103 protein-coding genes (2 of these 103 only partly in view) are annotated in these 114,524 nt (G+C 67.4%); 56 read left to right on the top strand and 47 right to left on the bottom strand.

Annotated elements, in window-relative coordinates:
- The 10 genes from ACT89H_RS08155 to ACT89H_RS08110 all read right to left on the bottom strand — a co-directional run.
- Positions 1-47: the 5' portion of a glycosyltransferase family 9 protein gene (locus ACT89H_RS08155; RefSeq protein WP_445107899.1), read on the bottom strand. It extends 904 nt beyond the left edge of the window; 47 of the gene's 951 nt are visible here — the first part of the coding sequence; it begins with the start codon at positions 45-47; its stop codon lies beyond the left edge, outside the window.
- Positions 38-727 carry an SDR family oxidoreductase gene (locus tag ACT89H_RS08150; protein ID WP_445107898.1) on the bottom strand — a complete coding sequence of 230 codons (690 nt, stop codon included), beginning with the start codon at positions 725-727 and terminating at the stop codon, positions 38-40. The genes ACT89H_RS08155 and ACT89H_RS08150 overlap by 10 nt, the downstream gene beginning before the upstream one ends.
- A gap of 21 nt (positions 728-748) precedes the next feature.
- Positions 749-2,131 carry a PfkB family carbohydrate kinase gene (locus ACT89H_RS08145; RefSeq protein WP_445107897.1) on the bottom strand — a complete coding sequence of 461 codons (1,383 nt, stop codon included), beginning with the start codon at positions 2,129-2,131 and terminating at the stop codon, positions 749-751.
- Positions 2,128-2,691, bottom strand: coding sequence for a D-sedoheptulose-7-phosphate isomerase (locus tag ACT89H_RS08140; RefSeq protein WP_445107896.1), 564 nt, complete (start codon positions 2,689-2,691; stop codon positions 2,128-2,130). The genes ACT89H_RS08145 and ACT89H_RS08140 overlap by 4 nt, the downstream gene beginning before the upstream one ends.
- Positions 2,688-3,731 (bottom strand): glycosyltransferase family 9 protein, encoded by a 1,044-nt coding sequence (locus ACT89H_RS08135; RefSeq protein ID WP_445107895.1) that lies wholly within the window; start codon positions 3,729-3,731, stop codon positions 2,688-2,690. Before ACT89H_RS08135 ends, ACT89H_RS08140 begins: the two co-directional genes overlap by 4 nt.
- On the bottom strand, positions 3,728-5,227 hold the full coding sequence (locus tag ACT89H_RS08130; protein ID WP_445107894.1) for an HAD-IIIA family hydrolase: 1,500 nt from the start codon (positions 5,225-5,227) through the stop codon (positions 3,728-3,730). Before ACT89H_RS08130 ends, ACT89H_RS08135 begins: the two co-directional genes overlap by 4 nt.
- Entirely contained in the window at positions 5,224-6,846 is a 1,623-nt protein-coding gene (locus tag ACT89H_RS08125; protein ID WP_445107893.1) for a carbamoyltransferase family protein, read from the bottom strand. Before ACT89H_RS08125 ends, ACT89H_RS08130 begins: the two co-directional genes overlap by 4 nt.
- Positions 6,847-6,967: 121 nt before the next feature.
- A complete protein-coding gene (locus ACT89H_RS08120; protein WP_445107892.1) occupies positions 6,968-7,939 on the bottom strand; it encodes an NAD-dependent epimerase/dehydratase family protein in 972 nt (323 codons plus the stop codon).
- A gap of 8 nt (positions 7,940-7,947) precedes the next feature.
- On the bottom strand, positions 7,948-9,246 hold the full coding sequence (locus ACT89H_RS08115; protein WP_445107891.1) for a glycosyltransferase: 1,299 nt from the start codon (positions 9,244-9,246) through the stop codon (positions 7,948-7,950).
- 31 nt (positions 9,247-9,277) lie between these two features.
- A complete protein-coding gene (locus ACT89H_RS08110) occupies positions 9,278-10,255 on the bottom strand; it encodes a glycosyltransferase (protein WP_445107890.1) in 978 nt (325 codons plus the stop codon).
- A 136-nt stretch (positions 10,256-10,391) separates the two neighbouring features.
- Between ACT89H_RS08110 and ACT89H_RS08105 the strand changes: the two genes are divergently transcribed.
- The 4 genes from ACT89H_RS08105 to ACT89H_RS08090 are packed head-to-tail and all read left to right on the top strand — an operon-like array spanning position 10,392 to position 14,547.
- Positions 10,392-11,849, top strand: coding sequence for an aldehyde dehydrogenase family protein (locus ACT89H_RS08105; protein ID WP_445107889.1), 1,458 nt, complete (start codon positions 10,392-10,394; stop codon positions 11,847-11,849).
- A 17-nt stretch (positions 11,850-11,866) separates the two neighbouring features.
- The gene (locus ACT89H_RS08100) at positions 11,867-12,766 is read left to right on the top strand and encodes a polysaccharide pyruvyl transferase family protein (RefSeq protein WP_445107888.1); all 900 of its coding nucleotides are present in this window, start codon (positions 11,867-11,869) and stop codon (positions 12,764-12,766) included.
- Complete coding sequence (locus tag ACT89H_RS08095) at positions 12,763-13,647, top strand: glycosyltransferase family 2 protein (protein WP_445107887.1); 885 nt, start codon at positions 12,763-12,765, stop codon at positions 13,645-13,647. Before ACT89H_RS08100 ends, ACT89H_RS08095 begins: the two co-directional genes overlap by 4 nt.
- A 3-nt stretch (positions 13,648-13,650) precedes the next feature.
- Positions 13,651-14,547: a glycosyltransferase family 2 protein gene (locus tag ACT89H_RS08090; RefSeq protein WP_445107886.1), complete on the top strand. Its 897-nt coding sequence runs from the start codon at positions 13,651-13,653 to the stop codon at positions 14,545-14,547.
- Between the two features lie 35 nt (positions 14,548-14,582).
- Here ACT89H_RS08090 and ACT89H_RS08085 read toward each other — a convergent pair whose 3' ends face one another.
- Positions 14,583-15,545 (bottom strand): acyl-ACP desaturase, encoded by a 963-nt coding sequence (locus tag ACT89H_RS08085; protein ID WP_445108256.1) that lies wholly within the window; start codon positions 15,543-15,545, stop codon positions 14,583-14,585.
- Positions 15,546-15,646: 101 nt separating this feature from the next.
- On the bottom strand, positions 15,647-16,429 hold the full coding sequence (locus ACT89H_RS08080) for a sigma 54 modulation/S30EA ribosomal C-terminal domain-containing protein (RefSeq protein WP_445107885.1): 783 nt from the start codon (positions 16,427-16,429) through the stop codon (positions 15,647-15,649).
- Positions 16,430-16,817: 388 nt separating this feature from the next.
- Between ACT89H_RS08080 and ACT89H_RS08075 the strand changes: the two genes are divergently transcribed.
- The 4 genes from ACT89H_RS08075 (at position 16,818) to ACT89H_RS08060 (ending at position 19,592) form a co-directional block, all read left to right on the top strand.
- On the top strand, positions 16,818-17,063 hold the full coding sequence (locus ACT89H_RS08075) for a hypothetical protein (protein ID WP_445107884.1): 246 nt from the start codon (positions 16,818-16,820) through the stop codon (positions 17,061-17,063).
- 383 nt (positions 17,064-17,446) lie between these two features.
- Positions 17,447-18,046 carry an SLATT domain-containing protein gene (locus ACT89H_RS08070; protein WP_445107883.1) on the top strand — a complete coding sequence of 200 codons (600 nt, stop codon included), beginning with the start codon at positions 17,447-17,449 and terminating at the stop codon, positions 18,044-18,046.
- Positions 18,047-18,227: 181 nt separating this feature from the next.
- Positions 18,228-18,671 carry a pyridoxamine 5'-phosphate oxidase family protein gene (locus ACT89H_RS08065; protein ID WP_445107882.1) on the top strand — a complete coding sequence of 148 codons (444 nt, stop codon included), beginning with the start codon at positions 18,228-18,230 and terminating at the stop codon, positions 18,669-18,671.
- Positions 18,672-18,794: 123 nt separating this feature from the next.
- On the top strand, positions 18,795-19,592 hold the full coding sequence (locus ACT89H_RS08060) for an SDR family NAD(P)-dependent oxidoreductase (RefSeq protein ID WP_445107881.1): 798 nt from the start codon (positions 18,795-18,797) through the stop codon (positions 19,590-19,592).
- Between the two features lie 93 nt (positions 19,593-19,685).
- Here the strand turns inward: ACT89H_RS08060 and ACT89H_RS08055 are convergent, their stop codons facing one another.
- A complete protein-coding gene (locus ACT89H_RS08055; protein ID WP_445107880.1) occupies positions 19,686-20,516 on the bottom strand; it encodes an LLM class F420-dependent oxidoreductase in 831 nt (276 codons plus the stop codon).
- A 141-nt stretch (positions 20,517-20,657) separates the two neighbouring features.
- Positions 20,658-21,179 (bottom strand): MarR family winged helix-turn-helix transcriptional regulator, encoded by a 522-nt coding sequence (locus tag ACT89H_RS08050; protein WP_445107879.1) that lies wholly within the window; start codon positions 21,177-21,179, stop codon positions 20,658-20,660.
- Positions 21,180-21,237: 58 nt separating this feature from the next.
- On the opposite strand from ACT89H_RS08050, the gene ACT89H_RS08045 reads away from it, so the two are divergent.
- The 3 genes from ACT89H_RS08045 to ACT89H_RS08035 all read left to right on the top strand — a co-directional run bounded on the left by ACT89H_RS08045 (position 21,238) and on the right by ACT89H_RS08035 (position 24,029).
- A complete protein-coding gene (locus tag ACT89H_RS08045) occupies positions 21,238-21,960 on the top strand; it encodes an SDR family NAD(P)-dependent oxidoreductase (protein ID WP_445107878.1) in 723 nt (240 codons plus the stop codon).
- 181 nt (positions 21,961-22,141) lie between these two features.
- The gene (locus ACT89H_RS08040; RefSeq protein WP_445107877.1) at positions 22,142-22,960 is read left to right on the top strand and encodes a DUF1684 domain-containing protein; all 819 of its coding nucleotides are present in this window, start codon (positions 22,142-22,144) and stop codon (positions 22,958-22,960) included.
- Between the two features lie 4 nt (positions 22,961-22,964).
- Positions 22,965-24,029: an LLM class flavin-dependent oxidoreductase gene (locus ACT89H_RS08035; RefSeq protein ID WP_445107876.1), complete on the top strand. Its 1,065-nt coding sequence runs from the start codon at positions 22,965-22,967 to the stop codon at positions 24,027-24,029.
- A 258-nt stretch (positions 24,030-24,287) separates the two neighbouring features.
- Here ACT89H_RS08035 and ACT89H_RS08030 read toward each other — a convergent pair whose 3' ends face one another.
- Positions 24,288-24,494: a hypothetical protein gene (locus ACT89H_RS08030; RefSeq protein ID WP_445107875.1), complete on the bottom strand. Its 207-nt coding sequence runs from the start codon at positions 24,492-24,494 to the stop codon at positions 24,288-24,290.
- Between the two features lie 108 nt (positions 24,495-24,602).
- Between ACT89H_RS08030 and ACT89H_RS08025 the strand changes: the two genes are divergently transcribed.
- From ACT89H_RS08025 to ACT89H_RS07980, 10 genes are all read left to right on the top strand, one after another.
- Complete coding sequence (locus ACT89H_RS08025) at positions 24,603-25,277, top strand: cyclase family protein (RefSeq protein WP_445107874.1); 675 nt, start codon at positions 24,603-24,605, stop codon at positions 25,275-25,277.
- Between the two features lie 270 nt (positions 25,278-25,547).
- On the top strand, positions 25,548-26,528 hold the full coding sequence (locus tag ACT89H_RS08020; RefSeq protein ID WP_445107873.1) for an acyl-CoA desaturase: 981 nt from the start codon (positions 25,548-25,550) through the stop codon (positions 26,526-26,528).
- Positions 26,529-26,540: 12 nt separating this feature from the next.
- Positions 26,541-26,798 (top strand): acyl carrier protein, encoded by a 258-nt coding sequence (locus ACT89H_RS08015; RefSeq protein WP_445107872.1) that lies wholly within the window; start codon positions 26,541-26,543, stop codon positions 26,796-26,798.
- 2 nt (positions 26,799-26,800) lie between these two features.
- Entirely contained in the window at positions 26,801-27,703 is a 903-nt protein-coding gene (locus ACT89H_RS08010) for a class I SAM-dependent methyltransferase (protein ID WP_445107871.1), read from the top strand.
- Entirely contained in the window at positions 27,700-28,959 is a 1,260-nt protein-coding gene (locus ACT89H_RS08005) for a cytochrome P450 (protein ID WP_445107870.1), read from the top strand. The genes ACT89H_RS08010 and ACT89H_RS08005 overlap by 4 nt, the downstream gene beginning before the upstream one ends.
- Positions 28,956-29,693: a thioesterase II family protein gene (locus ACT89H_RS08000; protein WP_445107869.1), complete on the top strand. Its 738-nt coding sequence runs from the start codon at positions 28,956-28,958 to the stop codon at positions 29,691-29,693. The genes ACT89H_RS08005 and ACT89H_RS08000 overlap by 4 nt, the downstream gene beginning before the upstream one ends.
- Before the next feature lie 9 nt (positions 29,694-29,702).
- Positions 29,703-31,436: a fatty acyl-AMP ligase gene (locus ACT89H_RS07995; protein WP_445107868.1), complete on the top strand. Its 1,734-nt coding sequence runs from the start codon at positions 29,703-29,705 to the stop codon at positions 31,434-31,436.
- Between the two features lie 4 nt (positions 31,437-31,440).
- Positions 31,441-31,887: a PaaI family thioesterase gene (locus ACT89H_RS07990; RefSeq protein WP_445107867.1), complete on the top strand. Its 447-nt coding sequence runs from the start codon at positions 31,441-31,443 to the stop codon at positions 31,885-31,887.
- Positions 31,888-31,903: 16 nt separating this feature from the next.
- Complete coding sequence (locus ACT89H_RS07985) at positions 31,904-33,112, top strand: cytochrome P450 (protein ID WP_445107866.1); 1,209 nt, start codon at positions 31,904-31,906, stop codon at positions 33,110-33,112.
- A 28-nt stretch (positions 33,113-33,140) separates the two neighbouring features.
- On the top strand, positions 33,141-33,965 hold the full coding sequence (locus ACT89H_RS07980; protein WP_445107865.1) for an alpha/beta fold hydrolase: 825 nt from the start codon (positions 33,141-33,143) through the stop codon (positions 33,963-33,965).
- 117 nt (positions 33,966-34,082) lie between these two features.
- On the opposite strand, the gene ACT89H_RS07975 is transcribed toward ACT89H_RS07980, so the two are convergent.
- Positions 34,083-35,483: a metallophosphoesterase gene (locus tag ACT89H_RS07975; protein WP_445107864.1), complete on the bottom strand. Its 1,401-nt coding sequence runs from the start codon at positions 35,481-35,483 to the stop codon at positions 34,083-34,085.
- 841 nt (positions 35,484-36,324) lie between these two features.
- Here ACT89H_RS07975 and ACT89H_RS07970 point away from each other — a divergent pair.
- Both ACT89H_RS07970 and ACT89H_RS07965 read left to right on the top strand, forming a co-directional pair.
- Positions 36,325-37,440: a hypothetical protein gene (locus ACT89H_RS07970; protein WP_445107863.1), complete on the top strand. Its 1,116-nt coding sequence runs from the start codon at positions 36,325-36,327 to the stop codon at positions 37,438-37,440.
- Positions 37,441-37,775: 335 nt separating this feature from the next.
- Positions 37,776-39,068: a cytochrome P450 family protein gene (locus tag ACT89H_RS07965; protein ID WP_445107862.1), complete on the top strand. Its 1,293-nt coding sequence runs from the start codon at positions 37,776-37,778 to the stop codon at positions 39,066-39,068.
- A 308-nt stretch (positions 39,069-39,376) separates the two neighbouring features.
- Here the strand turns inward: ACT89H_RS07965 and ACT89H_RS07960 are convergent, their stop codons facing one another.
- The 3 genes from ACT89H_RS07960 to ACT89H_RS07950 form a co-directional block, all read right to left on the bottom strand.
- Positions 39,377-39,811, bottom strand: coding sequence for a hypothetical protein (locus ACT89H_RS07960; RefSeq protein WP_445107861.1), 435 nt, complete (start codon positions 39,809-39,811; stop codon positions 39,377-39,379).
- A gap of 135 nt (positions 39,812-39,946) precedes the next feature.
- Positions 39,947-41,503 carry a serine hydrolase gene (locus tag ACT89H_RS07955; protein WP_445108255.1) on the bottom strand — a complete coding sequence of 519 codons (1,557 nt, stop codon included), beginning with the start codon at positions 41,501-41,503 and terminating at the stop codon, positions 39,947-39,949.
- Between the two features lie 179 nt (positions 41,504-41,682).
- Positions 41,683-43,404: a GMC oxidoreductase gene (locus ACT89H_RS07950; RefSeq protein WP_445107860.1), complete on the bottom strand. Its 1,722-nt coding sequence runs from the start codon at positions 43,402-43,404 to the stop codon at positions 41,683-41,685.
- A 186-nt stretch (positions 43,405-43,590) separates the two neighbouring features.
- On the opposite strand from ACT89H_RS07950, the gene ACT89H_RS07945 reads away from it, so the two are divergent.
- Positions 43,591-44,289 carry a TetR/AcrR family transcriptional regulator gene (locus ACT89H_RS07945; protein ID WP_445107859.1) on the top strand — a complete coding sequence of 233 codons (699 nt, stop codon included), beginning with the start codon at positions 43,591-43,593 and terminating at the stop codon, positions 44,287-44,289.
- Between the two features lie 49 nt (positions 44,290-44,338).
- Complete coding sequence (locus tag ACT89H_RS07940; RefSeq protein WP_445107858.1) at positions 44,339-45,322, top strand: NAD(P)H-dependent flavin oxidoreductase; 984 nt, start codon at positions 44,339-44,341, stop codon at positions 45,320-45,322.
- 5 nt (positions 45,323-45,327) lie between these two features.
- On the opposite strand, the gene ACT89H_RS07935 is transcribed toward ACT89H_RS07940, so the two are convergent.
- Complete coding sequence (locus ACT89H_RS07935; protein ID WP_445107857.1) at positions 45,328-45,522, bottom strand: hypothetical protein; 195 nt, start codon at positions 45,520-45,522, stop codon at positions 45,328-45,330.
- Positions 45,523-45,612: 90 nt separating this feature from the next.
- Between ACT89H_RS07935 and ACT89H_RS07930 the strand changes: the two genes are divergently transcribed.
- The 4 genes from ACT89H_RS07930 (at position 45,613) to ACT89H_RS07915 (ending at position 52,522) form a co-directional block, all read left to right on the top strand.
- Entirely contained in the window at positions 45,613-46,941 is a 1,329-nt protein-coding gene (locus ACT89H_RS07930; RefSeq protein ID WP_445107856.1) for a recombinase family protein, read from the top strand.
- A gap of 739 nt (positions 46,942-47,680) precedes the next feature.
- Positions 47,681-48,163, top strand: a complete 483-nt coding sequence (locus ACT89H_RS07925; protein ID WP_445107855.1) for a nitroreductase family deazaflavin-dependent oxidoreductase — start codon at positions 47,681-47,683, stop codon at positions 48,161-48,163.
- Between the two features lie 27 nt (positions 48,164-48,190).
- A complete protein-coding gene (gene lexA, locus ACT89H_RS07920) occupies positions 48,191-48,853 on the top strand; it encodes a transcriptional repressor LexA (RefSeq protein WP_445107854.1) in 663 nt (220 codons plus the stop codon).
- 369 nt (positions 48,854-49,222) lie between these two features.
- On the top strand, positions 49,223-52,522 hold the full coding sequence (locus tag ACT89H_RS07915) for a protein kinase domain-containing protein (protein WP_445107853.1): 3,300 nt from the start codon (positions 49,223-49,225) through the stop codon (positions 52,520-52,522).
- A gap of 39 nt (positions 52,523-52,561) precedes the next feature.
- Here the strand turns inward: ACT89H_RS07915 and ACT89H_RS07910 are convergent, their stop codons facing one another.
- Positions 52,562-52,717 (bottom strand): 3-keto-5-aminohexanoate cleavage protein, encoded by a 156-nt coding sequence (locus ACT89H_RS07910; protein WP_445108254.1) that lies wholly within the window; start codon positions 52,715-52,717, stop codon positions 52,562-52,564.
- Between the two features lie 357 nt (positions 52,718-53,074).
- Between ACT89H_RS07910 and ACT89H_RS07905 the strand changes: the two genes are divergently transcribed.
- Entirely contained in the window at positions 53,075-54,400 is a 1,326-nt protein-coding gene (locus tag ACT89H_RS07905) for an MFS transporter (protein WP_445107852.1), read from the top strand.
- Positions 54,401-54,513: 113 nt separating this feature from the next.
- Here ACT89H_RS07905 and larC read toward each other — a convergent pair whose 3' ends face one another.
- Together larC and ACT89H_RS07895 are read right to left on the bottom strand one after the other, a co-directional pair.
- Positions 54,514-54,711, bottom strand: a complete 198-nt coding sequence (gene larC / locus ACT89H_RS07900; protein ID WP_445108253.1) for a nickel insertion protein — start codon at positions 54,709-54,711, stop codon at positions 54,514-54,516.
- A 9-nt stretch (positions 54,712-54,720) separates the two neighbouring features.
- Entirely contained in the window at positions 54,721-55,620 is a 900-nt protein-coding gene (locus tag ACT89H_RS07895) for an aminoglycoside phosphotransferase family protein (RefSeq protein WP_445107851.1), read from the bottom strand.
- A gap of 216 nt (positions 55,621-55,836) precedes the next feature.
- Between ACT89H_RS07895 and ACT89H_RS07890 the strand changes: the two genes are divergently transcribed.
- Entirely contained in the window at positions 55,837-56,751 is a 915-nt protein-coding gene (locus ACT89H_RS07890) for an aminoglycoside phosphotransferase family protein (protein WP_445107850.1), read from the top strand.
- Between the two features lie 164 nt (positions 56,752-56,915).
- Here the strand turns inward: ACT89H_RS07890 and ACT89H_RS07885 are convergent, their stop codons facing one another.
- Positions 56,916-57,806, bottom strand: coding sequence for an alpha/beta fold hydrolase (locus ACT89H_RS07885; RefSeq protein WP_445107849.1), 891 nt, complete (start codon positions 57,804-57,806; stop codon positions 56,916-56,918).
- A gap of 77 nt (positions 57,807-57,883) precedes the next feature.
- Positions 57,884-58,456 (bottom strand): TetR/AcrR family transcriptional regulator, encoded by a 573-nt coding sequence (locus ACT89H_RS07880; protein ID WP_445107848.1) that lies wholly within the window; start codon positions 58,454-58,456, stop codon positions 57,884-57,886.
- Positions 58,457-58,752: 296 nt separating this feature from the next.
- Between ACT89H_RS07880 and ACT89H_RS07875 the strand changes: the two genes are divergently transcribed.
- The gene (locus ACT89H_RS07875; protein ID WP_445107847.1) at positions 58,753-59,802 is read left to right on the top strand and encodes a hypothetical protein; all 1,050 of its coding nucleotides are present in this window, start codon (positions 58,753-58,755) and stop codon (positions 59,800-59,802) included.
- A 74-nt stretch (positions 59,803-59,876) separates the two neighbouring features.
- Here ACT89H_RS07875 and nbaC read toward each other — a convergent pair whose 3' ends face one another.
- Together nbaC and ACT89H_RS07865 are read right to left on the bottom strand one after the other, a co-directional pair.
- Complete coding sequence (gene nbaC, locus ACT89H_RS07870) at positions 59,877-60,503, bottom strand: 3-hydroxyanthranilate 3,4-dioxygenase (RefSeq protein WP_445107846.1); 627 nt, start codon at positions 60,501-60,503, stop codon at positions 59,877-59,879.
- Positions 60,500-60,979 carry a RidA family protein gene (locus ACT89H_RS07865; RefSeq protein WP_445107845.1) on the bottom strand — a complete coding sequence of 160 codons (480 nt, stop codon included), beginning with the start codon at positions 60,977-60,979 and terminating at the stop codon, positions 60,500-60,502. Before ACT89H_RS07865 ends, nbaC begins: the two co-directional genes overlap by 4 nt.
- 272 nt (positions 60,980-61,251) lie before the next feature.
- Between ACT89H_RS07865 and ACT89H_RS07860 the strand changes: the two genes are divergently transcribed.
- Complete coding sequence (locus ACT89H_RS07860) at positions 61,252-62,064, top strand: 2-keto-4-pentenoate hydratase (protein WP_445107844.1); 813 nt, start codon at positions 61,252-61,254, stop codon at positions 62,062-62,064.
- A 420-nt stretch (positions 62,065-62,484) separates the two neighbouring features.
- Positions 62,485-63,891 (top strand): vanillate/3-O-methylgallate O-demethylase, encoded by a 1,407-nt coding sequence (gene ligM / locus ACT89H_RS07855; RefSeq protein ID WP_445107843.1) that lies wholly within the window; start codon positions 62,485-62,487, stop codon positions 63,889-63,891.
- A 146-nt stretch (positions 63,892-64,037) separates the two neighbouring features.
- On the opposite strand, the gene ACT89H_RS07850 is transcribed toward ligM, so the two are convergent.
- Positions 64,038-64,817, bottom strand: coding sequence for an IclR family transcriptional regulator (locus tag ACT89H_RS07850; protein ID WP_445108252.1), 780 nt, complete (start codon positions 64,815-64,817; stop codon positions 64,038-64,040).
- A gap of 192 nt (positions 64,818-65,009) precedes the next feature.
- Complete coding sequence (locus ACT89H_RS07845; protein ID WP_445107842.1) at positions 65,010-66,404, bottom strand: hypothetical protein; 1,395 nt, start codon at positions 66,402-66,404, stop codon at positions 65,010-65,012.
- Between the two features lie 417 nt (positions 66,405-66,821).
- Here ACT89H_RS07845 and ACT89H_RS07840 point away from each other — a divergent pair, with 417 nt between their 5' ends.
- The gene (locus ACT89H_RS07840; protein ID WP_445107841.1) at positions 66,822-67,445 is read left to right on the top strand and encodes a TetR/AcrR family transcriptional regulator; all 624 of its coding nucleotides are present in this window, start codon (positions 66,822-66,824) and stop codon (positions 67,443-67,445) included.
- A gap of 152 nt (positions 67,446-67,597) precedes the next feature.
- On the opposite strand, the gene ACT89H_RS07835 is transcribed toward ACT89H_RS07840, so the two are convergent.
- From ACT89H_RS07835 to ACT89H_RS07815, 5 genes are all read right to left on the bottom strand, one after another.
- Positions 67,598-68,851, bottom strand: coding sequence for a styrene monooxygenase/indole monooxygenase family protein (locus tag ACT89H_RS07835; protein WP_445107840.1), 1,254 nt, complete (start codon positions 68,849-68,851; stop codon positions 67,598-67,600).
- A 72-nt stretch (positions 68,852-68,923) separates the two neighbouring features.
- Positions 68,924-70,147 (bottom strand): styrene monooxygenase/indole monooxygenase family protein, encoded by a 1,224-nt coding sequence (locus ACT89H_RS07830; protein ID WP_445107839.1) that lies wholly within the window; start codon positions 70,145-70,147, stop codon positions 68,924-68,926.
- A gap of 347 nt (positions 70,148-70,494) precedes the next feature.
- Entirely contained in the window at positions 70,495-71,706 is a 1,212-nt protein-coding gene (locus tag ACT89H_RS07825) for a cytochrome P450 (RefSeq protein WP_445107838.1), read from the bottom strand.
- A gap of 34 nt (positions 71,707-71,740) precedes the next feature.
- Entirely contained in the window at positions 71,741-72,739 is a 999-nt protein-coding gene (locus tag ACT89H_RS07820; RefSeq protein ID WP_445108251.1) for a PDR/VanB family oxidoreductase, read from the bottom strand.
- Between the two features lie 422 nt (positions 72,740-73,161).
- On the bottom strand, positions 73,162-74,175 hold the full coding sequence (locus ACT89H_RS07815; protein ID WP_445107837.1) for an AraC family transcriptional regulator: 1,014 nt from the start codon (positions 74,173-74,175) through the stop codon (positions 73,162-73,164).
- Positions 74,176-74,853: 678 nt separating this feature from the next.
- On the opposite strand from ACT89H_RS07815, the gene ACT89H_RS07810 reads away from it, so the two are divergent.
- The 6 genes from ACT89H_RS07810 (at position 74,854) to ACT89H_RS07785 (ending at position 82,933) form a co-directional block, all read left to right on the top strand.
- Positions 74,854-76,440: an FAD-dependent oxidoreductase gene (locus ACT89H_RS07810; RefSeq protein WP_445107836.1), complete on the top strand. Its 1,587-nt coding sequence runs from the start codon at positions 74,854-74,856 to the stop codon at positions 76,438-76,440.
- On the top strand, positions 76,437-76,814 hold the full coding sequence (locus ACT89H_RS07805) for a 4Fe-4S dicluster domain-containing protein (protein ID WP_445107835.1): 378 nt from the start codon (positions 76,437-76,439) through the stop codon (positions 76,812-76,814). The genes ACT89H_RS07810 and ACT89H_RS07805 overlap by 4 nt, the downstream gene beginning before the upstream one ends.
- A gap of 266 nt (positions 76,815-77,080) precedes the next feature.
- Positions 77,081-77,851 (top strand): 2-phosphosulfolactate phosphatase, encoded by a 771-nt coding sequence (locus ACT89H_RS07800; RefSeq protein WP_445107834.1) that lies wholly within the window; start codon positions 77,081-77,083, stop codon positions 77,849-77,851.
- 219 nt (positions 77,852-78,070) lie between these two features.
- Positions 78,071-79,360, top strand: coding sequence for an ABC transporter substrate-binding protein (locus ACT89H_RS07795; RefSeq protein ID WP_445107833.1), 1,290 nt, complete (start codon positions 78,071-78,073; stop codon positions 79,358-79,360).
- Positions 79,357-81,171, top strand: coding sequence for a hypothetical protein (locus ACT89H_RS07790; RefSeq protein WP_445107832.1), 1,815 nt, complete (start codon positions 79,357-79,359; stop codon positions 81,169-81,171). Before ACT89H_RS07795 ends, ACT89H_RS07790 begins: the two co-directional genes overlap by 4 nt.
- Positions 81,172-81,199: 28 nt before the next feature.
- Entirely contained in the window at positions 81,200-82,933 is a 1,734-nt protein-coding gene (locus ACT89H_RS07785; protein ID WP_445107831.1) for a hypothetical protein, read from the top strand.
- 145 nt (positions 82,934-83,078) lie between these two features.
- Here ACT89H_RS07785 and ligD read toward each other — a convergent pair whose 3' ends face one another.
- Both ligD and ACT89H_RS07775 read right to left on the bottom strand, forming a co-directional pair.
- Positions 83,079-84,026 carry a non-homologous end-joining DNA ligase gene (gene ligD, locus ACT89H_RS07780; protein WP_445108250.1) on the bottom strand — a complete coding sequence of 316 codons (948 nt, stop codon included), beginning with the start codon at positions 84,024-84,026 and terminating at the stop codon, positions 83,079-83,081.
- 596 nt (positions 84,027-84,622) lie between these two features.
- Positions 84,623-85,828 (bottom strand): site-specific integrase, encoded by a 1,206-nt coding sequence (locus ACT89H_RS07775; protein WP_445107830.1) that lies wholly within the window; start codon positions 85,826-85,828, stop codon positions 84,623-84,625.
- Positions 85,829-86,679: 851 nt separating this feature from the next.
- On the opposite strand from ACT89H_RS07775, the gene ACT89H_RS07770 reads away from it, so the two are divergent.
- The 3 genes from ACT89H_RS07770 (at position 86,680) to ACT89H_RS07760 (ending at position 88,887) form a co-directional block, all read left to right on the top strand.
- The gene (locus ACT89H_RS07770; RefSeq protein WP_445107829.1) at positions 86,680-87,147 is read left to right on the top strand and encodes a GrpB family protein; all 468 of its coding nucleotides are present in this window, start codon (positions 86,680-86,682) and stop codon (positions 87,145-87,147) included.
- Positions 87,148-87,539: 392 nt separating this feature from the next.
- A complete protein-coding gene (locus ACT89H_RS07765; protein WP_445107828.1) occupies positions 87,540-88,322 on the top strand; it encodes a dioxygenase family protein in 783 nt (260 codons plus the stop codon).
- A gap of 28 nt (positions 88,323-88,350) precedes the next feature.
- Positions 88,351-88,887, top strand: coding sequence for a DoxX family protein (locus tag ACT89H_RS07760; RefSeq protein WP_445107827.1), 537 nt, complete (start codon positions 88,351-88,353; stop codon positions 88,885-88,887).
- Between the two features lie 396 nt (positions 88,888-89,283).
- On the opposite strand, the gene folP is transcribed toward ACT89H_RS07760, so the two are convergent.
- A complete protein-coding gene (folP, locus tag ACT89H_RS07755) occupies positions 89,284-90,135 on the bottom strand; it encodes a dihydropteroate synthase (protein ID WP_445108249.1) in 852 nt (283 codons plus the stop codon).
- Positions 90,136-90,765: 630 nt separating this feature from the next.
- Between folP and ACT89H_RS07750 the strand changes: the two genes are divergently transcribed.
- The 3 genes from ACT89H_RS07750 (at position 90,766) to ACT89H_RS07740 (ending at position 94,851) form a co-directional block, all read left to right on the top strand.
- Positions 90,766-92,145 carry a hypothetical protein gene (locus ACT89H_RS07750; RefSeq protein WP_445107826.1) on the top strand — a complete coding sequence of 460 codons (1,380 nt, stop codon included), beginning with the start codon at positions 90,766-90,768 and terminating at the stop codon, positions 92,143-92,145.
- Between the two features lie 217 nt (positions 92,146-92,362).
- Positions 92,363-93,589, top strand: a complete 1,227-nt coding sequence (locus ACT89H_RS07745; protein WP_445107825.1) for a styrene monooxygenase/indole monooxygenase family protein — start codon at positions 92,363-92,365, stop codon at positions 93,587-93,589.
- 32 nt (positions 93,590-93,621) lie between these two features.
- Complete coding sequence (locus tag ACT89H_RS07740; RefSeq protein ID WP_445107824.1) at positions 93,622-94,851, top strand: styrene monooxygenase/indole monooxygenase family protein; 1,230 nt, start codon at positions 93,622-93,624, stop codon at positions 94,849-94,851.
- A gap of 85 nt (positions 94,852-94,936) precedes the next feature.
- Here ACT89H_RS07740 and ACT89H_RS07735 read toward each other — a convergent pair whose 3' ends face one another.
- Both ACT89H_RS07735 and ACT89H_RS07730 read right to left on the bottom strand, forming a co-directional pair.
- Entirely contained in the window at positions 94,937-95,653 is a 717-nt protein-coding gene (locus ACT89H_RS07735; protein WP_445107823.1) for a dienelactone hydrolase family protein, read from the bottom strand.
- 130 nt (positions 95,654-95,783) lie between these two features.
- Positions 95,784-96,668, bottom strand: coding sequence for a fumarylacetoacetate hydrolase family protein (locus ACT89H_RS07730; RefSeq protein WP_445107822.1), 885 nt, complete (start codon positions 96,666-96,668; stop codon positions 95,784-95,786).
- Between the two features lie 904 nt (positions 96,669-97,572).
- On the opposite strand from ACT89H_RS07730, the gene ACT89H_RS07725 reads away from it, so the two are divergent.
- From ACT89H_RS07725 to ACT89H_RS07710, 4 genes are read left to right on the top strand one after another with little or no spacing between them, the layout of a single operon-like run.
- A complete protein-coding gene (locus tag ACT89H_RS07725) occupies positions 97,573-98,439 on the top strand; it encodes a methylenetetrahydrofolate reductase (protein WP_445107821.1) in 867 nt (288 codons plus the stop codon).
- A gap of 11 nt (positions 98,440-98,450) precedes the next feature.
- Complete coding sequence (gene purU / locus ACT89H_RS07720) at positions 98,451-99,326, top strand: formyltetrahydrofolate deformylase (protein WP_445108248.1); 876 nt, start codon at positions 98,451-98,453, stop codon at positions 99,324-99,326.
- Complete coding sequence (gene folD / locus ACT89H_RS07715; RefSeq protein ID WP_445107820.1) at positions 99,326-100,189, top strand: bifunctional methylenetetrahydrofolate dehydrogenase/methenyltetrahydrofolate cyclohydrolase FolD; 864 nt, start codon at positions 99,326-99,328, stop codon at positions 100,187-100,189. The genes purU and folD overlap by 1 nt, the downstream gene beginning before the upstream one ends.
- On the top strand, positions 100,186-101,529 hold the full coding sequence (locus ACT89H_RS07710) for an anthranilate synthase component I family protein (protein ID WP_445107819.1): 1,344 nt from the start codon (positions 100,186-100,188) through the stop codon (positions 101,527-101,529). The genes folD and ACT89H_RS07710 overlap by 4 nt, the downstream gene beginning before the upstream one ends.
- A 310-nt stretch (positions 101,530-101,839) precedes the next feature.
- Here the strand turns inward: ACT89H_RS07710 and ACT89H_RS07705 are convergent, their stop codons facing one another.
- From ACT89H_RS07705 to ACT89H_RS07680, 6 genes are all read right to left on the bottom strand, one after another.
- Entirely contained in the window at positions 101,840-103,534 is a 1,695-nt protein-coding gene (locus tag ACT89H_RS07705) for a flavin reductase (RefSeq protein ID WP_445107818.1), read from the bottom strand.
- Positions 103,534-103,707, bottom strand: coding sequence for a hypothetical protein (locus ACT89H_RS07700; RefSeq protein WP_445107817.1), 174 nt, complete (start codon positions 103,705-103,707; stop codon positions 103,534-103,536). The genes ACT89H_RS07705 and ACT89H_RS07700 overlap by 1 nt, the downstream gene beginning before the upstream one ends.
- Positions 103,708-103,751: 44 nt before the next feature.
- On the bottom strand, positions 103,752-105,056 hold the full coding sequence (locus ACT89H_RS07695; protein WP_445107816.1) for a carboxylesterase family protein: 1,305 nt from the start codon (positions 105,054-105,056) through the stop codon (positions 103,752-103,754).
- Between the two features lie 131 nt (positions 105,057-105,187).
- On the bottom strand, positions 105,188-105,340 hold the full coding sequence (locus tag ACT89H_RS07690) for a hypothetical protein (protein ID WP_445107815.1): 153 nt from the start codon (positions 105,338-105,340) through the stop codon (positions 105,188-105,190).
- Positions 105,341-106,087: 747 nt separating this feature from the next.
- Positions 106,088-106,747, bottom strand: coding sequence for a FadR/GntR family transcriptional regulator (locus tag ACT89H_RS07685; RefSeq protein ID WP_445107814.1), 660 nt, complete (start codon positions 106,745-106,747; stop codon positions 106,088-106,090).
- Positions 106,748-106,845: 98 nt separating this feature from the next.
- Entirely contained in the window at positions 106,846-107,763 is a 918-nt protein-coding gene (locus tag ACT89H_RS07680; RefSeq protein ID WP_445107813.1) for an AraC family transcriptional regulator, read from the bottom strand.
- Between the two features lie 534 nt (positions 107,764-108,297).
- On the opposite strand from ACT89H_RS07680, the gene ACT89H_RS07675 reads away from it, so the two are divergent.
- The gene (locus ACT89H_RS07675; RefSeq protein ID WP_445107812.1) at positions 108,298-109,317 is read left to right on the top strand and encodes an AraC family transcriptional regulator; all 1,020 of its coding nucleotides are present in this window, start codon (positions 108,298-108,300) and stop codon (positions 109,315-109,317) included.
- A 53-nt stretch (positions 109,318-109,370) separates the two neighbouring features.
- Here the strand turns inward: ACT89H_RS07675 and ACT89H_RS07670 are convergent, their stop codons facing one another.
- Entirely contained in the window at positions 109,371-110,237 is an 867-nt protein-coding gene (locus ACT89H_RS07670) for a PaaX family transcriptional regulator (RefSeq protein ID WP_445107811.1), read from the bottom strand.
- Positions 110,238-110,381: 144 nt separating this feature from the next.
- The gene (locus ACT89H_RS07665; protein WP_445107810.1) at positions 110,382-111,323 is read right to left on the bottom strand and encodes a LysR substrate-binding domain-containing protein; all 942 of its coding nucleotides are present in this window, start codon (positions 111,321-111,323) and stop codon (positions 110,382-110,384) included.
- 84 nt (positions 111,324-111,407) lie between these two features.
- Here ACT89H_RS07665 and ACT89H_RS07660 point away from each other — a divergent pair, with 84 nt between their 5' ends.
- The 4 genes in view from ACT89H_RS07660 to ACT89H_RS07645 are tightly spaced (each overlapping or abutting the next) and all read left to right on the top strand, a layout consistent with a single transcriptional unit that may run on beyond the window.
- Positions 111,408-112,877: a 2-hydroxymuconic semialdehyde dehydrogenase gene (locus tag ACT89H_RS07660; protein WP_445107809.1), complete on the top strand. Its 1,470-nt coding sequence runs from the start codon at positions 111,408-111,410 to the stop codon at positions 112,875-112,877.
- Positions 112,874-113,695, top strand: coding sequence for a 2-keto-4-pentenoate hydratase (locus ACT89H_RS07655; RefSeq protein WP_445107808.1), 822 nt, complete (start codon positions 112,874-112,876; stop codon positions 113,693-113,695). The genes ACT89H_RS07660 and ACT89H_RS07655 overlap by 4 nt, the downstream gene beginning before the upstream one ends.
- Positions 113,692-114,144, top strand: a complete 453-nt coding sequence (locus ACT89H_RS07650; protein ID WP_445107807.1) for a RidA family protein — start codon at positions 113,692-113,694, stop codon at positions 114,142-114,144. The genes ACT89H_RS07655 and ACT89H_RS07650 overlap by 4 nt, the downstream gene beginning before the upstream one ends.
- On the top strand, positions 114,141-114,524 hold the 5' portion of the coding sequence (locus ACT89H_RS07645) for a 3-hydroxyanthranilate 3,4-dioxygenase (RefSeq protein WP_445107806.1). Its footprint extends 144 nt past the window's final position; only the first 384 of its 528 coding nucleotides appear in the window; it begins with the start codon at positions 114,141-114,143; the stop codon falls past the right edge of the window. Before ACT89H_RS07650 ends, ACT89H_RS07645 begins: the two co-directional genes overlap by 4 nt.

Genomic DNA, 114,524 nt, shown 5'->3' with positions numbered 1-114,524 from the left:
CCGAGCCCGAGCGCCCGCAGGACCAGAATCGTGCGCGTCAGGGCCACGATCCCTCTTCCGAGGCGCACACGACCATCTCCCTGACCTCGCAGCCGGGTGGTTGCCGCAGCGCGAAGACCACCGCGTCGGCGACGTCCTGAGGCTGGTTGAGTTTCGCGTCGGGTGGCGGCTTGTACTGCTCGTCGCGGTCGTCGAAGAACGCCGTGTGCATCCCGCCGGGGATCAGCAGGGTCACCCCGACACTGCCCGCCGTTTCGGCGGCGAGCGCCCTGGTGAAGCCCACGACGCCGAACTTCGACGCGCAATAGGCGGTCGCATGACCGACCGCCTTGATGCCCAGGGTGGAAGCACACGTCACGACCGTTCCCCTGCTCTCCCGCAGGGCCGGCAGGGCGGCGCGAACGACGGCGGCGGTGCCGAAAAGATTGACCTGGACGACGTATTCCCACTTCTTCGCAGGCACTTCGTCCAGGGGACCGCACGCGTCGGTCCCCGCCGCGGTGAACACGCCGTCGATCCGGCCGCCGGTGCGTTCGAGGATCTCGTGCACGGCGTGATCGGCGGCGACGGTGTCGGCGAGATCTGCGCGCACGAAATCGACGGGTATCTCGGGCTCCACCCGGTCGATCACGTAGGGGCGGCCACCGTTCGCGCGGACGGCGGCGGTGACCGCTGCGCCGAGCCCGGAAGCGCCGCCGGTGATCAGGACATTGCCGAGGGTTCGCATCGCGCTCCTTACGCTCTCGGGTCAGCCGCCTGCCTGGCTCGCGGCGACCAGTTGTGTTGTCGAGTAACCGGGAACAGTGGGAATCAGGGCGATCTCGCCGCCGTAACCGCGCACGACCGCGGCTTCGGGGAGGTCGACGCCGCAGTAGTCGCCGCCCTTGACCCAGACATCGGGGCGAAGGCGGTCCAGCAGTGCGCTCGGTGCGGATTCGTCGAACACGACGACGGCGTCCACCGAGGACAGTTCGACGAGCAACCGGGCACGGTCACGTGCGGTGACGATCGGTCGGCGCGGCCCTTTCAGGCGCCGCACCGACGCATCGGAATTGAGGCAGACCACCAGAGCGTCACCCATCGCGCGAGCCTGGCGCAGCAGGCTCACATGGCCGGGATGCAGCAGGTCGAAACAGCCACCGGTGGCGACGAGCCTGCCACCGCGCGCCTTGATCCGCGCCGCCACCTCGAATGCCGACTCGTTCGTCTCCGTTGTGCCCGCCGTGGCGACATCCGTGCTGTCGCAGGTGGACAACGAGGCCGCGCCGCCCGCCGCGACGAACCTGGCCGCGGCGTCGACGGCGTGCGCCACCGCGTCGGCGACTGTGGAGCCGCCGAACAGCGCGGCGGCCGCGGCCGAGGCGAATCGGTCGCCCGCGCCGCAGGTGTCGGAACCGAAATGGCCGGCGAGACGGACTTCGGCGGGTACGGGAACCACGGTGAGCCGTTTCCCATTGGCCAGGACCGCCCCGCCAGGACCGGTGGTGACCGCGACGGAATCCGCGGCCCACTCGTCTCGGAGCACCTTCGCCAACTCGTCCGGTTCGACGTATCCCGGCGCGAACTGACGCGCCTCTTTCAGATTCGGCGAGACCAACTGCGCCCCCGGTGTCGGCGCGGGGCCACGCGGGTGCGGATCCCACACCACCGGGACGGAACGGGCCAACTCGGTCAGCAGGTTCCGAATCCGTGGGTGCGCGGCGACACCCCGGCCGTAGTCCGCGACGAGAATCGCGCCGGCCGCCCGCAGTGTCCTGCTGACCGAAGCGCTCACCGAGCCGCCGTCCGCGGTGCCGTCGCCGGTGTCCAGCCGCAGCAGCGACTGGCCCGCGGCGCGGACGCGGGTCTTGCGTATCGTCTTGCCGCGCAGCGCGATCGGAACGACCGGAACGTGCTGGTCGAGGAGCCGGGTGAGGGTGCGGCCGTCGGGGTCGTCGGCGGTCGCCGTGATGAGCGCGACCTCGGCGACCGACTGGGCGGCCAGCGCGGCGGCCAACCCGGCGCCGCCCGGGCGTATCCACTGGCGTTCGACGTCCACGACGGGCACGGGAGCTTCGGGGGACAATCGCTCCGCGACGCCTTCGATGTCGACGTCCAGGATGCTGTCGCCGACCACGACCAGCGGCTTCATGTCGGTACCCCCAGTGCGTCGTCGAGCGCCGAACACAGAGCGTGCACCAAGACCAGGTGCACTTCCTGCACAGTGGCGGTGGTGGGCGCGTCCACGGCAAGGGCGTCGTCGCACAGTGCCGCCAGCGGATTGGGCGCGGGTCCGGTCATGGCCCACGTGGTGACGCCGATGTCGTGCGCCGCTTTCGCCGCGGCCACGACGTTCGGGCTGGTGCCGCTGGTGGACAACACGATGAGGATGTCGTCGGGCCTGCCGTGCGCGCGGACCTGACGCGCGAACAGTTCGGTTTCGCCGTAGTCGTTGACGATCGCGGTGCCCGCCGAGGTGTCGGCGTGCAGGGCGATCGCCGAGAACGGACGGCGCTCGGTGCGGAAGCGGCCGACCAGCTCACCGGTCAGGTGCTGGGCTTCGGCGGCACTGCCACCGTTACCGCAGGCGAGCAATCGCCCGCCGTTGTCGAGCACGACCGCGAGTTGCCGTCCCCATCTGCGGATATCGGGCGCAAAGCACGTGGTGCGGTCCAGCGCCGCATGCAAAGCCGCGAAATGCTCCTCGATCACCGCGCACCTCCAGTCCGCAGACGCGTACGCCTGCCCGCACCCAGTTCTTCCGCCACCGCGACGACCTGCTCGGGGGTGATCGAGTCGAGGCAAGGGTGCCCCGCGACCGGGCAGACCCGGGCTCTGCTGCCGCGGCACGGCGCGCGTTGATCACCCAGCATGGCCACCGGCACGCCGTACGGCGCCCACCGCTCGGCGGGCACGACCGGTGCGAACAGCGAGACCACGGGTGTCCCGACGGCCGCGGCGAGGTGCGCCGGGCCGGTGTTGGGCGCCACCACGACGCTCGCGTCGCGGAGCACGGCGGCCAGTTCGGGCAGGTTGGTGGCGCCGCCGAGATCGAGGCCGTGCCTGCCCGCGACGGCTCCGGTGAGCGACCGGTCGGCGGGAGCGCCGGTCACGACCACCCGATGACCAGCGCCGGTCAGTGCGGCGACGATGGCCGCGGAGCGGGACGAGGACGGCTGCCGCGCCGGTGCCGACGCGGCCGGATGCATGACCACGTAGCCCGGTTCGCCGGTGAGCCCACCGACCTTCGGCAACGGCTGCCGGACGGCGAGTTTGCCGTCGTCACCGAGCGGCAGCCGGAAACCGGCCGCTTCGGCCAGCGACAGCGCGCGTTCGGCTTCGGGCGGATCACCCTCGACGCGATGGCGCAGATCCAGCAGCGAACCGGGGTAGTCCTCCGAGATCGCCCCTATCCACGGAATGCCGGCCATCCGCAGCAGCAGCGCCAGCGGCAGCGGCGACTGATGGAAGGACGTGAGGATCAACGCCAGATCCACCTCGAGCGCGCGTATCCGATCGAGGAAGGCGTCGATGCCCGCCGACGTGACCGCGGGCGGCTCCAGGTCGATCCACGGCGCACGCCAGGTTACGACCTGGTCCACGCCCGGCAGGAGGTCGGCAGCGGCTCGGCCGCGCGGCCCGGCCAGCAGCGTCACCGAATCGACGTGCGCGGCCACCGCGCGCACGCACGGTCCCGCCAGCAGCACGTCGCCGAAATTGTCCATGCGTGCCACCAGCGCCCGGCCGGTCATGGCACACCCGCCATCGCCAGCCGCACGGCTTCGGCCACATCCCGGGCCACGGTCGCTTCGCGACGCGCGCGGTCCACCTCGTCGGGAAGCGTCCGCGCCGTCGGCACCAGAATCGCGCGCGCGCCCGCGGAGTGCGCGGCGGCGACGTCGGCGCCGGTGTCGCCGATGACCACGCACCTGGCGATGGGAACGCCGAGATCCGCCGCGGCCTGCCGGATCAGGCCCGGCTGTGGTTTGCGGCACCCGCAGCCGTCGGTCTCGCCGTGCACGCACACCTGCCACGTCGCGAACGGTCCGAGTAGCTCCTCGACCCGGGAGTTCACCGCGGTCAGTTGTTCGCGGCTGATCAATCCGCGCGCCACGCCGGACTGGTTGCTGACTATGCCGAGCTGGATGCCCGCGGCGCGCACCCTCCGGAGCGCGTCGAGGGCGCCCGGCACCGGCTGGACCCGGTCGGGGTCGGCGAGGTAGGGGACATCGACGATGAGGGTGTCGTCGCGGTCGAACAGCACGGCCAGCGGAGAGGTGTGGGTCGCGTTCCGGTGGCGCAGCTCGCCGCGCAGGCGGTGCCAGCACGCGGCCGGCGGGATGAGCGCACTGCTCACCGTCATCCGGCCGATCTCGCCGAGTGTGCGGGGGCCGGGGGCGATCCGGCGCACGGCGAATTCACCGGTCAGTGCCGTCCAGGCCGCCGCGAACGCGAAAGCGGGGCGTTCGCGGCCCGCGATGCCGAACGCCATGGCGACCGCACCCGCGGCCGTGGTGAGCGCGTGGCGGCGCAGCAGCCCGGTCTCTTCGCCGATCCGCTGACGCCATCCAGCGCCGTATTTCCGCCGGAGCAAGGCGTTGTCGGCGTTCCCGCGCTGTGCTCGGACGCTGGCCAAGGGCCCCGATGCACGCAGTGGGTGGCGAGTGACACGGTGCCCGACCGCGATGGCATAGCCCGCGAGGCAGACCCGGAGTGCCAGATCGGCGTCTTCCCGAAACGCCCGCGGGAATCGCTCGTCGAAGCCGCCCACCGCGATCAGCGCGGACCGGCGGTAGGCCATGTCGGCCGTGATCCAGCGCGCCGTGGCGAGCCGTGCGATCCCGCGTTCGGCGTCGGTCGGCCTGCGGTGCTTCGGCAGCGGAACCTCGATGCGGGCCGTGGAAGCCGCCGTGTCGCCGTCGAGACCGTGCAGGTCCTCGGCCAAGCGGGCGGGCCACTGCGGCCCGGTGAGCACATCGTCGTCGAGGAAGGCGATCCACGCGCCGGACGCGTGCCGCCATCCCGCGTTCCTGGCCGCTGCGGGACCGCGTCCACCGGAGCGAATGACCTGAACGGGCGGCGTCGTCGCGGGTAGCGGTAGGTCCCCGACTCGGGGCCGATCGTCCACCACGATGATCTCCCGCGGCTTCGGACCCGACGCCGTGTCCAGCGACTCGAGCAGCACGCGAAGACTGTCCCGGCCCATGGTCGGGATCACGATGCTGTAGTCCACGGTGTGGCCGTTCATGGGCGGCGGACCACGAATGAGCCGATCGCGAGCAGGTCGATGGGTGCGGAACCGAAGCATTCGAGGGCGTCGCGCGGTGAATCGACCATCGGCCTGCCAGCGGTGTTCAGGCTCGTGTTGATCACCACCGGCACCCCCGTTCGCCGCTCGAACTCCGCCAGCATCCGGGCCAGGACCGGTTTGTCCGCCGGGTCGACGGTCTGCACGCGGGCGGTGCCGTCGACATGTGTCACAGCGGGGATCCGCTCCCGCCACTGTGGCGCGACGTCGTGCACGAACAGCATGTACGGGCTCGGCAACGGTCCGCGTTCGAAGATCTCGGACGCCCGCTCGGCGAGCACCATCGGTGCCAGCGGCCGGAACTGTTCGCGCCCCTTCACATCGTTGAGGCGTTCGAGATTCGCCGACCGGCCGGGGTGCGCGAGCAGCGAGCGATGGCCGAGGGCGCGCGGGCCGAATTCGGCCCGGCCCTGAAACCACGCCACCACCAGGTCTTGCGCGAGCGCCTGCGCCACCTCGGCCGCGATGTCGTCGGATTTCGTGTACCGGACCTTGGCCGTGCGCAGCACGGTTTCCAGCTCGGCGTCGGTCCATTCGCGGCCGAGGTCGGCGCCCCGCATCGGGGTGATCCGCTCACCGAACTCGGCCGCCAATTGCAGGGCCGCGCCCAGCGCGGTGCCCGCGTCGCCCGCTGCCGGCTGGACCCAGATCCGGTCGTAGGGGCCCTCGGCGTGCAGTCGGCTGTTGGCCACGCAGTTCAGCGCGATTCCACCGGCCAGCGTCAGGGTCCGCTGCCCGGTCTGGTGATGCAGCCAGGAGGCCAGTTCCAGCAACACGTCCTCGAGTCGTCGTTGGACGCTCGCGGCCAGGTCGGCGTGGTCTCGGCCGAACCGACCGCCGGTGACCGCGGGCGCGAAGTCCGACCAGTTCACCGGTTCGGTGCGGAAACCACCGTCGCCGGTGCAGTACACGAGTTCGCGGAATCGATCGAGGAATCGGGGCGTGCCGTAGGAGGCGAGGGCCATGACCTTGTATTCGTCACTGGACCGGGTGAATCCGAGATGCGCGGTGAGCTCCTCGTACATCAATCCGAGCGAGTGCGGCAGCTGCTGTGCCGCCAGCTCCACGAACTTGCCGTCGCGGTATTCGCCGGCGAGATAGGACTGGCTCTCGCCGCGTCCGTCGGCCACCAGCACCGCGCAGTCGCCCGCCGGGGCCGCGAGGGCCGCCGACGCGGCATGCGCCAGGTGATGTCGCACGAAACGCACGATCGTGGGATCGAGCCCGGGCAAGGCGGCCGAGAGGAAGGCGGGTGCTCGGAACGCGTAATCCGTTCTGGTCGCCTCGCTTTTCCGATCCAGACCGCCGAGCGAATGATCGACCGCTCTCGGGTCGTAGGAGTAGCCCACCGCGTCGAGCTGTTCGGGCCGTAACCCCGCTCGCTCCAGGCACCACGCGGCCGCCTGTTCGGGCAGTTCCCACGCCGAGAACGGCACCGGGCGCTTGCCGTGCTTGCGGCGGGTGAACCGCTCCTCCTCCGCGGCCGCGACGATCTCGCCGTCGACGATCACAGCCGCAGCGGGATCATGAAATACCGCGTTGATTCCGAGAATGCGCACGGGCCGCCTTTCTGTTCGAGACGCGGTTCGAGACGCGCGGGACCTGTCGGTTTCACCCGCTGGTACAAGGGGGCGCTACCCGCTGAAATCTCGACTAAACCGAATCGCCGTCGGGCGCGGTTCAGCGCACGGGCTCTTCGGCCGACTCGGCCGTGCGCCCGGCGAACCAAGCGATTGTGCGGCGCAGTCCCTCCTCCCGGTCGACCAACGGCCACCAGCCCAATGCGTTCCGGGCCAGTGAGATGTCCGGGCAGCGCCGTTTCGGATCATCGATGGCGCTGTCGACATACGTCAGGATGGAACGGCTGCCGATCGCCGATCGGATCTCCTCGGCGAGGCCGCGTACGGAGATCTCGTGCGGATTACCGAGGTTGACCGGCCCGGGATGATCGGTCGAGGCGAGGGCGAGCAGACCGCGGACGGTGTCTTCGACATAACACAGCGAGCGGGTCTGCTCGCCGGTTCCCGCGATGGTGAGCGGTGCGTCCGACAACGCCTGGGCGATGAAGGTGGGCACCATCCGGCCGTCGTCGGTGCGCATGCGGGGTCCGTAGGTGTTGAAGATCCGGGCGATTCCGGTGTCGGCGCCACGCTCCCGGCGAAACGCCATGGTGAACGCTTCGGCATACCGCTTCGCCTCGTCGTAGACGCTGCGCGGTCCGACCGGATTGACATGACCCCAGTAATGCTCGGGCTGCGGGTGGACCCCCGGATCGCCGTAGACCTCGCTCGTCGACGCGAGCACGAACCGAGCTCGATATCGTTCGGCCAGGTCGAGGGCGTTGGCGGTGCCGAGGGAGCCTGCTCGTAACGTCTCGAGCGGTAGTCGCAGGTAGTCCGGTGGAGATGCGGCCGACGCGAGATGGAAGACGGCGTCGAAGAAGCCCAGCGTCGGCAGCGGCTCGGTGACGTCGTGCTGGACCAGATCGAATCCGGGCCGATCCAGCAGCCGCGCGACATTGTCCGGGGTGGACGTGGCGAAGTTGTCGAGCGCGACGACTGTGGTGCCCGCGTCGAGCAACTGCTCACACAGGTGTGATCCGATGAAGCCGCACCCGCCGGTGACCAATGCGCGTTCGCAGGATTCGAACATGCCGTCGCCTACCCGCGACCGCTCGCAACGCCGTGATCGGTCGACGGTGGCCCGGGAGAGAGCTTGCTTGCCGTGCCGTCGAGCGAACGACGATCGGTGGGCGCCTTTCCGTTGCGTGCGCCGGCGCGCGCGATCACGCGGCGGTACGCGTGGAGGGTCTCCGTGGCGATCCGATCCCACGAATAGCGCGTCTCGACACGCTCGCGCCCGGCACGACCGTACTGCTCAGGGAGCCCCGACGTGGTGAGCAGATCGCCGACCGCGGCGGCCAGTTCCGCGGGCTCGTGTGGGGGGATCAGCCTGCCGGTCACTCCGTCGACGACCGTATCGATGAGGCCGCCGACCGCGGTGGCCACCACAGGAACGCCGCAAGCCATCGCTTCCAGCGGCGTCATCCCGAACGGCTCGTACCACGGCGTGCACACGGCCACGTCCGCCGACCTCAGGAGCGGAGCTATCCGGGTCCTCGGCACCCGGCCCAGCATGTGCAGCCGGTCCCGCACGCCGAGCTCGTCCGCCAGTGCCAACAGGCGCTTGCCCTCCGGGTCGTCGGCGAGCTCGGTATCGTCCGGGCCGCCGACCAGCACCAACTCGGTGTCGTGCAGGCTGGTGAGCGCGGTGATCGCGGTGTCGAAACCTTTGCGGGGCACCAATCTGCCGACACTGATCATCCGGTGCTCGGCGGACTTCGGTTCGGTCGGTCCATCGGGTGTGAACTGCTCGAGGTCGACGCCGCACGGGATCACCGAGGTCCGCGACCGGGGCACGCCCATCCTGGCCAGTTCGAACACTTCGTCGGTGCAGGTGGCGATGATGCGGTCGGTCTGCTGGGCGATCAGCCGTTCGAGGCGCACCCGGTCGGCCGGACTGGTGTCGTTCGCGCCTTGGTGCCTGCGCTTGACCACGCCCAGCGCGTGAAACGTCTGCACGACCGGAAGGTCGGCGATCCGTGCTCCCGACAGGGCGGCGAGCCCGGACATCCAGAAATGCGCGTGCACGACATCCGGCCGCAGCTCGCGCCACTGCTCGCGCAGGAAAACGCCGAATTCGACCATATGCGGCAGCAGCTCGTCCTTCGGCAAGGGACGGGCAGGACCGGCCGGGACGTGGACCACGCGGTAACCCGGTTCGGCGGTGACCGTGTGCGGTGCGTCCGCCTCCTCCCGGCGGGTGAAGACGGTGACCTCGTGGCCCTGCCTGCACAGGGCCGCGGACAGTTCGGCGACATGAACGTTCTGCCCCCCGGCATCGACGCCGCCCAGCACGGCGAGCGGGCTGGCGTGTTCGGACACCATCGCGATCTTCATGATTCCGCCTTCTCTGTCCGGGACCTTGCCTTCATTCGGTGACCTCGGCGAGCAGGGCATCCCACCGGCGCAGGAAAGCCTCGAGGCCGTAGTGCTCCAGCGCGAACTGCCGACCCGACTTGCCCGCGAGCGCGGCGAGATCGGGTTCGTGGAGGAATTCGTGAAACTTCGCGGTGAGCACCGCGATGTCGGTGGAGACGGCGCCGGCTTCGGGCGGTACTGCCATGACGGCCTCGGTGGTGGCGAGGGCCACCACCGGCATGCCCAGGTGCATGGCTTCCAGCAGCGACAACCCGAGCGAGGTCCATCGCGCGGTGTGCAGATACACCCTTCTGCGTGCCATTTCCGGATGCAGTGCCGACTGTCGCAAGTCACCGATACCGCGGATCGGGTGTCCGAGCGACCTGTTCGCCGGGTAGTCGCCGGCTCCGATGCCGTACACATCGATCGGCCCCGCCATCGCGAAGTCGGGCAACAGATCGCTTCCGGTGATCCTTCCGCGCCGCACCGGCTCGTTGATCAGCGCAACGCCACGAGGCAGCTCACCGGTGTAGAGCGCGCCGGGATCGACGATTCCGTGTGGCACCACCCGGGTGGGCGCCCGTCCGCTGTCCCACATCAAATCGTTGAAATGCGTGACGTGCACGAGCGGGATATCGGCGCGATCCGCCAGCGGATGTCTGGTGGTGGCAGCGCTGGGGCGCGGCGCGTTGTGCTCGACGTAGACCGCGGGGATGTCGGCCCCGGGACGACGACCGAGCCATCGCTCGATCAGATCGATTTCCTCCGGGCGCTGGAGGACGACCACATCCGGCTCGATGTCGTGCAGGTGATCCGCGGGCACCTCCGCGGCGGACGGCCAGTCGCGGCCGCACCGGCCCCGGCCCCACGGTCCGCCGCCGTCCACCACCGGCAGCAGATAACGATGCCGCCCGTGCACGAACGATGTCGTCCACGAGCCGTGCACGTGCCACAGCAGCACCGTGAGCCGTCCGGTCTTTTCGGCCATGCCGGTAGCTCTTGCCTATTACCGCCGGATCAAACCTGGGCAGGCGCGTCCCGCCAGCGAACCCTCGGCTATCGCGGCAGGTCCGGGGCTGTCGCGCGGCCGGTTTGAACTGTCGTGGCCGGGCAATGGCCGCGATATGAGCGCACCCGATGCCGCCCCGGCAGCCACTGAACGCCGCGCGACCGAAACCATCGAGATTGTCGATCCCGCCAGCGGTGCCCTCGTCGGCACAGTGCCCATGACCGGTAGCGCGGAGATCGATCGGCGGGTGAGGCTGGCCGATCGCGTGCAATGGACATGGGCGCGAACACCTGCCGCCGAGCGGGCCGCCGCACTGCGCGCCGGCGCCGCCTCGCTGCGCGAGCGCGCCGACGAACTGGCCGGACTCAACGAGCTCGAAACCGGGCGTCCACGGTCGGAGAGCAGACAGGGGGTGCTGGCCGGTGCCGCGACGCTGGAGCAATACGCCGAACTGGGCCCGCTGCATCGGGGCAGAAGCCTGCAAGGAGCTTTCGAAGCGACCGACCTCATGGTGTGGGAACCCCGCGGCGTCGTCGTCGCGCTGACGCCCTGGAACGACCCCGTGGCGGTGTCCTGCGGTGTGCTCGGCGCGGCACTCGTCACCGGAAACACAGTCGTGTACAAGCCGAGTGAACGCGCACCCCATACCGGTGCTCTGCTCGGCGAGCTGCTGGCCCGCGAGCTTCCGGAGGGAGTTCTGCAGACGGTGCAGGGCGACGGCCGGGTCGGCGCGCTGCTGGCCGCACGTCTCGACGTGGACGTCATCGCGCATGTCGGCAGCACGGCCACGGGACGGTCGATCGCGCGCAGCGTCGCGAACACGGGCGCGAAGGCCCTGCTGGAGAACGGCGGCAACGACGGGCTCGTGATCGACGCCGGGGTGGATCCGGTCTGGGCGGCCGGACAGGCGGCGCTCGGCGCGTTCGCCAACTCTGGTCAGATCTGTGTGTCCGTCGAACGGATCTTCGTGCACCGGGACGTCGCGGAGGCGTTCCTGGCGGCACTGGTGGCCGAGGCCGAGTCGTGGACGCCGGCGCCGCTGGTCGACCGGCGTCATCGCCAGCAGGTGCACGCGCACGTTCGCGACGCGGTGGGGCACGGCGCCGAGCTGTTGACCGGCGGAGTGCTGCCGGCAGGCGCCGGTGCGCACTATCCGGCCACCGTGCTGGCACAGTGCGATCCGGCCATGCGCATCATGCGGGAGGAGACATTCGGTGCGGTCGCGCCGGTGCGGGTGGTGGACACCTTCGAGCAGGGCATCGCGGAGGCCGCGACCGACGACTACGGGCTCGCGGCCACCGTGCTCACACCGTCGATGGCCAACGCCCAGCGCGCCTGGCGGGAACTGCCGGTGGGCACGGTGAAGATCAACTCGGTGTTCGGTGGGGCGCCCGGCGGAGCGGCGCACCCACGGCGGGCCAGCGGATCCGGCTTCGGTTACGGGCCGGAATTGCTGGACGAGATGACTCAGACGAAGGTCGTGCACCTGTGTCCGGCCCCGAGCCAGGATGGTGGCAACTCCCTGTTCGATGTTCGCGGTCGGAGTGGAGACACCGCTGTCGCGGCTGATTGACCTGGGGTACAGCGGGTATGGGCACAGACATGCGGGTACTTGTCACCGGGTGGCCCAGCTTCCTGCACGGGGAAGCGACGGCGGGGGACGTGTTGAGCATGAGCCGAGTGTGCGACGCTCTGACATCCGCCGCCATACCGCACGACACGGCGTGGAGCCCGGGGTTTCGTTCCGACGCGATGCATCTGGACGACGCGGACTCCCGGCGTTATTCACACCTCGTGTTCGTGTGCGGGCCCGTGCACGGTGAGCAGGTCCGGTTCCTGCACGAGCGGTATGCGAACTGTCGGCGCATCGCGGTGGGCGTCTCCATCCTGGATCCGGCCGATGCCGCGGTCACCGGATTCCACCGCATCCTGCCGCGCGACGGTCCGTCCATCGCGCGACCGGACATGGCGGTCGGGGCGTCCACGGTGAGCGTCCCGGTAGTGGGTGTCGTCTTCGCCCCGGGCCAGGCCGAATACGGCGTCGCCCGTCGGCACCGATCGGTGCATCGCGCGTTGCTGCGCTGGCTGCGCGAACTCGACTGCGCACGACTACCGCTCGACACCAGATTGACGTCCGACGATTGGCGCCTGTGCCGCACACCCGACCAGCTCGCGTCGGTGTTCGCACGCCTCGACGCGGTGGTCACCACTCGCCTGCACGGCTTGGTGCTGGGCCTGCGAGCCGGGATCCCGGTCCTGGCGGTGGATCCCATCGCGGGCGGCGGGAAGGTCACCGCGCAGGCGAAGGCACTGGAGTGGCCTGCGCTGGTGTCCGCCGAGCGGGCCGCCGACGCGGGCGCGTTCGACCAGTGGTGGCGCTGGTGCCTGGCACCGGCGGGGCGCGAACGTGCGCGGCGGCGGGAGTTCCCCGCGGCCGACGCCTTGACCAGCGACCTGCTCGACGAACTGCTCGCGGGACGGCCGGCGTGAGCGCGCCGGCGGTGGCGAAGACCACCGTCGTCATCGCCACGCGCAACCGCGCCGCCGAATTGGCTCGCACCTTGACCGAGTTGCACGCCCTGCGCCCGCCTCCTCCGATCGTGGTGCTGGACAACGCTTCGGACGACGACACGGTCGGCGCGGCGGGGGCGTTCCCCGATGTGCGTGTCGTCCGGCTGCCCCGCAATCTCGGCGCGGCGGCGCGCAACCTGGGCGTCGCGCTGGCCCGGACACCGTACGTCGCCTTCAGCGACGACGACTCGTGGTGGGCCGAGGACGCGCTCCGCGAAGCCGAGCGGGTGCTGGATGCCCATCCCCGGCTCGGCCTGGTCGCGGGGCGCACGCTCGTCGGCGCCGATCACCGTGACGACCCCGTCAACGAGCTGATGGCGGCCAGCCCGCTGGGGCATCCCGCCGGCCTGCCGGGTCCGATGGTCCTGGGCTTCCTCGCCTGTGCCGCGATCGTGCGGAGGGAGGCGTATCTGCAGGCCGCCGGGTTCAGCCCACTGTTGCATTTCGCTGCCGAAGAACGGTTGCTGTCGCTCGACATGGCGGCGTGCGGCTGGGACCTCTGTTACATACCGCACGTGCGCGCCCACCACCACCCCTCGGCGCGGCGACCGCCGCAGGCCTGGCGCAGACGGGCCGAACAGCGCAACAACGCGTTGATCGTCTGGATGCGGCGGCCGCTGCGGCGGTGCGCGGCCGAGTCCGCGGGCCTGCTGTGTCGAGCGGTGCGGGACCCGGGAACGTTGCTGGCGTTCGCGGGGATCGTTCGGCGCCTGCCGAGGGCGCTGGCGCAGCGGCGCAGGCTGCCGCCGGAGATCGAGCGCAGGGCCAGGACCCTGGAACTCGCCCATGGAGGGAAGTGACGGATGACAACGGAACGGATGACGGTCGTCATCATCACCCACAACCGGCGCGAGCAACTACTGCATACCCTCGCCCACATGACCGCGCTCGCCGACGCGGCTCCGATCGTTCTCGTCGACAACGGGTCGAGCGACGGGACGGCCGACGCGGTCGCCGCGGCGTTCCCGTCCGTGGAACTCATCCGCTCGGCGGACAACCTCGGCGCGGTGGCGAGGAACATCGCGGTCGAGCGGGTGGTGACGCCGTACGTGGCGTTCTGCGACGACGACACCCGGTGGCAGCCGGGCGCCTTGACCCGCGCCGCCGATCTGCTCGACCGGTACCCCGGCCTCGGTTCGGTGACGGGGCGCTGCCTGGTCGCACCCGACCTGCGCGAGGACCCGATCACGCCGGAACTGCGCGACTCACCGATCGCCGGGCCCGACTGGCTGCCCGGCCCCGCTCTGCTCGGCGTGATGGCGGCGCTGTCCGCCTTCCGGGTCAGCGCGTTCCGGCAAGTCGGCGGGTTCTCCCGGCGTTTGTGGTTCGGCGGCGAAGAGGAACTGCTCGCCCTCGACCTCGCGGCGCACGGCTGGTGGATGTGCTGGGTGGAGGACATCCTGATCCACCACGAGCCGTCCACCAACCGTGATCCGACCCACCGCCGCCGGCTCGGCATCCGGAACACGCTGTGGACATTGTGGTTGCGCCGCCCCGCCCGCAGCGCCGCCCGGCGCACGGCCGCTGTGCTCAGATCGGCTCCGGCCGACCTGACGACCGCGGCGGCCGTGCTGGACACGCTGCGTGGGGTGCCGTGGGTGTTGCGCGAAAGAAGAGTCCTGCCACCGCAAGTGGAGGCCGGGCTCGTTCTGCTGGAAGAATCCCAGCGCCGTTCTCCCGCCCGTCGCTATGTGGGCTGACGGTCGTTGCGCCGGCGCGGATCAGCCCGGTCGCACTAGCGCGCCGCGGCGCCGACACCCCGGCGTGCTTCTCGCGCGAGGGCACGGTCGCGTTGCTCCTCGAACCGGGGAATGCGCACGTCCCGGAGGTCGTCCAAGAAGGCGGCCAGCCGTTCGCGGGCCTGCTCGCCGCGGGGCCCGAAATCATCGCGGTCGAAGAGGTTCCACTGCCGGATGACGGGTTGGAGCACTTCTTCCAGATGCCGGCGCAGATCGTAGATGCCGTATTTGGCCATGAGGACGCCGTTGCGCCGGAAGTCGGGCATGCCGGTGCCCGGCATCCGGAAGTTGCGCACGATCAGGTCGATCGCTTCGATGGCCTGATCGGGCACCAGATCCACAGCGGCGCCGCACATGCCGCGGTAGAAGATCATGTGCAGGTTCTCGTCGGCGGCGATGCGTTGCAGCATGTGGTCGGCGATCGGGTCGTCGCAGACGGCCGCCGTGTTGCGATGGCTGATCCGGGTGGCCAGCTCCTGGAACGACACGTACGCCACCGAGTACAGGAAACCGTCCGTTCCTTCCATCGGTGCGGCGAATCCGCTGGACATATGCGCCATACGGGCGTTCTCCAACGCGACCGGGTCGACACCCCGAGTGACGACGAGGTAGTCGCGCAGGACAATGCTGTGGCGGGCCTCCTCGGCGGTCCATCGTCCCACCCACGACCCCCACGCGCCGTCTCGGGAAAAGTTGGCACTGATCTCGCGGTGATAGGACGGAAGGTTGTCCTCGGTGAGCAAGTTGGTGATCAACGCCGCCTTCGCCACCTCCGGCAGCCGGGATTGCTCCGGCTCCCAATCGATCCCACCGAGCGTCGCGAAGTTGTGTCCCTCGTCCCACGGCACGTAGTCGTGGGGATGCCACTCCTTGACCATGGACAGGTGCCGGTTCAACGCGGCACCCGCGAAAGGTTCGAGCTCGGTGAGGATCTCCACCTGTGTCAGATCACGCGCCAACGTCATGTCTGCCTTTCTGTGCGCATTGCTGGGAACGGGAGGGAGGTGATAGATAGCGGCCGGGCCGATGCCGGACGGCTGACGCCGGGAAATGACCTCGTTCAGGCGGTCGCCGTGTCGATGCCGCCGACGAGGGGAGTGATGAGCGTCAGACCGCCGTCGTAGCGGCGATACACCAGCCGGCCGCGTCCCGACGCCGAGTCGGTGTAGAACAGGAACGGCAAGCTGTAGTCGCACACCCGCTCCACCGCTCCGGCTTCGGTCAGCTCCGGTGCCCGACGGGGGTTGATGGTGAACAGTCCCGGGCGGTCTGCAATGGAGCGCGGCGTATGGACACTGCGCTGACGCGCTATCCGCAGCCCGAACGGGCCGGCACGGTGGACGATGGCGTCCTCGCCGGTCTCGGCATCGGTGAACAGATGCGCGTCGTAATCCATCGCGTCCATGATGGCCGTCGCCGCGAGCGGCGAGCCGGTCACCAGCGGAACCGTCTTGCGGCGGACCACTTCTCCCGGGCCGGGCGTGTCGAGCGGCCGGCGGTCCGGATCCGGCCACGGCCGTGGCTCCCACGCCTTCTGCAACGCCGTGATCTGCCGTTGCAGCCGCATCACCGTCGGCAACGCGTCACCACGACGGTGCGCCAGCGTCTGGATCCGCGCGGCGGTGGTGCCGACGGACAGATTCACCTGGACGACCATCGGGCCGTCGTCGCGGTCCGGTCCGGTGATCCGGAGGCGGGCTCTGCCCGCGACAGGGTACCGTCGCAGCAGCCGGCCGACGGTACCGGCGAAGCGTTCCCGCTCGAGGGCCGGCACCCGGCCTGCGGCGAACACGGCGACTTCCGGGAACGACGTCGACGACCACGCCTCCGACACCAGCGACATCCCATCCTCCACTGCGCTCGCCCCACCGACTCATCTGGCAAGACTGTGCCCGCTGTATGGGTGGTGCCCGTAGGGCCGAAGGTCCGCTCGGCCGATTACTTTCAGCATCGTGCAGTCCCTGGCGGCCGTCCGCCGCGAAATCGTCCGAAAGCTGCCGACGCGACGGCCGGCCCGGTGCCGCCGGGCTGCTCGGATGGGCTCGACGCCGCTCTGCCACCCGAGATGGGTGAGGCGTCAGCGGAACGCGAGGTGTGCCTGCCTGAATCCCGCGTCTCGCCACCCACGCGTGTGCCGCGCGGCGCGGATGCGCGGCCGGCCCGGCCGGTCGCCGCGAGGGCCTGCTCGCAGGGGCGGTCCGGACGGAGTGCGTGGCGAGGAGCGTCCGAACGTGATACCTCTCGCTGTCATGTTCTCGAAGAAACGCGAGCCCGAACGGGTGACGCCACCGTCGACGCCGTGTCCCGACTGCGGGGGTGAACGGGTCGAGGTCGCCGGCTCGATGGAGATGTATCTGGTGCACCGCAGCGGTGGCCGCCCCGTATCAGAGCTGATCGCTCTGGTGTGCCTGCGCTGTGGTCGCGTCCACTTCTACGCCGACAGACTCGACAAGATACGCGACCGCGCGAGCTCCTGAGGACAGCGCTCGGCGCAACCGATCGGCCGGTTCGAATGCTGGTATCGAAAGGCTTGGAGCGCAGAGTGATTCGGCACGGTCGCCGGGTACTTCCGGTAGTGCCGACGGATGCGGCCGATGATCGGCAAGGGAAGCCGTCCGTACGGAATCCGTTACTAAGTCGCAACTTTCGTCGATCGGCGGTGTCCAAACTCGTCGGCGCGGCGCGCTCTGGGGGAGTGTCAACCGGGCGTGACGTTGAATGCTGTTGTGACACAAAGGAAATAGTAGGCGGGTGAGCGTCCGGGCAAGCTCGCTGGATGAGGTCTGCGGCGTCGCTCCGTCCAACCGGCGAATCAGCCGAACGGTGATCGTGCGCGCCAGGGGGAGATACAGTACGGGCCGTGACAGAGCACCGATCGCCCATCGGCGGGGATCGCTCGCAGGACCTCGGAGTGCCGCGTTCGCTGGACCTCCGCTCCGCCGACTGGTCGAGTTCCGATGAGACCCTTGCCCGGCTGTTCCAACGTGTCGAGGCGTATGCCATGGACGCACGCGAGTGGTATTCGCGGGACGGTCTGACGAAGCGGCGAGCCAGCGTAGCGCTCACCGCGGCGATGATCGTGCTCGGCCTACTCGGAGTCCTGGTGCCCCTACTGACCACCGCCGGAGTCCGCGCCATCGACCCGAGCTGGGGATACATCCTGCTCGCCTGCGCCGCCGGAAGCGTGGCATGCGACCGATTCTTCGGCGTCTCCACGGCCTGGGCGCGCGACATCCGCAGCGCGCAGTCGATCAACGCGATGCTGTGCGACTTCCAACTCGAGTGGGCGTCCGTCTCGCGCGCGCCCGCGAATTCCACTGGGGAGATAGATCGCAGAATGGGACTGCTGCGGGATTTCTCCTACCGGGTCAACGAGGTGATCGCACACGAAACCGATAGCTGGACCGGACAACTCCAGCTGTCGGCGCAACCGCGGATGAGCAGATCGGATCGACGGTAGCACCGGTCGCCGCCACCCCGGCGGCACGTGCGGGAACCTCGACGGCGATGTGCGCGCCACGCCCGCGACCGGTGTGTGCCGGGGAAGTCGCGGGTGCCGGGCCGAGCGCGGCGGCTGGACGCGACCGGCGCACTCGCCGATGCGCGCTGTCCGCGCCGATTCGGGTACGTAGACTTTCGGCGTGACCGATCTCGCGGACTTCGCCCGGCTGATCGCAGGCGACCACGGACTCTGTGTCGTCTCCACCCTGCGCGCCGACCACACGATCCAGTCGTCTCTGGTCAACGCCGGCGTGTTGCGACATCCCGAGACCGGTGCCGACGTCGTCGGCATGGTGGTGCGCGGCGGTGTGCGCAAACTGGACAACCTGCGGACGCGGGCGCGTGCCACGATCGTGGTCCGGGTCGGTTGGCAATGGTGCGCTGCCGAGGGACCGGTGTGGATCGCGGGCCCCGACGACCCGGCCCCCGGCGTCGACGCCGAGCGGTTGCGTCTGCTGCTGCGTGAGGTGTTCACCGCGGCCGGTGGTGTGCACGAGGATTGGGACGAGTACGACAGGGTGATGGCCGCCGAGCGTCGGGCGGTGGTGCTGCTCTCGCCGGACCGGGTCTACGGCAACAGCTGAGCTTCGCCGCGCCCGAGGCGAGCCGGAATCGGCACCGGGTTCACCGGCCGGGTCGGCGCGATGTTCCGATCACGTCGATCGAGATCGGTTACCGGAATCGGCGGGCTGGTTAGCGTAGGCCTGGTGAATCTGGATCTGGACGGCAAACGTGCGATCGTGACCGGCGGCAGTAAGGGCATCGGCTACGCGGTCGCTCGCGGGTTGGCGAACGAAGGTGTGGACGTGGTGATCGCCGCGCGTACCGCCGAACCGCTCGCGGCGGCGGCGCGCGCACTCTCCGAGGAGACCGGGCGGCGCGTGATCGCGGTCGCGACCGACACCGGTGACGACGAACAGGTACGCGCGCTGGTGGAGCGCACCGTCACCGAACTGGGCGGCGTCGACATCTTGGTGAATTCCGCTGCCACCCCGTGGAGCGCGGGAGCGAGCAGTGATCTGGCCGGAACCGACGACGACACCGTGCGGCGCGAGATCGAGATCAAGGTGCTGGGCTACCTGCGCACGGCCCGCGCCGTCGCACCCCACCTGGTCCGACAGCGGTGGGGCAGGATTATCAACATCAGCGGACTCGGCGCGCGCCAGGCGAATTCCATCGCGCAGACCATCCGGAACATCAGCGTGTCCGCGCTGACGAAGAATCTGGCCGACGAACTCGGCCCGGCGGGCGTCAATGTCACCGTCGTTCATCCCGGCCTCACCAGAACCGAACGCCTCACCGACCGGTTGACCGCCGCCGCCGAACAATCCGGCCGAACGATCGCCGACCTCGAAGCCGACCTCGCGCGCAACACGCTGCGTCGGGTCATCGATGTCACGGAAGTCGCCGACGTGGTCACCTTTCTCGCCTCGCCGCGCAGCATCGCCATCACCGGCGACGCCATCGCCGCGGGTGGTGGTGTTCCCGGTCCGGTGTACTACTGATCCGCTGCGAGCGGGGCTCGGCGCTCGGGACGGTCCGGCAGCTGCTCGCTGGATCCAGCGGGCGCGGTGCTGCCGAATCGCCCCAGGTGTGACTCAGTCGGCTGCTGTCAGCAGCGGAGCGAGTTGGCGCAGCGAGCCGAGATAGTCCTCGCCCAACGCCTGGAGCGCGACGTGATCGGCGCCCGCCTTCAGATGCTCGACCAGTTGCCCGGTGACCTCGACCGGGCTTCCGTGCACTGCGAGCACATCGATGAGACGGTCACTGCCCGGTTTGGTCGTATCGTCTTCGGAGAAGCCGAGCCGCCGCAGGTTCGACACGTAGTTGCGCAGGCCGAGATACACATCCACCGCCTGCCTGCCGACCTCGCGGGCCCGCTGTGGGTCGTCGTCGAGCACAAGTTTCTGTTCCGCGACCAGGAGGGCGGAGCCGAGGATCTTGCGTGCCCGAGCGGTGTGCTCCGGCGGGGCCAGATACGGCAGCGCGCCCGCGGTGCGTGTGCGCGCCAGTTCGAGCACCTTCGGCCCGAGGGCCGCCAGCGCCATCCGATCCTTCGGCACTCCTGCCTCGTCGAGCGCGTCGAGGTAGCGCACCAGCGCGTCGTAGGGTTTCTGATACGGCTTGTCGGCCTCCGGATGACCCGCGCCGATACCGAGCAGGAAACGACCCGCGAAGCGCTGTTCGATCCGATGGAACGATTCGGCGACGGCGTTCGCCGGGGCCGTCCAGATGTTCACAATGCTGGTCGCGACGGTCAGGGTGTCCGTCGCCTCCAGCAAGGACTCGACCACCGGCAGATCAGCGGGCAGAGATCCGCCGAGCCACAGCGCGCTGTACCCGAGCTTCTCGAGTTCGGCGGCGTCTTCGGGGCTGAACCCCCGGTAGCCGCGCCACACTCCGAACCGTCCGAGACCGTCGATCGCCATAAACGTTCGAACCTCCTGTTTCGGTGTCTATTCGGATACCGATCCCCATTCAACCGTGCCGGCGTCCCGGTTGGCCGAAGCGATGCAGGGTTTGGCCGACTTTCTAGGCGCGACGTGTCCTGTCGACTCGGTCACGGTGGGCTATGCCGGTTCGGCGGAGCGAATCGCTGCGGCGAGCGTGCGCAATGCCGCGGCGAGTACGGCGCGTTCGTCGGCGGGGAGTTGGTCGGTCAAGGCGGTTTCGTGCTCGAGCAGAGCGGGGACGACTCGTTCGATGCGGCGATGGCCATCCGGCGTGAGCGTGACGAGGACGCCGCGTCGGGTGGCCGAGGTCGGTTCGCGGGTGATCAGCCCGGCCGCTTCCGCGCGGGCCAGGCGCTGGGAGATCGCACCCGCCGTGACGAGGCTGCGGGCGGCGATCTGGCGGGTGGTCAGCTGGTAGGGCGGCCCGGATCGGCGCAGGGTGCTGAGCAGGTCGAGGGTCGATTCGTCGATGCCGAGCCGCTGGAGGGTGCGCTGCCGCTCGTCGGTGAGGAGTTTGGCGACCCGCCACAGCGGCGTGAGTATCTCGATCGACTCGACCCGGGCGCCCGGCAGCTCCCGGCGCCATGCCGCGGCTATCCGGGCGGGTGACGGTATCTCGTCGTGTGCTTCGTACGTCATTGCCGGAAGTCTCTCCCCTGGATATATTTAGCGCTAAATATATAGCGAGGAGGCGAGAATGCGGGAAACGGTCGTCGTCACCGGTGCGAGCGGCGGAATCGGGCGCCGAGTGGCGCAGCGGTTCGCCGAGGGCGGCGCGAATGTCGTGATCACCGGCCGTTCGGAGGAACGGGTCGAACGGGCCGTGCGGGAGCTCGGAGTGCGTGGGATCGTCTGCGATGCGGGAGTCCCGTCGGACGTGGAGCGGTTCGCCGAGGCGGTCGGGTCCGAGGTGGATGTTCTGGTCAACATGGCCGGGGGGAACACCGATCTCACCAGAAGCGGCGAGATGACCTCGCTGGCGGAGTTGGCCGCGCAATGGCAGGCGAACCTGTCGACGAATTTGTTGAGCGCGGTCCTGACCACCTCGGCGCTGCGGGATCGGCTGCGCCCCGGCGGGGCAGTGATCAACGTCGGCTCGATCGGCGCGGAGTACGCGGCGGGGTCCTACGGTGCCGCGAAGGCGGCGCTGGCGGCGTGGTCGGCCGGTTTGTCGGCACAGCTGGCGCCGAAGGGCGTCACGGTGAACACGGTCGCGCCCGGTTACATCGAGAACACCGATTTCTTTCAGGGGCAGCTGAGCGAGCAACGACGCACCTGGTTGATCGACTCCACGCACGACAAACGCGCGGGTGATCCCGATGACGTCGCCGGGCTGATCGAGTTCTTGGCCTCGCCGTACGCCCGGCACATCACCGGCCAGACGATCCACGTCAATGGCGGCGCGCACACGACGAGGTGAATGCCGGTGAGCCGGTTGCGTTCGCGCTGATCGCAATTCTGTTCGCGGGCCGCTGTCTGCGGTTGAATCCGGTATCACCTCCGTTCGTGGTCGTCCGCGGTGGCGCCCCAACGCCTCGGATCGAAGCGTGTGGGGCGGTGCCGAACCCGGGACGGACACAATTGCAGACGAGGAGCACCACATGACAGCGCAGGCCGCGGCAACTTCGACCGACGCCTTCGTCGCCGACTGGCAGGACTGGCACCGCGGGCAGGAGCAGCGACTGGCCGACCCGCACGGTTTCCTGGCCATCACCAATCTGCACTGGTTGGCCGAGACGCCGCAGCGATTCCCCGACGCGCCCGGCGCCTGGTCCACCGGTGCCGACGGCGTCACGGTGGTTCTCGACGACGGCGAGGAGTTGGTGGTCGACGGGAAGCCCGTGCGCGGGCGGTATGGGTTCGGGGTCATCCCCGAGCGTGGTGGCGTGCACGCCGTGTGGGGTGACGCGGTGATCGAGGTCGCCAAGCGTGGCGGGCACGACATCGTTCGGCCGCGGCACCCGGACAATCCGCTGCGCACGGCGTTTCGCGGCACGCCCGCCTACCCACCGCACCCGAAGTGGGTGGTCACCGGGCGGTATGTCGCCTTCCCGGAGCCGCGGCCGACCACGGTCGGCGCCGCTGTCGAAGGACTGGAACATGTCTACGACGCGCCCGGGCAGGTCGAGTTCGAGCTGGATGGACGGCCGCTGCGCCTGACCGCTTTCCCTGGCAAAGACCCCGGCGGTCTGATCGTGCTTTTCACCGATGCGACCTCCAAGGTGACCACCTACGCCGCCAACCGCGTCCTGCAGCTGTCACCGCCGGACGCCGACGGATCGGTGCGGCTGGACTTCAACCGCGCCGCGAATCTGCCCTGCGCTTACACCGACCTGGCGACCTGCCCGTTGCCGCCCGCGGAGAACCGGCTCCCGGTCGCGATCGAAGCCGGTGAGAAACTGCCGTACGAGCGTGGCTGAACCGATGAGTGACACGACATTTCGGATCAGGACGTTGTCGTTCCTGACGCCGGGCAACTACGCCGACGACGACCCCTACTCCGGGCTTGAGGACACGCTGCGGCTGTTCGAGTACGGCGAGAACCTCGGCTTCGACGGTGCGTGGATCCGGCAGCGGCATCTCGAGCACGGCGTCGGGTCGGCTGCGGTGTTCCTGGCCGCCGCGGGGCAGCGCACCAGTCGAATCGAGTTGGGCACGGCCGTGATTCCCATCGGCTACGAAAGCCCGTTCCGGCTGGCCGAGGATCTGTCGCTGGCGGATGTGCTGTCGCGGGGCCGGTTGCAAGCCGGGTTCAGTGCGGGCACGCCGCCGCATGCCGACTTGATCGGCGACCTGGTCTTCGACGGGGACTGGCGTACCTACGATCTGTCCTACGGACGGATCGCCCGGCTGATCGAGAACCTGCGGGGCGACTACCTCGGTGACGCCGACACGGTGATCCACTCGCCGGGCAATATCCAGCGGCCCCGGTTGCAGCCGCACAATCCCGGCTTGATCGATCGACTGTGGTACGGCGGCGGCAGCACGCGTTCGGTCCGCTGGGCCGGGGAGAACGGGCTGAACCTGCTGACGGGCAACATCGTGGTCGGCGAGCACAGCGACGATTTCCGCACCACCCAGTCGAGCCTGATCGGCGAGTTCCGCCGACTGGCGGATCCGGCCCGGCCCGCCCGGGTCGCGGTGGGGCGGGTGATCGTCCCGTTCGACAGCGCCGACCGATCGACTCGCGAGCGGTACCGGCAGTACGCGGCGAGCAGACACGAGCGCACCCTCGGGCCGCAGGGTGAGCGGCGCGTCCTGTTCGCGCCCGACCTGGTCGGGCCCGCGGAGGAGATCATCGAGCGGCTGCGTGCCGATCCGGTGCTCGCGCAGACCTCGGAGCTGCGGCTGGAGCTGCCCTACGAATTCCACCGAGGCGACTACGAGCAGATCCTGCACGACACCGTGGAGCTGATCGCGCCCGCGCTGGGGCACCAGCCCGCGTCCGGCGCGGAGCACGCCGCCGATGAGGTGACCGCGCCCGCTTGATCCGAAAGGCCCGATCGACTCCCCGGGGCCGGTCACCGATCGGCGTGTCGGTGGCCGCTCGTCGGGCAGCGCCGCGCGAAGCGTCTCGGCCGAAGGGGAGTAGGTGGCCGTGTACGCCAGGGGTGTCGCCATATCGGCCCACGCTGGCTGCCGCGCCGTTTCCCGGAGCAGGTGAATCGCCGAGCTTCGGCGCGGGGTCCGCCGAATCCTGCTGGGAAACAGCGGTTTCGTCCTGAGCCGCTGACCTGTGGCGCGCCGTCAGGGCAGATGCATCAGCTGCCGGGAGAGCGTGAACAGGCGGCGGGCGAGTTTGACGACCGGGAGTCCGAGGGGAAGCAGGATGACCGTCACGCACAGCACCGCGCCGACGAGCCACAGTACGGCCGCGACCAGCCCCAGTACCGTGCCGAGCACGGCCGTGAGAATTCCCAGCACGACGCCGAGCAGACCTTGCAGTAGTCGCATGATGACCTTCCGGGTCCATTCTGCGCTTCTCCGGGGCGACGCGCACGTGCCGACCGCGCCTCGGCGACTCCATATACGACCACGGGATCGGCCGGTAGCGTCCCTGGTATGAGCCGAGCGATCGTGGAGCTGTCGCATCCGGTCTCGGACGGCATGCTCACCTATCCGGGCCTGCCCGCGCCACGCGTCACCACGGCGATGGGGCGGGACCGATCGCCGCTGACCGACATGACCTATGACATCGCACGGGTGGACATGGTCGGCCACACCGGGACCTACATCGACGCGCCTTTCCTTGTCCACGCCGAGGGTGCCGACATCGCCGAGCTGCCGTTGGAACGGTTGTTCAACGTGCCGATCGTGCTGATCCGCGCGTCGGGACTGCGTGCGGTGGGGCCGGATGTGCTCGGCGATCCCGCGCGCTTGTGGGGCAAGGCGGTGCTGGTGCACACCGGTTGGTCGGCCAAGTGGGGTTCGGCCGGGTATCGGGACCCCGGGCATCCGTTCCTGGTCGGTGAGGTCGCCGACGCGCTGGTCGCCGCGAATGTGGCGGTGGTGGGAATCGACTCGCTCGACATCGACGACACGTCGTTGCCGACGCGTCCGTGCCATCACACGCTGCTGGGCGCGGGAATCCCGATCATCGAGCAGATGACCAACCTGGACGCCCTGCCCGGCGTCGGCGCCAGGCTGGTCGCGCTGCCCGCGCCGGTGCGCGGCATGGGTTCGTTTCCGCTGCGCGTCGTGGCGTGGACCGAGCGCAGCGGTGGCGGCCGCTGGTGATGGGACGGTTCGGCTCACGTCGCCGCGGTCGCCCGGCCGGGCAGTGAGCAGCAGGCGGCCCGGCCGGTCGAACGCCGCGGCGTCGAACGTGCGTGGTCGACCCGACGCCGGGGAAAGCCGGAGAAATCGACATCGCAGCCGAACAGCGATCAACGATTTCGATCCCTCGATCGGGGGCTCTTGATCCGCCGAAGGTCCTCCCGTCGGCGACGTTACGGTCGAGAAGTCCCGCTGGTGGAATCGGGCACCGGACCCACGAGGTGTAGTCGAGTGAATATCGAAGACAGTGATCCGAACGGCGAGAAGCCGCAACCCCGCAGGAAGACGATCAGCAGTCCGTACATTCATCGGCTGCAACGTCGGCATTTCCTGCTGTTCGATATCCTGCCGATTCTCGGCACGGCCGCGGCGTTCGGCTTTCTCTGGGTGCATCCGTTCGGCCTGACCGAATTCTTGCTGCTGTTCTCGATGTGGTTGGCCACCGGGCTCGGCGTGACCGTCGGCTATCACCGCCTGTTCACCCATCGCACCTTCACGGCGGCGCCGTGGGTCGCCGGTGTGCTGGCGGTGCTCGGCTCGATGGCCGGACAGGGCGGCGTGGTGTCCTGGGTTGCCCTGCACCGGCGGCATCACGAATACAGCGATCGCGAAGGAGATCCGCACTCGCCGAACCTTTCCGGCGGTGGGCTCCGCGGAACACTACGGGGCCTGGCGCACTCGCATTTCCTGTGGATGCGCCGCCACGAGTACCCGAACGTCGTGCACTACGCGCCCGACCTGATCAAGGATCGCGGCCTGGTACGGATAGCCCGCCTGTACTACTACTGGGTGGCGCTCGGGTTGCTGATCCCCGCGGTGGTCGGCGGAGTGGTTTCGCTCAGCTGGACCGGGGCGGTGAGCGGCCTGTTGTGGGGTGGGCTGGTGCGGATCTTCGTTCTCGAACACATCGTCTGGGCGATCAATTCGTTCCTGCACATGTTCGGCACCCGCCGCTACGCGTCACGGGAGAACAGCCATAACGGTGGTGTCTTCGCGCTGGTGACGCTGGGGGAGTCGTGGCACAACAACCACCACGCGTTTCCCGAGTCGCCGTCCTTCGGTTTGGACTGGTACCGGCTCGATCCCGGATTCTGGGTCATCAAAATGCTCGAGATCTGCGGGCTGGCACGGGATCTGAAAGTACCGTCCGCGACGCGGATGGCCGCCAAACGTCTTTCCGGAAATGCCGAACCCGTCGGCAATGCAGTGTGAGGAATACGCAACGTGGATACGAGTAGGGAAGCCATCGTCCGCTGGTGCCAGGAGTACCTCGGACATTTGCTCGAGATTCCGGCGGAGGCGGTGGACCCCGCCGCCGATTTCGACCGGCTGGGGGTGGACTCCGCCCTCGCGGTCGCGCTGCTGATGGAGGTGGAGGAGCGGTACGGCGTCGATCTCGCTCCCGAGGATCTCTTCGACAACCCCAATATCAACGCGGTGGCCGTTTATCTGCACGAGCAGAGCCACAAGAGCGTGGCCTAGCCGTGTCGGCATCGATCGGCGCCGATCGGGCCGACGCCGCGGCGGCCGCGATCCGGCACCACTACGACGCGGGCAACGACTTCTATCGGCTCTGGCTCGATCCGTCGCTGACCTACTCCTGCGCGCTTCGGGAAACCAGCGCGGACACCCTGGAGACGGCCCAGGAACGGAAGCTGCGGTTCCACCTCGACGCGATCGGCGCCGACAACGCCGCGGCGGTGTTGGACATCGGGTGCGGGTGGGGCGCGATCCTGCAACGTCTTTCCCGGCGGCATGCGGTCGCGCGGTCGATCGGGCTGACCCTGAGCGCCGAGCAGGCCGAGTTCGTGCGGTCGCGCGACCTGCCCGGGGTCGAAGTGCGGCTGGAGAACTGGGCACACTACGAGCCGGACATCCGATTCGACGGCATCATCTCGATCGGCGCCTTCGAGCACTTCGCCCGCCCGGACGACGCTCCGGCCGAGAAGATCCGGGTCTACCGGGAGTTCTTCACGCGCTGCCGCGACTGGCTGAACGACGACGGTGTGCTGTCGTTGCAGACCATCGTCTACGCCAATATGAACCGTGCGCAGGCGAGCGCGTTCATGCAGCGGGAGATCTTCCCGGACGCCGACCTGCCGACGTTCGCGGAGATCGCGGCAGCGGCCGAAGGCGTCTTCGAGATCCGCTCCGTCACCAACGGACGCCTGGATTACGCGTGGACCTGCGAGGAATGGGCACGCCGACTGCGGGCGAACCGTGCGGAGGCCGTCGAGGTCGTCGGCCCCGAAGTGGTCGCCCGCTACGAGCGGTACCTCAAGTTGTCCGCGCTCGGCTTCCGGATGGGCAAGATCGGGTTGCTGCGGCTGGTGCTCGCGCCCTACCGCGACGGCTTCTTCACCGGACGGGAAGTGCGGACCGGATGACGGTGCGAGCACACGACCAGGCCGAGGCGGGGCGGGCGCGCATCCGGTTCAACCCCTTCAGCGCCGAGTTCCGGCGTGACCCCTATCCGCTCTACCGGCAGCTGCGCCAGACCCAGCCGGTGCACAAGACGCTGGGCATGTGGGTGCTCACGCGGCATGCCGATGTCCGCGCCGTCCTGCGCGACCGTTCCTTCAGCGCGGGCCTGATTCCCCGGCTGGTCGGCGAGCAGGCCGAGCGATTCGGACAGCGCGATGTCGCGCGTATCCAGCGGCTGGGCCGCAAATCGCTGGTGTTCACCGACAATCCGGACCACGCGCGACTGCGCGGACTGGTGAACCGGGTGTTCACCGCTCCGGCGATCGCCGAACTGCGTCCTGTGGTCGTACGGGCGACCGAACAGCTCCTGCGGCGAGCACGGGACGCGGGCGGCTTGGACGTGATCACCGAGTTGGCCGCTCCGCTGCCGGTGACGGTGCTGTGCGAGTGGATGGACCTGCCGGGCGAGCTGCGTGCGCGGGTCGGCCCATGGACCCACGACATCCGGTTCCTGCTGGAGCCCGGGCTGATGAAGTCGGAGGACTTCGCGCGTGTATCCGTGGTGGTCGAGGAGTTCGCCACGGCCTTGGGCGCGGTGCTCGCCGAGCGGCGCGCCCGGCCCGGCGACGACCTGATCAGCCGGCTGCTCGCCGCGCGCACCGCGGGTGGCGACCTGCTCGGCGACGAGGAACTCGTCTTCGTCTGCATCATGTGCTTCGTCGCGGGCAACGAGACCACGAAATCCTTGATCGGCAACGGTGTGCTGGCTCTGCTGCGCCATCCGGACCAGGCCGCGCTGCTGCGGGACCGGCCGGAGTTCGTGCGGGCCGCGGTCACCGAGGCGCTGCGCTACGACTGTCCGCTCCAGCTGACCAAGCGCCTGGCCACCCGCGATGCCGACCTCGACGGACATCGCATTTCGGCTGGTGACCAGGTGCTGGTGTGCCTGGGCGCCGCCAACCGCGATCCCGCTGTGTTCGACCGCCCCGACGAGTTCGACCTGACCCGCGGCGTCGTGGACCATCTCGCGTTCGGGCACGGAATGCACGGGTGCCTGGGCGGGCCGCTGGCCGAACTGCAAGCGGAGGTCGCCTTCGACCACCTGTACCGGCATTCGGACGGTGTGGAACCGCGGGACGGCGAACTCGAATGGCAGGACCACAGTTTCATCGTCCGCGGGCTGAAACACCTTCCGGTCACCCTGCGGAACGCCCGATGACCGCCCCCGGGTCGGTGCGGACGTGGCTGCGGTGGACGCCCACCGACGCGCCCGTGCGGCTGATCTGCATTCCGCATGCCGGTGCGGGGGCGTCCTCGTTCAACCGCTGGCCCGACCTGTTCCCGGCGGACATCGCCACGGTGCGGGTGCAGTTGCCCGGGCGGGAAGACCTCGCCGGCGCGCACCCGCTGCGCCGCGTCGAGGACGCGGTGGACGGGCTGCTGGCGCAACTCGGGCAGTGGCGCGCCGTGCGCGTCGCCATCTACGGACACAGTATGGGTGCGCTGGTCGCGTTCGAACTGGCCCGCGCGCTCGCCGCCGCGGGTACCCCGGTGACCCACTTGTTCGTCTCCGGCCGTCGTGCGCCGCAGTTGTCGGCGCGCCGCGCCCCGATTCACCGGTTGCCCGACGACGAATTCGCGGCGACGCTCGCCGCGCTGAACGCCTGGGGCGCGGCAGGACGCAGCGTCGCCTTCTTGCGCTACGCACTGCCCCTGACCCGCGCCGATCTGGAACTGTCCGAGGAGTACCACCACCGCCCGCTGCCCCGGCTCGGCTGCTCGATCACCGCGTTCTGCGGCACCGAGGACCCGGTGGTGGATCCCGGCGAGACCGCGGCCTGGCGCGAGGTCACCGATGCCGGCTTCGCGCTGCACCGATTCCCCGGCGACCACCTCTTCCACCATCGGCATCGAGCGGCCGTCGCGGCGGCGATGACCGCGGCTCTGCAGTGAGGACCCGACATGCCGGACACCATTCTGCTTCCCGATATCCTCGAACGCCGCGCCGTCGGCGAGCCGGACCGAACCGCGTATGTGTTCTTGGACGAGAACGGTTCGGAGGCAGCGGCTCTGACCTACGGCGAACTGCACCACCGGGCGCTGGCGGTAGCGCGGGAACTCGGTTCCCGGTGCGTGCCGGGGGACCGGGCGCTGCTGGCCTTCCCGCAGAGCCTGGATTTCATCGTCGCCTACTTCGGTTGCCTCTACGCGGGAGTCATCGCGGTGCCGGTGAATCCACCGCGCCGCGACCGAGTGCAGGACGCGACCCGGGCCATAGTCCTCGACTGCGCGCCGGCCGCGGTGCTGACCCTCGCTGCGCTGATCGCGCCGCTGCGGCCGGTGCTGGAGCCGATCCGCCAGGTCCGGCACTGGCTCGCGGTGGACGGCCTGTCCGCGGCCCGAGCCGAGCGGCCGGCCATCGCCGCCGAACTCGACTCGGTCGCCTTCCTGCAGTACACCTCCGGTTCCACCGCGACGCCCAAAGGCGTCATGGTCACGCATCGCAATCTGATGGCGAACGAGGAGATGATCCGGCGGGCATTCGGCCACGATCGGGACTCGACAGTGGTCGGGTGGGCGCCGTTCTTTCACGACCAGGGTCTGATCGGCAATGTGCTGCAGCCGCTGTATGTCGGGGCGACCGGCATTCTCATGTCACCGGCCACGTTCATTCGCAGACCACTGCTGTGGCTGGAGGCCATCTCCCGGTATCGCGCGCACACCAGCGGTGGCCCGAATTTCGCCTTCGACGCCTGTGTCGCGCGCGCGAGCGCGGGCGAGGTGCCACGGATGGATCTGAGCAGCTGGAAGGTAGCGTTCAACGGCGCGGAGCCGATCCGTGCGGAGACGCTGACGCGATTCGCGAAGACCTTCGCCCCATACGGGTTCGACGCGCGGGCGGCGTATCCCTGCTATGGCCTCGCCGAGGCCACGCTTCTGGTCACCGGCAGCCGGAAAGGATGTGGCCCGACGACGCTGGAGCTGGACGTCGAAGCGCTGGGGCGCGGGCGGTACGCCGAGGTGGCGGCGGACCGGATCCGCACCGTGGCCGGTTCGGGTCGCGTACTGCCGCGAGAAGAACTGCGCATCGTGGAACCCGGCACCGGGCGAGTGTGCCCGCCGGATCGGATCGGCGAGATCTGGGTCTCCGGCGATCATGTCGCACAAGGTTATTGGCAGAAACCGGAGGCGACCGCGGAGACCTTTCAGGCGCGTTGCGCCGATGATCCCGCACGAACCTACCTACGTACCGGCGACCTCGGTGTGCTGGTGAACGGTGAGCTGTACGTGGTCGGCCGGCTCAAGGACGTCATCATCGTCCGCGGCCGGAACTACTACCCGCACGACATCGAGCACACCGTGCAGGCGGCGCATCCCGCGCTGCGGATCGGCGGCGGGGCGGCCTTCTCGGTGCCCGGGCGCGACGGCGAGAAGATCGTCGTGGTGCAAGAGGTCAAGCGTGGGTACGCGCCCGAGGACGACAGCGCCGACATCGTGGGCGCGATCCGGGCGGCGGTCGTGCGGGAGCACGAAGTGGCCATCGGCGAGGTGGTGCTGACCTCGGCCGGTCAGGTGCAGAAGACGAGCAGCGGGAAGATCATGCGGGCAGCAGCCAGAAAACGGTATCTGGCAGAGGGTTTCGAGGTCTGGTCGCCGCAGGTGGAACAACCGGCGCAACTGCGGACGAGGAGCTGAACACATGCGGGCATGGCAAGCCGCGAACCCCGACTTCGAAACGACTGTGACGGGCGCGGTGCTCAGCATGCCCGCCGCCCGGCACCTGGGTTTCACCTTCGGCCGGGTGGCACCCGGCGAGGCCGAGATCATTCAGCCGCACCGCGCGGAACTCACCCAGCACGACGGCTTCTTCCAGGGTGGGGTGCTCGGTTCCCTGGCGGATTTCGCCGCGGGCTCCGCGGCGGGAACCCTGCTGCAGCCGGGATGGGCGAACATGACGATCGATTACACGGTGAAGATCCTCGCCCCGGCCACCGGGCCGAAGGTCGTCGCCCGCGGCCGGGTGATCAAGCCCGCCGCACTCATCACGATCGCGGCGGCGGACGTCTTCTCGGTCGACGATGAGGACGAAATACTCTGCGCCACAGCGCTTGTCACCATGCGCAACGTGAAACTGGTCAACTCGTGAACCGAAAGGAGCGGCCATGACCACCGACACCTTCGTGTTCGATCCCTTCGCCGCGGGCTTCGCCGAGGATCCCTATCCGCACTACGACCGGCTGCGTGCCAGCGCACCCGTGCACGAGCACCCGCTCGGATTCTGGATCGTGTCGAAATACGAGGATGCCGCCGCGCTGCAACGCTCGGCGCAGTCGGTCGACGAGCAGGATCTCACCCGCCTGCCGACCTGGAAGAGCGACAGCGGCAGGCTGGGCAAGGAAAACCGTATGATGCGCGGACTGTCCATGCTGGACCGGAATCCGCCCGACCACACCCGCCTGCGCCGCCTCGTCGCCAAGGCGTTCACGCCCCGCGCGATCGAGGCGTTGCGACCGAGAGCCGAAGAGCTCGTCGACGCCGCCCTGGACCGCATCGCCGAGGCGGGCACCGCGGATGTCGTCGCGGAACTGGCGTTCCCGGTGCCGTTCGCGATCATCTCCGAGATGCTGGGCATCCCCGTGGTCGAGCACACCAGGCTGCGCGAACTCACCGCGATACTGGTACTGGCGCTGGAACCCCTTCCCGATCCCGCCTTGCAGGCCAAGGTCCGGTCGGCCAACGAGGAACTGTTCGCTATGGTCGGGAACCTGGTCCGCTGGAAGCGCACCACGCCCGGCGACGACCTGCTGAGCCGGCTCATCACCGCCGAACACGACGGCGATGTGCTGAGCGAGGACGAGTTGGTCGCCCAGGTGATGCTGCTCTACATCGCGGGTCACGAGACGACCGTGAACCACCTCGCGAACGGCGTCCTCGCCCTGCTGCGCTACCCAAGCCAGGCGCGACGGCTCCGGGATGATCCCGAACTCGCCGAGAACGCCGTCGCCGAGCTGCTCCGATACGACACTCCGGTACAACTCATGCGCCGGATCACCGTGGAGCCCATACCGATCGGCGGAGCGACGATTCCCTCCGGCAGCCTGGTGCTCGCCTGCATCGGCGCCGCCAATCGCGACCCGGAGTTCTGGGGCGTGGACGGCGACGAGCTGCGCCTCGACCGGCCGAACGCGCAGCAGCACCTGTCGTTCGGCGCGGGCATTCACCATTGCCTGGGCGCGGCGCTGGTCCGGCTCGAGGCCCGCGCCGCCTTCACTCGCTTCGTGCGGCGCTTCCCGGAGGCCACCATCGAAGAATTGCGCTGGAACGGCCGGATCAATGTGCGCGGCCCCGCCGAACTGTCGATCTCGGTGTAGTGCGGAATATCTCGGAGCAGGAGAACTCATGCCCACCATAACCGTCGACGGCGCGCCGATCGCCTATACCGACACCGGAGCACCGCGCGACCGCCCGCAGGCCGCCACCGTGATGTTCGGTCACGGCCTACTGTTCGGCGGCTGGATGTTCCAGCCGCAGATCGAGGTACTGCGCGAACACTACCGCTGCGTCGCGATCGATTGGCGCGGTCAGGGCGCGACTGCGGCGACCGCCCGCGGCTACGACATGGATACCCTCGCCGCCGACGCCGTGGCGGTGATCCGGAGTCTCGGGACAGCTCCGGTGCACTGGGTCGGTTTGTCCATGGGCGGCTTCGTCGGGCAGCGGATCGCGGCGCGGCACGGCACGCTGCTGCGCTCACTGACGTTGCTGGACACCAGCGCCGAACCGGAGGATCCCGGCAAGATCGGGGAGTACAAGCGACTCGCGCTCGCACTGCGCCTGTTCGGCGCGAGACCGATTCTCGGCAGGATCGAACCGCACCTCTTCGGTCCGAGCTTCCGCGCCGACCCGGCGAATCGACCTGTCATCGACGAGTGGGCCGCCCGCCTGCGGCGCTGTGATCGTGCCGCGGTGCGCAAGGCGGTCCTCGGCGTGGCCGACCGCGCTTCGGTGGAACACGAGATCGCCGCCATCACGATGCCGACGCTCGTCGCCGTCGGCGCCGACGACATCGCGACGCCGCCCGCGCGATCCGAGCGCATCGCCGAGTCGATCCCGGGGGCGCGCCTGCACACCATCGCGGATTGCGGTCACACCAGCAGCTTGGAACAACCCGCAGCGATCACTGCGTTGCTGCGGGAGTTCCTCGCCACCGTCGACGGGTCCTGACCGGATTTCTCGCTGTCGCCCACGACGAAGGTCTTCGTGGTCGCGCCGGACTCCGGTGTCGAGGGTCATGGCCGGATCGCCACCCGGACCTCTCGGCGGCAGCGCCCGGTGCGGCGTTCAGAACGGCCGTGCTCGTTCGAGGCCGGAGAAATCGCGGGTGACCGTGTGGTTGCGGTCACGGACACTGCCGAGCGCGTGGTCGGGGTGGAGTCCGAGGTATTGGCGGCGGGTGCGGGTGCTCCAGCAGCGGGCGGCTTCGGACCTGGTTTTGTAGAAGTTGACGGTGTATCCGCCGTCGTAGAGGCGCAGCAGGGTGTATCCGCCCGGATATTCCTTGGTGGCGGCGACCTCGAGAAACTCCACCTCGACGCCGGAATCGGGACGGTTGCGGCGATTGCGGTGGGTGTGGCCGCAGTGATGGAGGAAGACGCCGGGGGCGTCGCGGTAGAGCGTGTGCAAGGCCGAGGCGTTGGATCGGTCCAGGACGAAGCCAGGGCCGCCGGGGTTGCTCACCGCCGCGTGGAAGGTGACCGGGTGGTGGCCGAACACGAGGGTGGGTCGGTCGGGGTCGGCGGTGAGAAGCTCGCGCAGACGCGCCAGTTGCGGTGCGACGATGGTGCCACCGGAGCCACGCAGGCGGGTCGTGTCCAGGCCGATCAGGCGCAGGCCACCGACGTGGTGGGCGACCAACCGTTGACGTGCGTGGAACACGCTGCCCCAGGGATCGTTGCGGTGATCGTCGGGTTTGTCGTGGTTGCCGCGGCAGACGAAGTAGTCGCGGCCGAGTGTGCCCCAGGCGTCGAGCCTGGCGCGCACCGCCAGGGACTGGGCCAGGGTGCCCGAGTCGGTGAGGTCGCCCGCGAGGATCAGGTGATCCGCGGCACGGTCGTGGCTGCGTAGGTCGGTCAGGAGCGCGTCGAGCATGAATGCCGGATACTGCTCGGTTTCGTGCCGGAGGCCGATGGGCAGGCCGGGCAGGAACAGCCCGCTGCCGTTCTCGCCGAAGTGCACGTCGTTCGCGAGGGCGATGGTGCGCAGGAGCCGGCCGGGCGGCGGTGGGGCCGTGGTGAACACGCCGGTGGACTCCGGGGCGCCGGGGCGCCTGGTCACGAGCGTGCGGGCGGGGACGGCACGGGTTCCGTCGGAGTATGCCTCGAAGCGGTAGGCGCGGCCCGGCTCGAGACCGGTGATCTCCGCGTAGTGATAGGCGGTCGGCCGGGTGTCCACGTGGCGCGGTGCCGCCGCGCGCCTGCCATCGGCCGAGGCGATGCGCACCTCGGTATCGGTGGCCGTCGGACGTAAGCGCCCATGACGGTCGCGGGAACGGGTCGTCCAGGTGAGGATCACCGAGTGGTCGGTCACCGTCACCACTTCGAGATCGGTCGCGACGACGTCGGTGCGCGCCCGGCTCGAGTTGCCGAGCGCCGGAAGCTGGTACCGCGGTGCGCGCACCGTCACCGCCGCGGCGCCCGCCGCCACGTTCGCCAGCCACAACGTCCGAAGTCGTGGGTCGGGCACGGGATCTCCATCCGCCGCTCTGTGCTACCGGGGGAACCGTACGGTGTCCGGTTGAACGCCGCGGTGCCCGGACATGACCGGCCGACCTCGAACAACGGTCGTTCGTGCGGCGCGGGAGGCCGGTGTTCACGCGCCCGGCACCGATCGGAGACCTAGCGGGTTCGTCCGGCGCCGGGTGCCGGGCGGATACCGACGACGGTGATGACGGTGGCCACGAGCACCGGTCCCGGCGCTGCCGGTGCGGACGAGGCCGGCGCTGCCGGAAGGCAGCCGAATCGGACCCAGGCTCAGGAACCCGACGGAAGTCTCGTCCTCGGCAGCGGTACCGGTGCTGCCGAATGCTGTGGCGGGACCGATGCTCGAACCACCGAGCGGGTTTCGGGCATGCGCCGTATCCGAGATCGATCGGCGCGCCTGCCCTCAGCGGTACCGCGGCGCGAAAGTAGACCGCGAATCCGCCTGCGTGTGGCGGAATTTCGGAAAGCCGCGCCGCATGCGATCCGGCACGTGGCGCGGAACGGTGCGGGCCGGTCACGGACGATGCCGGCACACCCTGGATCGGCTGCGGACCCGGATGGAACAGCGGATTTCGTGACCGCCGCGGTGGGGTATTCGGTTGGCCTGGCTCGTCTGCCGCAGTTTGTCCGGATTCCGGCTTCACCCGCGCATGAAGCGAAGACTGTGGCCCACAACGTATCCGGTCCACCGGTTGTTCCGGAGCGCGGGAGCATCAGGGTGCGAGATGCGTGCGCACCCGTGTAGGCTTGCACAGCTACCGATCGGCGTAATGGGAATGCCCTTGGGGCGCGAATCTCGCGTCCAGACAACAGAAGAGCCACAGATGACCAGATACGCGCATTATGTCGGCAGCCTGCCTGCCGAGCTGATGACGGGTGATCGTGCCGTCATGCAATGGTTTGCCGACCACAGCGAGGGACGGCCGGTGACCGCCGTGCCTTGCGATCTCGATCCGGACTGGATTCTCGACTATCTGCGCACGCGCAAACGGCATGCCGACGTCTTCGAGGTCGTTCGCCCGGGCGACTACACCGACTACAGTGATTTCCCCAGCTACGGGCTGAGATCCGGGGCCACGTTGCAGCCGCGGCACGTCGCGATGGACCGGGTCGAGCGGATCGGCCAGGTCGTGGACACATTCGAGTCGCTGCGCAGCGACCGCCCGGAGCTGGCCGGAACGAAAGTCCAGATCAGCCAACCGAGCCCGCTGGATCTGGCGATGTTCGTCTTCGCGGGCGCCGCGGTCTCCGCTGGGCTTCCCGTATGGCCGGCCGTGCGGCGCTCCGGGCTCGTGGTCGGCGCGCTGCGGCAGCTGCCGGTGTTCACCGAAGCGGTGGTGCAGGAGATGACCGAGATCGTCGACCGGCACGGGGACCGTGTCGTCTGGCAACTGGAGTCGCCGATCGCGCTGCTGAGTATGGTGAAGGCCGAGCGACTACGTTCGCAGTGGGCACTCGCACCGCTCGTCGCAGGGCAACTCGCGGGTTTTCTCGGCAGGATGCACGAAATCGGCGCGGAAGCGACCGTGCACCTGTGCTATGGCGACTACCAGCACAAGAGCCTGCTCACTCCGCGCAGCCTGGCACCGGCGGTGAAGCTGCTCGGCCGCGTCGCACGGCTGTTGCGCGGACAGGGTGTACCGCTGCCCCCGGTGCACCTCCCGTGCGCCTACGGCGCGGAGCCCGCGCCGCTGGACCCCCGGTTCTACGCACCGTTGCGCGAGCTCGATCCGGACTGGAGAGTGATCGCCGGTGTCGTGTCGCCGGATTCCGACGAGGACAGCGCCCGCGCGCTCGCTCTTTTCGAACAAGCCGCCGGACGCGAGGCCTACGGTGTCGCCACCGCCTGCGGGCTCGGCCGATGCACCGTGGACGCCGCGCGGCATGCGGTCGCGACCACGGTTGCCCTGGCCGGTAGCGGTGCCGATCCCGAACAGTGATCTGCCCTGCGGTAGCCGGCAGTGGGTGACCGTCGGCGGCGAGGGGCGATCGCCACGTGCCGAGCGCGATCGCGAGCCGGTGCGCAGACCGTCCTGTTCGCCGCCGACCGGCGCATCCGGCGCGATTTCGTGCTGCGATTCGGCGAATTGTGTTGTCCGAAACCAGCTCTCACGAGTGCTCCGGTACTGCCTTTCGTCAGCGGCGGGATCGGAGCGTTGCTATGTTGCTAGCGTGAGTGGGTCTCCGAGCTCTGGACGACAGGTCTTGGAAGGCACGTGTACCCGCTCACAGATCACTTTCGTCGACCAGCTGTCCATTACCTGGAGTCACGTTCTTGACCACACCACAGTCCCCGATGGCCGCGCCGTACACCACTGGAACCGGAGCGTGCCCCGTCCAGCACGGACCCTTGACGGACGCGGACGCCCCACGCGTCCAGATGTATACGAAAGAGTTCGTCGCGGATCCGCACCACGCGTACCGCGAGATGCGTCGCAAGCACGGCTCGCTGGTCCCGATCGAACTGGCGCCCGGCGTGCCTGCCACCCTGGTGATCGGCTACCAGACCGCGGTGCGAATCCTCAGCGATCCCGACCATTTCCCGTCCGATCCGCGCACCTGGCAGAAGACCATTCCCGAGGACTCGCCCGTGCGGCCGATGATGGAGTGGTATCCGGCCGCGCGGTACAGCACCGGACTCGCTCATGATCGCTATCGGCATGCTTCGGTCGACGCGATCGACGGAATCGATCTGTTCGATGTGCCTTCCATGGTCGAGCACGTCGCGGTCCCGTTGATCAATTCCTTCTGTGCGGCCGGTTCCGCCGATCTGGTCACTCAGTACGCGTTCCCGCTCGTCCTGGAAGTGCTCAACCAGATGGTCGGCTGCCCGGCCGATATCGGTGAGCGGGTGGCGACCGGTATGGCCGCGCGCTTCGACACGGTTCGGGGTCCGGAGGGCATGAAGATGCTCAAGGACGCGCTGATGCAGCTGATCCGGCTCAAGCGCCGGCAGCCCGGCGACGACGTCACCTCGCGGATGGCGCATCACTCGACCGAACTCGACGACATCGAGATCTTCGCGCAGCTCATGAGCTTCTACGGGGCCGGATTCGAGGCGCAGCGCAATCTGCTCACCAACGCCGTGTTGCTGATGATCACCGACGACCGGTTCCGCTTCGGCGACGTACTCGGACGAAACCTGTCCACCACCGACGCGCTCGACGAGGTCTTGTTCAACGACCCGCCGATGGCGAACTTCTGCACGACCTATCCGCGCCAGCCGATCATGGTCGACGGCGTCTGGTTGCCTGCGGACCAGCCGGTGCTCATCAGTCTCGCCGGGTGCAACAACGATCCCCAGATCCGCGGGACCGACGAACCCGGTGGCAGCCGGATCGGCAACCGTTCCCATCTGGCGTGGAGCGCGGGCCCGCACGCCTGCCCGGCCAAATCGGTCGCCTACATGACGGTGCAGAACGCGATCGATCAGCTGTTCGACGCTCTGCCGGAACTCCAATTGGGTAAGGCCAAGGCCGAACTGGAATGGCGGCCGGGTCCGTTCCACCGGGCGCTGACGGCTTTGCCGGTCGTCTTCCCCAAGTCGGCGCCGGTCCACATCGGATAGGCGCGGGTAGACCGCCGCTGCCCGGTGCGGCTCGGGCGATCGGACATCGGATGATCCGGCGTGGCTGCCTGATCTGCCGGGCAGGGGCACTTACCATGATCGAGCTGTGTGACGTGGCGGCGTCGCATGGCTAACGGGGAAGCGGCCCGTCCGGCGTGTTTCGTAGCGTCGGGCGGGCCGTTGCGTTCGGCTCGGCTCACGAGTAAGAACCGGCGTGCGCGCGGCCCGGCCGGCCGGGCCGGAAGTGATCGCGCCATACGCGGCGGATGTCGTTTCTCGGTGGCGCGCCGGGCCACGGCGATCACCCGTCATTCGGGCGGGGCCGGGTGCCGGATGTCGTCGCCCACCGAACCGCCTGCGACATCGGCCGCCACGCCGATTTCCTCCTCGTAGCGGCGTGCGGTCGGCACTTGGTCGCTGTCGTCGGTGATGTCCTGGAGTTGTCGGTCGTCCTCACTTCCGGTGGCCTCGGTGTCGGAGACCCGGCCGGGATCGGTGTCGGGCTCCTCCTCGGCGAGCCGATCTCCGATCGATCGAGGATGAGCCTGCTCCCATTGCGTCACCCCGTACTTCGTGACGCCGCTCCAATGCTCCGGCGGGTCCATTCCGGCCTCGAGCGGGTCGGAACGCAGCCGGTCCTCGTCCAGGTCCTCGGCGCTGTTGAGGGCCGCCGGATCGGTTTCGACCGAATCGGGCGTGCCGGTGTCCTGCGGCGGGTCGTATGTCTCGTGCGGTTCGGTCATCGCTGCCTCCTCTGCTGCATTCAGCGACTTCCCGCAACGGCGGTCGGCAAACACCTGGGGAATGGTAGGCCCCGTCCGTGTCGCCTGCGGGTCCCGCGCCGGAGCCCGCGATCGAGGGTCGGTGTCGCGGTGCTCTCACCGCCGGGTGAACACACCGAGATGTTCGGTGTCGTAGTACTCGAGGGTGAGTTTGTCACCGTCGAAGATCGCCTGGGAGAGCGATCCGTGCGTGGCGTTCTCGCCGGCAGGCGTGAAGACGAAAGTGTCACCGTTCCAGTGCTTCAGGGGAAAGGTCAGGTTGTTCGGGCCCAGGGTGAGCGTCAGGAATTGATCGGTGGCGCTGATCGTCGCGGGTCCGTAGTAGGCGTTGTCGTAGGTACCCGCGTACGCCGCCGGCGGTCGCGCGGGAGCGGGCTCGGCAGGCGGCTGTTTGCCGGCCAGCGCCCCCGTCGGCGCGCCGAGTGGCCGGAACGCCGTTCGGTAGAGAGTGCGCCAGTCCTGCTGGACCTCCCCGAACTGGACCAGGTCCGCGAACTCCGCGTTCACTGTCTCCGGCAGGCCGATCGGCGCCGCGTTGGTGAGCGTCACGATGCCCACGTCGGCGGAGGGAATCAGGGTGAAGGCGGTGGCGGCGCCGAGACCGAACGCTCCCGAGTGACCGAGCACGACGCGGCCCGCGGCGGAATCGCTCACGGTGAAGCCGAATCCGTAGAATCCGGCCCGGGCGTCCGGTGTTTTCGGTGGCGCGGAGACCGCCTGCGGGGAGATGGCGGGCAGCAAATCCTCCGGTGGAATCAGCACCGATCTCCCCGCGGACCCGTCCGCGAGCACCATCGTCATCCATGTGGCCAGGTCGGCCACCGAGGAGCTGACGCCTCCGGCCGGGGACTGCGCGTCCGGTTGACGCTGTGGGTTCGCCGGCTCGTACTTCCCGTCGATCAGCACGTGCCCCTCCGCCCGGTTCGCGCGGGACACGAAGTCGGCGTAGCGGGAACTGGTCGATTTCATGCCGAGCGGACCGTAGATCGTCCGCTGGGACAGCGTCTCCCAATCGGTCCCCGCCGCGGCGGCCACCGCGTCGGCGGCTGCGGTCAGCCCGAAATTGGTGTACTCGTAGGAACTGCGGAAGGGGCCCAGCGGCAGCAGCCGCAGCCGGTCGAGAATCTGGGCGCGGTCGTAGCCGAGGTCCTCCAGCAGGTCGCCCGCGTGATCGGGCAGCCCGGAGCGGTGCGCGTAGAGGTCGCCGATCGTGACATGCTCGGTGACGTAGGGATCGGCGAGGGCGAACGACGGCAGCAGCCGGTGGACCGGAGTGTCCCATTCGACACCGCCTGCCGCGATCCGGCGGGCGACGACCGTCGCCCCGACCGGCTTGGACAGCGATGCCAGCTGGAAGACCGTATCCGGGTCGACCTTCTCCTCGGTGACGACGTTGCGCACACCGAATCCCTTGCTGTATACGACCTTCCCGCCGTGCACGACGGCAATCGCCATGCCGGGAACGCCGGAGGAGGCGAACAGGTCTTCCGCGCGCCGGTCCAGTTCGCCCACGGCATCATCGATCCGACCGTCCGGTATCGGCACACCGGCGATCCGGTTGGGCACCACCGCGGAACTGGACGCTCCCGCTTGCGTGGAGTCCGTTTCGTCGCCGCCGCATCCCGCTGTCGCGAGGATGACGGCTGTCGCCATCGCTGTGGGTCCGAGCAACGCGCGCCACCGTCTGCTCACCGGTCGCCTCCTGGCTGTCGCAGCGACAAAAGACCAGATAAAGGCTAATTGAGGCGAGGTTGCCGTGCGGTCGGTTCAGGTTTTCGCGTCGGCAGGTCCTGCGCTCACCCGCTGCCACCTGAACAGATCCGGCGCCGGGCCTATCCGGCGGCGGGGGTCTCCTGGATCTCCACGATCGGAAGCACCAGCGCCGCGGGCGAACTCGCCGGCACCGCTGGATGCACCGGTGCGATGGGGGCGATACGCCGGTATCCTGTTCCCACCGGTGGGCGGGTGTCCACCGTGCCCTTGTTCGGCCAGTACGCCGCCGCCCGCTCGGCCTGCGCGGTAATGGTCAGCGACGGGTTGACGCCCAGGTTCGCCGAGACCGCCGCGCCGTCGACGACACTGAGCGTGGGGTAGCCGTACACGCGGTGGTAGGCGTCGATCACGCCGTGCTCGGCGTCGGCCCCGATCACCGCGCCGCCCAGGAAATGGGCGGTCAGCGGGATGTTGAAGATCTCGCCCCAGCTGCCGCCCGCGATGCCGCCGATCTTCTCCGCGACCCGCCTGGTGACGTCGTTACCCACCGGGATCCAGCTCGGATTGGGTTCGCCGTGGCCCTGTTTGCTGGTCAGCTTGCGGCCGAAGAGGCCGCGTGTGGTGTAGGTGGTGATCGAATTGTCCAGATGCTGCATGACCAGCGAGATGATGGTCCGCTCACTCCAATTCTTCGTGCTCAGGAAGCTGAGCAGGTTCATCGGATGCCGCAGCACCGTGGCGAGGAAGCGCAGCCAGCGCGGGATCCGTCCACCGCCGTCCACCATGAGCGTCTGCAGCAGGCCCATGGAGTTCGAGCCCTTGCCATAGCGGACCGGCTCGATGTGCGTGTCGGGGGTGGGGTGGATGGACGAGGTGATCGCGACGCCCTTGGTGAAGTCGGTGCCGGGGCGCACCTTTTTGGTCGCGGCGCCGACGATCGACTCCGAGTTGGTGCGTGTGAGCACGCCGAGCCGATCGGACAGGTCCGGCAGCACGCCCTTGTCCCGCATGGCGAACAGCAGCTTCTGGGTGCCGCGCGTGCCTGCCGCGAGCACGACGTGCGCGGCGGTGAGCGTCCGGGGTTGCTTGCGGATCCAGGCGCCCGTACGGGTGGTGGACACGTCCCAGGTGCCGTCCGGGTGCGGCCGCAGCTCGGTCACCGTTGTCATCGGGATGACTTCGGCGCCCGCCTGCTCGGCCAGGTAGAGGTAGTTCTTCACGAGAGTGTTCTTCGCGCCGTACTTGCAGCCCACCATGCAGTCGCCGCATTCGACGCATCCGGTGCGCTCCGGACCGACCCCGCCGAAATACGGGTCCGGCACCGTCTTGCCCGGCTCGCCGAAGAACACGCCGACCGGCGTCTGCACGAAGGTGTCGCCGACGCCCATATCGTCGGCGACGGCCTTGAAGACCTCGTCGGCGGGCGTCATATGCGGATTGCGTACCACGCCGAGCATTCGCTGCGCCCGTTCGTAGTACGGGGTGAGCTCGTCGCGCCAGTCGGTGATGTCACGCCACTGCGGATCGCGGAAGAACGGCTCCGGCGGCACGTACAAGGTGTTCGCGTAGTTCAGCGACCCGCCCCCGACGCCCGCGCCGCCGAGGATGAGGACGTTGCGCAGCGGATGGATGCGCTGGATGCCGTAGCAGCCGAGCCCGGGCGCCCAGAGGAACTTCTTCAGCTCCCAGCTGGTCTTGGGCAGTTCCTCGTCGGCGAAGCGCCGGCCCGCTTCCAGTACGCCGACCGTGTAACCCTTCTCCACCAGCCGAAGTGCGGTGACGCTGCCGCCGAACCCGGAACCGACGATCAGCACGTCGAAATCCGTCGCCCGCTGGTCCATGTGGAACTCCTCGATCGTGTCGCGGTGACTCGGCTAACACTACTCCCGGGTAAGTAACGGTTCGCAAGTCGGCCGGAACCGGCCGATCACTCCGGTGATAGGGTTCGCCGTTGGTTGCCCGGGCCCGGTTGGGAGCGGCGCTCTCTATAGTTGACAACGCTCTCTGAAACGCGCATCGTTTCTGCTATGCCGACGACACCTCGCGCCCGCGCCAGGGCCCAGACCATGAGCGAGATCGTCCGAATCGGGCGCGAACACCTGGCGACCGAGGGCGCTGCCGCCCTCTCGCTGCGCGCGGTCGCACGTGATCTCGGCGTGGTCTCCTCGGCTGTCTATCGGTATGTCCGCAGTCGCGACGAACTGCTCACCCTGCTCGTCGTGGACGGTTACAACGCCCTCGGTGACGCGGTCGACGATGCGCTGGCCGAGACCGGGGACGATCCGATCGCGGGGCTGCGAGTTCTCGGGCGTTCGGTGCGGCGTTGGGCGCTGGCCGAACCCGCCCGCTACGGATTGCTGTTCGGCACGCCTGTTCCCGGCTACGACGCACCTGCCACCGAGACCACCGCGCCGGGCACCCGGGTGATCGCCAGGCTGCTGACCCTGTTCGCTCGCGCGCAGAGTGCCGGGCAACTCGCCGCGCCGGGCACGCAGCCACGGATATCCGCGCCCCTGGCGGGCAACTTCGCGGTGATCCGGAACGAGTTTCAGCTGGAGGTGCCCGACTGGCTGGTGGTTCGCGGCGTGACGTTCTGGGTCGGTCTGTTCGGGGCGGTGAGCGCGGACGTCTTCGACATGTACGGCACCGACACCTTCGCCGACCGCGACGAGTTGTTCGAGCTCCAACTCGACGGGCTGCTGGACATGCTCGGTCACCGCGGGTGATCCGCCGCCGGGGGGCGGCCTGTCACCGCTCGTGGCGCGGTGTGCTGCGATGGAACTCGTGACGACGCCCGACGAACGGTTTCCCGCCCCGGAGGCGATGGCGTGGGCACGCTGGATGGGTGCGCGCCTGCCACTGGTGAACGCGCCGATGGGCGGCGTGGCGGGTGGACGGCTCGCCGCGGCGGTGACCGCGGCCGGTGGACTCGGCATGATCGGGATGGGCAGCGCGGGATCGGTCCGGGCGCTGGAAGGGGAGTTGCCGCACGTCCGGGATATCGACGGCCCGTTCGGCATCGGTCTGGTCGATTGGGTGGTCGCCGCGCAGCCGCGACTGCTGGAGGTCGCGATCGAGGCCCGTCCCGCACTGATCTCGGTGAGTTTCGGGGAAGACCTGAACTGGGCCGCCCGCGTCGCGGATGCGGGGATCGTCCCCGCCACCCAGGTCTACAGCGGGGAGGAGGCACGACGTGCGCAAGCAGCCGGTGTCGGCATCCTCGTGGCCCGCGGCGTGGAGGGCGGTGGACACGGCGCGGCGAACGCGTCGCTGCTGCCGCTCCTGGCGGAAGTGCTGGACGCGGTGTCGGTCCCGGTGCTCGCGGCAGGCGGCATCGGCGCACCGCGAGATCTTGCCGCCGTGCTGCGGGCCGGGGCCGGCGGCGCATGGCTCGGCACCTGCCTGGCGGCCTGCTCGGAATCGCTCCTGTCGGATGCGGGCCGTCGCGCCCTGATCGGTGCGCGCGGCGACGACACGGTGCTCACCCGCGCGTACGACGTCGGAATGGAATTGCCTTGGCCCGCCCGGTTTCCCGCGCGGGTGCTGCGCACCGGGTTCACCGACCGGTGGACCGGACGAGAGCAAGAACTCGCCCTGGACGCGGCGGCCAAGCGCGCGCTCACCGCGGCGCTCGCCGCTGACGATCCGGCCGTCACGCCGATCGACGCGGGGCGGGGCGTGGGCATGATCACCTCGGTGGAATCGGCCGCGCGGGTGCTGGAGCGGCTGTGGGCCGGGGCTACCGGATCGGTTAGCTGAGCGGTTCAGTCCTCGCTACTGGTTCGCTCACCGAGATAGCGGATCAGCTCGGGATCGGAAGAGACCAGCCGGTCGACCTCCTCGCCGCCCGTGCACTGGTAGAGGGCGACGGTGACCGAATCGGTCCGGCGTCCGGCGACCCGCCAGATTCCGCCCGAATCGGTCCAGCGCCGCAGGACCGCGATGGGGTCGTCGGTCATCGTCCACCTCCAGTCGATGGTGTACCTCATGGTGTCGGGGGTAGTGGTGCAGCGGGCCGGGATTCGGCGCTAAGGATCGGACAGGTGTGATTGCCCGATGATTATGACGGCAGGCGTGACAGCGTTGCGGCTCTGCGTCATGGTCATCGTGCTTCGTCTGAGGGCGCCGGTGGCGTTTGTTCCACCCACCAAGACCTCGAACGCCAGCTGGTCGTGTTGCGCGAGTACGGAATTCCCGACGAGCGGATCTACACCGACCGCAAGACCGGCGCCATCGTGGCCCGCCCCGGCTGGACCCGACTGCAGAAGATGCTGCGCGAGGGCGACCGGATCGTGTCGACCAACCTCCACCGCTACGGCCGCAACCTGCGCGAATGCCTCGACATCGTCCTCGAACTACGTGACCAGGGGGTGGGCATCAAGACGTTGAAGGACCCGATCCCGATCGACACCAGCGACGCCTCACCGACGACCAACTCGCCGCTGCTCGAGCCGCGCCGGCTGCGGGACGGAAACCCGAATCGGCGCAGCCGCGTTCGGCGTCTCACGGGCCACTGTCTACCGATACCTGGCCAAGGCCGTCGAGGGGCCGGCGGAAGCGAAGGTCTCCTGATCTACCAGTCGAATAGCCGAATCCCTTGCTGCCGCATGGCTACACGGTGTCATCTTGTTGGACGAACACAGGAGGTCGATTCGGGAGCGCGCGACTTATGTTGCGGCGTAGTGCCGTTGACACAGCCTATCCTCCAGATGAAGCATGCTGCTATGACCAATAGCCCGTTGCCGCCGGCCGATCAGCCGATCCCTCTGGATCTGTTTCCTCCCGACAAGCTCAGGGCGATGCGGCGGCAGCAGACGCTGGTTGTCCTCGGTTTCGCCGTTGTCGTCGGCGGGGCCGTCGGCCTGCTGTTCGGAGCGATCGCAGGGGTGGTCGTCGGGCTAGTAGTAGCAGTGTTGGTTGGGGCACCGTGGCTCACAGGGCAGCTGCTGCGCCGCCCGTGGATTGTCGGGACCACAATCCGGACCCGTCCCCTGCTACGGCTCCGGGTGCTGGATGTTGCGGCTGTATCCAACGTGGAACTGCTGGTGCACCGGGGACGCCTCGTCGACCAGATAGCGCTGGTGCTGACCACAGAATCGGACCGCCCGCAGGTACTGCTGGCGGGGTACACCGAACCTGACGCAGGGATCTCCCGGGAACTGCAACCGCTGGGTTTGCTGAGACTAGCCGATGCACTCATGCACAACGAACTCCCATCGGCCCGCGCGATAGCGGAATTGCTTCTACGCCAGATGTCGGCTCAACAGGACGGCGCCAGGCTCGCAGACCGGCCGCTGTACCGCGCAATCGACCTCCGGCCGAAAGGATCCGTGGGTACGGTACTCACCGATCAGGAGGTACGGGAGCTCCAGATGTGATGGCTCCTGATTGATTGCGGTCAGGTTCTCCAGCTCGACCAGTTTGTCCAGCTTCGGTACCGAGATCCACGGCTCGCCACGGCGCTTGGTGATCCGCGCCCCGCCGGTACTCCCCTCGATCAGGGCCCTGTCCACCCCTTCCAGCCCGGCCGTCATCCGTGCGCGCAGATCGGCGATGAACGCGGTCGCATCCAGCGGCTGACCCAGCGCGGCGTCTCCAGGCTGACCTTGCCGGGGTCGGACTTCAACTCCACCAGCAGAATCCGGCCACTCTGACAGCGAAGTCCCGGAACCCGAAAGCAGCACGAACCTGGGCACGGTGATACTCGATCGTCCGGCCCGACCACCGATACGAGGCGATTCCTGGGCCGTGTCACCGTGGCACGGTGACCGGGTCGAACAGCTGGCGGGTCCGTCGACGGGGGAGGGCGGCTCGGGGGACAGGGTATTGGTCGCTTGTCCGTTTTGGCGAAGGGGGAGGGAGTGCGGCCAGGGCGGATCTCCGAGTGCTCGCGCTGGACGCAGCTGCGTGGAGCGAGATGCGATCAAGGGGTATCGAGCCAGCTCTACACGTCGTTTCACATTTCGATACGTAGATATGCGCATCTAACTATTAAATTCTCGCCAACCGCAAAACGGCACAGCAGCAAGGAACCCAGGCCAGCGACGCGCTGGGAAATGTCCCTCGACCCAGGCCCGGGTAACCCGCTCGGAAGCGGGGGCGTGTCAGGATTTCTCTATGGGGTCGAATCCGTTGCCTCGAGTAGCCCGATGGCTCGCCCAGCAGCGCTGGGTGATGCGGTCGGCCCCGGTCGTGCTTCGGCTCGAACGCTTGATCCGGCGGATGAGCGGCGGGCGAAAGGGCGTCCTGGATCTGGCGGGGCTGCCGTCCATCGAGGTCACCGTGCCGGGCCGGACGACCGGGATCCCGCGGACCACGTCGTTGCTGTACGTCCCGCATGGTGCGGACTTCATCGTCCTCGGTTCCAATTGGGGCAGTTCGGAACATCCGGCGTGGTCGGCGAATCTACGTGCCGCGCAGACCGCCTCGGTCCGGCACAAGGGCGAGCGGTTCCTGGTCGCGGTGCGTGAGATCGATGGCGTGGAACGCAAGCCCGTCTGGGATCTGGCGGTCGAGTTCTGGCCCGGCTACGCCATGGAGTACGAACTCTCCGGCGGGCGCGAGTTCCGTATCTTCCAGCTGCGCCGCAAATTCGGCTGAGGCAGCCTGCCCTCTACCATTCCCCGGGTGACCGGATACGACCCGCTCGACGCGTTCGAGCATCTCGACACCTCGACGTTGCCGCCGCGCCAGCAGCGGATTCTCGCCACGATTCGGGACTGGGTGCTGCGGTACGGCTATCCGCCGACTACGCGTGAGATCGGTGACGCGGTGGGTCTGCGGTCGGCGTCGTCGGTGTCCAGGCATCTGAAGAGCTTGGAGGAGCGTGGTTTTCTGCGCCGCAGCCGGACGATGTCGCGTCCGATCGACGTGCGGATGTTCCTGCAGGCCCCGATGCGGCGGGGGACGGCGGAGGATTCGGTGGCGGTGCTGGTGGTCGGCGAGATCGCGGCGGGCGCTCCGATTCTGGCCGAGGAGCACGCGGACGACACGATGACCTTGCCGCGCGAGCTCGTCGGGCGCGGCACGGTGTTCGGGCTGCGGGTGCGCGGTGATTCGATGATCGATGCGGCCATCTGTGACGGCGACATCGTGGTGGTGCGCAAGCAGGACGAGGCGCATTCCGGGGAGATCGTGGCGGCGATGATCGATGGAGAAGCGACGGTGAAGGTGTACCGGCGGCGTAACGGTCACGTGTACCTGGAGCCGCGCAATGCCGCCTACGAGGTGATCGACGGTGACGAAGCCGTGGTGCTCGGCAAGGTCGTGTCGGTGATGCGGCGGGTCTGACCTCGGCGAACCCGGGTGTCGTCACCGCGGCGGCCCGCGCGACCCGCAACGGCCTGTCGGAGTTCATGCGGACGGCTGCCCGCACCGTGTTCGAGCGGCTGGTGCGTTTGCTCGCTGGGCGCCGGGTCGTCGCGTCGACCGGCGCGGCGATCTCGACCGACAGCGGTATCCCGGTCCGGGCTTCGCGGCGGCCGCGATCGCCGATGGGCTCGAGGTGGTGCCCGCCGCCGACGCGGTTGTGGCCGGCACCGGCAGCTGCCCGAGGGCGGACGCGCACTGTGGTGTCACATTGGCGTTACCCTGGGCAGTGGCGAAAGGTGAGCGCATGTTGACCGGTGTCTGCCGATTTGCTGCATCCGCACGCAACCGATGACCGATAACGATCCGCTGAGCACCCGCCGTGAGGTGATCACGCCTGTCACGGCGGAGCTGGGTGCGGTCGGCTTCGAGGACGCGGTCGAGATCGGGCGAGGCGGGTTCGGCGTGGTGTATCGCTGCTGGCAGCCGGCGCTGGATCGGATGGTGGCGGTGAAGGTGTCGACCGCGGGCCTGGACGAAGACAATCGAGCGCGTTTCCTCCGTGAGCAGCGGGCGATGGGCCGGTTGACCGGACAGCCGAACATCGTCACCGTGCTGGAGGTCGGTGCCACCGAAAGCGGGCGGCCCTACCTGGTGATGCCGTACCACCCGCTGGATTCGCTGGACGCTTGGATTCGCAAGAACGGTCCGCTGCCGATGGAGCAGGTGCTGGCGGTCGGCGAGAAAATCGCCGGCGCGCTCGCCGTCGCGCACCGTCTGGGCATCGTGCATCGCGATGTGAAGCCGGCGAACATTCTGCTCACCGAGCAGGGGGAGCCGGCGTTGACCGATTTCGGCATCGCGCACATCACGGGTGGGTTTCGGACCGCTGCGGGCACGTTGACCGGTTCGCCCGCGTTCACCGCGCCGGAGGTGCTGGAGGGCGAGGCTCCGACTGCGGCGGCGGACGTCTACGGGCTCGGTGCGACCCTGTTCTGCGCGCTCACCGGACATGCCGCTTTCGAGCGGCGTAGCGGGGAGAATGTGGTGACGCAGTTCTTGCGGATCACCACCCAGGCGGTGCCGGACCTGCGGGACAGAGGTATTCCCGACGACGTGGCGGCGTTGGTGGCCACCGCGATGAGCCGCAACGGTCGCGACCGGCCGTCCGCTGCGGCATTCGGCGAGGCCATCCGGGAGGTGCGGCAGCGGCATGGTTACTCGGTCGACGCCGTAGCGCGGGCCGATTCGACTTCCGCAGGTGGGAACCGGCAACCGTCGGTGCGGCAGACACGTCCGCCGTCGATGGTGACCGACCGGAACGGCAGCGGCAATTTGCCGCTCGAGCTGACCAGTTTCATCGGCCGGCGCCATGAAGTGTCCGAGGTGAAGAGTCTGCTGTCGGCGTCCCGGCTGGTGACGTTGACCGGGGTCGGGGGTGTCGGTAAGACTCGGCTGGCAGTGCGGGCCGCGATGCAGTCGCGCCGCGATTTCGACGATGGGGCGTGGTTGGTCGATCTGTCCGAGGTGTCCGATCCGGCGCTGGTGGTCGACGTTGTGGCGGCCACGCTCGGGGTGCGCAACGAGCTGGGCGCGCGCTTGCTCGATGTGTTGATCGGCTTTCTCGAGTCGCGGGAAGTCCTGCTCGTGCTGGACAACTGCGAACATGTGGTGGCGGCCGTGGCCGAGTTGGCCGATGCGCTGCTGCGGACCTGTTCCGGTGTGCGGATGCTGGCCACCAGCCGTGAACCGCTGAACATCGCCGGCGAGGCGGTGCTGCGGGTGTCGCCGCTGACGGTGCCGGACCCGGAGCGGGAATCCGCGCTGCAGGGCATGCCGCGCTTCGATGCCGTGACCCTGTTCGCCGACCGGGCGGCGGCGGTGGTGCCCGGCTTCCACCTGGAAGAGGACAACAAATCCGCTGTGGCGCAGATCTGCGCCCGGTTGGACGGGTTGCCGTTGGCGATCGAACTGGCGGCGGCTCGGATGCGCACGATATCCCCACAGCAGATCCTGGCTCGGCTCACCGACCGCTACACACTGCTCACGCGGGGCAGTCGCACCGCTCCGTCGCGGCAGCAGACGCTGCGCTGGTGCATCGACTGGAGCTACGAGCTGTGCGCACCGGCCGAACAGCGGTTGTGGGCACGGCTGTCGGTGTTCGCGAGCAGCTTCGAACTGGATGCCGCCGAAGAAATTTGTGGCACCGGCCTCACCGGTGGCTCGGAGTCCGAACCCGCCGTGCTGGATGCGCTGTCCTCCTTGGTCGACAAGTCGATCCTGATCCGGGAGGAATCGAGCCGCCGGGTTCGTTTCCGTTTGCTCGAGACGATGCGCGAATACGGCCGCGAGAAGCTGCGCGAGTCCGGCGAGTACGATGATCTGCGTCGACGGCACCGCGCCTGGTACCGGAAATTGGTGTCGGACGCGGATGCCGGCTGGATCAGCGAGCGGCAGCTGGACTGGATCGCACGGCTCGAGCGCGAGCAGCCGAATATGCGTGAAGCGCTCGAGTGCTGCTTGTCCGAGCACACCGAGGAAGCGGCGGAAACCGGGCTGCGTATGGTTTCGGAGCTGTTCGAGTTCTGGAGTCTTCGTGGTCTGTTCGGTGAGGGCCGGTTCTGGCTCGATCGCGTTCTCGCCCATCCGAGCACCCAGTCGGTGGCCGACCGCGTGAACGCATTACGGGTGGGCTGCCAGATCGCTGCGGCTCAGGCTGATTTCCCTTCCGCCGCAGCGTTTTTGGCGGAGGCGCGGGTACTCGCCGAGCGGGCTCCCAGTCGCAGGCTGGAGGCCGAGATATCCTACGCCGACGGTCTGCGCGCGCTTGCGGCCGGCGCGGCCGCCGACGCGGCCGCCGCTCTCGAACGTGCCGTCGATCTGCTCGACTCGGATGGAGCCGGGTCGCTGTATACGAGTGCCGTGACTGTCCTGGGTTGGGCGTATGAAGTGGTGGGCGATATACCGCGAGCCGTCGAGGTATATCGCCGGACGATCGGTATCACCGAAGCGTGTGGCGAGACCTTTTATCGTTCGGTTGCGTTGCGTGGCTTGGGTGACGCCGCGTGGCAGCAAGGGGACCCGGATCTGGCCGAGCGGTCGCTCGAGGAAGCGCTGCGCCTCGACCGGCGTACGAGCAGTCCGACCATTACCGCGTTCGGTTTGGAGACGCTGTCTCGCATTGCCGCCGACCGCGGCGACGCCGAACGTGCGGCCGTTCTGATGGGAGCCGCGCAGGGCATGTGGCGCATGGGAACCGAGGTCGGGACCGTCGTGCTGAACATGTGGCGCTTCCACGACGAGTATGAGCGGGCAACGCGTCGCAAGCTCGGCGCTCGCGGTTTCGAGACGGCGCTCGAGCGAGGCGGGGCGATGGGCCTGGACGCGGCTATCTCGTATGCACTGGGGGAACAGCGCACTGCCGGGAAGTCGGCGCGGTCGGGATCCGCCGCGAAGTTGACCAAACGTGAGCGCGAGGTCGCCGGCCTGGTGGCTCGAGGGCTGAGCAACAAGCAGATCGCCACCAGATTGGTCATCTCACTGCGCACGGCCCAAGGTCATGTCGAACACATCCTGTCCAAACTCGGGTTCACTTCCCGTGCGCAGATCGCCGCCTGGGTTATCGAGGAAGACGAACAAGCGAAATCTTGACCTCGCACCGGCGCCGAGCGGGCACACCCGCACCATAGTTCAAGACATGTGATAGAGGGCTCGTGCGTCATTCTGCGTAGCGATCGGCCGGCCCACCTCGCGGGCGATCTGCTGGACTTGTTGCAGTAGTTCCACATTCGTCGGATTCCGCGCCGGGTCGTAGAAGAGCTCCAGCCCTGTCTTCTGATGTGCGATTCGATGACGACCGGGTAGTCCTAGGTCGGCTTCATGTCCGCGTACTTGTCTAGGCCAGTCGGCATTTCATCCTCCAGCGCTGCAGGGGCCATAGTCGAGCGTTCGAAATTCTGCGATCGATGCGGCAGGACTATGTGTCCGCGATTCGGACACCGGTGGGGCGACCATTCGGGTCGGACCGAGGTGCGGCCCGTTGGTCTTGGACGCCGGCACCCCGGCTGGGCGGCAGTTGCTTCTTGACCGCCACGATCCGGGCCGCCTAATGTTCTGCATCCAGGACTAGATGTCCTCAATGTCGGATATTGGTCCAGCTGGCTTCCAGCGTCCCGGGCATCGCGGCCCGGAAAGGAGTCACTCATGGTAGAGGTTGCCGCCACTCGAACATCGTGGGTCGGCGCGCTCACCAGCACGCAGCGACGCTCCCTGTTCGCCGCCAATCTCGGCTGGCTGTTCGACGGGTTCGAGACCTACGCGCTCATCCTCACGGCCGCTGTCGTGCTGCGACAGCTGAACCCCTCGGCGTCGGCGAGTCAGGTCTCCTTCCTCGTCGGCCTGACTATCTCCGTCACCCTCCTGGGCTGGGGATTCGGAGGGATCCTGGGTGGTATCTTCGCCGATTATTTCGGCCGCCGCCGAGCGCTGCTGACCTCGATGGTCCTGTATGCGACTTTTACCGGGCTCACGGCGCTGTCGTGGTCCTGGGCGTCGTTTCTGGTGCTGCGGTTCATCACCGGATTCGCCCTCGGATCCGAATGGGGCACCGGTACCGCGCTGGTAGCCGAGACGTGGCCGAAGAACGCGCGGGCCAAGGCCGCGGGGCTGATGCAGTGCGGTCTGGGACTCGGCTTCTTCGTGGCTTCGGCGTGTTGGTATTTCATTGCGCCGCTCGGCGACAACTCCTGGCGCTACCTGTTCCTGATCGGCGTGCTGCCCGCGCTGTTCGCGTTGTGGCTGCGGCGTAGAGTGCCCGAGTCGGAGCAGTGGACTGCCGCGCACAAGCGCCGACGCGAGTTGCGTGAGCGCGACGACCACGAACTCGACACGGGGGAGCGGTCTTTCACTCGGTTGACCCTGCGTCAGATTCTTGCCGATCCGAAGCTGCGCAGGCTGACGATCCTCGGCTCGCTGATGTCCCTGACCACCACACTCGGCTGGTGGGGCATCTCGACCTGGGTACCGGCCTATGTCGCCTCCCAGGCGTCCGGCGCCGAGCACTCCGCCACCGACTGGGCGAGTTGGGCGGGCATGATCTACAACGCAGGCGCGATCGCGGGCTACATCGCGTTCGGTTTCCTCGCCGATCGATTCGGTCGTAAGCCCTCGGTTCTGCTGTATTTCGGCGCCTCGCTCGTGCTCACGCCGGTGCTGTTCCTGTGGACGCATGATCTTCGGTTGATCGTGATCGTCCTTGTCGTGAACGGGTTTTTCACTCTCGGTCAGTACACCTGGATGCCGGTGTGGCTACCTGAGTTCTATCCGACGCATCTGCGGGCGACCGGGGCGGCGTTCGTGTTCAACGCCGCGCGGTTCATCGCCTTCCTCGGCCCGCTGACCGCGGGCGCCATCATCTCCCGGCTCGGCGGTTACGGGATCGCGGCCACCACGGTCGGTCTCATCTACGTACTCGGGCTCGTTGTAGCGCCGTTCTGCCCCGAGACGAAGGGGCAAGCGCTGCCGGAGTAAGGGCCGGGCGCCCGCAACCGGATCGGCGGCAGGCGGCCTCCCGCGCGCACAGGCCGGTAGTGCTGCGCGCCGTCGCCGTCCATCGCGGCAGGACCTCGACGGGCATTGCCGACTCAGAATGGGAGCCGGAGGGCGTCGAGCGCGGCCACCACGCCCACGATGCTGTCGAGGGCGCCGACCTCGTGAAAGTGCACGTCCTGCACCAGTATCCGGTGCACCGTCGCCTTCGCTTCCGCGAGGATCCGGAACACCATGGCGGCCGGTGTCCCAACCTGTTCGGATTTCGCAAACCCAAGACGTCGACGCAGCATCACAGCCGACTACAGATCGTCGGCCAAGACCTCGTCGATCACCCGCAAACTGGAGACTTCGCGGTCGGGGTCGCTGCCTGCGGCCTCGATCAGAGTGAGCAAGCCTTTCCACAGTGCCCAACCCCGTGCCCGTGCCCACGTGTCATCGTCGGTGGCGAGTACTCGGTGAAACCTCGCGCGGCTGTCCGCGGACAGCATTGTCCAGGCGAGGACCAGATCGCAGGCCGGATCGCCGATACCGCAGGTCCCGAAGTCGATGACAGCCGCCAATTTTCCATCGGCTACCAAGAGATTGCCGGCAGCGACATCCCCGTGGAACCACACCGGGGTCCCGTTCCATTCTGCCGCTACAGCGGCCTCCCAGACCTCGGTAGCCCGTCGAACGTCGACACGCCCGGCCGACACCTGTAGGCAGCGCCGGGTCTGCTCGTCGTAATGCGCTGGGTGGCTTCCGCGGTAGAAGCTGTGCGCGCCGGCGGGAGGGGCGCCGCTGATATCGCATCGCTGCAGCGCGTTGACGAACTCCCCGACGTCGGTAGCGAACTCGGTCATGTCGCCGATGACGGCCCGGTCGGCCGCGTCGCCGGGCAGCCAATCACGCACCGACCACGAGAACGCGTACCCGCAGCCCGGAGTTCCGACGGCGAGCACCGTCGGGATCGCGACCGGCAGCGTCGGCGCCAGCCGAGGCAACCAGATGCTCTCCTTCGCTATCGCCGACGCATAGGCAGCCGCGGTCGGCAGCCGCACCGACATGTGCGCGCCCAATCGGTACGTGCGGTTGTCCCAGCCGTCCACCGGCACCGGCGACACCTGCAGATCACTCCACTGCGGAAACTGCGTCCGGATCAGGCGCTGCACCAATACCGCGTCGATCCCGGCACGACCATCCACGGGAACATCATCCACCGAGTCATCGTCGACCCGGACCATCCGCCCCGACAACCGAATTTCCATCGCGGACCAGGCGCTCGCCACCACCCAGCCGCGGCACCGCGATCAGCACCCTGGCAAGGTTCCAGCGCGGTACCGTCGACTGATCGCGCAGCGATCGAATAGATCCGCGGCAGCCCCGACGTCGATCCGTTGGAACGGGTCGGCTGTCATCCGGCTACCGTTGAGCCGATGACGCACACCGGTATCGAGATCACCGCGGAGTTGGTGCGGGATCTGCTGCGTGACCAACACCCCGACCTGGCCGATCGCCCTGTGCGGCTCGGTGCGCGTGGCTGGGACAACCAGCTGTGGCGGCTCGGCGACGACCTCGCCGTCCGATTGCCCTGGGCGACGGAGTCCGCGGACGCGTTGCTGCGCAAGGAATACACCTGGTTGCCCGCCCTCGCCTCGCATCTTCCGCTGCCGGTTCCCGTTCCGCAGCGCTTCGGTCAGCCCTCCGAACGGTTTCGGCGGCCGTGGATCGTCGCCACCTGGGTGCCGGGCGAGCCTGCCGACCGAGCTCCCGTCACCCGCGCGGCAGAGTCCGCCACCACCCTGGCCACCTTCCTGACGGCACTCCACCAACCCGCCCCGAAGCAGGCGCCCCTCGGCCGCGACCGTGGAGGACCACTGGCCCGCTGTTGCGGCAGGTTCGCCGAACAGCTTGCGGCGGCCACCGAGCTGAGGTTGATCCCCGATCCCGAGGCCGTGCGCGCGGTTTGGGAAGATGCTGTCGCCGCACCTGATTGGGACGGCCCGGCGCTGTGGCTACACGGCGATCTGCATCCGGCCAACGTCCTCACCGCGAATGGCGCGATCTGCGGCGTGATCGACTTCGGCGACCTCTTCGCCGGCGATCCGGCGTTCGATCTCGCTGCCGGGTGGATTCTGCTGCCCGACGGCGCCACCGACCGCTTCCATGACGCCTACCAGCCGACCCTGGACGAAGCCACTCTGCGGCGCGCCCGCGGCTGGGCAGTGCTGCGCTCCTTCGCCTGCATCTTCATCGCGGACGCCGGGCTCCACGGCCGCCCTGGCGGCAAGCCGACATGGGGCCCACCCGCCCAAGCCGCACTGCGACGCCTCATCGCCACCCACCGCTGATCGACCAGCTTCATCGACCCCCGGCGTGCGATGTCGGATGCGTTCCCCCGGGAAGCGGCAGCCCTCCGCGGTGGTCCGGTACGCCGCGGCGACGGCCACCCCCGGCGGCAATGAACGATGTCGTCGGAAATGCGTTCGTAGGGGAGTGACGACGGTGGTGTTCGTTACTCGGCGAAGAATTTCGTCAGGCGCTCGATGACAAACTCTGGGCGTTCCTCGGCGAGGTAGTGGCCAGCGCCGTCGATCTTCACGATGTCGGCGTCCACGGCTCTGGAGGGCAGCACGCTTCGAACCCATTCGTAGGTCAGCTCGCCGGCGAGCGCGAGGATCGGCGGGGTGAGCGGCTGGTAGTTCTTCTCGTCCTCGATGTCCTGACTCAGGGCTCGATACCAGCCGTTCGACGCCTGGATCGCCTCCGGCGTGTTGTAGGCGTGCGCGTAGACATCGCGGTCGAAGTCGGTGATGGAGCCGGGATCGAGCACGGCGGAGTCGATCATCTCGTCGATGAGGTAGCGGGAACGGCCGACGAGCAGCTTCTCGGGCAGCCCGCGCAGTTGGTTGAACGCGAACCACCACATCGCGGCCGGCTGCTCCGGCCGGGGCAGCACGGTGAACTGATACCAGCCCTCCTCGGGATGTACCACGTCGAGCAGTGCGATCCGGCGTGCCGCTTCGGGGTGGTTGGCGGCGAAGCTGTGGGCGACGAGGGAACCGATGTCATGGCCGGCGATGTTCACCTGCTCGTGTCCGAGCGAGCGCGCCAAGGCCAGGATATCGGTAGCCATGGTCTTCTTGTCGTAGCCGGATTCGGGTTTGCCGGAGGAGCCCATGCCGCGCAGGTCGACTGCGATCACCTGAAACTGCTGCGCGAGGGGCGCCATGACCTTGTGGAAAGCCCACCAGGTCTGCGGCCAGCCGGGCAGCAGCAGCAGCGGAGCGCCCTGGCCGCCGATGACGTAGTGCAGGTCGACGCCGTTCACCTCGGCGTGACGGCTTTCGAAGTCGCCGGCCAGCGACCGCGCGAGTTCGGCATCGGACGGTACTGAAGTTGTCATTTCCACTCCGTTTTTTAGAATGATCGTTCTGGAATAAGGGGGCAAGCTGGAATAATGGGGCAGGGGGCAAGGAGATGTCAATCCAAGACCGACAGCGCGACGTGCGCGGCGGCCCGGAGTCGTTGCGGTTCGGGCGCCTTGGCCAGCACATAGAGGCCCTCGATGACGGTCAGCAGGAACCTGCCCAGTTCCCTCGGGTCCTTGTCGGCCGCCAGCTCGCCCTGCGCCTGGGCACGGTAGAGGGCACTGGTGAGCAGGGCCTCCATCGTGGTCCACGCGGCCTCGACCTGCCGGGTCAACTGCTCGTCACCGGGCAGGCATTCCGCGGCGGTGTTGACCCCGAAGCAGCCCTTGCGGTCCTGGTCGGCCAAGCTGTCCTCGACCAGGTGATGCAGGAGCGCGCGGACCGCCGCGAGGGCCGAACCGGGCTGGGACAGTCGCCGCGCCACCCAGTCGCCCTCCCGGTAGAGCTGCAACGCCTTGACGTACAGCTCGTGCTTGGTGCCGAAAGTCGCGTAGATGCTCGCTCGTCCGATTCCCAGATGGTCCACCAGATCTTGCATCGAGGTGGCCTCGTACCCCTTGCGCCAGAACAAGTCCATGGCGGCCCGCAACGCGATATCCGGATCGAACTCCTTGGCCCTGCCCATGATGCGACTCTATTCCGAACTAGAATGATCAGTCAAGAAACGGTCTGCGGAACTGACCACGCCACACCGCGCGGGTCGCGATCGCCGTGGATGGCCGGGCCGGGAACTCGTCGAGGCGATTACCGAGCATGCCGGGATTCGGCCCGCCGCCGCAGCAGCGCGTCTTCCGCATGTCCGCGCAGAGCCGTCCAGCCAACTGCCTACGGCGCCGTCGCGGGCTGTCCACGGTGCGCGGATTTCATCCGAATTGCGCAGGACGGGTCAGCATGGCCGGGGCGAGGCAGCACACTGACGGGATGACACAACCACAGGGCGCCCATCTCGTCGGCAGCATCAATTGGCCGGACGCGGAGACAACGTTCCGGAACGCGGCGAAGACTCTGGGAAGCAGGCTGCGCCGCATCCCCGACGGCGAGGTCGGCGAGCGCATGCAGTGGATTTCCTTCCAGGCCGGTATTCTCGCCGCCACGCCCGGCCTGGAGCGGGCTGGAGGGCCCCCGATCTTCGTGGGCGAGCATGACATCAGTCCGGTCCGCATCGTCGAGGGAACGGACCCGGCGTCCATCCAGCTGCCCGCGCTCGGATACTCGGCAGCGGCGCAGCGATCATGGGCGACCTTTCGCCGTCTACGCGACGAGGGGGTCATTCCCGCCGGCACCCGATTCCAGGTGTCGCTACCGACCCCGGCGGCAGTCGTCGCGGCGTACATAATTCCCGCGGATCGTCCGCGCTTCGAGCCGGTCTACCGAGCGGCGCTCTACCGGGAACTCGACGACATCCTGCGCGCGATTCCGCACACCGATCTCGCCATTCAGTGGGATACCGCGGTGGAGTTCGGATTCATCGAGACGAGTGCGTACGAGGCGATCAGCGCGGAGAACTTCCCGTGGTTCGCCGATGTGTGGGGCGGAGTCATCGAGCGGGCGGTGGAGCAGGCGGCGCTCGTGCCCGCTGCCGTCGACGTCGGGTTCCACCTCTGCTACGGGGATGTCGACGAGAAGCACTTCGTCGAGCCGGTCGACGCAGGCAACCTCGCCCGCTTCGTCGAGCAGTTGCTGGCCGCCGCGACCCGCCCGATCTCCTGGGTGCACCTGCCGGTGCCCATCGAGCGTGACGACGACGAATACTTCGCCCCGCTGAGCCGCCTGGAGATACCGGCGGAGACCGAGATCTACCTGGGGCTGGTCCACCGGCAGGACGGCCCCGAAGGGATCGCGCGCCGGTCGGCGGCCGCCGCGCGCCACCTCCGCCGATTCGGTATCGCCACGGAGTGCGGGTGCGGCAGGGCACCCGCGGACGAGACCCTGCGCCTGCTCGAACTACACACCGCGGCCGCCGCGTGGTGACTCGACGCGACGGGCGCGACGGCCGAGATCGGCCGTCGCGCCCTGAGCCCCGGACACCGCGGTGACTCAGCCGTTCACCAGGAGCGGCCGTGCAACTTCTTCAGTGGATCGTCGGCGTACTCGTTGTCCTTCGCGAGCACGGCGACCTCCTCTGCCCACCCCTCGGGCTGCTCGGTGACGTGGCCGCACTGATCGCAGGTGCGGTTCTCCACGGAATCGTAGAAGGCCCGCTGCACCAGCGGCAGCTGCTTGATGATGTCTTCGAGCAAGAAGTACTGCTCGAAGAGCTTGTGATCGCAGTTCTCGCAGAAGTACAGGAAGCCGTCGCGCTCGGTGGGGAGCCGGTGCTTCTCGATCACGATGCCCATGGTGTCCGCCGAACGGCGCGGCTGATGAGGCAGCCGGGGCGGCATCAGGAAGATCTCGCCTTCCTTGATCACCTGTGAGGTGATTTTGCCGTCGATGTAGAGCCCGACTTCGATATCGCCCTTCAACTGGATGAAGAGCTCTTCACTCTCGTTGTAGTGGAAATCCTTGCGATTGTTCGGACCGCCGACGGCCATCACAATGAAGGTGTCGTTGCCTTTGTAGATGGTCTGATTGGTGATCGGCGGCAACATATTCGGCCGATTCAATTCCAGCCAGGCGTCCAAGGAGAACGACTCCAGTGGCGCCATGACCTCACGAGGTTCTACTGTCATTTTCCTTCACCTTCTGCATTCGACGGCGCCACGGCGGTCGCACGTACTTCGATGAAATTTCTGCCGGGAAGGTCCGCGACACCGATGGTCGTCCGGACCGGTTGTACGTCGGGGAACGTTTCGGCGAAGACTTCGTTCATCGCCTCGAAATCATTCATGTCCTTGAGGTATACGTTGACCTCGACGACATCCGTGAGCGAGGCATCCACGGCCGCGAGTACCGACGCGAGATTGCGGAAACAACCGCGAGCCTGCGCGTAGATGTCATAGCTCAGCACGTTTCCGGCGTCGTCGAGTTCCAGGCCGGCCTCGATGTTCGTCACAGGATCCTTGCTGCCCTGCCCGGCGCAGAAAATCAGGCCGTTGGCCTCCAGGACGTGGGCGTATCGCCCCGACGCACGAGGCGCGTTCGGCACCACGGCGAAACGCCGACCGCCCGTTTCCGGCTGCACTCCGTCGAGCCGGGTTGCTGTCATTTCGGCACCTCCGCAATTTGATCACCAACTCGGCATGAATTATCGAGACAGCCCGTCGACGCGGAACAGATGGTTCTCACCACGCGAGACAACCGGCTCGGTGAATCGCACCCGCGGTTAGGGTGAGTTATGCACGTTACGTGCCCAGCCGGCACCGTCGAAGCCCGTCCGCTTCGACCTCGGCATCACCCGGCATCTCCGCGCAGCACGGCGCCATGCGCGCCGAGGGGACGCGGGAATCCATCAGGTCGAACATCTCGGAAAGTAGTGAAATGAACACAACCCGCGCTGGATCGAACTCGACGACGGATGCGGACGCGCTCGCGCAGACGCTGGACGACGCGATCGCCGCGGTCGCGGCAACGAGCCAGCTCAGCCTGACCCACGACCTCACGCTCGACGACGCATACCTGGTGCAGGCCAGGGGTTCTGCGCTGCGAGCCCGTCGAGGCGACCCGGCGGTCGGCGTGAAGCTGGGCTTCACGAGCAAGGCGAAAGCAGAGCAGATGGGCGTGTCGGATCTCATCATCGGTGTGCTGCACGAGAGTATGCGGCTGACCCGCGACGACCGGCCGGACGTCGTCGCCCGGTGGCTGCATCCACGGATCGAACCGGAGATCGCCTTCCGCCTCGGCGCCGATATCGACACCGCGGACCCGAACGCCCGGATCTTGGACGCGGTCAGCGAGGTGGCCCCCGCCCTGGAAATCATCGACAGCCGCTACGAGAACTTCAAGTTCTCGCTGACCGACGTGGTCGCCGACAACACCTCCGCTGCCGGGTTCGTCGTCGGGGAGTGGCTGCCGCTCGCGGATGCCGTTGCCGCGCACGATCTCGCCGATCTCGACGTGGAACTGCGCGTCGGGGATGAACTCGCCGCGTCGGGCAGCTCCGCGGACATTCTCGGCAACCCACTCGCCGCCCTCGACGAGGCATTGCGACTGGCTCGGGCCTACGGTCTGCCACTCGGCAGCGGATCGATCATCCTGGCCGGTGCCGCCACCGCCGCGGTGCCGCTCCCCGCGGGCGCGCGGGTGGTCGCGACTGTGGCCGGCCTGGGTTCGGTGCAGCTGACGACGGCCTGAGATCTCGCGGGCCGATCGAGCGCACCCACCGTCGTGCTGATCACCGGCAGCCTCGTCGTCGCGGCGCGGCCCGGCGGCTGCTCCCGCGACCCCGGGTCGGTCCGGAGCGCACGGGCGAACGCGGCCAAGCACAGCGATCTTCAGCTCTCGCGCCGTGAGAACACCCTGGGCGCAGCACCCTTCGGCGGCGCATCATCGACACGCCGGGCTCGACGCGACGCGAGCATCCCGGATGTCGCAGCTGCCACGACATCCGAAGAGCCCGGCGTGAGCCACCACCGGATCGGGACTGCCGCTCGAACCGAGTGACGATGACGGCGAGCGATCCGACGGGCTCGCATTCCCGGGGGCGCCGGTGTCGCTCCCCACCGACCCCCTCCACCCGAGGCACCGGGACAGCAATAAGGAAAAGAGGAAATCATGAACGCACGAAACGTGCAGGAGCTGCTGGATCAGGCAGCCAATCCGGTCGAGTTGCTGCGCAATTCGCAGCTGGGTGCCTACATCTACCCCGTGGTGCCGCCGGAGTTCTCGAACTGGCGGCGGGAGCAGCGGGCCTGGCGCGAAGCGGCCGTTCTCTTCGATCAGACCCACCACATGGCCGATGTCTTCATCTCCGGCAAGGACGCGCTGAAGCTGATCTCGGACATCGGGATCAACAGTGTCGCGAATTTCCGGGTCGGAACGGCGAAGCAGCTCGTCGCGGTCACTCCGGCAGGCCACGTGGTGGGCGACAGTATTCTGTTCCGGGAGGGCGAGAACGAGTACGTCTCGGTCGGGCGCGAGCCGCTGGCGAACTGGATCGCCTACCATGCCCAAGCCGGTGGATACGACGCGGACGTGCGGGTGGAGAGCCGGTCGCCGTCGCGGCCCTACGGCAAGGCCGTCACCCGGACGCTGTACCGCTTCCAGATCCAGGGCCCCAATGCGTGGCAGGTGATCGAGAAGCTCAACGGCGGTCCCGTCGAGCAGCTCGGGTTCTTCCACATGGGCACCATGACGATCGCCGGCGAGCAGGTGTCGACCTTGCGCCACGGCATGGCGGGCGCCCCCGGGCTCGAGCTGTGGGGTCCCTACGCATCGCACGGCAAGATCCGCGAGGCGATCATCGAGGGCGGCAAGGAATTCGGCCTGGAGCCGTGCGGTTCCCGGACCTACGCCTCCAACACCTTGGAATCCGGCTGGATTCCGTCCCCCCTGCCCGGGATCTACACCGGCGAGGAGCTGCGCGGCTACCGTGAGTGGCTCGGCACCGGCACCTACGAGGCGGTGAACGCGCTCGCCGGCAGTTTCGTGTCGGACAACATCGAGGACTACTACCTGACGCCGTGGGAGCTGGGTTACGGATCGTTCATCAAGTTCGATCACGACTTCATCGGTCGCGCTGCGCTCGAGGCGATCGACCCGGCCACACAGCGCCGGAAGGTCACTCTTGCATGGCATCCGGAGGACTTCGCGAAGGTGCTGGCCGCGCCTGCCGATCCCGAGGGCCCGGGTGGGCAGTTCTTCGAGCTCCCCGTCGCCAACTACGGATCGTCGAATTACGACGCCGTCTACGACGCCGAGGGGCGCGCTATCGGGTACGCGCTGTTCAGCGGCTACACCTCCAATGAGCGTCGCGCGCTGTCCCTCGCCACGCTCGACGCCGATGTTCCGATCGGCACCGAGGTGACGCTCGTGTGGGGCGAACCCGACGGCGGCAGCCGCAAACTCACGGTGAGCCCGCATGCGCAGATCACGGTCCGGGCCACGGTGAGCCCGGTGCCGTACGCGGATACCGCTCGCGAGCAGTACCAGGCCGGCTGGCGCACGGCTGCGGTGGTGTAGCGGGCGCCGGGTCTCCGACGAGAGCAGAAATCGTGACCCACTCGGCAGGAATCCCGGCCGAGTGGGTCACCTTCGCCGCGGCGCTCGGCGATCAGGTCGGTTCGAGCGGGCCGCAACAGCGGCGACGATGCAACGGCGGAGGGGAGTCAGCCGACCGGCTCGATCTCGCGTTCGGCGGGCGTCAGCGAACGTGAGATCGCTCGGGCCGCCGAATGCAGTGCGGGTAGCAGCGCGCCGCTCGCGTCCGGGATGTCTGCCGGGAGAACGACCGACAGCGACGCGACGACACCGGTGCGCGGAACGTTGATGGGCACAGCGATGCTCTGCGCGCCCTCGTCCAGGTGTCCCAGGCAGCGGGAGTACCCGCGCCGACGGATGTCACTGAGTGTGACCCTGAGCCGCCGGGCATCGGTGATGGTGTGCGCGGTGTAGCCGCGCAGCGGCGTGGTCAGGAACTTGGACTGCAAGTCCCGGGGACCGTAGGCCAGCAGAACCTGCCCCGACGACGAGGCGTGCAGCGGAAGCCGGCCCGCAATCCGGCTGAACGGGGACACGGCACCGGGCGCCGACAGCCGGTCGAGGAACAGCACTTCCTCGCCCTCACGCACGCTGAGCTGCACGTGCTGGCGGACCACCGTGTGCAGATCCTCCATCACCGGTAGTGCCGCGGACCGCAACTCGAGCGCGGGCGAGGCCCGCACCCCGAGCTCCCAGAGGCGGAGCCCGACGCGCAGCCGCCGATCCGGATCGCGCTCGAGCAGGCCGGAGTCGACGAGGCTCGCGGCGATGCGGGACGCAGTGGCGATGTGCAGCCCGCTCCGGCGCGCGATATCCGATACGCCGAGTGACCGATCGCCCGGCCCGAATGCCTCCAGGATTCGCACCACCCGGTCGAGATAACAGTCGCCTTTCCGCTCACCCATCATTTTCTCCACCACTTCGTCCGATTGGAATACCGGTTCAGGATATTCTCCCGGCATTGCCGTGTAGGGCATTTCTGTGAAGAACCCGTTAACCATTTCCTGCCGCGGATGTCTAATTCCGGTTCCGAACACAATGCCCCGCCGAGCGGCGGAAAACCTGGCTCGGCGGGGCATGCATCGGTGAATCTGCGGCTGTCAGTCCCGTGTCTTGATCTTCTTCTCGAAGTACGGCGCCGGAGCGACCGTTACCCGGATCTCGCGGACCTCGTGCTCCTCGACGATCGGGCGCACGGAGTTCGGTTCGCCCCACAGCAGCGTGAGTTCGGTGCCGGGCTCGGCGTCGCGAATATCGACCAGGGCATTGGAGATGTAGGCTCTCGCGTTGGCGGAGTACGAACCCTGCATCGAGATGCCGACGTTTCGACCGTCGCGAACCACGCTGTCGTTCAGGTGTGTGGCGTAGGTGGTGTGCGGGGTGTTGATGTAGCGCGCCGGGCGGTCACCGAACAGCGCCGCGCGCTGCACATCCAGCACATCGTCCGGGTTCCATACCAGCGTGACCTTCGTGCGCCGCTGATTCTTCATCCGATGCAGCAGCGCGTCACGACCGACGAAGTCGTGGTCGAAGTCGATGTGGCCGGCGTATCCGAGCTCGATCGGATCCACGTAGTGATCTTCGATATCGTCGGAAACGAAGCTTCCGCCCAGGGAGGCGATCGAGGGAAGGTGGTACTCGGTGAGATATTGCCGATAGGCCTTCAGATCGTCGCCGGTGTAGATCGCCGACACCGGGAGGGGCATCCACCCGGACTCCTGGGCCGTCGGCCCGTATGCGTTCTCACCGACCCTGCGGATACCGTATTTCTCTCCGGCGAGCATCAGGGTCTCACGCACCGCGTGCTGATCGTCCCACGGGCCGTAGATCTCGAAGCCCGGAGTGCCTGCCATGCCGTGCCGCAACGCGCGCACGTGCTTGCCCCCGATCTGGAATTCGCCGATCGCGAAGAACTTGATCTCCGGCAGTGGCCCGCCGGTCACCTCTTCGAGCAGCGGTAGCGCGGAGGGTCCCTGCAGCTGGATCCGGTACACGTCGCGCGGACGCTCGGCGATATTCCAGCTCGGTTCGAAGGTCGCCTCGACATCGTAGGAGGTCTGCTCCAGGTGGAACTGGAGCCAGGGGACGCTGTTGACCATCCGGAAGAACTCCTGTTCCTCGCGGAACAGGATGCCGTCCCAGATGTGCTGTCCCCGCGGGTTCGGCATTACGATCTGCTTGGCGCGATTGACCGGAAACGGGTCGAGTTTGTTCACGACCAATTCGGACAGGAAGGGAATCACCTCGGTACCCCGTAGGTGCAGCTCGTCCATGTGGTAGGAGAGCTCGAGCAGCGCGACGCCCTCCATCCAGGCTCGCTGCTCGCTGCGCCAGTTGGTGAACTCGGGCGGCACCCCGGGGAACACGTACGGGCCGAGCTTGTTCGTACGGAGCAGGGTCACGGGATCACCCGCGGCCACAATCAAATCCTCGAGCGACCGGGGCGCCGCCGTGGGGGGCGCTTGCTCGAGCGTATTCGATTCGGAGTTCTGCATCGTCGACCTTCCTTTGTGGTTGCACCGCATTGGCGCGGTATATCGTTCGCCGACACCCTGCGGGACCGAGTCGGCAGCAGCGTCGAACCACGTATGAAACCGAAATGGCGCGTGTGGCCGGGTAAGAAATTGCATTTCGTGATGGCAGGTCCCGCACCTCGAAGTGTATTCGCGGCCATTGTTCGGATCGTGCCGGAAAAGCTACCGTGATTGTCGGGTTGCCACTAGCCCTCCAGCGCGTTTTTTTATCCCGTTATCCCGACAAACCCGCCGGCGAGCGAATTTCCGGCCCCCGGCGGGCCGGGGCCCGGCTCGGTCCGCCGGGGGGAGTAAGGTCTCACCGATGGTGGCCAAGGCTCGACTCGACGACACGCGGGGGGTGGTTCTGCAGGCATGGGCCAGAGCAAGGGAGACCCTGTGCCCGGGGACATCGGCTCGGCACAGGTTGCCGAGGACAACGCGCCGCGGACTCGCGACCGTCTGCTCGATGCCGCCATCGAGCTGTTCGCCACGCACGGCTATGCTCGCACCTCCGTCGGAAGCATCCAGGCCGCGGCGGGCTTGACCGCGGGCTCCGGCGCGCTCTACAAGCACTATTCCTCGAAGAACGCCCTGTTGGCCGCGGTCATCGATCATCACATCGAGTACATCTCCCGCGTGATGGACGCGGCGCGAACCGGCTCCGCTGATCCCTTCGACGATCTCGAGACGGCCGCCCGGGTCGTTCTCGACGGGCTGAGCGAGAACCGGAACCTGCTTCGGATCATGTTCCGAGAGCTCGAGGAAGGCCCCGGACTGGATCGGTTGTGGGCAGTGATCGAGCAGAACGTCTTCTGTCGCTTCGTGCGGATCATCCGGGACGGCATCGCCGCCGGTGCCTTTCGAGACACCGACGCCGATGCCACCGCGACCTTGCTCGTCTCCGCGCTGTCGTACATGCCGACGGTGCACGATCTGATCGGCAAGAGCTCTCCCGGATACGACCGGGAACGGCACTTCGAGCTGTGGCGGCGCATGGTCCACGCACTGCTGACTCCGTGAGCAGCCGGGACGATTCCGGATCGGATCGCCGGGAAGGACGCCACGCCATCGCCGAAGGCGCCGGCGACAGCTCCGCTGCTGGATCTGCATCTCCGCTTCCTGATTCGATGGGCCGGGCGGTGGGCACCGCGACGAGGCAGGCCTGGGCTGGGTCAGGCGGGGGCGTGTTCCAGGGCCGGTGCGCCGGCTGCCTCCTGCAGATACGCGCCTGCGGCGGCCGGATCGGTGAACCACAGGAAGAAGTCGCGCGGTTCGTCGAAGCCGTTCACGAATCGCCGGGCGATCCGGGGGCTGCCCGCGGCGGCGCCGAGGATCTGCATGACGTGCGGCGGCGGCGGCGCCAGGAAGGCGTTGGTCCACTCGGTGACGTACTTCGCGTAGTCCCAGAACCGCTCGAAGACTCGGCTCTTGAAGTCGTCGTCGAACGGCTGATCGCCGCGCTCGAGAATGCTTGCCAGGTAGGACGCGGCGCACTTGCTCGCCGTGTTCGAGCCCTGCCCGGTGATCGGATCGTTCAACACGAGCACATCGCCCATACCGAGCACGGTCGCGCCGGAGGGGAGCACACCGACCGGATTGCGCACGGTCGGCGCGAACGCTCCGGCGAGGACGGCGAGGTCGTCGGTCAGCTCGGCGTCGCGTACCCGCTCCGCTTCCCACGGAAGGAAGGTGTCGAGTATCGTCCGGAGCCGGCTCAGATGCTCCTGCGGGTCGGTCAGCCCCCGGAAGACGTCGAACGGGCCGCCCGGCACGGCGGACACCACGGCGATCCGGCAGGGCCCCGTCGTCGTGAGCGCGGGCGGCAACATGAACTCCCCGACTCCGGGAATCACGTTGTAGCTGAAGGTGGACGGTGTCTCCCCCGCACGGGTGGTGACACCGTTGAGATACGCCACGGCCACCGCGCGCTGCGGCGAATCGTAAGGCGACCGCTCGGGGTTGCGCTCGAACAACCCGGAAATCTCTCCCTTACCGGCGGCGACCAGCACGAGGTCCGACGACCGCGCGTATTCCTCGAGATCGTCGATCGTCGCCGTGTGCACCTCGAAAGTGCCGCCGCGGGAGATGAATTCGCGGATCCAGCGGGCGTATTTCACCCGCTGGTCGATCGAGTGGGCAGGCAGGTCCATCCGGGCCGACCAGTAGAGCGCCTTGCCGCCCTGGCCGTCGGGAACGGTCACCGAGATCGTGTCCATCTCCGGAGCATCGTTCCAGAAATCCAGACCCAGCGCGGCCTCGCGGGCGCGACCGTTGCCGAAGATGACCTGACTGGACATCACGCGTCCGTTCTCGATTTCCTCGGCGGTGCGATTCGAGATGATCGTGACGTCGTAGCCCTCATCGACCAGCCCGATCCCGAGCTGTAGACCGGCTTGCCCGGCCCCGACGATGGTGATGGTGCGCATGGTGATTACCTTCCGTGGTACTGGCTGGGTTGTGCGTGCGTACGCATGGGGATTCGTCCGTCGCGGGAATGCTCAGCGAGACAGTTCCTGGAGGTATTCGGTCGAGCGTTCGGGGTCCAGCAGCCACAGGCCGAAATCACGAGGCTCGTCGAGGCTGTTCACGAATCGGGCGGCCACCCGCGGGCTCTCGGCGGCGGCGCCGAGCACATTCAGCATTTCCTGCGACGGCGGCAGCAGGAATGTGTCGGTCGCCCGCGCGGAGTACTGCACGTGATCCCATGCGCGCTCGAAAGTATCGATCTTGAACTTGTCGTCGTAGGGACGGTCGCCGTGCTCGAGAATGCTCGCCAGGTAGGAGGCCGCGGCTTTGGCGGCGTTGTTCGACCCCTGGCCGGTGATCGGATCGTTCAGCACGACCACATCGGCGATGCCGAGTACCGTCGCGCCGGAGGGGAGAAATCCCACCGGCTTGCGGACCGTCGAGGCGAACGCGCCGGTGAGAACACCGCCGGCGTCGGTCAGCTCGACATCGCGAATGCGCTCGCCTTCCCAGGGCATGTACGTGTTCACGATGGACCGGATCTGCTCGAGAATCTGCTGCGGGTCGGTCATCCCCGCGAAAACGTCGGTGGGTCCGCCCGGGAGCGCCTCGAGAATGATGATGTCGCAAGGTCCTGACGTGGTGAGCGCGGGCACGGCGAGGTACTCTCCGACGCCGGGGTGGATCCCGAAGACCACCTGCGGGCTGGACGAGCGAGGCTGCATGCCCTTCAGGTAGGCGACCGCCAGGGTCCGCTGCGGGACATCGAACGTGGAACGCAGCGTGTCCCTCTCGAAGATCCGCGCGATCTCACCCTTGCCCGCGGCGACGACCACGAGATCCGAGGACTTCGCGTACTCTTCCAAGTCGTCGACGTTCGCGTCCCGGACCTCGAGCTGTCCGCCGCGCCGAGTGAACTCGTCCATCCAGCGCGGCATCTTGACCCGCTGGTCGATCGACTGGGCGGGAAGATCGAATCGCGCGCCGTATGACATGACGCGCCCGCCGTTCCCGTCGGAGATATCGGTGATGGTGCCGGTGATCGTCGGGGCCTCGGACTTCCAGAAATCGAGACCGAGGGCCTGCTCCCGAGCCCGGCCGACGCCCATGATCACCTGACTGGACGTGACCCGCCCGCGTGCGATCTCCTCGGCCGAGCGATTCGAGACGATTCGCACTTCATAGCCCGCGTCGACCAGCCCGATGCCGAGATGCAAGCCGGCTTGGCCGGCTCCGATAATTGTGATGGTGCGCATTGCGCGACTCCTCAGATTTATGCCCTGTCACCGAATCGGTGCGGCCCCGAGCCCGAATTCTTCTCGCTCTTGGATTCTTTCAGCTCGCTGTTCGGGGTGACTATCCGTGCAGCGCAAACCTTGTCCTAGTTCCCCGCATGCCGCGATTCACCCGCAGCGCAGGCGCCCGTCGTCATCGCATCCAGAGCAATGCCCGGGCCTTCGTTTTCATTTCGGCGAGTTCCGCACCCGGATCCGCGAGAAACGCACCGACCTGCTCGCGTGCGGTGGGCGCCGGTTTTCGCGTTGGCGCCGCCGCGGACGATGTGGCACTTCGGGCTCGGCGAATCGTGGGAGCGGAGCCTCGATCAGGCGATCTGTAGCCGGACCGGCAGCGAAGCGATCCCGCGCAGGGTGTTGTTGACGTGGATGACCGGTTCGCCGGTGAGTTCGATCGTGCGCACGCGCTTCAGCAGGGCGGTGAACAGGGCTTCCGCCTCCAGCCGGGCGATGTGCTGACCAACGCACTGATGAATTCCCATACCGAACCCGACATGCCCGGACGGGTCGCGCTCGAGGTCGAACCGGTCGGGATCGGACCAGCGCCGCGGGTCGCGATTGGCCGATCCGAGGAACATCAGTATCTTGCGCCCGTCCGGGATCGTGACGTCGCCACGGTGGATGTCGCGGGTAGCCGTGCGGAAGAAGATCTGGACGGGGGAATGCCAGCGAACCGCCTCGTCGAAGGCCGGTCGCACGAGGCCCGGATCGTCCCGCAGCTTCCGCCACTGGTCCGGATGGGAGGCGAGGGCGTACATCATCGCCGAGATACCGGCGATGGTGGTGTCGACCCCGGCGGACAGCAGCGATCGCACCAGCAGCGGCGCCTGCGAAGGCAGGATGTCACCGCGATCCGCCGCCGCCCAGATCTGCGCGCCGAAACCGTTCGGCGACAGTACTTCCCGGCGGCAACGCTCCTCGGCCCACGCCGCGTATCCGGGAAAGTCGTTCGCTCCGGACTGGACGAGGGAGTTGTTCGGCCCCACCACGTTGAAGATGTGGTCGCCGTACGGCAGCAGGTTCTCCCGCCGTCCTTCGGCGGGCAGTCCGACGGCATCGGGGAAGACCCGCAGCGGGAACGCCTCCGACAGGTGGGTGACCGCGTCGAACTCGTGGCCTTCGCTCAGCACCTCGTCGACGAGCATCTCGGCGTCGGCGAACCATGCCGCCCGCAGCCGGCGCAGCGAACGCGGCCCGAGGATGCCCTCGACCACCCGCCGCGGTGAATCGTGTTTCGGCGGGTCGGCTTCCAGCAGCAAGCTCGGCGGACGGAACGGCTTCTCATAGCGCCAGTTGCTCAGCCCCACCCCGGCAGCGGATTGGAAGCTCTGCCAGTCGGTGAGCGCCTGATGGACTTCCTCGTACCGGCCCATCGCGTAGACGTCGTACGCCGGAAGGTGAACGATGGGCGCGGCGTCCCGGAGCTCACGGTGGAACTCGTGCGGATTCCGCAGGATGTTCAGGTCGAACGGATCGCGGCTGCTCACCGGGATCTTCGGTTCGTCGGTGATCGTTGGCATGACTATCTCCTGTAGTCGAACTGGTGGGCTGCGCTCAGAGGTCGAGAACGAGCCGGTCGCCGATCGACCGTGAGACGCAGACGTACATGCAGTCACCGGCGCGCCGCTCGACGTCGTCGAGGATCGAGTCCCGGTGGTCCGGCTCGCCGGACAGCACGGTCGTCTCGCAGGTGCCGCACACCCCCATCCGGCAGGAGGTCAGCACGGAGACTCCGGCGGCCGCGATGGCCTCCAGCACCGAGGTCCGAGGATCGACCGTGACGGCGATACCGCTGCGGGCCAGCTCGACGTCGAAGGGTTCGTCACGTACCGGAGGCGCGACCTCCCCCGCCGCGAAGCGTTCGACGCGCAGCGCGTTCGGCGGGATGACCTCGGTGAGGCCCGCCACGGCGTCGAGCAGCGGAGCCGGCCCGCAGCAGTACACCTTGTCGCCGTCCGCCAGCCCCGACAGGTATCCGGTGAGGTCCAGCAGCCCGCACTCGTCTTGGGGCGCGATAGTCACCCGATCCCCATACGGGGACAGTTCGTCCACGAACGCCATGGACGACCTCGTCCGGCCGCCGTAGAGCAGGCTCCATTCGGCCCCGGCCCGTTCGGCTTCGCGAATCATCGCCAACAGCGGGGTGATGCCGATGCCGCCTGCGATGAAGTAGTACTTCGTCGCCGGAACGACATGGAAGTTGTTCCGCGGGCCGCCCACTCCGACGCGGTCACCCACCCGGAGCCGATCGTGCACGTAGGCGGAGCCGCCCCTGCCGTCCGGCTCGCGCAGGACCGCGATTCGGTAGCTGTGGGCGTCCCAGCGGTCGCCGCACAGGGAATATTGACGCACCACCCCGTTCGGCAGGACCAGATCTATGTGCGATCCGGCCGTCCAATCGGGCAGTCTTTTCCCATCCGGCCTCGCCAGATCGAGGCAGACCACTCCCTCGGCGATAAACCGGCGCTCGCGAACCACCAGCTCGCTCGCTCCCGGCAGGGCAACGGCGCTCGTGCTCGGCTCGTTCGCTCGCGCTTCCTCGTTTTCGTGCAGATCCACTGGCGCATTCCTCTCGGACCGATCCGTGGGGCACAGCATGGCGCGCGCCGTTACGCGGAAACCATCGTCTTCTCACTGCGCGAGAAATTCCGGTCGCGCCGCCAAGCTGCGGCGAGGACGTGGATAGATCGTGCGGCAGCTGGATAGCCGATGCCGAATCGCTTTCCTACAGTCGATATCCGAAGGGTGACGGGCTCGAAGCGGAGATTTCCCGACCCGCGCACTGTCGGCCGGCGCGGAATGCGCGGAAACCTGGACCGGTGATGGGTGGTGCCCGTGGCTGATTCGGTTTCGGTTCACATTCCGAACCGTGCGGCTTTCTTTTCGGAACACAGTCACGGCGGCCGAATCGGCGCTGACGCGTACGTTCGCCGGCGTGACCGCGTCACCGTTCGCAGGGGGACCGCGTGTCAACCTCAGTCGAGGTGCGCCGGAGCATCATCCTTCAGCCGCAGGGTATCGGAGGGACTTTCGCCGAACGTGGTGCGGTACAGCGCGGAGAAACGTCCGAGATGCGAGAAACCCCAGCGCAGAGCCACCGAGGTGACGGTGACCCTGGCGGGGTCGGCGTAGAGCAGGTCGTCGCGTGCGCGCTGGAGCCGGACGTTGCGGATGTAGGTGGTCGGCGGCACGCCGAAATAGCGGCGGAACCCGTCCTGCAATGAGCGCGTGCTGATTCCGACCGCCGCGGCGACGTCGTCGCCGGTCATGTGCTGATCGGCGTGGGCCTCGATGAAATCGGCGGCCCGGGAGATCGTCCGTGCGACCGCGGGTCGCGCCGGCCGGTGCAGCTCATCGCTGTATCTGTTCGGTTGACCGAGCAGCAGCTGTCCCGCCAGGAGTGTCTCGAACTCCGAGGTCGCCAGGGAAGAATGGCTGATGTCGTTGTCCAGCATGCTTGTCAGCAAGGTCAGCAATTCCCGGAAGGCGTGGTTCGCGTAGATCGTCAGGTCCATCTGCGGCGCGAACGCGAGAGGCCCGTCCACATCCCGGCACAGCTTCTTCCGCAGCACGGACCGGACCAGATCCTCATCGAGGCGGATGAGTAGGTGCTCGCAGTCGGCGCCGAGACTGATGCCCGCACTGGTGCGGGGCTGCAGGACCGCGGGGCGAAGAGGATGGGAGACGAAGGGTTCGGCTCCGCTCGTCGAGATCGCCGCCGAACCGGCGAGCGGCATCTGAACCACGAATCCGCCGGGGTCGAGAATGTCCAGCCGCACAGTGGCACCGTAAGCCAGGTAGTAGAGACCGGCATTGCGCAGCGACACCCCGTGGAAGCGCGCGCGTAGCTGTTCGTCTCGCCCGATCAGCGACAACCGGTAGTCGTTGATCTCGCGGCCCACCGTCGACCGGATCTCCTCCGGGGACCCGGTGACCGCCAGTCGGTGACGCGCCAGGGGAACTACGGGCTCACTGGAAATGTCATGCATGGAAAAACCTGGTCACTTCTCCACGCGAAGCCGAACTCGCCGTGCCGGCCGCGGGTTATGTCGTCTATCGGATATGTCTGCCGGTCGGCGTCACCGGATTCGTCGCGCCCGCGACACCGCCATTTGTCATTTCGCCCGTCGGGAGTCGACGCTCGAGTCCGTTCCCGTGCGTCGGGCCCGGTGCCGTTTACCGTACAACGCTTGGTGAGTGAGCACTCCCTCTTTGCGTTATTTCCGTGTAAACGAATCGACACGAGCTGGACGACAGCAGTTCGCCCGCGTTGACAGCGCGGGCGTTGGCCCGCGCTGTCGACGCGGGCGCTATTCCGGACCAGTGTGGGCCGCAGCAGATGTAGCGGCGATCTCCTGTTGACCTCGCTGTTCGGGTATCCGCGCCCGGGGTCAGGATCGCGCTGATCGCAATCATTCTGTGAACCGCCTGCGCCCCCTACTGTTCCGGACAGTACTTCTCGGGTGAGGACCGTGTCAGATGACAGTGCAGTGGGATCCGACCACATCCGTGCCACCTTCCGCCCCGGCCGCGGGGGCTGTCGACAGCCCGACACCGTTGACCCGCGGGCTGCTCGGGCCGGCTCGGGCCTCCGAATTCTCCACACTCCGCCGCCGATGGCTGCCGGCACTCGGCGTCAATCCCGAGGCACCGACAGGAGCAGATGAATGAGTGAACCGTTGCAGATCAGCACGGACGTCTTGGTGATCGGCGGCGGGCCCGCGGCCTGCTGGGCCGCGATTCATGCCCGCGAAGCAGGCGCCGAGGTGACGCTGGTGGACAAGGGCTACTGCGGGACCAGCGGTGCCACAGCCCCGTCCGGCACCGGCGTGTGGTATGTGGCGCCGGAGGCGACCGCGCGGGCGAACGCGAAGGCCAGCCGGGAAGCGTTGGGCGGGCACCTGGCCGACCACTACTGGATGGATCGGGTGCTGGATCAGACCTACGCGAACATGAACCGGCTCGCGGTGGAGGGACGGTATCCGTTCCCGGTGGATTCCGCCACCGGTGAGCAGATTCGCACCGGTGTGCAGGGTCCAGAGTATATGCGCCGGATGCGGGCATGGGTGAAACGTGCCGGGGTGCGCGTCCTCGACCACTCGCCCGCGCTCGAGTTGCTGGTCGATGACGACGGTGTGGTGCGCGGCGCGGCGGGCTACCAGCGCCAGGACGACCGGGACTATCGCGTCGTGGCCGGCGCGGTGGTGCTGGCCACGGGCGGTTGTGCGTTCCTGTCCCGGGCGCTGGGCACCAACGTCGACACCGGTGACGGCGCGCTGATGGCGGCCGAGGTGGGCGCTCGGTTCTCGGGGATGGAATTTTCCAACGCTTACGCGATCGTGCCGAAGGGATCGACGATCACCAAGACCGCCTACTACGGTTACGCGACCTTCTTCCACGAGGACGGGCGGGTGCTCGAGGGTGCGGGCTCGACCAACGGCCGTTCGGTGATCGCGCGGACGCTGTTGCGGGAAAAAGTGTTCGCGCAGTTGGATCGTGCCGATGCGGCGGTACAGGCGCAGATGCGGCTGGGGCAGCCCAATTTCTTCCTGCAGTTCGACCGGCGCGGCATCAACCCGTTCACCGACCGGTTCGAGGTGGATCTGCTCGCCGAGGGCACCGTCCGTGGGACCGGCGGCATCGATGTCGTCGACGACGACTGCGCCACCACGGTTGCGGGCTTGTACGCGGCGGGTGACGCGGCGACCAGGGAACGGATCTGCGGCGGTTTCACCGGGGGCGGCAGCCACAATTCGGCGTGGGCGATGTCATCGGGCAGCTGGGCAGGCCGGGGCGCGGCGTTGTTCGCGTTGCGATCGAGCCGGGCCGGGAGTGCCGATGTGCGTGGCGCCGGTCGCACCGGACTGCGGCCGGAGCACGCCGGGGCGGTCTCCGCTGGGGAGGTGGTCGACGCCGCGCAGCACGAGTTGATCCCGTTCGAGAAGAATTACTTGCGCCATGGCGACCGGATCCGCCCCGCGCTGCAGCGACTGGACACGGTGTGGGAAGACGCCACCCGGGGCTTGGGCGGCGGTACGGGAGATGAGCGGGTGCGGGCCCGGCAGGCCGCCGCCATCACCGCCGTGGGACGGCTGATGTATCGGTCGACGCTGGCGCGCACCGAGACCCGCGGGATGAGCAAACGTGCCGACCATCCGGATCTGGACCCGAGCCAGCACCACCACATCGTCTCCGGCGGGCTGGACGAGGTGTGGACAGCGGCAGCGGCCACCACCTCGGCGGTGGCGTCATGATCGAGATCCTGCGCGCGGGTGACTGCATCGCCTGCGACAAATGCGTCGACGTGTGCCCCACGAATGTCTTCGACCGCACCGACAGCGGAATCCCGGTCATCGCCCGGCAATCCGATTGTCAGACCTGCTTCATGTGCGAGGCCTACTGCCCCACGGACGCGCTGTACGTCGACCCGGAGGCGACGCCGCTGGCCGATCACGACACCGTGCGCGGGGAGCACATCGGCCGCTACCGCAGAGAGATCGGGTGGGGCCGCGGCCGCAAACCCGGCAGTCTCGTCGCGGTGGGGCCGCATCTGCCGCACGGCACTCCTCCGCCGCGGTTGCCGGAGCTGATGAGCAACGACGGCGACTCGATCGCACACTCCGGCTGATCGGGCCTGCTCTGCTGCCCGCTCCCGGTGCCGGTGGCCTCGACATCGCCACCTACGGTGACACGCCCGCTCTGGTGGCGCGCGGCAGCGGGGATCGAAGACCCGGCTGCCGGCCATCGCGGCGGTCGGTTACACCGCGGGTGCTCGGGCCCAACGGCTTCGTGCGTTGTCGTGGTCGGGAGGAGGGCGGTGACGTATCGGTACCCTGGTCGTCCGATGCCCCAGTGGGTTCGGTTGCCGGGCGTCGATCATCGGGAGGAGAGTTCGTGGCGGGGATCGCCGAGTGGGCGCGGCAGCGGCCGTGGGGTGTGCGTGTGGAGTGGGGGTCTGCCGGTGCGATGGCACTGGGGTCCGAGTGCGCGTGTGTGGTGGTGGTCGACGTCCTGTCGTTCACGACGTCGGTGTCGGTCGCTGTGGAAGCGGGGACGCGGGTGCTGCCCTACCCGTCGCGAGACGGCACTGCCGCGGCGTTCGCCGCACGGCACGGCGCGGAGTTGGCAGTGGGGCGTCGAGCGGTGTCCGAGCGGCAGCCGTGGTCGCTGTCTCCGGCGGCGTTGCGACGCGCGCCGGTCGCCGAGCGGCTCGTGCTGCCCTCGCCCAACGGTTCGACCATCTCTGCGGCCGTCAGTGGGGTGCCGGTGGTCGCTGCGTGCCTGCGTAACGCGGGTGCGGTCGCCGACTGGATCGCCGGGCGAGGATGGGGAAACGCGCGGCAGCCGGTCGCCGTGATCGCGGCCGGTGAGCATTGGCCCGGCCACGACGGATTGCGGCCCGCTGTGGAGGACTGGCTCGGTGCCGGGGCGGTCGCCGCGGCACTGGCGCGCAACGGAGCCGGGCCGCTGTCCCCGGAAGCGCACGCGGCCGCGGCGGCGCACGAGGCGATCACCGACGTGGCGGCGCTGATCCGGGACTGCGCCTCCGGCCGGGAACTCACCGAGGGCGGGTTCGCGCAGGATGTCGCGGTGGCCACCGAACTCGATCGCAGCCCGGTGGTGCCAGTACTGACCGACGGATCGTTCGTCGACGCCGCGCGGTAACGCCGAGGCGTGTCGATCATGTCCGTGTGGTGCCCGCTGAGCAGGGCGATGAAACAATCCTCTTTGCTGGTGACATGAGGTGCGGGCGGGGCGGACCACGTCGGCGATGGTCGATTCCCGATAGCCGCGCTCGCGCACAAGAGTTTTCAAAGCGCCCACCGGCGCGACGACTCGCACGCATAATTGATTTCGACTGGCACGCAATGACATCGGGGGTCTGTGGGGACGCGCAGGGCGGTGCTCCAAGCGGGAATGATCCTCCCGCTGGCCGCCGCGTGCGCGCCGGAGGTGCTGCTGGGCAGCTCGGACGCGGTGCGTGTCGGCGTGTCCTGGAGCGGGCAGGAACTCGCCGCCTTCCACGCCGTTCTGGACGGGTTGGAGTTCGGCTTCGAGGTCGAGGTCATCCCGCTCGGTGACAACACCGACACCGCGTTCACCGCCGGTGGCCGGTCCGCGCCGGACGTCGTGTTGCTTCCGCAGGCCGGGCGGGTGCGCGAACTCGCCGAACGAGGCAAGCTGCGGCCCGTCGCCGATACGGTGTGGACCGACGAACTCGGCACCCGCTACCCCCAGCCCTGGCAAGTGTTGCTGCGCTACGACAGTCGGCTCTACGGTGTGCCGTTCAAAGCCGCCGACAAATCTCTGGTGTGGTTCGACCGGCAACAGTTCGACACCTACGGCTTGGGTGAACCGGCCGCATGGACTCTCGGCGGCTGGGTCGACCGGATGGAGGTGCTCGCGCAGACACCGATCCGCCTGCTGGCACTGGCCGCCGCCGACGGGTGGGTACTCACCGACTTCTTCGAAAATGTCCTGCTCGCCGAATCGCCACGCAGCTACGACGAATTGGCCGTCAAGGACAATCGGGAATGGGACAACCCGGCGGTGCGGGCCGCCTTCGGACATCTGGGGGTGCTGTGGGGGCAGCGGCACGCGTTTCCCGGCGGCGTCGGCGTCGCGTTGACCAGGCAGTTCTCCGACGCTGTCCGGGAGGTGTTCCAGCACCGCCGAGCCGCGGCGGTCGTCGCCCCCGACTTCGCCGAACCGATCGTGCGCAGCGCGCTGCGGGTGTCCGGGCGTGCGATCGACGCGGTCGGGGTGGTGCCCTTCCCGCCGGTCACCACCGCGTCGGGGCGGCCGAAGATCGTCGGAGGCGACGTGATCGTGGTGACCCGCCAGGCGAACCCACGCGCGGACGAGCTGGTGGAGAAACTGGCCGCCGCCCGCGCCCCTGTGCCGTGGATCGAGCGCTACGGCGGCTTCCTCGCCCCGAACCTGCGGACCGAGGCCGCCTACTCGCCACTGCTGGCGTCCTCGGCACGTGATCTCGCCGCACGAAGCACCTTCGATCTGTCCGACCGGATCGGACCGGTGGGCGGCCGGGAAGGACTGTGGCGGGTGCTGACGGAGTTCCTCATCGCAATCGGCGACGGCGGGCAGGCACGGGTGACCGCGGCCACCGACCGCGCGATCACCGCGCTGGACGACGTCGAACGGCGGCGCCGGTGACGGTGCCCCCGGATTTCGACGCCCATGGTCTGCGCATCGAGTTGGCCACCCGCCGCATGCGCGGGCCGCTGGTCGCGGGCGGCAGGCCGCGGCGCTGGCTGGGCTGGGTGGCGGGACTGCCCGCGACGGTGCTGACGGTGGCGCTGCTGGTGCTACCGGCCGGGTGGACCGTGCTGATCGCCGCTCGGACCAGCCCGGAATCAGTGCTCGCGTGCGCGCTCACCGCGGCCGGCGCACTACTGCCCGCCGCGCTGCGCAGGCGGATGGGTGTGCCGTGGATACGAATCTCGGTCTGGCCGTTGTCGATCGGCGCGGTGACCGGCGGGCTGACGCTGCTGGCAGGCGCGATGACTGCCGACGGCCGCGGCGCGTACCTGCGGACCCTGCTGTGGGTGGCGTTCGGGATCGGGCTGCTTGTCGTGGCGCTGGCGATCGCCTGGTGGGGGCGGGCGGCGCGCTGGCTGTGGCTGCCGCTGATCGTGCCGTTCGGAGTGTCGGCGTTCGTGTCCGGGGTGGCGTTCCGGGTGATCTTCGGCAACGGCGCCCGATGGCTGGACATCGAGGACGTCGGGCTCTATCGATGGTGGCTGGCGGCGATGCTCGGCTCGGCGTTCCTGTGGACCTGGCTGGGTTTCCTGACCGCGCTGTTCCGCGCGGGAATTCATGCGATCGAAGCCGATCCGGCGCGCGCCGGGTACCTGTATCGCGACGACGGCAGGCCGCTGGCGATCCGGCTGTACGAGTTGCTGCGGCCGGTACTGCTGATCGCGGGACTGGCCGTCGGCGTCGCGGCCGCGCGGGTGTTCGACGTGGTGCTGATCGGGGTGCCCGGGGCACTCGAGTACCAGGTCGACAGCGCGACCGTGCACTGGTGGCGGCTGGCCGCCGACGCCGAACCGGGCGTCGCGGCGGCCTACACGCTGCCACTGGCGGTACTCGTGGGAGCGGTCGCCTGGCTGCTGCAAGTAGACGTAGGCCGCCACCGCGCGAGTTGGTCTGCGGTGCGGGCGGTCTCGGTGACGGGCCGGCGGCGCATCGGTCCGGTACGGGCGGCGGGCATCGCGCTGGTGTCGGTTCTGGTGCTGTATCCGATCGGCGTGCTCGCCTATACCGGGTTGCGTGCGCACGACGGCTTCGGCTTCTCGGCCATCGCTCTGGTGTGGGGCGACGACGGACTGTGGCGTTCACTGCAGACCACCGCCTGGGTCGCGGGGCTGGTCACGGTGGTCGTGGTGACCGCCGCCGCGCCGGTGGCCTACCGGCTGGCCGCGCTGCGACCCAACGGCACCGCCACCCGGCTGGCCGTGGTCGCGCTGGTGGTGCTCGCGGTGATCCCGGCACAGACCTACCTGGGACCGATCGACGGTGTCGTCGACACCTACGAACTGTCGGGAACGCGGATTCCGCTGATCCTCGTGCATGCCGCCGCCGGACTGCCGATCGCCATCCTCGTGCTGCGCGGCGCGATGCTCGCCCCGCCGGGCAGCGCCGCCGCGGACGCACTGCACGGTCTGGCCAGTCCGGGCACCATTGCCCAGCGGGTGCTGGCCTCCTCCGGTCCCGCGCTGGGGGCGGTGGCGGTGCTCGAATTCGTCCAGGTGTGGAACGACTTCCTCATCGGCCTTGTGGTCAGTGGAGCGGGAGCGACCCCGTGGTCGCTGCTGCTGTGGGGCGAGGCACGGCAGTTCGGCGAGAACAGCGCGCAATTGGCCGCGGGATCGCTGGTGTCGGCGGTGCTGCCGGTGGCGCTGCTGCTGGTGACCTGGCGGCGCTGGGTGGTGCCGGGCCTGACCGGAGGAGTGCTGCGATGAATCGAGCCGGCGGCGAGGGAGGTATCGGGTGAGCGCGGCTACCGAACACACCGAACCGGTCGGGCAGACAGCCACCCCCAGATCCTCGATCTGGATCGGGTTCCTGGGCACCGCGTCACTGGTCGCCTACACGGTGCTGTTCGAGCTGGTGCGGACGCTGGTGGTGAATTCGTTCGGCGAGAACGCCGTCGTGCAGTTCTTCAACGGGCCGCTGCGCTGGTTGTCGGTGCTGTTGATCGCCGCGGCGGCGACCTACGCGCTGTACCGGTTCGCGCGCGGCTATCGCACCAGGATGCGCACCGCCCGCGAAATGGACCTCATCGCCGGTCTTATCGAACCGGGCCCCGCGCTCGCGGACCGCAGGCCTCGGGAAGCCGCGCGGTCGCCTCGGTCGGTTGCCGCGCTCGACGGGCATCTCATCGCGGCGGTGCTGCGGGATCTTCCGGTGCACGACTACGAAACCGTCGCGCTCTTGGCGGTGCTCAACGCCATTCGCGATACGCCCGAGCGGTTGCCGCTGGCCCGGGAACCCTCGGCGCGCACCGCGGCGAAGCTGCTGGAAGGTCTGCGCCGCCGCGAAATTCTCGCCGAAGACGGCGCCCAGCGTTGGTGCGTGCGACAAGTGCCCACTCTGCCGGATCGAGCGACGGTGACCGCCGGACCGCAGTGGGGCGCGGCGCTCACCGCGCTGCTGCACCACTACGCAGACCGTGCGGGGCGCTGGGCCATCGCGTTGGAGTCACGGCGCTTCGCCGGGGGCGCTCGCCGGTGGTTCGAGACCGAGGAACCGTACCTGCGCGCTCTGGTGGCCGCGTGCGCGGGTCAGGTCGACCCAGCGGATCCAGCGGCTCGAGGCGTGGATTACCCCCCGGCGGCTGTCGCGCAACTGATCCACCTCGGCAACGCGTTGGACGTGTGGTATGCGCGTATCGGGGTGGGGGAGAACGGGCGCGGAGTGGCCGACGATCTGTGCTCGCTTCCCGGAACCGACGAGCTGAACCGCGATCTGCTGCTGCTGCGGGCGGGACGGCTCACCGAGCGGCCGCGCGGATACCGGCCGCGGCGATTGTCGACGAGCTTGGCCGCGCGCTGGGAGCACCAGGCGGCGCTGCGGCGGCTTGGCGCCGAGTCGCCGGCGTTGGACGAGGCGGCCGACCAAGTGGAGGCCGCGTGGTGGCTGCTGCCGCGTGACGACATCGCCGGTGAGGTGTGCGCCCTGATCAATCTCGCCGTCGTGCACATCCGGCAAGGCCGTCTCGACGCCGCGCAGGATCGTCTCGAACTCGCCGAGTCCCTCACCCGCCCCGGCCTCGATCCCGACGGACGCGCGCAGACCCATGAGACCATGGGCACGCTGTGGTGGGCCCGCGGCGAACCTCGCCGCGCCCTGCGCTGCTGGCAGCTCGCCTTGACCGCCTACCGCGCCCTCGACGACGACCTCGGCATCGGCCGCTGCCTGCAACACCTCGGCTCCGTGATCGTCACCGACCCCGACCACGCCACGCTGCTGCTGCCCAACGATCCACCCCTCACCCGCGCCGAGGCCCTACGCCAAGCCGCCGGATGGCTCGCCGAAGCCCGCCGCAGGCACCCGGCAGCCCTGCACGCCGAATACTATGCCGCACAGATACCTTCGAGCCTTCACGCCGACCGCGGCTTCCGCAACACCCTTCCCTCCCGCCGCCGCACCCCGTCGGCTCGAATCGATCAGTGGCCCGCGGCCGTCGAAGACCACGCCCACCGGCCGCAGCCCGCACCCTGACCTGCCGGTGGCCCAGTTGTTCTGCCGGGCGCTGGTCGCGGTGGTCGCGACGAGGTCGACCGGGCATTCGGCCGCGCGATGTCGATGCCCGCGATCCATCCCCTGGAATTCGAGGACAGACACATCCCAATTTGGATGCAGGGAGTCACTGTGTGGGAGGCAGTTTCGCGTCATGGGGAGACTTGTCGGGGCGCAAGCCGCGCCAGCTGGGGTGGCGCAGACCGTCGGAGGTGACTTCGCGATATTCGATGTCGCCGACCAGGACCGGCTCGACCCAGTGGGCTGATGCCGCGACCGCGCGCGGCGCAGGGACATCGAAGGGCGGGTCCGGACGGGACAGCTCGTTCAGGCGACGTTGCAGCGACCGACGGTCGTGCATGGTCCAGCCGGTGCCGACATTGCCCACGTGCACCAGTTGGTCGTCGTCGTTGTACGCGCCGAGCGCCAGCGAGCCGAACGTCGCGGAGAATCGGCCGGTGCCGGGCAACCAACCCGCGACAACGACCTCGGCCGTCTTGCGCAGCGGCGTCTTGATCCACAACGGAGAGCGCCGCCCGGGATAGTAGGCCGAATCGAGCCGCTTGGCGACGATTCCCTCCAAACCATGTGCGCGAGCGATGTCGAGCAGCGTGTCGGCGTCGACGTCGCGGTAGAACGGCGGGGTACGGACCAGAGGCCGATCCAGCGCCAGTTCCGCCAAACGCTCCCGACGCTCGGTGTAGGGCAGATTCATGATGGACGCACCGCTCACGGCCAGCAAATCGAACGCCAGATACTGTGCCGGGAATTCGCGCAGCAATTCCGTGCTGGGGGAGACGACATGCATCCGCCGCTGCAGGCGAGGGAACGACGGCGCGCCCGTCGTCGGATCCGGTGCCACGATCTCCCCGTCGAGGATCATCTCACCGCCCTCGCCCAGCTCGTTGAGAGCCGCGGTGAGCTCGGGAAACGAGCCGCTGATATCCCGATTCCCACGACTGTGGAGTCGGCATTCCCCCGCCCGGCACAGCGCGACGGCACGAATGCCGTCCCACTTCATCTCCAACGCCCACCGGCCACGCTCCCGCGGTGGCCGTCCGGAGACGGCCAGCATCGGCGCCGGCACTAAAGGCACCCGAACAGCATATCGACAGCAAACTTTAGGTGTGCACTCGGCCGGACCGACTGGTGACATAGCGGCACTGGCACAAGAGGGCTCGCCGGTGTCGTTACCAGAGTGGCCTCATGAACTCGGAGTACCCGGGCCTGGCGGGCCGGCCCGGGGCACCGACGCCGATGCACTGGTCTGATTCGACACATGGGTCGCGTCGTTGGTCAGTTCCACCGAGGTTACGTCACGAGCACGCAATGCGGCCGTGAGCTCGAGAAGAGGGCGAGCCGGAGCGGGATCGTGGCGTCCTCGAGGAACCGCGTCCGCTGCCAGCGCTGCCAACCGAACTGCATCGCATCGAATACCGCGCGTTCGGAGTCCAGGTGCACGACCCATCGGCCGGCACCATGTGCGCCGCAGCTGGTAGCTCAACCATCTCCACGGTGTTGCATCAAGGGCAACATTGTTGCGTCTTGTTCGCGGAACGCTGGATTCATTCAGGTAGGGTGCGATTTTCGCAGCGACATGCGAATTGCTCTCGACCTGCGTCGCGAGAGTGTGCAGTGCTGCATTCAACGCGATTCATCCTAGCTCTGAACTCACAATCCGAGCTTGGTGACCGCGTTGTCTTCCAGGGGGTTGGCGGTGCGGATGTAGCCGTGGACGGTGCGCGGGTTGGTCCAGCGGCCCTGACGCATGATCTCGCGGTCGCTGGCGCCGCCGAGCGCGGCCTGGGTGGCGAATCCGGCACGCAGCGAATGGCCGGAGAACATGTCGGGGTCGAGCCCGGCGCGGGCGGCATAGCGCTTGACCAGTTCCGCGACCGCCCGCCCGGACATGGCCCGATCGCCGATTCCGCCGTGCCGATTGACGGTGGGGAACAGAGGCAGGTCCGCATCGGTGAGTGTGGTGCCGGTGAAGCCGTGGCAACGGTGGATATCGGCCGATCTCGCCGGAAGCTCGGCGAGCCAGGTCCGGACACCGGAAGTTCCTGCGGTGGCGTGGGTTTCGCGTAGACGCAGCCAGTCGGCGAAGGCGCATACCGGGCAGGTTGCGGGGCGGCGGCCGCGGGGGAGAGCCACGCGCTGTTCGGCCGCGCCGGTGGGGTCGGTCTTCGTCGCGGGCAGCCGGATCAACAGGATCGGTTCGCCGGTCGTGTGGTCGAGGCCCACCTCGACGTCCCCGATGCGCAGACCGGCCAGTTCGCTGCGGCGCAGGGCACCCGCGAAACCGATGAGCAGTGCGAGCGCATCCCGGCGCCGGGCGGGTTCGGTGGGCCACCCCGGTTCGGGGAGCCCACCCAGCAGTTGATCGAGGGTGTGCAGCAGGACGGGGCGTTTGCGTTTGGGTTGTGTCCGCCGGGTGCGGCGGATTCCGCGCAACGTCAGACGCACTACATCCGATCGAGTCGGTGACGCCAGGCCGTTGGCCGCGTGCACCGCGGCGATGGCGGCCGACTTGCGTTCCACAGTCGCCGGAGTGAACGCCCATGTGCCGTCGTCGTGGCGCGCGTCGGCGGCCGCGGCGAGATAGACGGCCACGTCCAGCGCGTCGGCAGGCAATGCTTGACGGCCCTCGGTGGCGCACCACGCCGACCACGCCACCCAATCGGCCCGGTAGGCGCGCAGAGTGTTCGCCGACTGCGACGCTTCGAGATACCGGCGCAGCGATCCGGCTTGGTCGTCGTCGAAACGGTCCCGCACCAGCCGCAGTGCCGCCGCATCGACCAGCACGCTGCGCACCCCCCGGCGCAACTCGGTGCGCACCGTTTCCGGAACCGCGACCACACTGGATCGATCGTCCATGAGTCGGGCTCCCGCGTTCCTAATCGGTGACGGACTGTTCGCGCCAGGCATTCGGCGCAGGAAGCCAGCCTACGGCACCGAGACGGCACGCTCGGTCGAGAGGTAAACGGCCGCGCCAGTGCCGCTCGAACCGCACTCGTGCACGGAATCGGCAGCGTCACAGTGACGTTTCGGGGCGCAGTCCTGGCTCGGGTCAACTCGCCGCTACTGCTGAGGCTCATTGCGATCAAGTCCCGAGCTCCGCGCCGCCCGCTCCACGCGCTGCCGACTCGGCGACGCAGCGCGGGTGTCTCTCACGGCCGCGCCACCCCGATACGACGGCCTCTCCGCGCCCATCACTCGGCTCGTCGTTTCTGCGGCACCTTCCGGCCGGTCGCTTCCGCGGGTGTGTCCTCAGTGCCGCCCTTCTACGTCGATTCGGATTGCGAGGGTGGTCTGTGACGGCGTGGAGGGGTACCTAGTTTTTCGTAAAATACGTAGCTATTTCGTTTCGTCACAACAAATGCTACGAAACGAAACCTTGTGGAGGTTTGTATGCCTGAATCCCAGGACCTGACCGCCGATAAGGTTCACTTATCGGCGGTCAGGGACGAGAGTCGGTTTAGGGCTCACAGGGGCTGTTCTGTCTCAAAAGTTTGCGAACTCGGTTGAGCCGGCTGACATTGCCACCGCCGAGGTACGTTCATAGACCTGCCGTCCGGTACCAGGAGGTGTATCCGCAGTGCCGTTTCCGCCCGAGATCACTCAACGGCTGCGCAGTACCCCACGACAGATGGCCGCCGCCTGGGTCGAGGGGGTCCCCCACGATTGAACCCATCGTTGTCGTCCCTTACGACCCATGCTGGCCACGAATGTTCGATGAGCAGGCGGAAGCGATCCGGCGAGCGCTGGCCGGTCAAAAGATCACAATCGAGCATGTCGGCAGTACCGCAGTCCCAGGCCTGGCCGCCAAACCGATCATCGACATCGACCTCATCGTGGCCGACTCCGCCGACGAGGCCGCCTACGTCCCTGACCTGGAACGAGCCGGATTCCGCTTGGTTTTGCGGGAGCCCTCCTGGCACCAGCACCGTATGCTCACCCACACCGACCCGGCGGTGAACCTGCACGTGTTCAGCCCGAACGCGGCCGAGCACATTCGACATCTGGTTTTTCGGGACTGGCTACGCAGCCACCCCAGCGACCGGGACCTCTACGCGACCGCCAAAGGCGACCTCGCCGCGCAGACCGCCGACACCCCGGCCGACTACAACCTGGCCAAGAACCCGATCATCGACGAAATCTACGGCCGAGCGTTCGACCATGCTGCTCAAGGATGACGCCAGATCTGACGGGCATGTACGTGCCGCCCGCGCCCGCCGGGCATCGACCAGCTTGTCACCGGGCGTCGGCGTCCAGTCTCTGGGCAGCTCCAGCGCCCGTATCGCGGCCAGCCCAATCGGCTCTTGGAGTTGATCGGCGAGTCGGCGAGCTCAGTCATCCGGACTACGTCGTGGGGGCGTCGGCCAGCCGGATCTGCACCTCGTATTGCGTGTGAGACCGTCCGGCGTCACATCTGAGCTGTCCTACGATCTCGCGTTCGCGCGGCGCCCAGCCGGACGGCAGCGCATTCCAGGCGCGCTTTCCTCATCGTTCATCCCACGTCTTGTTCGAATTTGAATAAAAAGGTATGCTCACCGTACTGGTTCAAATTTGAACAGAAGGAGGTGTGATGACTACGGAGCAAGTGTCTCGGATGCCCGTGCTGTATCTGTCGCACGGCGCACCCCCGCTGGCCGATGACCCGATCTGGCCGGGGCAGCTGGCGAACTGGTCGGCGAAACTGGCGAAACCTGAAGCGGTGCTGATGATTTCAGCGCACTGGGAGGACGCGCCGTTGGCGCTCGGGGCGACCGCGACGGTTCCGCTGGTGTACGACTTCTGGGGCTTTCCACAGCACTATTACGACGTGCGCTATCCCGCGCCGGGTGCGCCCGAACTGGCCGAGAAGGTCCGCAAGCTGCTGCGCAGACCGGGACTTCCCGTCCAGGACGTGCCCGACCGCGGGCTGGACCACGGTGTGTATGTGCCGCTCGTGGAGATGTACCCGGATGCGGACGTCCCGGTGCTCCAGATGTCGTTGCCCACCCTGGATCCCCGTGAGCTGATGTCTCTGGGCCGCAGACTTGCGCCGCTGCGCGAGGAGGGTGTGCTGATCGTCGGCAGCGGATTCTTCACCCACAACCTTCGGGTATTCAACGACGCCGGCGCGGTCCACCCGGTCATGACCGAATTCGACGACTGGGGCCGCGCCGCGCTGGCAGCTGCGGATATCGACGCCCTGCTCGACTTCGAGAGCAAAGCGCCCGCGGCGCATCTTGCCCATCCCCGCACCGAACACTTCGCCCCACTGTTCGTCACTCTCGGTGCGGGCGAAGCCGACCTCGCCACCCAGCGAGCCGTCATCGACGGTTTCTGGCACGGCTTGGCCAAACGCTCCATCCAAATCGGTTGAAGCGACCATCCCCCCACAAGGAGATTCCATGAGCACGACCACCGCGGCCGCGACGGCCCCGTCGATCAAAGATTCCAGCGAACTCGGCTACGACACCGGCCTTCTGGTGCTGCGCCTTGTCATCGGCCTGACCCTCGCCGCGCACGGCACCCAGAAGCTGTTCGGCTGGTTCGGTGGCTACGGAATCTCCGGTACCGGCAAATTCTTCACCGCCAGCGGCTATCCGGCGGGTGACGCCATGGCGGTGATCGCCGGTCTCAGCGAGACCCTGGGAGGCCTCGGCCTGGCCGTCGGCCTGCTCACCCCGCTGGCGGCAGCCGCCGTCCTGGGCACCATGATCAACGCCCTCGTGGTCCACGGCACCGGTTCCTTCTTCGCTCCCAAGGGTTTCGAATACGAAGCGATCCTCGCCCTGGGTGCCGCCTCTCTCGCGCTCGCCGGACCGGGCCGTATCGCTGTCGACCACTACCTGCCCGTTGTGCGCAATCATCGGCTCGTCTACGGCGTCGCCGCGATCGTGTTGGCCGTGGTCGCAGGCGGCATCGTCCTGCTGGTACGCAACTGACTCTCCGTCACCGTCGCTGGCGCGCCGGATGCGTCGCTGACCGAGCTCGCCACACCTGGGCGTGACGCCGCGCCCCGGTAAGCCCGGCTCCTACCCTCGGGTAGGGGCCGGCACGGGGCGGTAACGTTCCCGGGTAGCGTCGATGCGGATCGTCGTTGTCGGCTCCGCATCGTTGGTACGCCCACAACACGGGGTGCCTCATCATCCGGGAGTATCGCTGCTGCGGGATGCATCTCGACTGGGCCGGGGTCTGCTGCGCTCTCGGTGCGGACATCAGGCACCATCCGACGGTACCGTGCCCGAGGACGCGTCAGGATGAGCCCAGCGGCATAGACGCCGATGAGCGTGAGATAAAGAGGGAACAGTACATCCATGTTCATTTTCCCTGGGCGAGAACTATCGAACCATGGCGCTCGGCTCCGTGTCGCACAGGAGGGCGGCTCGATCGGGTACGCCACCCCGGCGCCAGGCGTCGGCAACGAGCACCGCATCCAGGCTGCTGCGCGCATCATGGACACGCACACAACTGGCTCCGTTGGCGGCTGCGAGGGCCGCTACCGCCGTTGAGGCCGCGTCGCGAGATGCCGGCGGCACAGCCGGACCTGGGTCGGTGGTCAACAAGCTGCCGAGAAAGGACTTCCTGGACGCCCCGACGAGCACCGGGAAGCCGAGAGAAGTGAGTTCACCCAACCGGGAAAGTAGCGCCCAATCGTGTTCGGGGCGTTTGGCGAAGCCCAACCCTGGGTCGAGCACGATCTGACTCGGCCGGACCCCCTGGGCGATCAGCGAATCGACCCTGTGCTGGAGCTCTGTGATCACCTCGGTCACGACGTCGTGATAGTTGGCGTGGCGTTGCATGTCGCGGCTCGGAGCGCGCCAATGCATTACGACGTAGGGCAGGCCGCTGTGAGCGACCAACCGCGCCATGGCGGGATCGGCCAGGCCGCCGCTGACATCGTTGACCAGCCGGGCGCCCGCTGTCAGTGCCGCCTCGGCGACGACCGAGCGCGTGGTATCCACGCTGACTGTCAATCCCGCGCGGACGAGTTCACGAACCACAGGCAGGACACGACGCAATTCGTCATCCGCGGAGACTCGCGATGCCCCGGGCCTGGTCGACTCACCGCCGACGTCGATGATGTCGGCGCCCGATTCGGCGAGCGCCAGCGCGTGGCTGACCGCGCGCGACCTGTCGAGGTAGCGACCGCCGTCGGAGAACGAATCCGGGGTCACATTCACGATTCCCATGATCAGGCAGCGACTGTGCCGCTGCTGGGAAGTCAGACCCTCCGGAACGCGCGGCGTACCGCCCTCGGTCAGTCGGAAATCGTGGTGGCTGTGCCGGTCGAAGCGCTGAATCATCGCTGGGTTCACAGCTCCTTCGGTCAGGCCTGGCCTCGGCGCGGCTGAAGCCGTGCGGAGCCGAGGCGGGCGTCACCAGGAGCGACCGTGAACGCCCGCCAGCGGCTCACTCTGGTACTCGTTGTCGGTAGCCACCACCGCTCGGCCCTCGGGTCGGCTCGTGTGGTGTCGTGTCGACCATGGAAGGCGTCCTCGTCCTTACCCGGGTGGCAGTCGCGACGTTACTGAACCGATAGGCCGGCCGGCTATCCCTCGAGCGCGGCGCTTGTCCCGATCGCGCGCCCCAACTGCCGGCGCTGCTCCCGTTTCCGGCATACCGCTACCGTCCGGGCGGTATGCGACGCGCAAATGGGACAACGGGCGCGTTCGGAGGATAGTCGCGAATCACATTTGTTCCGTAGCGTCGCAGCCGCCACCCAGTCTATGACGTCTCTTGGTTACACGGTGAAGAGCTGATACAAGGGGCGACACTCCAAAAATGAAGGACGCACTGTGACGATTCTGGGCACAACAGCCATGGACGCGCCCGAGGCGAGTACCGGGACGAATCTCGAGGATCTCATTCAGAAGGCAGGCAGTCCCGTAAAGCTGCTCCGCGGCAACCGAATGGGTCCATATGTCTTTCCTGGAATCCCTCCGGAATTTACGAACTGGCGCGACGAGCAGCGCGCATGGAAGGAGAGTGTGGCGCTCCTCGAGCTGTCGTACCATATGACCGAGTTGCATTTGCACGGTAGTGAGGTCATCCCCTTCCTCTCGCAGTTCGCCGCCAACAAACTCGATCCGTTCCAGGTGAAGCGTGCGAAGCAGATCGTTTTGCCCGACCACGACGGCTATCACATTGCCGACGGCATCGTCTTCCACGAGGAGGAAGAATTCTTCCGCGTCGTAGGCGCCCCCATCGTGTGCGACTGGCTGCAGTTCAACTCCGAAGGAACGTCTCTCGACGTGGATGCGGCAGTCCACCACAACTGGATGGTCCATCAGGGCCCCCGGGAAGTTTTCCGGATCCAGATTCAGGGGCCCAACGCGCTCCCGCTGCTGCGTGAAGTGACGAACGACAAACTGCCCGAGATCAAGTTCTTCTACATCGGCGAGTTCCAGATCGCGGGGAAGACGGTCCGTGCGCTGCGGCACGGAATGGCCGGTACACCCGGATTCGAGATCTACGGTGCGTGGAACGATCAGGATGCCGTCCGTGAGGCCCTGATCCAGACCGGCGAGAAGTACGGTCTGCGCCTGGTCGGCGAGAACGCCTACGGGCCCACGGCTCAGGAGTCCGGTTGGATTCCGGTCCCGGTGCCTGCGATCTATCACAGTGAGAACATGAAGCCGTACCGCGAGTGGCTGACCGGCTATCATCTGGAATCCACCGGCTCGCTGGGTGGCAGCTACCAGTCCGAGGACATTCGCGACTACTACGTCGATCCGATCGAACTGGGCTACGCCGCTCACATCGATTTCAACGGCGACTTCGTCGGGCGTGACGCATTGCTCGAAAAGTCGAAGGACCAGCGGCGCAAGAAGGTGACCCTGGTGTGGAACGAGGACGACGTCCTCGCTGTCCAGCGTGCCGCGCTCTTCGGCGACAAGCCCGCTCGCTACATCAACACGCCCCACACGACCTACGCCACCTTTGTCGCCGACCAAGTACTGAAGGGAGACGTTCACACCGGTCTGTCGATGCAGGGCTCCTACTCGGCGAACGCACGTTCCTACATTTCCAACGCAGTGGTCGGCATCGAGCACAGTGAGCCGGGCACCGAGGTGACCCTGCTGTGGGGTGAGCCGAACTCCACGCGCCCCATCGTCGAGCAGCACGAGGTGCGGGAGATCCGCGCGACGGTTGCGCCGGCGCCGTTCTTCGAGAAGGTCATCAAGACCGGTAAACAGTAACGGACCAAGGCCGTCGTACGCGGGAATCTCGCCTCCGGCGACGGTCGCATGTGGGACGGCCGCGCTGTCGGGATCAGGCGCTCCAGATGGGCCCGAAGTCTCGTCAGCGCCGCACGGCCCGCGATCATTCCCGTGGCGGCGGCCACATAAATCTCGGATCGCGGAGATGCCTGGATCGGCTTTTTCAGCGACCACGATACCTCGAAAAGGATCGAATATGCGCACAATAACCATTGTCGGCGCAGGCCAGGCCGGCCTGCAGCTCGGAATCGGGCTGGTGGACGCCGGTTACGACGTTCGGATCGTCTCGAATCGCACGGCCGAGGAAATCGGAAACGGGCGCATCACTTCGAGCCAGTGCATTTTCGGGGGCGCGCGCGCTCGCGAGGCCTCGCTCGGTCTGGACTTCTGGAACGACGCGCCGGATATCGATGGCATCGCCGTGAACGTCTCGGACCTGCAGGGTGGTCTGGCGACTCGCTACCAGTCGCGTCTGGATCTGCCCGCGCAGTCGATCGATCAGCGGGTGAAGATGCCGCGCTGGATCGAGGAGTTCACCACGCGGGGCGGGCATCTCGAGGTTCGCGAGGCGACGATCGATGACCTCGAGGAATACGCCAGGTCCTCCGATCTCGTCATGGTCGCCGCGGGCAAGGGCGATATCGCCAAGATGTTCGAACGGGACGCGGTGCGGTCGACATTCGATACCCCGCAGCGTTCGGTATCGGCGACCTATCTGAACGGCATGCTCCCCACCGACGGGTACACGGTGATCTCGTACGGCATCGTTCCCGGTATCGGGGAGTACTTCGCGTTCCCCGGCATCACGACCTCGGGGCCCTGTCACATCATGGCCATGGAAGCCGTCCCGGGTGGGCCGATGGATGTGTTCATGGGCGTCACCGACCCGCAGGATCATCTGGACCGCGTGCAGAAGATCTTGAACGAATTCCTGCCGTGGGAGGCGGAGCGCACCCGCGACGCGGAACTCACCGATGATCTCGGCGTGCTGGCCGGAGCGTTCGCGTCCACCGTTCGTAAGCCGATCGGCCTCCTGCCGTCCGGTGCCACGGTGCTGGGCCTGGCGGATGTCGTGGTCCTGAACGACCCGATCACCGGACAGGGCGCGAACAACGCGAGCAAGTGCGCGATGTCCTACCTGGCAAGCATTCTGGAGCACGGCGACCGGCCGTTCGACGACGAGTTCAAGACAACCACGTTCGAGCGGTACTGGGACTACGCCAGGTACCCGACCGCGATGACCGATTTCTTCCTGCTTCCCCCTCCGCCGCATCTCCTCGATGCCCTGGGAGCCGCATCGACCAACCCCCGGGTGGCGCGGCGGTTCGTCAACGGATTCGATGAGCCTCGTGACTTCTGCCTGACGTTCACGGACGCAGATGCGACGGCGGCATACCTGCAAGAGGCCGCGGCGACCGCGTGAGCGGCGAGCGCGACTGAGCGAAGGATATTTCTATGCGCACTATTACAATCGTCGGTGCCGGCCAAGCCGGCTTGCAGCTCGGGATCGGGTTGCTGGATGCCGGTTACGATGTCCGGCTCGTGTCGAATCGTAGCGCCGAGCAGATCGCGAACGGCCGGGTCACCTCCAGCCAGGTGATCTTCGGGGCGGGACGGGCGCGGGAAAAAGCGCTCGGGCTCGATTTCTGGAAAGACGCACCGTCCATGGAGGGCATCGCCGTGACGGTGCCCGATGGGCAGGGCGGCAAGGCGATCTCCTGGACGTCGCGGCTCGATCTGCCGGCACAGTCGATCGATCAGCGGGTCAAGATGCCGCGCTGGATGGAGGAGTTCACCGCTCGGGGTGGACAGCTCGAGATCCGCGACGCGGCGATCGATGACCTGGAGGAATACGCCAGGTCCTCCGATCTCGTCGTGATCGCCGCGGGCAAGGGTGCTATCGCCGAGCTGTTCGAACGGGATGAGGCGCGGTCGGCCTTCGATACCCCGCAGCGAATTCTGTCGTTGGCCTACCTCAAAGATGTGGCGCCGCCGGATCCCTACTCGAACTCGACCTTCACCTACAACATCGTTCCGGGCGTCGGCGAGTACTTCGTGCCGCCGGCACTGACGACGACAGGGCCGTGCCACATCGCGGTCCTGTCCGCCCTGCCGGGTGGTCCGATGGATGTGTTCAAGGGCGTAACGGATCCGCGGGAGCATCTGGAGGGCATCCGGAAAATCTTGAACGAGTTCTTGCCGTGGGAAGCGGAGCGTATCCGCGACGCGGAACTCACCGACGATCTCGGTGTGCTCGCCGGCGGATTCACCCCGGTTATTCGTAAGCCGATCGGTGTGCTGCCGTCCGGTGCCACCGTGCTGGGCCTGGCGGACGTCATCGTCCTGAACGACCCGATCACCGGGCAGGGTGCGAACAACGCGAGCAAGAGTGCGGCGTCGTATCTGGCCAGCATTCTCGAGCACGGCGACCGGCCGTTCGACGACGAGTTCAAGACCAGCACGTTCAACCGGTTCTGGGACTACGGCAAGTACGTCACCGAGTGGACCAATGCCTTCCTCGTCCCTCCGCCGCCGCACGTGTTGCAGATTCTGGGAGCCGCGGGAGCCAGTCCTCGTGTCGCGCGGCGGTTCGTCAATGCGTTCGACGAACCTCGTGACTTCTATCTGTGGTTCACGGACCCCGAGTCGTCCGCGTCGTACCTGCGGGAGGCGGTAGCTCCGTAAGCGCGCTACCGCGCAGCGATGATCGTCATGGCCTGTCGGAGTGCTGAAAAGTGCTCCGACAGGCCATGACTGTAACCACGGAGCCCTACGCGCGAGTCGTGTTCTGGCAGAAGGCCAGGACCTGCGGCCAGGAGAGGGCGAAGGCGGCCGCGTTCACGGGTTTCCCCTCCAAACCATGCACCGCGAATCCGTGCCCGGCCCCTGGATACACGTGCGCGATGGTCGCGCCGGTCTCGCGCGACTCGAGCGCATCGCGCAGCCGGGCGTAGCTCTCCCAGGCGACGTGTTCATCAGCCTTGGGATACAGCATCATGACCGGCGAAGTCGCGGATGCGACGACCTCGGCCGCGTCGAGCGTGTGATTGGCGGGCGGGGGAATCAGCACGGTCGGGTGGTAGGCGACCACGTTCGCGAGGCGGTCGTCCCGGCCACCGGCCAGCAGGGCGAATCGACCGCCCACACACCAGCCGATCACGCCGACCTGTTCGAGGCCGAGCGCATCGAGCATGTGGTCGACAAGCCGCCGGATCTCGTCGAGGCAGGAGTCGTCGTCGAGCTCTCCCATCTTGGCGATCAGGGACTCGATCGGCGTATCGTCGGTGCTGGGTCCGTGCCACATATCCCACACGACGGCTGTCATGCCTGCCTCGGCGATGTCGTGGGCCAGCGCGCGTATCTGCTGGGCGATCCCGAAAGCGTTCGGGAGCAGGAGCATGCCCGATTTCCCACCTGAACTCGGGCGTGCGACATGGGCCCGAAGCTCACCGACCACAAGCTCCGAGACTTCGACGCCGGTACTCATGCGAACCGCCATGCGCCCAAGGAGATTTCGCGCGACGGGCGCCGGAGGCCACCAGGTACGCCGTCGTCCGGCCCGGTTGCCCGGTCGGCAGAAACTGCCCGTGCGTTGACAGACATCTGTGTCACTCCATTCAGACGATTCGATTGCGGATAGTGCCGAGCTGCGTGATCGTGATCTCGACGACATCACCGCTGTGGAGGAACCGAGGCGGATCGAAGCCGATCCCCACCCCGGCCGGCGTGCCGGTGGCGATGATGTCGCCCGGGAGCAGTCGAATGCCCGCTGACACAGTCGCGATGAGTTCGGGAATGTCGAAGATCAGGTCCTTGACGACGGCACTCTGGCGCACTTCGCCGTTGACCTTCGTCTCCAACTCGAGCTCGCGCACGTCGGAAATCTCATCGGCGGTCACCACGGCGGGCCCCATGGGGCAATGGGTGTCGAGTGACTTGCCGAGCAACCACTGCTTGTGGTCGCGCTGCAGGTCGCGTGCGGTGACATCGTTGATGATCGTATATCCCCACACGTGTTCGTACGCTCGCTCGCGGCTGATCCCGCGGCCGCCCGGGCCGATGATGACGGCCAGCTCACCTTCGTAGTCGATCTCGTGCGCCACGCCGGGGTGCGACTCGACGTCGTCGTAAGGCCCGGTCACCGCCGTGGTCGCCTTCGAGAACATGATCGGCTTATCCGGCACGTCCACCGAACGGGAAGGGGTGTCGTAGCCACTCTTGCCGAATTCCACGACATGTTCGCGATAGTTCTTCCCGACACAGAAGATGTTCCGGCGAGGCACGGGGATCGGCGCGAGCAGGCGCACCGATTCGAGCGGAACCCCCGGCAGATCCGCGACTCCGGCCGCCACGGTCGGGCCGAGGTCGGCCCAGTTTTCGATCAGGTCGACAACCGCGGTACCGGGCGGCAGGATGCCCGTCACGTCGTGCACGAACCCGGTGCCGGCGTCGAGGACACCGACCCGGGCTCCGTCTGCGTGAGCGAAGGTGACTAATCGCATGTTCAAACCAATCTAACCATTGTGAACCAATAGGGCTGTAGGGGACTTTAGTCCAAGAATGGGTCCGGCGCCAGGATTGGCAGGCGCGCTGCCACTGCGATTGGTTGGTATTGGTCAATTCGACCTCTACTGCTGTGTCGCGTGCTGAACGGCTGTGGTCCCGCCTCCGCGGCCGAGGCGGCGCGGGACGCTCGACCGCAACCTGTACCGCGACAAGCGAACCGACGCGTCGTCGACTACCACGCGCCACGACAGCGCCCGGTGCGAGTCTCAGCGCGACCGGCCCACAGCGGTTTCGGACCGAATCGAGATGCGCCGATCGGGCCCGAGGCCGGTGTGCCGGATGACCCGCCGATGCGCCGCACCCGCCGAGCGTACGCGGTCGAGACGTTCGCGCGACAACGATCACACCGTGGCGACGGCACGTGCTGTCGGATATCGGATAAGACCCGCGCTGGTCGGATAGTCGCGGTGTCGTCCCACTTTATAACTTCATAATGGCAAACCAAGCCGGCGTGACGTCCGGCCGATTTCGGACGTCGGCCAGAACGCGAGGGGTAACGGAAGAACCTCGTCGTATCGCTCATCCGGATCGAGTTGTCGGCGTCCATGGCCGTCAACGCACGGATATCAAGGTTCGAGAGGACACCCCATGATCAAGAATGGAGCCGCTCAAAGCTTCCCGGTGGCCCATTCCGGGAGGCGGATTCGTCGCAGCAGAACCCGGTAATCGCAAATCTGGCGGGCTTCGCAGCGCCGCCCTGCCTCGCCCATCACTGCTCTGATTCGTGCGGGTTCCCGCACAGTGCTCGCCCACTTCGGCTGCATCCCGCTACGCGGCCGGCGCACAGTACGCCGACTGCTGCTGTGGGCCGGGCCCATTAGTGAAATGAAAGTGACGTCAATGGATAACTATGTATTGCCGGATGTGCACCGATTGGTGGACGGCTTCTCGGTCGAGATGACAGGCAAGGATGTGCCAGGGCTTCGCGAGGCGACGGGAACGATCCCGGCCGGCACACGTGTCAACGTCACGTTCCTCGGCAACGAGGATCTCGAGATGCGCGTGGCCGCAGCGAAGGCGGTGAAGGAGGCCGGGTATATCCCTGTTCCGCATATCTCGGCGCGCCGCTTGAAGTCGCAATCACAGCTCGAGGAGTTCCTCGATCGGCTGCAGCAGGTCGGCGCCAGCGAAAACGTGTTCGTGGTCGGCGGCGATCCGGTGACGCCGGAGGGGCCGTACGACAGTGCGTACGCGGTGATCCGGTCCGGTGTGCTGCAACGGTACGGGGTGGATGAGGTGAGTATCTCCGGCTATCCCGAGGGCCATCCCGACATCTCGAGCGAGTCGCTGTGGGAGCACCTCGGAAAGAAGTACGTATCGCTGCAGGAACAGAATCTCGGCACTGTGATCCTGACCCAGTTCGCGTTCGACACGGCCCCGGTCGTCCGCTGGATCGGTGCGGTACGAGATCTCGGTATCGAGGCGCCGATCCGAGTCGGCACGCCGGGCCCGGCAGGCGTCAAGCGGTTGCTCGGCTTCGCCCGTAGATTCGGTATCGGCGCGAATGCGATGATCGTGAAGAAGTATGGATTCTCGTTGACCAATCTGATGGGCACCGCAGGCCCGGATCGCTTCATCACCGATCTCGCCGACCTCATCGCCGAAAATGACAAAGCGGGAGCGGTCCAGTTGCACTTCTACACCTTCGGTGGGCTGCGGGCCACGGCCGAATGGGTGCAGGACTACCTCGCCCGAGCCCGAGTGTGAAGGGCCCGATCATGACAGTCCAGAATTCCGCTTTGATCGACCACGCCTGCCTGATAATCCATGCTCCCGACCAGCCAGGCATCATCGCCAGCGTGTGTTCCCTGGTTACCCGCGTCGGCGGCAACATCATCACGCTGGACCAATACGCGGACAATACGGTGGGCGGCACGTTCTTTCAGCGGGTGGTGTTCCACCGCCCGGATTTGGCCGCTGCGCGACCGGACATCGAGTCCGAGTTGGACCAGACATTGTCGCCGTTCGGCGCGACATGGACACTCACCGACCAGTCCATGCCGAAACGTATGGCGATTCTCGCGTCCACCTCCGATCACTGTCTGCTCGATCTGCTGTGGCGTCAGCGCCGCGGTGAGCTGCCGGTGACCATTCCGATGGTGATCTCGAACCACACCAATTGCGTCGACGACGTCCGCTCCTTCGGGGTGCCTTTCTTCCACGTTCCGTGCTCGGGACCCGATAAGGAGGAGGCGGAGGCGAAGATCCTCGCGCTGCTCAGTGGAAACGTCGATTTCGTGGTATTGGCACGCTACATGCAGATCCTCTCCGACGACTTCATCAGTTCGCTCGGGGTGCCGATCATCAATATCCATCACTCGTTCTTGCCTGCCTTTATCGGAGCGGGTCCCTACCGCAAGGCGAAGGAGCGTGGCGTAAAGCTCGTCGGTGCCACGGCGCACTATGTCACGAAAGATCTCGACGAAGGCCCGATCATCGAGCAGGACGTCGTCCGCGTGACTCACGGCGACACCGTAGCCGACCTCCAGCGCCGGGGCGCGGACGTCGAACGCGCGGTCCTCTCCCGTGCTGTCGCGTGGCACAGCGAGGACCGGGTGATCCGGTACGGCAATTCCACGATTGTGTTCACCTGATGACGGCGAAGATCATCGACGGGAAAGCGGTCGCGGAAGAAAGCCGGGCACGGACGGCGAAACGTGTCGTGGAGTTCGTCGCAGCCTATGGGTTCGCGCCCGGGCTGGCGACGATTCTCATCGGCGACGATCCCGCGAGCGATGTGTATGTGCGCAACAAGCGTAGAGCGGCTTCGGCAGCTGGGCTGGCGGACTTCCATGAGCACCTCCCCGCAGCAGTGAGCCAGCAGGAGGTCGAGGGTCTGATCGATCGTCTCAACGAGGATCCGAGAGTCAGCGGAATCCTGTTGCAGCTCCCCGTTCCCGGCGGCCTCGACCGGACGAGGCTCATCGAGCGGATCGCGCCTGCGAAGGATGTCGATGGGCTCACCACGCTCAATCAGGGTCGGCTCGCCCGTGGGGTGGCAGGGCTGCAGCCCTGCACCCCAACGGGGATCATCGAGCTACTCGACTCCAGCGGGGTAGCGATCGAGGGCAGTTTCGCCGTTGTCGTCGGACGCTCCGAGCTGGTCGGTCATCCGGTGGCCGAGTTGCTGCTGCGTCGGGGCGCCACGATCGCGATCGCCCATTCGCGGACCCGCGACCTCGCGGGGTTGAGTTCGCAGGCCGATATCCTCGTGGCGGCGGCCGGGGTGCCCGGACTGATCGGTGCCGAGCACGTCAAGCGCGGCGCCGCGGTCATCGACGTCGGTATCCACCGCACCGAGACGGGACTCACGGGCGATGTCCGATTCGGCGACGTCGCGGAGCGGGCGGGATGGATCACGCCCGTGCCCGGCGGAGTCGGTCCGATGACGATCGCAGCGCTTCTGTCGAACACGATTACCGCTGCGGAACTCGCCGCGTCCGGCTCGGCGACGTGATTGTCTCGAATGTAGAAGAAGCCGTCATCGCGACGGGTGTCGACCCGGCGTCGGCGTACCGGGCCCTGTACGCCGACGCTGCGAACAGCTTCTGGCTCGACGGGAACGGCACCCGGACCAGCTACCTCGGTACGGGAGTCCCGATGCTGCTCGGGCCTCCGGTGGCATCGGCTTTGCGTGTCGCGCTGCGGCGCATGCGCACGCCGACCGCGCCGCGCGAGCTCGGCCTGGGTCTTGTGGGTTGGCTGGGCTACGAGGTGGGTCGTGAGACGACCGGCGTTCCCGTGGCGCAGCATCCGGGCGGGCCCGCCCGGATGCTGCGCGTATATGAGGCTCTAGCGGTGGACCCCGACGGCACGGCACGATTGCTCGTGCCGGCGGGGCGACACACGGCCGCGGGCCTGCGTGCCCGCGGCGAGCAGTTGACAGCGGCGCTGGCGACCGAACTCTCTCCGCTCGCTTCGCGCCCACGCGGCCCGGTAATCGCGCGTTGGCGCGACACGCCCGAGGCGTACCTCGGCATGATCGAGCAGTGCCAGGCGGCGATCGCGGCGGGTGAGGCCTACCAACTGTGCCTCACCACGCAGGTATCGGCGCGGGTCGACCTCGACCCGGTCGCCGCGTATCTCGCCGTGCGCGAGACCAGCGGCACCGCGCGCGGTGGTCTCATCCGGATCGGCGGAACCAGCCTGCTGAGTACATCGCCCGAGCAGTTCCTCCATGTCGGCGCCGATCGGGTGGTCAGCACCAGTCCGATCAAGGGAACTCGGCCCCGAGGTGCGGATCACGCCGCCGACACCGCGCTACGCACCGAGCTGCGCGCCAACGAGAAGGAGCGCGCCGAGAACGTCATGATCGTCGATCTGATGCGAAACGACCTGGCTCGGGTGTGCGAGCTCGGCTCGGTGCGGGTGACGCGCCTGCTCGAGGTCGAGAGCTACCCGCATGTGCATCAACTGGTCAGCACCGTGCAAGGTCGACTGCGCGACGAAGTGGGCCTGCCCGAGCTGCTGGCGGCGACCTTTCCGGCTGGGTCGATGACCGGCGCGCCGAAAATTCGCGCGATGCAGCTGCTCGACGGCCTCGAGTCCGGTGCGCGGGGAGCGTATGCCGGAGCATTCGGCTTTCTCGGCGCAGATGGCACCGCGGACCTCGCAATGACGATCCGCACCATTGTGTATTCCCAGGGCATAGCGCAGATCGGGACGGGCGGGGGCATCACAGCACTGTCCAACCCGGCCGAGGAACTCGACGAGATCCGGCTGAAGGCGCACGCCTTGCTGACCGCGATCGGTGCCGCGGAACCGGCGCCCGTCCCCGTTGGACTGAACCCGCTGTAGCAGCGGCGATCATGAAGCTGCGATTATGAAGCCGCGATGCCGACCGGCCGATCGAACTGTGCCGGTGCCCTCGCCGGGCTGAGACCCGTTCAGGTGCACTGTGGCGACCCGTTCAGGTGCACTGCGGCCGGGACGAGGCCCGAGTCCGTGGAAAAAGTGGTCGTCGTCCACCGAACCGTCACGCGTGACGTTGTGCCGAGGCGGTTCGGTTGCGGTGGACCGACCAGGGGTATACGTAAGTCTTACGGCGGCTGGGCTTTTCAGGGCGCTTGCCGGGCGTGCGAACAGTAGCTGTCAGTCGCGTCCGGTATTACAGCGTGCGAAGTTGGCCACTGTGGAAGATCAGCGGTTCGCGGCCGTCGGACCGGAAGCTTTCGACCTCTCCGATGAAGATCACGTGGTCGCCGGCATCGATGCACTGCACGGTCCGGCACTCGAACTGCGCGACAGCTTCCGGCAGGATCGGCGTTCCGCCGGTTCCTTCGATCAGATCTATTTCGGCGAACTTGTCCGGCGCCGGAGTGGAGAACTGACGGGCAAGATGCTCCTGATCGGCCGCCAACACGCTGATCGCGAAATGGGTCGCCTCGCTGAAAGCAGGCAGGCTCGGCGCATTCTTGCCGGGGCACCACAGCACCAGTGGCGGATCGATCGACACCGACGTGAACGAGTTCGCGGTCATGCCGACCTTGCGACCGTTGGCACCCCGCGCGGTCACCACCGTGACGCCGGTGGCGTACTGACCCAGCGCGCGGCGCAACTCGCGGGCGTCGAACCGTCCGTTCTGCGCGGCCCGCGTCTCCGCACGGAATCGTGCTGCGGCATCGGCGTCGAACCACCACCGGAAGAACTGCCGCGGATCGTCGAACCCGTTGGCGATCGCCGCGGCGATACCAGGGTTGTCGGCCGCCTCGGCCGCCAACTCGGCCCGGTGCGGAGGCGAATCGACCAGCATCGAGTTGGTCCACTCGACTGCCCACTGAGCCCATCCACGCCAGAACTTCTCGAACGTCTGACTCATCCAGGCGGCGTCGAATTCGCCTGAACGATTACGTACGATGCTGTCGAGGTAGTAGGTGGCGGCATGCGCCGCGAGATTTGCGCCCTGCTCGGTGATCGGATCGTTGAGCACGACAGCATCGCCCATGCCCAGAACCGGTCGGCCGGACGGCAGCGTGGCCACGGGTACCCGGACCTGCGGCGTCAGGCGACCACGCAGCACGCCACCGGCGTCGGTGAGCGCGATCTCGCCACAACGTTCGAACTCCGCCGGCACGAACCGCGCCAACATCTCGAGCGAGCGTTCCAGGTGCTGTTCCGGCTCGGTGATGTCGTCCCAGCAATCCAGCGGGCCTCCCGGTATTCCCTCGAACACCATGATGTCGCAAGGACCGGAGGTGGTCAGCGCAGGCAGCGTGAAATACTCTCCCACGCCTGGAATGAACGTGATACCGACCGCCGACCCGTCGGAGCGCGGCTGCATCCCGGTGACGTAGGCCATCGCGAGCACCCGCTGCGGTCGGTCGAACGGCGACCGCGCGGGATCCGGCGGGAACAACCGTCCGAGGTCACCTTTTCCGGTGGCGACCACCACCAGGTCATGCGTGCGCGCGTACTCTTCGAGAGCCGCGATGTCGGGGGCTTCTGTCAGCAACTTGCCGCCCTCGGCCGCGACCTGTTCGGCCCAGGCCGCGCATTTGAGTCGCTGATCGACCGATTGCGCAGGCGCGGCGAGCGGAGCCGACCACGTGTACGGCGCGTCGCCGGTCATGGTCACCGCGATCGCGTTGATATCCGGGCATTCCGAAGACCACAGATCGATGTCGAGTTCCCGCTCGGTGGTCAGTGCGGAATCGAACATGCACTGACTCGAACTCACGTTGCCGGTCCGGATCTCCTCCGGTGTCCGATCGCTGACCAACGTTACTTCGTGGCCTTGTCGGAGCAGTCCGAGCGCCAACTGGCCGCCGGACTGCCCCGCACCGATAATGGCTACTCGAACCATCACATACTCCAAGTCTTTTCGGTGACATGGTTACTTTTCTCGACCGCGGCGCCGCCGGAAGAATCGATTTCATCGAACCATTCGAAGAAATCCCTGCGGTTGTCGAAGGGGGTAGCGGAGCGGCGCGCGCGGCTGGGCGACCCATCGTGCCGAGGGGGCTGGGTGCCTGTCATAGGATTCTCCATATCCATTCGATCTCCGAACATCGCGAGGACGTCTATATGGAGGCCATCATTCGTCCATGCACGAGATCGGCGACGGCAGTGCGAAATCGTTCGCTCTCTTCGACGAACTGGTCGTGATCGAAGCCGTGCATCATGGGTGCGTCCCACCAGTCGTCCCAATTTCCGAAAAAGAATGGGATGTCGACGCCGTGGCCGCTGCCCAAGCCGTCGAGCGGGCTGGCCACCGTGAACTCGCGCAGCTGGGTGTTGATTCCGCGCGCCGCGGCGGCTTCGGCGAGGTCTCGCGCCGGGTTTGCGAAGCGCGCCGCCGAGGTGATCGCCACCAGCTCTCGGTATGGCTCGCCGGTTGCGCTACCCGCTCCCTCGTGAATTTGCCGAAGTTGGTCACGGGTGATGTGCCGTTCGGGACCGGCGAAGAAGAACGCCCCTGCCTCGTCCCGAGTGAAGCTCACCAGCAGGTCCGTAACGCGCAGCGCCGCTGCCACTTCACCGGGGTCGTCGAGCCGATCCGGGACCACCGCACCAGCGGTCGGCATCAATCCCATCCCGACGGCTCCGAACGTGCTGTTGTCGATCATCGCGAGCCGGTGGCCATGCAGTAGGCCGGAGACCGGAGCGGTTCGAGGATCGGCGCCGTCGAGATGTCCGATGATCGCCGCGCTCAGCCGTTCGGTCTCCGCGTGGGTGGCGGCGGGAATGCCCGGGCAGCTCAGTAGGCACAGACGCTTCAGCATGTCCCGCGACGACGGCAGCACGGCCAGGAGTTTGCTGAAAAAAGCGCCGGAGGATTGGCCCGCGAGGGTGATGTTGTCGGGATCGCCACCGAACAGTGCGATATTCGCCCGCACCCAGCGCAGTGCCTCCGTCAGATCACCCAGGGCGCGATTGGGATCGTCGTCCGCGCCCAGCATGAGATGCGCCAGCGGCCCCAGTCGGTAGCTTACGGTGACCACTACCATGGCGCCCTCACGGGCCAGCACGTGACCGTTGTACCAACGGACTCCGCCACCGCCGGAGATGAACGCGCCACCGTGCACATACACCAGAACCGGAAGCCCCGACATGCCCGTCGGCGACCAGACGTTGAGCAGGAACGCGTCTTCCTCCTGCGGGTGGTCCTCGACGGCCCGACCCATCGCCGCGCCGAGCCGACTCGGGAGCTGGGGGAAGACTGCGGGCAGTTCACGGAGATCTTGCTTCGTATCGGGCATCGTCGCCGGCGCGACCGGGTCGAAGCGACGACCGTTGGCCAGCCGGCCGTATCGGATTCCGCGCCACGCCGTAACGTCATCGGTGGTGGTGCCCACCACGAATCCGCTCGTCGTCTTGACCAACATCATCTCCTCCGTCTGGAATTGGAAGCGGCTGTTCGTCGAACGAGTCGCCGGCCAATGGGAAAGCCCGACGTCGAGCCGGGCGTCGACGTTCCGACCGCCGAATAATGAAAGTGCGGCGGGCGCGTGGGCACTCAGACCATCGACGCACGGTCCTCGGAAGGCCGGCGCCCAGGGGCGGGGCCGCTGAACCGAGTGAAGAACTCGCGCGGGTCGCCGAAGCGGCGGGTATGCCCGATGCGCACGGCGGCGCACATCAGTTCGGTGGGATGCGGTGTCGTCGGCATGAGCTGGTGTCCATTCCTTCGGTCACGTAGATCGACCGGGACCGGATGACACCGCCGGTGCTGATGGTGCGCATTGGTGATCCTCTCGTTCGCGCCCGGAGGTCACTCCGTTGCGTGATGGACTCACCGTACGGAAATACCGATGGGGTGGGCTATCCCCTCAACGCGGGAAGTATCCGATGTACGAGTGGGCTCCGGTGCGCTTACGTTCGAGCGTCGGTATCGAAGCAGATCGACAATGTTCGGTTACCCGGAGGGCGCGGCAGGGTGGGAATCTGCGGAAATAGTCATTGCCGGAATTCCGGCAAGGTGGATATGCCCACTCAGAAGGAATGGTTGGTTTTTCTCCGATGCCGTCTATGCCGTTGTCTGCGTTGCTGTCAGCGATCGACGAACGTAACGGATCGAGATACGCGGGCGCGGTGATGCCGAAGCGCGGCGGGACCGTACAATTCACCGCCCCGCCGCACGATCGGGTAACCTTCGAACTTCCGAATCAACGACCCCACAGAATATCGGAGGCGAGCGCCGCGCCCTCCGCGAGATTGCCACCGATGGCGAGCCACGGTACGGCTGACCCGTCTGCCCGGACTATCCGGCAACCGACGGATTTATCCGATGTGCGTAGTCGGGTGGAGCGGGAATTGGACGTCGTGGTGGCTGGACGTGGACCGTGGACCATTCGGCGCTGTCGACAGTGTCGACCCTACCGGTATCCGGGGCGGACCGATCCTTCGGCCGGTGCGATCAATCTCGGCCGAGGAGGCTGTCGGTGACGTGCAGGAGGTGATCGCGCATCTTCTCGCCGGCTCCGCGGGGATCACGATCGCGGAGCGCTTCGACGATCTCGGTATGTTCCCGGTGATAATCGCGGCGCAACTGGGGAGTCGACGTTCGCCGCTTGAGGCTTCCCCAGACCGGCAGGGCGCGAGCGGCATTCAGGACTTCGACCATGTTCAACAGCAAGCCGTTGTGAGCCGCTTCGGCGATGTAGCGATGCAACACGCTATCCCAGTGCTCGAAGCTGTCGAAGTCGCCGGCAGCCCCGCCCGCGTCCAGTGCCTGGCCGATGCGTTCGAGGTCGGCTCGGGTGGCGGCGCGAGCGGCCAGCGCGGCAACCTGAGGCTCCAGGAGCTGTCGGACCTGCATGATCTCGACCGGGCTGGTGTCGCCGGGGGCGCCGTCTACCCGATCGGCGGCAGCGTCGGTCACGAACGTGCCGCGGCCGACGTGGCGGACTACGAGGCCATCGCGTTCGATAGCTTCCAGTGCCCGGCGGATGGCGCTGCGCGACGCGGACAGCCGCTGGACGAGCTCCCGTTCGGTGGGCAATTTGGCCCCAGGTCCGAGCATGCTGTCTCGGGCCGTCTCCGACACCAAAGCGCGCAGCGATTGCTCTACCGACATCACGTACGCATCCTAACCGTTCCGTGACCAATGCAGACCAATTGGCCTCCGCCGATCCGTCCGGTGCAGGGTGGGTATCTCAGGGACTGTGTACGCCCTCAGCCGGAGCTGTCGGTGGTCAGCCGTAACGTCTGTGACGGTGTTTCACCGAAGCGTCTCCGGTACACCGCCGAGAACCTTCCCAAGTGCACGAATCCCCAGCGGATCGCGATTGTGGTAACGGTCGTACTGGTGGGATCGGCCTGCATCAACTCGGTCCGGACCCGTTGGAGTCTGACATCGCGGAGGAAAGCCGTCGGTGTTGTGTCGTAGTAGCGCCGGAAGCCGTCCTGGAGCGCTCGCGCGCCGATACCGACCGCGTACGCGATGTCGTCGATGGTGAGCGGCTCGTGAGCATGTGCTTCGATCAGTTCGACCGCCTTGGCGATCGGCCGTGCGACGGCGGGTACGGGACTGTGGTCCAGTTCGTCGCTGTAGTTGTTCGGCTGTCCCAGCAGCAGCTGGCTGATGAGTAATCGCTCGAACTCGCGACGCGCGATCGTCGAGGGTTCCACGGCCGCGTCGATGGCATCCACGAACAGCTTCAACAGGCCGCGAAAAGCGTGGTTGCCGGGTGTCGTCAGATCCATCTGGGGCTGGAACACGATGGGAGCCACCGGGTCACGGCCCAACTTCTTGCGCAGCACATGCTGAATCGACGCCTCGTCCAACCGCAGAAGCAGATGCCGATTCGCCGGCTCCGCCGTCATCGACATGCCGCGATCGGGCTGCAGCACCGACGCCTGGTCCGTGGTCGACACGAAGTTGTGTGACCCCATCGAGACCATTGCTCGCGCCGACAGCGGGATCTGCACCATGTAGCACTCGCCGACGTCCGCGGTATCTATTCGAACGTCGGCGCCGTACTCGAGGTAGTAGAGGCCACCGCAGCCCAACTGGAATCCATGGAAGTGGGTGTCCAGCGCGAGATCTTTGCTCAGCCGTGACAGACGGTAGTCACCCAGTGCACCGGCCACCGTCGCACGAACGAGATCCGGATCCGAGGAGCGGAGGAGCAAATGGCCAGCTAGTGGCCGATTTTCCGAATTCAACGGAGAACTCCAAATCATGCATGCAGAATCGTGACAAGCATCACAGGCCAAGGTTGCCAACATGTTCCAGTTCGGCGTCGAGCATGTCAAGAAGCGAACTCGAACCTCCGCACCGCGGTACTTCGCCCGATCGCCATCGGTCCCGTCACCGAGTAGCAGGCGGGCGCCCTCCCCATCGAGCCGTTCGGGGGAGTCCCGCGCTGGATGACACCGAACATAGAGTCGGTCGCCCGTACCGCAAGGCCGGAGCCGCCGGATCCTTCGCGCCGGGGTCTGCCGACTCGACCGTCGGCGGTTGCGACGGTTCCCCCGCTTGTCGCAACTGGAGGATTATCCCGAAAACGCGTGACCTATCCGATGTGCGTGAACGCGACGCGTCTCCGGTGGAAATAGCAGACCCCCGGCGCTAAAGTGTGACGACTGCCACAATGCGGGTGTGTGGCTTGCTCGATCTGGAGGATGCCGTTGAAGTCGCAAAAGCGGCCACTAGCTGGTTATACGTTGCTGGCGTCTTCGGATCCGGGCCTGGTCCGGTCGACCGTTGGCAACGCGATCTGTGATTTTCGGATGTCGGCACTGGGCACCGGCGTCGCGCTCGATGCCCACTTCCATGGCCTCCGGTTGAGCTGCGGCGGGCTCTACTATCTGGATTACGGCACCGATGTGCGCATCGACCCTCGTCAATGTGACGACTTCTACATGATCCAAGTCCCGCTCGCCGGCCGCACCTTGGTCTCGTCGGGGTCGGAGACGTTCGTCTCGACGCCGGAACGTGCCTTCGTGCTCCAGCCGGGACGGCAAATGTCTCTGGAAGTGGAAGGCGTCAATCGTAATCTGTTGCTGCGGTTGGATCGGGTGTCGATTCACCACGTGCTGCGCAAGAAGCTGGGCCGGGAGCCCGCGGCGCCGATCCTCTTCGATCCGCAGATGGATCTCACGACACCCGGGAACAAGTCTTTTCGCGGCCTGCTGAGCCTTTTCGTCGAAGCTGTGGACGCGGCGGCGGAACCCTCGACGATCGCCGTGCGAGAGTTCGAGGGACTCCTGATCAGTCAGCTCATTCTCGGCCAGCCGAACAACTATCGCGACGAGCTCGACCGCAAACCGCGTGCGACTGTGGCGCGACCGATCGCGCGGGCCGTCGAGCTGATCGAGGCGCATGCCCATGAGCCGCTGACCGTCGACGACATCGCGTACGCGGTGGGCATCGGTCCACGTGCTCTGCAGGATGGTTTCCGCCGCTACTACAACACCACGCCGACGGCGTACCTGCGTGAAATCCGGTTGCACCGAGTGCGGACCGAGTTGCTGCAAGCCGATCCCACCGTCACGACGGTCACCGATGTCGCGGTCCGCTGGGGCTTCCTGCATCTCGGAAGATTTTCCGCCGCCTACAGTCGCCGCTTCGGCGAGACGCCCTCACAGACATTGCGACTCGCCACCGACAGATCGCTGATGGCCGCGACGGTCTCGGCGTGAGGGCAGGTCTGGCGGCAACTCGGTACGACGCTGCGACGGAGTCCGGACGTGGTTCAGTTCGGCTGGGGCCGCTTGCCGTGGATCACGGCGAGGGCATGCTTCTGCGCCAGGGGGCTCAGTAAGTCGTTGAGCTGGTCGAACAGTGCGCCCGCGGTCTCGCCGTTCCAGGCCGGGGGAAGCAGGGACAAGGGAATCCCAGGGTCGAGATAGGGAAGCCGCCGCCACTGGGTGAGCATCGGAACGTAGGTTTGGAACGCTTCCAGCGGGGTCGTTTCGCCGGCTGTCGTCTGGTAGAGGACAGGCCGGTAACTCTTCACGAAGTCCATGTACAGCGCGGTGAGCTCGTCCAGATCCCACCACGACCGGATCTTCGCACGCAGATCACCGAAAGCGACATATCGTCCGTCGAACATGTCCACGTATTCCGACAGACCACGGCGCTCGAGCGTCTGACGGGTTTCTCGGGCGAGGTTGCCGGGAGCGACCCACACGCCGGGCGCGGCGGTGCCGAAGCCCAGGCGGGTCAGGCTCGAGCGCAGAGCGTGGCGTTTCTCGCGCTCGGATTCGGGAACCGAGAACACGACTACCACCCAGCCGTCGTCTTCGGTTGCCCGGGCGCGATGGAAGATGCGGGTATCGCCCTCCGCCAGTACCTCCAACGTGGAGGGGGTGAGGGAGTAACCAGCGCTGCCGCCTTGACGTTCGCTGCTGAGCACACCACGCCGCTTCAGTCGCGAGATCGAGGAACGCACTGCCTGTCCGTCCATCCCCAGATCCGCCATCAACGCCACCACGGAAGCCACCGAGAGCCAGTTGCCTTCAGCGCGTGCGCACACACCGAAGATCGTGATGATCAACTGCCCGAGGCGAGTGTCTCGGCCACCTGCTGCACCTGGGGGCATTTCGATGTCGGTCGTCATGTGCGCACCATACGTCACGGTGTCCGCACCATGAAAAAGGTCTTCGGGACCGAACTGGTGCCGAGAGCTGGATCGGACATCGTCGGCCGGGTGACCACCGGCATCGGCACCAACACCTGTGCTGTGGCGGCACCTCGGGGCCGATCACGACTCCGCCGTCTTTCCGAGCGTCTCGGCGGCGGCACGCAGATGACGCAGCAACATCCGAGGCGCAGGGGCCAGCGGCGCTTGCGAATGCATGGTTACGCCCACCGCTCGACTCAGTGCGTGGAGCTTCGTCGGCAGCGCTGTCAGCTGTCGGTCGCTTCGGACGATCGACTGCGGCAGCACCGCGATCATGTCTGTGGACAGCAGCAATTCGCGGATGGTGAGGATGGACGTGCATTCCACCCGGTTGTCCGGCAAGGACAGCCCCTCCGCGACGAACAGCGATTCCAGCTCCGAACGCAGGGACGTCTGCTCGACGGGAATGATCCACGGATAATCGAGCAACTCCGGCAACTCCGGCAACGCCGGTCGAGCGGCTCGAGCCGGGTGTCCGGTCCGGGTGACCAGGTGCATCGGCTCCACGTACAACCGTTCGTGCCGCAGCTGTGCCGGTGCCGTAGCTCGGAGACGGCCGACGACGAGGTCTGTCTCGCCCGCGACCAGCGAGTCGTAGAGCAGGTCGGGGGTGGCTTCTTGAACGACTACGGTCAGTCTGGGGTGCTCGGTCTTCAGCGAAGCGATGGCGCGAGGCAAGAGGACATTCGAGCCGGCCAGGTGGGCGCCGACGCGTACTCGGCCGATCTCCGCACGCGTGAGCAGGTCGATCTGTCCGCCGGCCTGGCGCAATTGGGCGAGCACGCTGCGGGCGTGATCGATGAAGCTCTCGCCGTAGATGGTGGGGGTGACACCGCGGGGGCCGCGAGCGAACAACGGCACCCCGAGAATGTCCTCGACCTCGTGCAGCGCGCGGGTCACCACCGGTTGCGTGACGTGCAACGTCTTCGACGCTGCGATCAAGCTTCCGTTGTCGGCGATCGCGGCCACCATCAGCAGGTGCCGCAGCTTCAAACGTCCGTCTAGCAGGCGGTCTCGTACCACCGGGGAAGTATATGCCTATATGGGAATAGCTTCATCCGGAATAGGCAATTGATAGACATAGGTTCGGTGATTAGTGTCCGAGCAATGAACAAACCGCCGGTGCCGGATATCGGCAATTTCGTGAACGGGACGTTTGTCGCCGGCCGAGGCAGGTTCGACAACGTGAGTCCTGTCGACGGCTCGCTGGTCGCGACGATCCAGGAGGCCGGACCGGATGTGGTCGATTCCGCGGTGGTCTCGGCGAGAAAGGCGCTCGAAGGCGTGTGGGGGGACTCGTCGGTGACCGATCGCGTGCGTGTGCTGCGGCGCATTGCCGACCTCATCGAGGCGCGTTCGGAGGACTTTGTCGCCGCGGAGGTACGAGACACGGGTAAACCCGAGAGCCTCGTCCGCGACCTGGACGTAGCGCGGGCCGCGATGAACTTTCGCGCCTTCGCCGATGTCATCGCGTCCGAGTCGCTGACTTCCTATCTGACCGACTTGGGTGAGGGTCGTCAGGCGCTGAATTACGCGGTTCGCAAGCCGCTGGGGGTCGTGGCGGTGATCGTGCCGTGGAACCTACCGCTGCTGCTGCTCACCTGGAAGGTGGCACCCGCGCTGGCCTGTGGCAATGCCGTGGTCGTGAAGCCCTCGGAGGAAACCCCGTCCTCCGCCACACTGCTCGCCGAGATCATGGTGGAAGCCGGGGTGCCCGCCGGCGTCTACAACGTCGTGCACGGGTTCGGCCCGGGGTCGGCAGGGGAGGCATTGACCACGCATCCCGGCATCGACGGCGTGACATTCACCGGTGAGACGTCGACAGGTTCGGCGATCATGCGCGCCGTGTCGCCCGGAGTCCGGCCGGTGTCCTTCGAACTCGGCGGCAAGAACGCCGCCGTCGTCTTCGAGGACGCCGACATCGAAGCCACCATCGAAGGGCTCACCCGATCGATCTTCCTCAACACCGGACAGGTGTGTCTGTGCACGGAACGGGTGTATGTGCACTCGAGTATTTTCGACGACATCGCCTCCGGGCTCGTTCGACGAGGTCAGGAGCTCCGTCTGGGGCGGCCCGATGAGCCCGCCACGACAACCGGCCCCCTCATTTCGCGTCAGCACCGGGACAAGGTCACGTCGTATTTCGACCTGGCCGTTCGCGAAGGCGCGGAGGTCCTGCTCGGCGGCGGTGTGCCAGACCTCGGCGGTGACCTGGACGGTGGGGCATGGGTCGAGCCGACCCTCTGGGCAGGGCTGGACAACACCGCACGGGTGGTGCGTGAGGAGATCTTCGGTCCGGCTGCCGCGTTGATCCCGTTCGACACCGAGGAGGAGGCAGTCTGGTTGGCCAACGACACGGATTACGGTCTTGCCGCGGCGGTCTGGACGAGCGCGCTGGAACGCGGGCACCGGGTCGCGCAGCGTATGCGGGTCGGCATGGCATGGGTGAACACCTGGTACCTGCGCGATCTGCGGTCCCCGTTCGGCGGCATGGGCCTGTCGGGCATCGGCAGGGAGGGCGGTCAGCACTCTCTGCACTTCTACTCCGTTCCGACGAATGTGTGCGTGAAACTATGACCCCTGCGAACCCACCGGCAGCCGGTAGCTCCCTCGACATCGACGCGCTCGCCGCGATCCTGGACGATGCCGTCGCAACAGCCACCGCGACTGCACAGCTCAGTCTCTCGCATCCGATGAGCCTCACCGACGCCTACGCCGTGCAAGCCCGCGGCGCGCGAATCCGGGCCCGGCGAGGCGACCGGGTCGTGGGTGTAAAGCTCGGCTTCACCAGCAAGGCCAAGGCCGAACAGATGGGGGTTTCGGATGTCATCATCGGGGTGCTGCACGAGAGCATGAGATTCGGGCCCGCGGACTGTCCTGAGCTGTCCCGGTGGCTGCACCCGCGGATCGAGCCGGAGGTCGCGTTCCGGCTCGGCCGAGATGTCGACCTCGCAGATCCGGAAGCCGATATCCTGGCCGCCGTCAGTGCGGTAGCGCCCGCACTCGAGATAATCGACAGCAGGTACGAGAATTTCGCATTCTCGCTCACCGACGTCGTGGCCGACAACACCTCGGCCGCCGGCTTTGTGCTCGGCGACTGGCTGGCGTATGACGAGGTGGCGGCGACACTCGATCTGGCCGATCTCGACGTTCAGTTGGCTGTGGGCGATACCACTGTCGAATCCGGCAGCACCGCGGACATTCTCGGCGACCCCGTCGATGCGCTGCGGGCAGCGCAGCGCATGGCCCGGACCTATGGCCTCGAGCTGGCAGCGGGGTCGATCGTCTTCGCCGGGGCGGCCACGGCGGCCGTCGCCTTGCCCGCGGGCAGCGTGGTAACCGCAACCGTGGCGGGCCTCGGCTCGGCCCGCTTCACGAGTGGGGCGGCGCGATGAGGACCGAGGCTGGCGTGGTCGCAGGCAAAGCCGTGCCGCGAGGGCGTTTCCCGCACGTCAAGGTCGCGGGCGATCTCGTGTTCGTGTCAGGAACGAGCAGTCGGCGCCCGGACAATTCGATCGCCGGTGCGGAAGTCGACGAACTCGGTACGACCACTCTCGACATCGCAATTCAGACGCAGGCGGTCATCGAGAACATTCGAGACATCTTGGCGGCGGTCGGGGCCGACCTGTCGGACCTCGTTCAGGTCACGACCTTTCTGACGAACATGAATGATTTCGCCGGTTACAACGCGACCTACGCCCGATACTTCGACACCTCCGGGCCGACCAGGACCACCGTCGCCGTCCACCAACTACCGCACCCACATCTGCTGATCGAAATGCAGGCTATCGCCGTCCGCGGACGTGCGGTGTCCAGCACCGATCTCGACCAGGAGCCCAGATGACGTCATTCATTCCTCCGGTGTTCGACTTCGACGCCTGGATCTCCGAGCACGAGCAGTCGTTACGACCACCGGTGAACAATCAGCAGATGTGGAAGCCGATGGGTGACTTCATCGTTCAGGTTGTCGGCGGACCCAATCAACGGACCGACTTCCATCTGGACCCCTACGAGGAGTGGTTCTACCAGTACCGCGGCGACATGCACGTCAATCTGATGACCGACGACGGCCTCCGACGGATCGATATTCGCGAGGGCGAGATGTGGATGCTCCCACGTAACGTGTACCACTCTCCGCAGCGTCCGCAGGAGGGTTCCATCGGCATCGTCATCGAGCGGATCCGAGAAGAGGGGACCCTGGAGAAGTTCGTCTGGTTCTGCCCC

The organism is Nocardia aegles, assembly GCF_052545135.1.
This window is presented reverse-complemented; position numbering and strand designations above follow the sequence as displayed.

Bases quoted from the DNA above. Each gene is read 5' to 3' on its own strand.
- ACT89H_RS08150 (WP_445107898.1), bottom strand. From the start codon at position 727: ATGCGAACCCTCGGCAATGTCCTGATCACCGGCGGCGCTTCCGGGCTC.
- ACT89H_RS08145 (WP_445107897.1), bottom strand. From the start codon at position 2,131: ATGAAGCCGCTGGTCGTGGTCGGCGACAGCATCCTGGACGTCGACATC.
- ACT89H_RS08135 (WP_445107895.1), bottom strand. From the start codon at position 3,731: ATGACCGGCCGGGCGCTGGTGGCACGCATGGACAATTTCGGCGACGTG.
- ACT89H_RS08130 (WP_445107894.1), bottom strand. From the start codon at position 5,227: ATGAACGGCCACACCGTGGACTACAGCATCGTGATCCCGACCATGGGC.
- ACT89H_RS08120 (WP_445107892.1), bottom strand. From the start codon at position 7,939: ATGTTCGAATCCTGCGAACGCGCATTGGTCACCGGCGGGTGCGGCTTC.
- ACT89H_RS08115 (WP_445107891.1), bottom strand. From the start codon at position 9,246: ATGAAGATCGCGATGGTGTCCGAACACGCCAGCCCGCTCGCCGTGCTG.
- ACT89H_RS08110 (WP_445107890.1), bottom strand. From the start codon at position 10,255: ATGGCCGAAAAGACCGGACGGCTCACGGTGCTGCTGTGGCACGTGCAC.
- ACT89H_RS08105 (WP_445107889.1), top strand. From the start codon at position 10,392: ATGAGCGCACCCGATGCCGCCCCGGCAGCCACTGAACGCCGCGCGACC.
- ACT89H_RS08100 (WP_445107888.1), top strand. From the start codon at position 11,867: ATGGGCACAGACATGCGGGTACTTGTCACCGGGTGGCCCAGCTTCCTG.
- ACT89H_RS08090 (WP_445107886.1), top strand. From the start codon at position 13,651: ATGACAACGGAACGGATGACGGTCGTCATCATCACCCACAACCGGCGC.
- ACT89H_RS08080 (WP_445107885.1), bottom strand. From the start codon at position 16,429: ATGTCGCTGGTGTCGGAGGCGTGGTCGTCGACGTCGTTCCCGGAAGTC.
- ACT89H_RS08055 (WP_445107880.1), bottom strand. From the start codon at position 20,516: ATGGCGATCGACGGTCTCGGACGGTTCGGAGTGTGGCGCGGCTACCGG.
- ACT89H_RS08050 (WP_445107879.1), bottom strand. From the start codon at position 21,179: ATGACGTACGAAGCACACGACGAGATACCGTCACCCGCCCGGATAGCC.
- ACT89H_RS08045 (WP_445107878.1), top strand. From the start codon at position 21,238: ATGCGGGAAACGGTCGTCGTCACCGGTGCGAGCGGCGGAATCGGGCGC.
- ACT89H_RS08040 (WP_445107877.1), top strand. From the start codon at position 22,142: ATGACAGCGCAGGCCGCGGCAACTTCGACCGACGCCTTCGTCGCCGAC.
- ACT89H_RS08035 (WP_445107876.1), top strand. From the start codon at position 22,965: ATGAGTGACACGACATTTCGGATCAGGACGTTGTCGTTCCTGACGCCG.
- ACT89H_RS08030 (WP_445107875.1), bottom strand. From the start codon at position 24,494: ATGCGACTACTGCAAGGTCTGCTCGGCGTCGTGCTGGGAATTCTCACG.
- ACT89H_RS08025 (WP_445107874.1), top strand. From the start codon at position 24,603: ATGAGCCGAGCGATCGTGGAGCTGTCGCATCCGGTCTCGGACGGCATG.
- ACT89H_RS08005 (WP_445107870.1), top strand. From the start codon at position 27,700: ATGACGGTGCGAGCACACGACCAGGCCGAGGCGGGGCGGGCGCGCATC.
- ACT89H_RS08000 (WP_445107869.1), top strand. From the start codon at position 28,956: ATGACCGCCCCCGGGTCGGTGCGGACGTGGCTGCGGTGGACGCCCACC.
- ACT89H_RS07995 (WP_445107868.1), top strand. From the start codon at position 29,703: ATGCCGGACACCATTCTGCTTCCCGATATCCTCGAACGCCGCGCCGTC.
- ACT89H_RS07990 (WP_445107867.1), top strand. From the start codon at position 31,441: ATGCGGGCATGGCAAGCCGCGAACCCCGACTTCGAAACGACTGTGACG.
- ACT89H_RS07985 (WP_445107866.1), top strand. From the start codon at position 31,904: ATGACCACCGACACCTTCGTGTTCGATCCCTTCGCCGCGGGCTTCGCC.
- ACT89H_RS07980 (WP_445107865.1), top strand. From the start codon at position 33,141: ATGCCCACCATAACCGTCGACGGCGCGCCGATCGCCTATACCGACACC.
- ACT89H_RS07970 (WP_445107863.1), top strand. From the start codon at position 36,325: ATGACCAGATACGCGCATTATGTCGGCAGCCTGCCTGCCGAGCTGATG.
- ACT89H_RS07960 (WP_445107861.1), bottom strand. From the start codon at position 39,811: ATGACCGAACCGCACGAGACATACGACCCGCCGCAGGACACCGGCACG.
- ACT89H_RS07955 (WP_445108255.1), bottom strand. From the start codon at position 41,503: ATGGCGACAGCCGTCATCCTCGCGACAGCGGGATGCGGCGGCGACGAA.
- ACT89H_RS07950 (WP_445107860.1), bottom strand. From the start codon at position 43,404: ATGGACCAGCGGGCGACGGATTTCGACGTGCTGATCGTCGGTTCCGGG.
- ACT89H_RS07945 (WP_445107859.1), top strand. From the start codon at position 43,591: ATGCCGACGACACCTCGCGCCCGCGCCAGGGCCCAGACCATGAGCGAG.
- ACT89H_RS07940 (WP_445107858.1), top strand. From the start codon at position 44,339: ATGGAACTCGTGACGACGCCCGACGAACGGTTTCCCGCCCCGGAGGCG.
- ACT89H_RS07935 (WP_445107857.1), bottom strand. From the start codon at position 45,522: ATGACCGACGACCCCATCGCGGTCCTGCGGCGCTGGACCGATTCGGGC.
- ACT89H_RS07925 (WP_445107855.1), top strand. From the start codon at position 47,681: ATGGGGTCGAATCCGTTGCCTCGAGTAGCCCGATGGCTCGCCCAGCAG.
- ACT89H_RS07915 (WP_445107853.1), top strand. From the start codon at position 49,223: ATGACCGATAACGATCCGCTGAGCACCCGCCGTGAGGTGATCACGCCT.
- ACT89H_RS07905 (WP_445107852.1), top strand. From the start codon at position 53,075: ATGGTAGAGGTTGCCGCCACTCGAACATCGTGGGTCGGCGCGCTCACC.
- larC (WP_445108253.1), bottom strand. From the start codon at position 54,711: ATGCTGCGTCGACGTCTTGGGTTTGCGAAATCCGAACAGGTTGGGACA.
- ACT89H_RS07890 (WP_445107850.1), top strand. From the start codon at position 55,837: ATGACGCACACCGGTATCGAGATCACCGCGGAGTTGGTGCGGGATCTG.
- ACT89H_RS07885 (WP_445107849.1), bottom strand. From the start codon at position 57,806: ATGACAACTTCAGTACCGTCCGATGCCGAACTCGCGCGGTCGCTGGCC.
- ACT89H_RS07880 (WP_445107848.1), bottom strand. From the start codon at position 58,456: ATGGGCAGGGCCAAGGAGTTCGATCCGGATATCGCGTTGCGGGCCGCC.
- ACT89H_RS07875 (WP_445107847.1), top strand. From the start codon at position 58,753: ATGACACAACCACAGGGCGCCCATCTCGTCGGCAGCATCAATTGGCCG.
- nbaC (WP_445107846.1), bottom strand. From the start codon at position 60,503: ATGACAGTAGAACCTCGTGAGGTCATGGCGCCACTGGAGTCGTTCTCC.
- ACT89H_RS07865 (WP_445107845.1), bottom strand. From the start codon at position 60,979: ATGACAGCAACCCGGCTCGACGGAGTGCAGCCGGAAACGGGCGGTCGG.
- ACT89H_RS07860 (WP_445107844.1), top strand. From the start codon at position 61,252: ATGAACACAACCCGCGCTGGATCGAACTCGACGACGGATGCGGACGCG.
- ligM (WP_445107843.1), top strand. From the start codon at position 62,485: ATGAACGCACGAAACGTGCAGGAGCTGCTGGATCAGGCAGCCAATCCG.
- ACT89H_RS07850 (WP_445108252.1), bottom strand. From the start codon at position 64,817: ATGATGGGTGAGCGGAAAGGCGACTGTTATCTCGACCGGGTGGTGCGA.
- ACT89H_RS07845 (WP_445107842.1), bottom strand. From the start codon at position 66,404: ATGCAGAACTCCGAATCGAATACGCTCGAGCAAGCGCCCCCCACGGCG.
- ACT89H_RS07835 (WP_445107840.1), bottom strand. From the start codon at position 68,851: ATGCGCACCATCACCATCGTCGGGGCCGGGCAAGCCGGTCTACAGCTC.
- ACT89H_RS07830 (WP_445107839.1), bottom strand. From the start codon at position 70,147: ATGCGCACCATCACAATTATCGGAGCCGGCCAAGCCGGCTTGCATCTC.
- ACT89H_RS07825 (WP_445107838.1), bottom strand. From the start codon at position 71,706: ATGCCAACGATCACCGACGAACCGAAGATCCCGGTGAGCAGCCGCGAT.
- ACT89H_RS07815 (WP_445107837.1), bottom strand. From the start codon at position 74,175: ATGCATGACATTTCCAGTGAGCCCGTAGTTCCCCTGGCGCGTCACCGA.
- ACT89H_RS07810 (WP_445107836.1), top strand. From the start codon at position 74,854: ATGAGTGAACCGTTGCAGATCAGCACGGACGTCTTGGTGATCGGCGGC.
- ACT89H_RS07805 (WP_445107835.1), top strand. From the start codon at position 76,437: ATGATCGAGATCCTGCGCGCGGGTGACTGCATCGCCTGCGACAAATGC.
- ligD (WP_445108250.1), bottom strand. From the start codon at position 84,026: ATGCTGGCCGTCTCCGGACGGCCACCGCGGGAGCGTGGCCGGTGGGCG.
- ACT89H_RS07775 (WP_445107830.1), bottom strand. From the start codon at position 85,828: ATGGACGATCGATCCAGTGTGGTCGCGGTTCCGGAAACGGTGCGCACC.
- ACT89H_RS07770 (WP_445107829.1), top strand. From the start codon at position 86,680: ATGTTCGATGAGCAGGCGGAAGCGATCCGGCGAGCGCTGGCCGGTCAA.
- ACT89H_RS07765 (WP_445107828.1), top strand. From the start codon at position 87,540: ATGACTACGGAGCAAGTGTCTCGGATGCCCGTGCTGTATCTGTCGCAC.
- ACT89H_RS07760 (WP_445107827.1), top strand. From the start codon at position 88,351: ATGAGCACGACCACCGCGGCCGCGACGGCCCCGTCGATCAAAGATTCC.
- folP (WP_445108249.1), bottom strand. From the start codon at position 90,135: ATGGGAATCGTGAATGTGACCCCGGATTCGTTCTCCGACGGCGGTCGC.
- ACT89H_RS07750 (WP_445107826.1), top strand. From the start codon at position 90,766: ATGGACGCGCCCGAGGCGAGTACCGGGACGAATCTCGAGGATCTCATT.
- ACT89H_RS07745 (WP_445107825.1), top strand. From the start codon at position 92,363: ATGCGCACAATAACCATTGTCGGCGCAGGCCAGGCCGGCCTGCAGCTC.
- ACT89H_RS07740 (WP_445107824.1), top strand. From the start codon at position 93,622: ATGCGCACTATTACAATCGTCGGTGCCGGCCAAGCCGGCTTGCAGCTC.
- ACT89H_RS07735 (WP_445107823.1), bottom strand. From the start codon at position 95,653: ATGAGTACCGGCGTCGAAGTCTCGGAGCTTGTGGTCGGTGAGCTTCGG.
- ACT89H_RS07730 (WP_445107822.1), bottom strand. From the start codon at position 96,668: ATGCGATTAGTCACCTTCGCTCACGCAGACGGAGCCCGGGTCGGTGTC.
- ACT89H_RS07725 (WP_445107821.1), top strand. From the start codon at position 97,573: ATGGATAACTATGTATTGCCGGATGTGCACCGATTGGTGGACGGCTTC.
- purU (WP_445108248.1), top strand. From the start codon at position 98,451: ATGACAGTCCAGAATTCCGCTTTGATCGACCACGCCTGCCTGATAATC.
- folD (WP_445107820.1), top strand. From the start codon at position 99,326: ATGACGGCGAAGATCATCGACGGGAAAGCGGTCGCGGAAGAAAGCCGG.
- ACT89H_RS07705 (WP_445107818.1), bottom strand. From the start codon at position 103,534: ATGGTTCGAGTAGCCATTATCGGTGCGGGGCAGTCCGGCGGCCAGTTG.
- ACT89H_RS07700 (WP_445107817.1), bottom strand. From the start codon at position 103,707: ATGACAGGCACCCAGCCCCCTCGGCACGATGGGTCGCCCAGCCGCGCG.
- ACT89H_RS07695 (WP_445107816.1), bottom strand. From the start codon at position 105,056: ATGTTGGTCAAGACGACGAGCGGATTCGTGGTGGGCACCACCACCGAT.
- ACT89H_RS07690 (WP_445107815.1), bottom strand. From the start codon at position 105,340: ATGCCGACGACACCGCATCCCACCGAACTGATGTGCGCCGCCGTGCGC.
- ACT89H_RS07685 (WP_445107814.1), bottom strand. From the start codon at position 106,747: ATGTCGGTAGAGCAATCGCTGCGCGCTTTGGTGTCGGAGACGGCCCGA.
- ACT89H_RS07675 (WP_445107812.1), top strand. From the start codon at position 108,298: ATGCCGTTGAAGTCGCAAAAGCGGCCACTAGCTGGTTATACGTTGCTG.
- ACT89H_RS07670 (WP_445107811.1), bottom strand. From the start codon at position 110,237: ATGACGACCGACATCGAAATGCCCCCAGGTGCAGCAGGTGGCCGAGAC.
- ACT89H_RS07660 (WP_445107809.1), top strand. From the start codon at position 111,408: ATGAACAAACCGCCGGTGCCGGATATCGGCAATTTCGTGAACGGGACG.
- ACT89H_RS07655 (WP_445107808.1), top strand. From the start codon at position 112,874: ATGACCCCTGCGAACCCACCGGCAGCCGGTAGCTCCCTCGACATCGAC.
- ACT89H_RS07650 (WP_445107807.1), top strand. From the start codon at position 113,692: ATGAGGACCGAGGCTGGCGTGGTCGCAGGCAAAGCCGTGCCGCGAGGG.